At 63.9% G+C, this 113,042-nt stretch carries 105 protein-coding genes, 1 tRNA gene and 2 riboswitches (2 of these 108 running past the window's edge); of the genes, 45 read left to right on the top strand and 61 right to left on the bottom strand.

Annotation, left to right across the window (positions count from 1 at the left end; translation table 11 throughout):
- Positions 1 to 1,501 carry the 5' portion of a trimethylamine methyltransferase family protein gene (locus tag FJ972_RS15635; protein WP_140495659.1) on the bottom strand. 74 nt of this gene lie to the left of the window's left edge, so only the first 1,501 of its 1,575 coding nucleotides appear in the window; the start codon lies at positions 1,499 to 1,501; its stop codon lies beyond the left edge, outside the window.
- 289 nt (positions 1,502 to 1,790) lie between these two features.
- Here FJ972_RS15635 and FJ972_RS15630 point away from each other — a divergent pair, with 289 nt between their 5' ends.
- Together FJ972_RS15630 and FJ972_RS15625 are read left to right on the top strand one after the other, a co-directional pair.
- Positions 1,791 to 2,489 carry a corrinoid protein gene (locus FJ972_RS15630; RefSeq protein WP_140495658.1) on the top strand — a complete coding sequence of 233 codons (699 nt, stop codon included), beginning with the start codon at positions 1,791 to 1,793 and terminating at the stop codon, positions 2,487 to 2,489.
- A 285-nt stretch (positions 2,490 to 2,774) separates the two neighbouring features.
- Entirely contained in the window at positions 2,775 to 3,401 is a 627-nt protein-coding gene (locus tag FJ972_RS15625; protein WP_140521104.1) for a DUF1638 domain-containing protein, read from the top strand.
- Positions 3,402 to 3,485: 84 nt separating this feature from the next.
- Here the strand turns inward: FJ972_RS15625 and FJ972_RS15620 are convergent, their stop codons facing one another.
- The gene (locus FJ972_RS15620; protein ID WP_140521105.1) at positions 3,486 to 4,328 is read right to left on the bottom strand and encodes an acyl-CoA thioester hydrolase/BAAT C-terminal domain-containing protein; all 843 of its coding nucleotides are present in this window, start codon (positions 4,326 to 4,328) and stop codon (positions 3,486 to 3,488) included.
- A gap of 190 nt (positions 4,329 to 4,518) precedes the next feature.
- Here FJ972_RS15620 and FJ972_RS15615 point away from each other — a divergent pair, with 190 nt between their 5' ends.
- From FJ972_RS15615 to FJ972_RS15575, 9 genes are all read left to right on the top strand, one after another.
- A complete protein-coding gene (locus tag FJ972_RS15615) occupies positions 4,519 to 5,094 on the top strand; it encodes a DUF4893 domain-containing protein (protein WP_140521106.1) in 576 nt (191 codons plus the stop codon).
- Positions 5,095 to 5,187: 93 nt separating this feature from the next.
- The gene (locus FJ972_RS15610) at positions 5,188 to 5,970 is read left to right on the top strand and encodes a formyl transferase (protein WP_140521107.1); all 783 of its coding nucleotides are present in this window, start codon (positions 5,188 to 5,190) and stop codon (positions 5,968 to 5,970) included.
- 56 nt (positions 5,971 to 6,026) lie between these two features.
- Complete coding sequence (locus FJ972_RS15605; RefSeq protein WP_140521108.1) at positions 6,027 to 6,293, top strand: DUF1778 domain-containing protein; 267 nt, start codon at positions 6,027 to 6,029, stop codon at positions 6,291 to 6,293.
- Positions 6,281 to 6,811: a GNAT family N-acetyltransferase gene (locus tag FJ972_RS15600; protein WP_140495652.1), complete on the top strand. Its 531-nt coding sequence runs from the start codon at positions 6,281 to 6,283 to the stop codon at positions 6,809 to 6,811. The genes FJ972_RS15605 and FJ972_RS15600 overlap by 13 nt, the downstream gene beginning before the upstream one ends.
- 142 nt (positions 6,812 to 6,953) lie before the next feature.
- Entirely contained in the window at positions 6,954 to 7,256 is a 303-nt protein-coding gene (locus FJ972_RS15595; RefSeq protein ID WP_140495651.1) for a virulence factor, read from the top strand.
- Complete coding sequence (locus tag FJ972_RS15590; protein ID WP_140516339.1) at positions 7,249 to 7,869, top strand: methylenetetrahydrofolate reductase C-terminal domain-containing protein; 621 nt, start codon at positions 7,249 to 7,251, stop codon at positions 7,867 to 7,869. Before FJ972_RS15595 ends, FJ972_RS15590 begins: the two co-directional genes overlap by 8 nt.
- Positions 7,866 to 8,957, top strand: coding sequence for a methylenetetrahydrofolate reductase (locus FJ972_RS15585; RefSeq protein ID WP_140516341.1), 1,092 nt, complete (start codon positions 7,866 to 7,868; stop codon positions 8,955 to 8,957). Before FJ972_RS15590 ends, FJ972_RS15585 begins: the two co-directional genes overlap by 4 nt.
- A gap of 81 nt (positions 8,958 to 9,038) precedes the next feature.
- Positions 9,039 to 10,013 carry a methyltetrahydrofolate cobalamin methyltransferase gene (locus tag FJ972_RS15580; RefSeq protein WP_140495648.1) on the top strand — a complete coding sequence of 325 codons (975 nt, stop codon included), beginning with the start codon at positions 9,039 to 9,041 and terminating at the stop codon, positions 10,011 to 10,013.
- Positions 9,964 to 12,093 carry an ASKHA domain-containing protein gene (locus FJ972_RS15575; protein ID WP_140521109.1) on the top strand — a complete coding sequence of 710 codons (2,130 nt, stop codon included), beginning with the start codon at positions 9,964 to 9,966 and terminating at the stop codon, positions 12,091 to 12,093. Before FJ972_RS15580 ends, FJ972_RS15575 begins: the two co-directional genes overlap by 50 nt.
- Before the next feature lie 41 nt (positions 12,094 to 12,134).
- On the opposite strand, the gene FJ972_RS15570 is transcribed toward FJ972_RS15575, so the two are convergent.
- Complete coding sequence (locus tag FJ972_RS15570; protein WP_226880283.1) at positions 12,135 to 13,163, bottom strand: acyltransferase family protein; 1,029 nt, start codon at positions 13,161 to 13,163, stop codon at positions 12,135 to 12,137.
- Between the two features lie 101 nt (positions 13,164 to 13,264).
- Here FJ972_RS15570 and FJ972_RS30260 point away from each other — a divergent pair, with 101 nt between their 5' ends.
- Both FJ972_RS30260 and FJ972_RS15560 read left to right on the top strand, forming a co-directional pair.
- Positions 13,265 to 13,654: a hypothetical protein gene (locus FJ972_RS30260; RefSeq protein WP_318012663.1), complete on the top strand. Its 390-nt coding sequence runs from the start codon at positions 13,265 to 13,267 to the stop codon at positions 13,652 to 13,654.
- A 246-nt stretch (positions 13,655 to 13,900) separates the two neighbouring features.
- Entirely contained in the window at positions 13,901 to 14,881 is a 981-nt protein-coding gene (locus FJ972_RS15560) for an alpha/beta hydrolase (RefSeq protein ID WP_140495645.1), read from the top strand.
- On the opposite strand, the gene FJ972_RS15555 is transcribed toward FJ972_RS15560, so the two are convergent.
- Entirely contained in the window at positions 14,882 to 15,781 is a 900-nt protein-coding gene (locus tag FJ972_RS15555; RefSeq protein WP_140495644.1) for a LysR substrate-binding domain-containing protein, read from the bottom strand.
- A 217-nt stretch (positions 15,782 to 15,998) separates the two neighbouring features.
- On the opposite strand from FJ972_RS15555, the gene FJ972_RS15550 reads away from it, so the two are divergent.
- From FJ972_RS15550 to FJ972_RS15545, 3 genes are all read left to right on the top strand, one after another.
- Positions 15,999 to 16,184, top strand: a complete 186-nt coding sequence (locus FJ972_RS15550) for a hypothetical protein (protein WP_140495643.1) — start codon at positions 15,999 to 16,001, stop codon at positions 16,182 to 16,184.
- A gap of 358 nt (positions 16,185 to 16,542) precedes the next feature.
- Positions 16,543 to 16,677 (top strand): hypothetical protein, encoded by a 135-nt coding sequence (locus FJ972_RS30175; protein WP_127853696.1) that lies wholly within the window; start codon positions 16,543 to 16,545, stop codon positions 16,675 to 16,677.
- Between the two features lie 334 nt (positions 16,678 to 17,011).
- Complete coding sequence (locus tag FJ972_RS15545; RefSeq protein ID WP_263482988.1) at positions 17,012 to 17,950, top strand: GlxA family transcriptional regulator; 939 nt, start codon at positions 17,012 to 17,014, stop codon at positions 17,948 to 17,950.
- Positions 17,951 to 17,959: 9 nt separating this feature from the next.
- On the opposite strand, the gene FJ972_RS15540 is transcribed toward FJ972_RS15545, so the two are convergent.
- The 15 genes from FJ972_RS15540 to FJ972_RS15470 form a co-directional block, all read right to left on the bottom strand.
- Positions 17,960 to 18,745 (bottom strand): ABC transporter ATP-binding protein, encoded by a 786-nt coding sequence (locus FJ972_RS15540; protein WP_140495641.1) that lies wholly within the window; start codon positions 18,743 to 18,745, stop codon positions 17,960 to 17,962.
- Positions 18,742 to 19,518 carry an ABC transporter permease gene (locus FJ972_RS15535; RefSeq protein ID WP_140495640.1) on the bottom strand — a complete coding sequence of 259 codons (777 nt, stop codon included), beginning with the start codon at positions 19,516 to 19,518 and terminating at the stop codon, positions 18,742 to 18,744. Before FJ972_RS15535 ends, FJ972_RS15540 begins: the two co-directional genes overlap by 4 nt.
- 62 nt (positions 19,519 to 19,580) lie before the next feature.
- Positions 19,581 to 20,525 carry an ABC transporter substrate-binding protein gene (locus FJ972_RS15530; RefSeq protein ID WP_140521111.1) on the bottom strand — a complete coding sequence of 315 codons (945 nt, stop codon included), beginning with the start codon at positions 20,523 to 20,525 and terminating at the stop codon, positions 19,581 to 19,583.
- A gap of 140 nt (positions 20,526 to 20,665) precedes the next feature.
- A complete protein-coding gene (locus FJ972_RS15525; protein WP_140495638.1) occupies positions 20,666 to 21,010 on the bottom strand; it encodes a peptidase inhibitor family I36 protein in 345 nt (114 codons plus the stop codon).
- A 210-nt stretch (positions 21,011 to 21,220) separates the two neighbouring features.
- A complete protein-coding gene (locus FJ972_RS15520; RefSeq protein WP_140521112.1) occupies positions 21,221 to 22,066 on the bottom strand; it encodes a DUF1194 domain-containing protein in 846 nt (281 codons plus the stop codon).
- Between the two features lie 100 nt (positions 22,067 to 22,166).
- The gene (locus FJ972_RS15515; RefSeq protein ID WP_140521113.1) at positions 22,167 to 24,728 is read right to left on the bottom strand and encodes a GcvT family protein; all 2,562 of its coding nucleotides are present in this window, start codon (positions 24,726 to 24,728) and stop codon (positions 22,167 to 22,169) included.
- Positions 24,729 to 24,877: 149 nt separating this feature from the next.
- Positions 24,878 to 25,636, bottom strand: a complete 759-nt coding sequence (locus tag FJ972_RS15510; RefSeq protein ID WP_140521114.1) for an FkbM family methyltransferase — start codon at positions 25,634 to 25,636, stop codon at positions 24,878 to 24,880.
- Positions 25,633 to 26,865 (bottom strand): DUF2029 domain-containing protein, encoded by a 1,233-nt coding sequence (locus FJ972_RS15505; protein WP_140521264.1) that lies wholly within the window; start codon positions 26,863 to 26,865, stop codon positions 25,633 to 25,635. Before FJ972_RS15505 ends, FJ972_RS15510 begins: the two co-directional genes overlap by 4 nt.
- Before the next feature lie 11 nt (positions 26,866 to 26,876).
- Positions 26,877 to 28,307 carry an aspartate aminotransferase family protein gene (locus FJ972_RS15500; protein ID WP_181173456.1) on the bottom strand — a complete coding sequence of 477 codons (1,431 nt, stop codon included), beginning with the start codon at positions 28,305 to 28,307 and terminating at the stop codon, positions 26,877 to 26,879.
- A 104-nt stretch (positions 28,308 to 28,411) separates the two neighbouring features.
- Entirely contained in the window at positions 28,412 to 29,419 is a 1,008-nt protein-coding gene (locus FJ972_RS15495) for an NAD-dependent epimerase/dehydratase family protein (RefSeq protein WP_140521116.1), read from the bottom strand.
- Positions 29,416 to 29,865 carry an EamA family transporter gene (locus FJ972_RS15490; RefSeq protein WP_140521117.1) on the bottom strand — a complete coding sequence of 150 codons (450 nt, stop codon included), beginning with the start codon at positions 29,863 to 29,865 and terminating at the stop codon, positions 29,416 to 29,418. The genes FJ972_RS15495 and FJ972_RS15490 overlap by 4 nt, the downstream gene beginning before the upstream one ends.
- A 123-nt stretch (positions 29,866 to 29,988) precedes the next feature.
- Positions 29,989 to 31,341 carry an FAD-binding oxidoreductase gene (locus FJ972_RS15485; RefSeq protein WP_140521118.1) on the bottom strand — a complete coding sequence of 451 codons (1,353 nt, stop codon included), beginning with the start codon at positions 31,339 to 31,341 and terminating at the stop codon, positions 29,989 to 29,991.
- A 2-nt stretch (positions 31,342 to 31,343) separates the two neighbouring features.
- On the bottom strand, positions 31,344 to 32,777 hold the full coding sequence (locus FJ972_RS15480) for a UbiA family prenyltransferase (protein ID WP_140521119.1): 1,434 nt from the start codon (positions 32,775 to 32,777) through the stop codon (positions 31,344 to 31,346).
- 206 nt (positions 32,778 to 32,983) lie between these two features.
- Positions 32,984 to 33,247 carry a hypothetical protein gene (locus FJ972_RS15475; RefSeq protein WP_140521120.1) on the bottom strand — a complete coding sequence of 88 codons (264 nt, stop codon included), beginning with the start codon at positions 33,245 to 33,247 and terminating at the stop codon, positions 32,984 to 32,986.
- Positions 33,248 to 33,400: 153 nt separating this feature from the next.
- Positions 33,401 to 35,890 carry a mechanosensitive ion channel family protein gene (locus tag FJ972_RS15470; protein ID WP_140521121.1) on the bottom strand — a complete coding sequence of 830 codons (2,490 nt, stop codon included), beginning with the start codon at positions 35,888 to 35,890 and terminating at the stop codon, positions 33,401 to 33,403.
- Positions 35,891 to 36,342: 452 nt separating this feature from the next.
- Between FJ972_RS15470 and FJ972_RS15465 the strand changes: the two genes are divergently transcribed.
- The 5 genes from FJ972_RS15465 (at position 36,343) to FJ972_RS15445 (ending at position 43,125) form a co-directional block, all read left to right on the top strand.
- Complete coding sequence (locus FJ972_RS15465; RefSeq protein ID WP_140495627.1) at positions 36,343 to 37,602, top strand: sarcosine oxidase subunit beta; 1,260 nt, start codon at positions 36,343 to 36,345, stop codon at positions 37,600 to 37,602.
- Between the two features lie 54 nt (positions 37,603 to 37,656).
- Complete coding sequence (locus FJ972_RS15460; RefSeq protein WP_140516363.1) at positions 37,657 to 37,953, top strand: sarcosine oxidase subunit delta; 297 nt, start codon at positions 37,657 to 37,659, stop codon at positions 37,951 to 37,953.
- Complete coding sequence (locus FJ972_RS15455) at positions 37,950 to 40,943, top strand: sarcosine oxidase subunit alpha (protein ID WP_140521122.1); 2,994 nt, start codon at positions 37,950 to 37,952, stop codon at positions 40,941 to 40,943. Before FJ972_RS15460 ends, FJ972_RS15455 begins: the two co-directional genes overlap by 4 nt.
- On the top strand, positions 40,936 to 41,523 hold the full coding sequence (gene soxG / locus FJ972_RS15450; RefSeq protein ID WP_140521123.1) for a sarcosine oxidase subunit gamma family protein: 588 nt from the start codon (positions 40,936 to 40,938) through the stop codon (positions 41,521 to 41,523). The genes FJ972_RS15455 and soxG overlap by 8 nt, the downstream gene beginning before the upstream one ends.
- A gap of 159 nt (positions 41,524 to 41,682) precedes the next feature.
- Entirely contained in the window at positions 41,683 to 43,125 is a 1,443-nt protein-coding gene (locus tag FJ972_RS15445) for an MFS transporter (RefSeq protein ID WP_140516369.1), read from the top strand.
- Positions 43,126 to 43,149: 24 nt separating this feature from the next.
- On the opposite strand, the gene FJ972_RS15440 is transcribed toward FJ972_RS15445, so the two are convergent.
- On the bottom strand, positions 43,150 to 43,854 hold the full coding sequence (locus tag FJ972_RS15440) for a nitroreductase (protein ID WP_140521124.1): 705 nt from the start codon (positions 43,852 to 43,854) through the stop codon (positions 43,150 to 43,152).
- 223 nt (positions 43,855 to 44,077) lie between these two features.
- Here FJ972_RS15440 and FJ972_RS15435 point away from each other — a divergent pair, with 223 nt between their 5' ends.
- From FJ972_RS15435 to FJ972_RS15420, 4 genes are read left to right on the top strand one after another with little or no spacing between them, the layout of a single operon-like run.
- Positions 44,078 to 44,620, top strand: coding sequence for a helix-turn-helix domain-containing protein (locus FJ972_RS15435; protein WP_181167629.1), 543 nt, complete (start codon positions 44,078 to 44,080; stop codon positions 44,618 to 44,620).
- 30 nt (positions 44,621 to 44,650) lie between these two features.
- Positions 44,651 to 47,104, top strand: coding sequence for a GcvT family protein (locus FJ972_RS15430; RefSeq protein WP_140495620.1), 2,454 nt, complete (start codon positions 44,651 to 44,653; stop codon positions 47,102 to 47,104).
- The gene (locus tag FJ972_RS15425) at positions 47,104 to 48,285 is read left to right on the top strand and encodes a pyridoxal phosphate-dependent aminotransferase (protein ID WP_140521125.1); all 1,182 of its coding nucleotides are present in this window, start codon (positions 47,104 to 47,106) and stop codon (positions 48,283 to 48,285) included. Before FJ972_RS15430 ends, FJ972_RS15425 begins: the two co-directional genes overlap by 1 nt.
- On the top strand, positions 48,282 to 50,741 hold the full coding sequence (locus FJ972_RS15420; protein ID WP_140521126.1) for a GcvT family protein: 2,460 nt from the start codon (positions 48,282 to 48,284) through the stop codon (positions 50,739 to 50,741). Before FJ972_RS15425 ends, FJ972_RS15420 begins: the two co-directional genes overlap by 4 nt.
- A 45-nt stretch (positions 50,742 to 50,786) precedes the next feature.
- Here FJ972_RS15420 and FJ972_RS15415 read toward each other — a convergent pair whose 3' ends face one another.
- From FJ972_RS15415 to FJ972_RS15385, 7 genes are all read right to left on the bottom strand, one after another.
- A complete protein-coding gene (locus FJ972_RS15415; RefSeq protein WP_140521127.1) occupies positions 50,787 to 51,374 on the bottom strand; it encodes an NAD(P)H-dependent oxidoreductase in 588 nt (195 codons plus the stop codon).
- Positions 51,374 to 51,955: an NAD(P)H-dependent oxidoreductase gene (locus FJ972_RS15410; RefSeq protein WP_140521128.1), complete on the bottom strand. Its 582-nt coding sequence runs from the start codon at positions 51,953 to 51,955 to the stop codon at positions 51,374 to 51,376. The genes FJ972_RS15415 and FJ972_RS15410 overlap by 1 nt, the downstream gene beginning before the upstream one ends.
- Positions 51,956 to 52,241: 286 nt before the next feature.
- Complete coding sequence (locus tag FJ972_RS15405) at positions 52,242 to 53,645, bottom strand: FAD-binding oxidoreductase (RefSeq protein WP_140521129.1); 1,404 nt, start codon at positions 53,643 to 53,645, stop codon at positions 52,242 to 52,244.
- On the bottom strand, positions 53,645 to 54,946 hold the full coding sequence (locus tag FJ972_RS15400) for a cytosine deaminase (protein ID WP_140521130.1): 1,302 nt from the start codon (positions 54,944 to 54,946) through the stop codon (positions 53,645 to 53,647). Before FJ972_RS15400 ends, FJ972_RS15405 begins: the two co-directional genes overlap by 1 nt.
- Before the next feature lie 4 nt (positions 54,947 to 54,950).
- The gene (locus tag FJ972_RS15395; protein WP_140495613.1) at positions 54,951 to 55,799 is read right to left on the bottom strand and encodes an ABC transporter permease; all 849 of its coding nucleotides are present in this window, start codon (positions 55,797 to 55,799) and stop codon (positions 54,951 to 54,953) included.
- A complete protein-coding gene (locus FJ972_RS15390) occupies positions 55,786 to 56,616 on the bottom strand; it encodes an ABC transporter ATP-binding protein (RefSeq protein WP_140495612.1) in 831 nt (276 codons plus the stop codon). The genes FJ972_RS15395 and FJ972_RS15390 overlap by 14 nt, the downstream gene beginning before the upstream one ends.
- 11 nt (positions 56,617 to 56,627) lie before the next feature.
- A complete protein-coding gene (locus FJ972_RS15385) occupies positions 56,628 to 57,632 on the bottom strand; it encodes an ABC transporter substrate-binding protein (protein WP_140521131.1) in 1,005 nt (334 codons plus the stop codon).
- Between the two features lie 269 nt (positions 57,633 to 57,901).
- On the opposite strand from FJ972_RS15385, the gene FJ972_RS15380 reads away from it, so the two are divergent.
- Positions 57,902 to 58,285, top strand: a complete 384-nt coding sequence (locus FJ972_RS15380) for a RidA family protein (protein ID WP_140521132.1) — start codon at positions 57,902 to 57,904, stop codon at positions 58,283 to 58,285.
- Between the two features lie 54 nt (positions 58,286 to 58,339).
- Positions 58,340 to 59,143, top strand: a complete 804-nt coding sequence (locus tag FJ972_RS15375) for a creatininase family protein (RefSeq protein WP_140495609.1) — start codon at positions 58,340 to 58,342, stop codon at positions 59,141 to 59,143.
- A gap of 3 nt (positions 59,144 to 59,146) precedes the next feature.
- Here FJ972_RS15375 and FJ972_RS15370 read toward each other — a convergent pair whose 3' ends face one another.
- Both FJ972_RS15370 and cobD read right to left on the bottom strand, forming a co-directional pair.
- On the bottom strand, positions 59,147 to 59,656 hold the full coding sequence (locus tag FJ972_RS15370; RefSeq protein ID WP_140495608.1) for a tyrosine phosphatase family protein: 510 nt from the start codon (positions 59,654 to 59,656) through the stop codon (positions 59,147 to 59,149).
- Positions 59,653 to 60,699 carry a threonine-phosphate decarboxylase CobD gene (gene cobD / locus FJ972_RS15365; protein WP_140521133.1) on the bottom strand — a complete coding sequence of 349 codons (1,047 nt, stop codon included), beginning with the start codon at positions 60,697 to 60,699 and terminating at the stop codon, positions 59,653 to 59,655. The genes FJ972_RS15370 and cobD overlap by 4 nt, the downstream gene beginning before the upstream one ends.
- Between cobD and cbiB the strand changes: the two genes are divergently transcribed.
- Positions 60,698 to 61,666, top strand: a complete 969-nt coding sequence (gene cbiB, locus FJ972_RS15360) for an adenosylcobinamide-phosphate synthase CbiB (protein ID WP_140521134.1) — start codon at positions 60,698 to 60,700, stop codon at positions 61,664 to 61,666. The genes cobD and cbiB overlap by 2 nt on opposite strands.
- Before the next feature lie 331 nt (positions 61,667 to 61,997).
- Here the strand turns inward: cbiB and cobO are convergent, their stop codons facing one another.
- The 4 genes from cobO to FJ972_RS15340 are packed head-to-tail and all read right to left on the bottom strand — an operon-like array spanning position 61,998 to position 64,114.
- A complete protein-coding gene (gene cobO / locus FJ972_RS15355; RefSeq protein WP_140495605.1) occupies positions 61,998 to 62,612 on the bottom strand; it encodes a cob(I)yrinic acid a,c-diamide adenosyltransferase in 615 nt (204 codons plus the stop codon).
- A 1-nt stretch (position 62,613) separates the two neighbouring features.
- Positions 62,614 to 63,129, bottom strand: a complete 516-nt coding sequence (cobU, locus tag FJ972_RS15350) for a bifunctional adenosylcobinamide kinase/adenosylcobinamide-phosphate guanylyltransferase (protein ID WP_140521135.1) — start codon at positions 63,127 to 63,129, stop codon at positions 62,614 to 62,616.
- Entirely contained in the window at positions 63,122 to 63,919 is a 798-nt protein-coding gene (locus FJ972_RS15345) for a CbtA family protein (RefSeq protein WP_140521136.1), read from the bottom strand. Before FJ972_RS15345 ends, cobU begins: the two co-directional genes overlap by 8 nt.
- A 15-nt stretch (positions 63,920 to 63,934) precedes the next feature.
- The gene (locus FJ972_RS15340) at positions 63,935 to 64,114 is read right to left on the bottom strand and encodes a CbtB domain-containing protein (RefSeq protein ID WP_140495602.1); all 180 of its coding nucleotides are present in this window, start codon (positions 64,112 to 64,114) and stop codon (positions 63,935 to 63,937) included.
- Positions 64,115 to 64,149: 35 nt separating this feature from the next.
- Positions 64,150 to 64,346, bottom strand: a riboswitch (cobalamin riboswitch).
- 134 nt (positions 64,347 to 64,480) lie between these two features.
- Here FJ972_RS15340 and FJ972_RS15335 point away from each other — a divergent pair.
- Positions 64,481 to 65,650: an aromatic ring-hydroxylating oxygenase subunit alpha gene (locus FJ972_RS15335; protein ID WP_140521137.1), complete on the top strand. Its 1,170-nt coding sequence runs from the start codon at positions 64,481 to 64,483 to the stop codon at positions 65,648 to 65,650.
- 3 nt (positions 65,651 to 65,653) lie between these two features.
- Here the strand turns inward: FJ972_RS15335 and FJ972_RS15330 are convergent, their stop codons facing one another.
- A complete protein-coding gene (locus FJ972_RS15330; RefSeq protein ID WP_140495600.1) occupies positions 65,654 to 66,853 on the bottom strand; it encodes an MFS transporter in 1,200 nt (399 codons plus the stop codon).
- 231 nt (positions 66,854 to 67,084) lie between these two features.
- Here FJ972_RS15330 and FJ972_RS15325 point away from each other — a divergent pair, with 231 nt between their 5' ends.
- Positions 67,085 to 68,089 carry a DUF1624 domain-containing protein gene (locus tag FJ972_RS15325; RefSeq protein ID WP_140495599.1) on the top strand — a complete coding sequence of 335 codons (1,005 nt, stop codon included), beginning with the start codon at positions 67,085 to 67,087 and terminating at the stop codon, positions 68,087 to 68,089.
- Positions 68,086 to 68,562 (top strand): methyltransferase family protein, encoded by a 477-nt coding sequence (locus FJ972_RS15320; protein WP_140521138.1) that lies wholly within the window; start codon positions 68,086 to 68,088, stop codon positions 68,560 to 68,562. Before FJ972_RS15325 ends, FJ972_RS15320 begins: the two co-directional genes overlap by 4 nt.
- A gap of 299 nt (positions 68,563 to 68,861) precedes the next feature.
- Here FJ972_RS15320 and FJ972_RS15315 read toward each other — a convergent pair whose 3' ends face one another.
- From FJ972_RS15315 to FJ972_RS15305, 3 genes are all read right to left on the bottom strand, one after another.
- On the bottom strand, positions 68,862 to 69,248 hold the full coding sequence (locus tag FJ972_RS15315; RefSeq protein WP_006203215.1) for a MerR family transcriptional regulator: 387 nt from the start codon (positions 69,246 to 69,248) through the stop codon (positions 68,862 to 68,864).
- A gap of 125 nt (positions 69,249 to 69,373) precedes the next feature.
- Positions 69,374 to 70,792 carry a magnesium transporter gene (gene mgtE, locus FJ972_RS15310; RefSeq protein ID WP_140521139.1) on the bottom strand — a complete coding sequence of 473 codons (1,419 nt, stop codon included), beginning with the start codon at positions 70,790 to 70,792 and terminating at the stop codon, positions 69,374 to 69,376.
- A 195-nt stretch (positions 70,793 to 70,987) separates the two neighbouring features.
- A tRNA-Leu gene (locus FJ972_RS15305) sits at positions 70,988 to 71,072 on the bottom strand.
- 180 nt (positions 71,073 to 71,252) lie between these two features.
- Between FJ972_RS15305 and lipB the strand changes: the two genes are divergently transcribed.
- Positions 71,253 to 71,996 carry a lipoyl(octanoyl) transferase LipB gene (gene lipB / locus FJ972_RS15300; RefSeq protein WP_140516401.1) on the top strand — a complete coding sequence of 248 codons (744 nt, stop codon included), beginning with the start codon at positions 71,253 to 71,255 and terminating at the stop codon, positions 71,994 to 71,996.
- Positions 71,997 to 72,012: 16 nt separating this feature from the next.
- Here lipB and FJ972_RS15295 read toward each other — a convergent pair whose 3' ends face one another.
- The 23 genes from FJ972_RS15295 to FJ972_RS15185 form a co-directional block, all read right to left on the bottom strand.
- Positions 72,013 to 73,260 (bottom strand): site-2 protease family protein, encoded by a 1,248-nt coding sequence (locus FJ972_RS15295; RefSeq protein ID WP_140516403.1) that lies wholly within the window; start codon positions 73,258 to 73,260, stop codon positions 72,013 to 72,015.
- A 731-nt stretch (positions 73,261 to 73,991) separates the two neighbouring features.
- Positions 73,992 to 74,672, bottom strand: a complete 681-nt coding sequence (locus tag FJ972_RS15290; RefSeq protein WP_140495870.1) for an ABC transporter ATP-binding protein — start codon at positions 74,670 to 74,672, stop codon at positions 73,992 to 73,994.
- Entirely contained in the window at positions 74,672 to 75,958 is a 1,287-nt protein-coding gene (locus FJ972_RS15285; protein ID WP_140495594.1) for a lipoprotein-releasing ABC transporter permease subunit, read from the bottom strand. Before FJ972_RS15285 ends, FJ972_RS15290 begins: the two co-directional genes overlap by 1 nt.
- Positions 75,955 to 77,283: a proline--tRNA ligase gene (gene proS, locus FJ972_RS15280; RefSeq protein WP_140495593.1), complete on the bottom strand. Its 1,329-nt coding sequence runs from the start codon at positions 77,281 to 77,283 to the stop codon at positions 75,955 to 75,957. The genes FJ972_RS15285 and proS overlap by 4 nt, the downstream gene beginning before the upstream one ends.
- A gap of 631 nt (positions 77,284 to 77,914) precedes the next feature.
- A complete protein-coding gene (locus FJ972_RS15275; RefSeq protein ID WP_140495592.1) occupies positions 77,915 to 78,199 on the bottom strand; it encodes a DUF1467 family protein in 285 nt (94 codons plus the stop codon).
- Entirely contained in the window at positions 78,196 to 78,600 is a 405-nt protein-coding gene (gene mce, locus FJ972_RS15270; protein WP_140495591.1) for a methylmalonyl-CoA epimerase, read from the bottom strand. The genes FJ972_RS15275 and mce overlap by 4 nt, the downstream gene beginning before the upstream one ends.
- A gap of 109 nt (positions 78,601 to 78,709) precedes the next feature.
- A complete protein-coding gene (locus tag FJ972_RS15265) occupies positions 78,710 to 80,380 on the bottom strand; it encodes a ribonuclease J (RefSeq protein ID WP_140495590.1) in 1,671 nt (556 codons plus the stop codon).
- 94 nt (positions 80,381 to 80,474) lie between these two features.
- Entirely contained in the window at positions 80,475 to 81,296 is an 822-nt protein-coding gene (locus tag FJ972_RS15260; RefSeq protein ID WP_140516406.1) for a biotin--[acetyl-CoA-carboxylase] ligase, read from the bottom strand.
- Between the two features lie 4 nt (positions 81,297 to 81,300).
- Positions 81,301 to 82,737 carry an NADH-quinone oxidoreductase subunit NuoN gene (nuoN, locus tag FJ972_RS15255; RefSeq protein ID WP_140495588.1) on the bottom strand — a complete coding sequence of 479 codons (1,437 nt, stop codon included), beginning with the start codon at positions 82,735 to 82,737 and terminating at the stop codon, positions 81,301 to 81,303.
- 19 nt (positions 82,738 to 82,756) lie between these two features.
- Positions 82,757 to 84,262 (bottom strand): NADH-quinone oxidoreductase subunit M, encoded by a 1,506-nt coding sequence (locus FJ972_RS15250; RefSeq protein WP_140521140.1) that lies wholly within the window; start codon positions 84,260 to 84,262, stop codon positions 82,757 to 82,759.
- Positions 84,262 to 86,235, bottom strand: a complete 1,974-nt coding sequence (nuoL, locus tag FJ972_RS15245; RefSeq protein WP_140516407.1) for an NADH-quinone oxidoreductase subunit L — start codon at positions 86,233 to 86,235, stop codon at positions 84,262 to 84,264. The genes FJ972_RS15250 and nuoL overlap by 1 nt, the downstream gene beginning before the upstream one ends.
- Positions 86,236 to 86,245: 10 nt before the next feature.
- Complete coding sequence (nuoK, locus tag FJ972_RS15240) at positions 86,246 to 86,554, bottom strand: NADH-quinone oxidoreductase subunit NuoK (RefSeq protein WP_019858930.1); 309 nt, start codon at positions 86,552 to 86,554, stop codon at positions 86,246 to 86,248.
- 1 nt (position 86,555) lies between these two features.
- The gene (locus FJ972_RS15235; RefSeq protein ID WP_140495585.1) at positions 86,556 to 87,176 is read right to left on the bottom strand and encodes an NADH-quinone oxidoreductase subunit J; all 621 of its coding nucleotides are present in this window, start codon (positions 87,174 to 87,176) and stop codon (positions 86,556 to 86,558) included.
- A gap of 226 nt (positions 87,177 to 87,402) precedes the next feature.
- Entirely contained in the window at positions 87,403 to 87,894 is a 492-nt protein-coding gene (gene nuoI / locus FJ972_RS15230; RefSeq protein ID WP_140495584.1) for an NADH-quinone oxidoreductase subunit NuoI, read from the bottom strand.
- Complete coding sequence (gene nuoH, locus FJ972_RS15225; RefSeq protein WP_140495583.1) at positions 87,894 to 88,937, bottom strand: NADH-quinone oxidoreductase subunit NuoH; 1,044 nt, start codon at positions 88,935 to 88,937, stop codon at positions 87,894 to 87,896. Before nuoH ends, nuoI begins: the two co-directional genes overlap by 1 nt.
- 2 nt (positions 88,938 to 88,939) lie before the next feature.
- Positions 88,940 to 91,021 (bottom strand): NADH-quinone oxidoreductase subunit NuoG, encoded by a 2,082-nt coding sequence (nuoG, locus tag FJ972_RS15220; RefSeq protein WP_140521141.1) that lies wholly within the window; start codon positions 91,019 to 91,021, stop codon positions 88,940 to 88,942.
- 73 nt (positions 91,022 to 91,094) lie between these two features.
- Positions 91,095 to 91,790 (bottom strand): NADH-ubiquinone dehydrogenase, encoded by a 696-nt coding sequence (locus tag FJ972_RS15215; protein ID WP_140521142.1) that lies wholly within the window; start codon positions 91,788 to 91,790, stop codon positions 91,095 to 91,097.
- 76 nt (positions 91,791 to 91,866) lie between these two features.
- A complete protein-coding gene (nuoF, locus tag FJ972_RS15210) occupies positions 91,867 to 93,171 on the bottom strand; it encodes an NADH-quinone oxidoreductase subunit NuoF (protein ID WP_140521143.1) in 1,305 nt (434 codons plus the stop codon).
- Positions 93,172 to 93,181: 10 nt separating this feature from the next.
- Entirely contained in the window at positions 93,182 to 94,459 is a 1,278-nt protein-coding gene (locus FJ972_RS15205; protein WP_140495579.1) for an NADH-quinone oxidoreductase subunit E, read from the bottom strand.
- Positions 94,460 to 95,650, bottom strand: a complete 1,191-nt coding sequence (locus tag FJ972_RS15200) for an NADH-quinone oxidoreductase subunit D (RefSeq protein WP_140495578.1) — start codon at positions 95,648 to 95,650, stop codon at positions 94,460 to 94,462.
- Positions 95,650 to 96,252, bottom strand: coding sequence for an NADH-quinone oxidoreductase subunit C (locus FJ972_RS15195; protein ID WP_140495577.1), 603 nt, complete (start codon positions 96,250 to 96,252; stop codon positions 95,650 to 95,652). Before FJ972_RS15195 ends, FJ972_RS15200 begins: the two co-directional genes overlap by 1 nt.
- A 4-nt stretch (positions 96,253 to 96,256) precedes the next feature.
- On the bottom strand, positions 96,257 to 96,838 hold the full coding sequence (locus FJ972_RS15190) for a NuoB/complex I 20 kDa subunit family protein (RefSeq protein ID WP_140495576.1): 582 nt from the start codon (positions 96,836 to 96,838) through the stop codon (positions 96,257 to 96,259).
- Positions 96,829 to 97,194: an NADH-quinone oxidoreductase subunit A gene (locus FJ972_RS15185; RefSeq protein ID WP_140495575.1), complete on the bottom strand. Its 366-nt coding sequence runs from the start codon at positions 97,192 to 97,194 to the stop codon at positions 96,829 to 96,831. Before FJ972_RS15185 ends, FJ972_RS15190 begins: the two co-directional genes overlap by 10 nt.
- Before the next feature lie 333 nt (positions 97,195 to 97,527).
- On the opposite strand from FJ972_RS15185, the gene FJ972_RS15180 reads away from it, so the two are divergent.
- The 8 genes from FJ972_RS15180 to FJ972_RS15145 all read left to right on the top strand — a co-directional run bounded on the left by FJ972_RS15180 (position 97,528) and on the right by FJ972_RS15145 (position 107,910).
- Positions 97,528 to 98,727, top strand: a complete 1,200-nt coding sequence (locus tag FJ972_RS15180; protein ID WP_140521144.1) for a winged helix-turn-helix domain-containing protein — start codon at positions 97,528 to 97,530, stop codon at positions 98,725 to 98,727.
- A 29-nt stretch (positions 98,728 to 98,756) separates the two neighbouring features.
- A riboswitch (cobalamin riboswitch) is annotated at positions 98,757 to 98,961 on the top strand.
- A 37-nt stretch (positions 98,962 to 98,998) separates the two neighbouring features.
- Positions 98,999 to 99,445: a DUF1636 family protein gene (locus FJ972_RS15175; RefSeq protein WP_140521145.1), complete on the top strand. Its 447-nt coding sequence runs from the start codon at positions 98,999 to 99,001 to the stop codon at positions 99,443 to 99,445.
- A 2-nt stretch (positions 99,446 to 99,447) separates the two neighbouring features.
- A complete protein-coding gene (gene cobW / locus FJ972_RS15170; RefSeq protein WP_140495572.1) occupies positions 99,448 to 100,500 on the top strand; it encodes a cobalamin biosynthesis protein CobW in 1,053 nt (350 codons plus the stop codon).
- Between the two features lie 16 nt (positions 100,501 to 100,516).
- Positions 100,517 to 104,260 (top strand): cobaltochelatase subunit CobN, encoded by a 3,744-nt coding sequence (locus tag FJ972_RS15165; protein ID WP_226880281.1) that lies wholly within the window; start codon positions 100,517 to 100,519, stop codon positions 104,258 to 104,260.
- Positions 104,257 to 105,747: a precorrin-3B synthase gene (cobG, locus tag FJ972_RS15160; RefSeq protein WP_140521147.1), complete on the top strand. Its 1,491-nt coding sequence runs from the start codon at positions 104,257 to 104,259 to the stop codon at positions 105,745 to 105,747. Before FJ972_RS15165 ends, cobG begins: the two co-directional genes overlap by 4 nt.
- A gap of 2 nt (positions 105,748 to 105,749) precedes the next feature.
- Positions 105,750 to 106,382 carry a precorrin-8X methylmutase gene (locus FJ972_RS15155; protein WP_140495569.1) on the top strand — a complete coding sequence of 211 codons (633 nt, stop codon included), beginning with the start codon at positions 105,750 to 105,752 and terminating at the stop codon, positions 106,380 to 106,382.
- Entirely contained in the window at positions 106,379 to 107,149 is a 771-nt protein-coding gene (locus tag FJ972_RS15150; RefSeq protein ID WP_140521148.1) for a precorrin-2 C(20)-methyltransferase, read from the top strand. Before FJ972_RS15155 ends, FJ972_RS15150 begins: the two co-directional genes overlap by 4 nt.
- Positions 107,146 to 107,910, top strand: a complete 765-nt coding sequence (locus FJ972_RS15145) for a precorrin-3B C(17)-methyltransferase (protein ID WP_140521149.1) — start codon at positions 107,146 to 107,148, stop codon at positions 107,908 to 107,910. Before FJ972_RS15150 ends, FJ972_RS15145 begins: the two co-directional genes overlap by 4 nt.
- Here the strand turns inward: FJ972_RS15145 and FJ972_RS15140 are convergent.
- Entirely contained in the window at positions 107,874 to 108,635 is a 762-nt protein-coding gene (locus FJ972_RS15140) for a cobalt-precorrin-6A reductase (protein WP_140521150.1), read from the bottom strand. The genes FJ972_RS15145 and FJ972_RS15140 overlap by 37 nt on opposite strands.
- 1 nt (position 108,636) lies before the next feature.
- On the opposite strand from FJ972_RS15140, the gene cbiE reads away from it, so the two are divergent.
- The 5 genes in view from cbiE to FJ972_RS15115 are tightly spaced (each overlapping or abutting the next) and all read left to right on the top strand, a layout consistent with a single transcriptional unit that may run on beyond the window.
- Positions 108,637 to 109,878, top strand: a complete 1,242-nt coding sequence (cbiE, locus tag FJ972_RS15135) for a precorrin-6y C5,15-methyltransferase (decarboxylating) subunit CbiE (RefSeq protein WP_140521151.1) — start codon at positions 108,637 to 108,639, stop codon at positions 109,876 to 109,878.
- Positions 109,875 to 110,261 (top strand): cobalamin biosynthesis protein, encoded by a 387-nt coding sequence (locus FJ972_RS15130; RefSeq protein WP_140521152.1) that lies wholly within the window; start codon positions 109,875 to 109,877, stop codon positions 110,259 to 110,261. The genes cbiE and FJ972_RS15130 overlap by 4 nt, the downstream gene beginning before the upstream one ends.
- Positions 110,258 to 111,022 carry a precorrin-4 C(11)-methyltransferase gene (gene cobM / locus FJ972_RS15125; protein ID WP_140521153.1) on the top strand — a complete coding sequence of 255 codons (765 nt, stop codon included), beginning with the start codon at positions 110,258 to 110,260 and terminating at the stop codon, positions 111,020 to 111,022. The genes FJ972_RS15130 and cobM overlap by 4 nt, the downstream gene beginning before the upstream one ends.
- Positions 111,019 to 111,837 carry a uroporphyrinogen-III C-methyltransferase gene (gene cobA / locus FJ972_RS15120; protein WP_140521154.1) on the top strand — a complete coding sequence of 273 codons (819 nt, stop codon included), beginning with the start codon at positions 111,019 to 111,021 and terminating at the stop codon, positions 111,835 to 111,837. The genes cobM and cobA overlap by 4 nt, the downstream gene beginning before the upstream one ends.
- A protein-coding gene (locus FJ972_RS15115; protein ID WP_140521155.1) for a cobyrinate a,c-diamide synthase crosses the window boundary here: on the top strand, positions 111,834 to 113,042 show its 5' portion. 105 nt of this gene lie beyond the right edge of the window; the window shows 1,209 of its 1,314 coding nt (coding positions 1-1,209); its start codon is at positions 111,834 to 111,836; its stop codon lies off the right edge, out of view. Before cobA ends, FJ972_RS15115 begins: the two co-directional genes overlap by 4 nt.

Below are 113,042 nucleotides of genomic sequence, written 5' to 3'. Positions count from 1 at the left end.
CTAGATGCGGCGCCTCATAAGATTCCAGCCAGCGGCGGGCGAGTTCGTTGGCGCGTTGCGGTGCGGTCTTCTCGCCTTCGGCCAGCCACTGCTCGTAGGAATTGTTGTCGGCGATGTTGGAGCGATAGAAGGCAGTCTGGAAATTCGCCTGCGTGTGGTCGCAGCCGAGATAGTGGCTGCCCGGCCCGACCTGGCGGATGGCGTCCATCGCCTGGCCGTTTTCCGACAGGTCGACGCCTTCGGAGAATTTTTGCGTCATGCCGAGCTGGTCGATGTCCATCATGAATTTTTCGTAGCAGGACGCCAGCCCGCCCTCGAGCCAGCCGGCCGAATGGAGGACGAAATTGGTGCCGGCCAGAATGGTCGAGTTCAGCGTGTTGGCGCTTTCATAGGCTGCTTGCGCGTCGGGGATTTTCGAGGCGCAAAGCGAGCCGCCGGTGCGGAATGGCAGGCCGAGGCGCCGTGCGAGCTGTGCGGCGCCGTAGGATACCAGCGACGGCTCCGGCGTGCCGAAGGTCGGCGCGCCCGACTGCATCGAGATCGACGAGGCGAACGTGCCGAACAGCACCGGCGCGCCCGGCCGGATCAGCTGCGTGAACGAAGCGCCGGCAAGCACCTCGGCAAGCACCTGGGTCAGCGTGCCGGCCACCGTCACCGGGCTCATCGCGCCGGCGAGGATGAACGGCGTGACGATGCAGGCCTGGTTGTGGCGCGCATAGACCTTCAGCGCGCCAAGCATGGTCTCGTCGAAGACCATCGGCGAGTTGGCGTTGATCAGGCTGGTCAGGACCGTGTTGTTTTCGACGAAGTCGTCGCCGAACACCAGCTTGGCCATGGCGACCGTGTCTTCAGCACGTTCCGGTGCGGTGACCGAGCCCATGAACGGCTTGTCGGAATATTTGATGTGCGCGTAGATCATGTCGAGATGGCGCTTGTTGACCGGCACGTCGACCGGCTCGCACACGGTGCCGCCCGAATGGTGAATCGAAGGCGCCATATAGGCGAGCTTCACGAAATTCTGGAAATCCTCGATGGTCGCGTAACGCCTGACGCCGTCGAGGTCGCGCACGAAGGGCGGGCCATAGACCGGGGCGAAGACGGTAGCATTGCCGCCGATCTGCACCGAGCGTTCGGAATTGCGGGCATGCTGGGTGTAGATGGGGGGCGCGGTCTTCAAGAGCGAACGGCAGAGCCCCTTCGGGAAATGCACGCGTTCGCCCTTGACGTCGGCGCCCGCCTCTTTCCACAGCTGCAACGCCTCCGCATCGTCGCGGAAGATGATGCCGATTTCTTCGAGCACCGTGTCGGTGTTCTTCTCGATCAGCGCCAGGCCTTCCTCGTCCAGCACTTCATAGACGTTGATCTTGCGCTTGATGTAGGTGAGCTGGGTGCCGGGACCGCCGCCCGACCGCGCTGCCCGCCTTGCCGCCGCTCCGCCGCTGGCGCCGCGTCCACGTCGCGCGTTTGACGCTTCCTGGTCCACTGCCGCGTGTTCGCTCATGATCGTTCTTCCCTGAATTTGGACCGGCTTGATTAGCGCCCGGCCCGGAACCGTTGTGGCCGCCTATCGCGGCTTCCGGCGGATCGTAGCCATGCACCCTATTCGAAACGGCCCGTCCGCGCCAACGCCTGTCGCAAAATCGACAAGAAAACCGATAGATTTTTCAGTCGCTTTCCTTTTGCGGGAAGTCGCAAATCAGCTATGGATACCCGCCCCTTGCGGGTTAGGTATTGGCGCGTTGATTTTAAGCTGCCATGGTCGTTCCCGGCAGCAAGGAGCCTGAGAAACAATGTCCGACGACGAGATTATCCTCTCCGAGCTTTCCGACGACGAGTTGGTGCAGCAGATGCACGACGATCTCTACGACGGTCTGAAGGAAGAGATCGAGGAAGGCACGCGCATCCTGCTCGAGCGCGGCTGGGCACCCTACAAGGTGCTCACGGAAGCGCTGGTCGAAGGCATGCGCATCGTCGGCGAGGATTTTCGCGACGGCATCCTGTTCGTTCCCGAAGTGTTGCTGTCGGCCAATGCGATGAAGGCCGGCATGTTCATCCTGCGCCCGCTGCTCGCCGCCACCGGCGCGCCCAAGCAGGGCAAGATGGTGATCGGCACCGTCAAAGGCGATATCCACGACATCGGCAAGAACCTCGTCGGCATGATGATGGAAGGCGCCGGGTTCGACGTCATCGATCTTGGCATCAACAATGCGGTCGAGAAATATCTCGATGCCATCGAGCAGCACCAGCCGGACATTATCGGCATGTCGGCGCTGCTGACCACGACCATGCCCTACATGAAGGTCGTCATCGACACGATGAAGGAAAAGGGCATCCGCGACGACTACGTCGTCCTGGTCGGCGGCGCGCCGCTTAACGAGGAATTCGGCAAGGCGGTCGGCGCCGACGCCTATTGCCGCGACGCCGCTGTGGCGGTCGAGACCGCCAAGGACTACATGAAGCGTAAACACAATGTGCGCGCTTCCGCCTGATACAAGGCAAGGCGGACGCTCAACAGACGAAGCCGCGCCTTGCAGCGCGGCTTTTTTGTTCCCAGATGTCGGGAGCGGCGGTCAGGGTTTCTTGACGGTATCGTCAACGGCCTTCGCGGTAGACTTGATATCCCTGCCGACGCCGCGGACGGTGTTGGCACAGGCCGAAAGGGCCAGGGCACAAGCCAGGATTGCGATTGGCGCAATGCGTAACAGTTTCATCGACGGTTTATCCCTCTCTCGGTAGATCGCCCCACAGCAACGAAAGCCGGCTCGGCTGGTTTCATGAAGATGCCCAGACCTAAGCAGAATCAAGCGGACAAGCTGCTCATCATCGCCTGCGGGATGATTGCGCGCGAGGTGTTGGCCGTCAAGGAACAGCTCGGGCTCCATCACCTCGAATTGACATGCCTTCCGGCCGAGTTTCATTTTTATCCGGACCGCATCGCGCCGGCGATGGACAAGGCCATCGAAAAGGCCAAGGCGGAAGGCTACAGCAACATCTTCGTCGGTTACGCCGATTGCGGCACCGGCGGCCTGCTCGATCGGGTCTGCGAGAAGCATGGCGTCGAACGCATGGCCGGTCCGCATTGCTTCGCCTTCTACCAGGGCATGGATGCCTATGCGAAGGTCGCCGACGACGACATGATGTCCTTCTACATGACCGATTTCCTCTGCCGCCAATTCGATGCCTTCTTCATGAAGCCGCTCGGTCTCGACAGGCATCCGGAGCTGATCAAGGACTATTTCGGCAATTACGAGAAGCTGATCTACCTGGCCCAGACCGACGATCCGGAGCTCGACAAGGTCGCGGAAAAGGCCGCGAAACTGCTTGGCCTCGTCTATGAGCGGCGCACGACAGGCTATGGAGACCTGACGGCCGGGCTGGCCAAGGCCGCGGCTGACGTCTGACGCTGGCTGGGCTGCGGCCCCTCTTGCGCGGCGATTGGCGATTATCGCCTTTCCGAAGGCGAAGACAGGACGGAGCGCCGCCTCCTACTGGAGAATGGCCTTGATCTGTTCCCAGGCCAATTGCCCCAATCTGGCGTCAGCCTCGTCATTTCCACCATGCGCATGCAGGGATGATCGCGGCGTCGTCTCGCCCGGCAGCAATATGCGATGGCCCGCGTCCTCCGCCAGGAGAAGTTGGGTCGGCAAACCGGCATCCGCTCGCCGTTCCACAATTGAGGTCGCAAATTTGTCCGAGGGCCAAAGCGCATCATCGTGTCCTGCGACGAGCAGGATCTGGGCGTTGGTCTTCTCCAACGGGATGGTCGCCGCCTCGATCTCGGTCTCGTGCCTCTTCAGGCAATGTTCGAACAAACTCCTGTAGGCGATAAGACCGTCTCTATATTCTGGCTCCCATTCAGGGTCCGTGGGCACAAACGGAAGTGGCCTGCCCCGCAGTGTCCAGGACGAGCGCTCCGGCCAGCTGATGCCATCGAGGCCAGCGCCGATGTTTCCCCACACGACTGACGAAGGACTGAACGCGACGACCGCGCTGATGCGCGAATCGTGCACTGCCGCCAGCAAAGCGGCTTCGGCGCCTTTCGACGTGCCGACAAAGACGATCCGCTTGCAGCCCAGTTCCACCAGGCAGTCCGCCGCGGCAAAGAAGGTCTCCAGCGGCACCTCGCAGATGCCAGCGGCTTGGCCCTCGTCCCCGAACCAGCGGAGCGCAACCGCCATCGTTCCCTCATTCGCAAAAAGCCTGGCTCGCGACACGTCCACCCGACCGCTGGAACCGCCGAGCACCACGACCCCCGTGGTGCTGTCGGCTGCGGTCCGAAACATCTTTCCGGACAGTCCCCGTGGAAGGCTGTCGCCGTCTATCGCCATGGCAGGCTCACTTTCGACCCAACCAGCCCGACGATCCTGTAAGCAATATCCGTATTTCGCCGCACCATCGTTTTTAACCTCGGACATTGTTAAGCACGGATGACAGCCTGCCGCGAATGGGTAAATTGCGCGCAAGCCATGCAAAGGCGCCGTCCAGCGGTCGGCTGCCGGACACCGACGAGGAATGCCGATGACCCTTCGCCCGATGCTTGCCGTTGCCGGCCTTCTCTGCTGCACCTTGCCCGCGCTTGCTGACGGCGAGGTGCAGAAGCTGATCACCGCCGCCGACAAGGCGCGGCTGGACAAATATGGCGAGGCGCGCAAGGCGGCTCTTGCCGAGGCGAAGGCGGGCAATCCTGGCGAGGTCAGGCAGCTCGACGCCTTGCTGGCCAAGCCGCTGGTTGCCTTCTCCGACAAGGACCTCACCGGCAAGTGGCAATGCCGCACCATCAAGGTGGGCGGGCTGAGCCCGCTCGTTATCTATGGCTGGTTCAAATGCAGGGTGACCGACGACGGCTCCGGCTGGCGACTGGAAAAGCTCACCGGCTCGCAGCGCACCAAGGGCCGCTTCTTCGACGACGGCGAAAAGCGTGCGATCTATCTCGGCTCCGGTTCCGTCAACAACGATCAGGCAAAACCCTATGGCAGCGGCCCCCGGACCGACCAGGTCGGCTACGCCTTCCGCAATAGCGCCGGGGAATGGCGCATCGAGTTCCCCGCTCCCTATTACGAATCGAAGCTCGACATCATGGAGTTCAAGCGCTGAGCGGAGCCTTCCTGACGGCTCCGGCATACCAAGGATTAACCCGCCCCGTCTAAGCTCCGGCCGTGGCAGTTGGTCCCGGGGGTGGCAAGATCAATGGCAATACCGGAAACCGATCCGAGACCGATCGTGGTCGTTACCGGAGGAGGCCAGCACGTATGGGCAATGGTCAACGCCATTGCCGACCATGTCGGCCCAGTCATCGTGATCCTGGAAGTCCCTGAATCCAAAAAGCGATTGCTGCTTGGCCGTGCCCGTCGCCAGGGCTGGCTGCAGGCCATCGGCCAGTTCGGCACGATGGTGCTGAGCAGGCTGGGCAAGCGGCTCTACGCCAGCCATGCCGCCCGGTTGATTGCGCAGGAGAAGCTCGATACCGAGCCGCGGCCGGGTCAGCAGATCATTCATGTTGCCTCGGCCAATGGGCCGGAGTGTCTCGCGGCGATCCAGAGAATCCAGCCAGGCGTCGTCCTGCTTAACGGCTGCCGACTCCTGTCGAAGGACATGTTGGCCAGGATGCCTTGCCCGGTGCTCAACTATCACGCAGGCATCACGCCGAAATATCGCGGCATGAACGGCGGCTACTGGGCGTTGGCATCGGGCGATTCCGCGAATTTCGGCACCACGGTGCATCTGGTCGATGCCGGCGTGGATACGGGCGGCGTGCTGAAACAGGCCTACGGTCAGCCGAAACCAGGCGACACGATCTCAAGCTATGCGCTGCGCCAGACGGCGTTTTCGCGCGACATCTGCGTCGAGGCGGTCAGCGATGCTCTGGCCGGAAAACTCGTGACGTTCGATCCAAGCCTGCCATCTAAACAGTGGTACCATCCGACGATCTGGTTCTATCTCTGGACCGGGCTCAGAACCGGCATCTGGTAGCGCTGGCGATACGGGCGATCGTATGCTATTGTCATACAAAATAAGGAGCCCTATCGATGTCCAGCATGGCGCCTGTCAGCGTTCGCGTCACCTCGGACGAGCGTGACATTCTCGAGGCCGCCGCCAAGCAGGCTCATACAAATCTGAGCGACTTCATTCGGCGCAAGGCTGTTGAGGCCGCCGAGATGGAGGTTTTGGGCGGTCGTGTCGTCGTTATTCCCGTCGTCGATTGGGAACAATTCGAGGCCTGGGCGAAATCGACACCAAAGACCGAGCCCAGACTGCAAAGGCTTGCTGCGTCCAGGCCAGTATGGCGGGACTGACGCCACCCCGTCCGCTCGCCGGGGATGACGACTGGGACGCTTTCGATTGCGGTCGCGAGTCGTTGAACAACTGGCTTCGCCGTCATGCATGGCGCAACCAGCAGGATGGATTGTCGCGGACGAGCCTCGTCTGTGATTCCGAAACCGGTGGGATAGCGGCTTACGTTGCGCTGAGCGCTGGCCAGATCGAACGCGCATACCTGCCCAAATCGGCACAGCGTAATCGGCCTGACCCTATTCCGGTAATCCTGCTCGGCCAGTTGGCCGTCGATCGCAAATATCAGGGACGCGGCTGCGGGCGCTCCCTTCTCCTGTTTGCGCTCAGGACGGCGGTGCGGTTTTCCAGCAATATCGGCTGCTTCGGCGTTATCACACACCCGCTGGACGAAGGCGTAAGAGACTTCTATCGCGACTTCGCTTTTCAGGATCTTCCATTCGATCCCAAACGGAGCATGATCGTCCGCATTGCCGATCTGAGGCACAATGGCTTCGATGGCAGCATCGATCATTCCTGCTGATTTCTGCCTCAGGCCGACATTGAAGATTGCCTTTCATTTTACGACATCCAAATGCGTCGCTTTTGAATGCGCGCGCGTCGTCCCATAACAAGCGGCCCAATTGCGCATGCGGCAATGCTCGCAGATCGAGGAGTGAGAATTCATGGCCGATCTGATCGTCGTCTACTGGCGCGACATCCCTGCCCAGGTCATCGTCAGGAAAGGCCGCCAGAACGCCAAGCGCGAACTGCCGTTGCGCTTCACCGAGGCGATCGACATGTGCGCCATGCGCACCGGCGCCGGCGGCACCGACGACTATCTGGCCGAATGGCGCAAGGCCGATCCGGTTCCGGTCGGGGACGACCTCGAAGCCGAGGTCGAGAAGGCATTCCAGGACATCGACGCGAAATATGACCGCGAGCGGCTGATCGCTCTGGTGAAGGCGGGCGGCAAAGAAAATGTCTGAAACCATTCCCGCCAAGGAGAGCCCGGCTCTCCAGCCGATCACCCAGGCGACCCTGGTCAAGAAGGCAGCACCGAAATCCGACTACAAGCCGGCCGACGTGTCGCCACAGCGCCGCGTGCAGCGCTCCTTCGCGGTGAGATTGTGGTCGGTCCGGCACTCGCGCCTGCTCGAATGGTTCTATGCCCGCTTCGCCGACATGTTCCTTCTGCTGCATCCCTTGTGGAAAGGTATCGGTTACAGCCGTGTCGAGGCCCCGGTGAAGTTTGTCGAAAAGCGCGTCAAGGGCTTCATGTTCGACTGCCGCATGTGCGGCCAGTGCATCCTGTCCTCGACCGGCATGTCGTGCCCGATGAACTGCCCAAAACAGCTGCGCAACGGCCCCTGTGGCGGCGTGCGCGCCAACGGCAATTGCGAGGTGGAGCCCGACATGCCTTGCGTCTGGGTCAAGGCCTGGGAGGGGGCGCGCAACATGGAGCACGGCGACAGGATTCTCGCCGTGCAGAAGCCGGTCGACCAGTCGCTGCGCGAAACGTCCGCCTGGCTGCGCGTCACCGCGCAGGCGGCAGCCGCCCGTGAAGCCGCGGCCGATGCGAAGACCGGAGCGGCCGCATGATCGCCCGCCAGCGTGACGAGAACCCGGCCGGCATCCATCTGCCGCTCGACCCCTTGCCCGGCCACACCTCGCGCGGCCGGCTCGAACGCGTCCTGCGACGCGGTGAATTCGCGGTCACCACCGAGCTCAACCCGCCCGACAGCGCCGACCCCGAAGACGTCTACAACAGGGCGAAGATCTTCGACGGCTGGGTCGATGCCATCAATGCGGTCGATGCGTCGGGCGCCAACTGTCATATGTCGTCGGTCGGCATCTGCGCGCTCCTGACCCGCATGGGCTACGCACCGATCATGCAGATCGCCTGCCGGGACAAGAACCGCATCGCCATCCAGGGCGACGTGCTGGGCGGGGCTGCCATGGGCGTCGCCAACATGCTGTGCCTGACAGGCGACGGCGTGCAGGCCGGCGACCAGCCCGGCGCCAAGCCGGTGTTCGACCTCGATTCCATGTCGCTGCTCGAAACCATCCGCATCATGCGCGACAACGGCAAGTTCCTGTCCGGCCGCAAGCTCACCACGCCGCCGCAGTTGTTCCTCGGCGCGGCCGTCAATCCGTTCGCACCACCCTTCGACTTCCGCCCGATCCATCTCGGCAAGAAGATCGCCGCCGGCGCTCAGTTCGTCCAAACGCAGTATTGTTTCGACGTACCGATGTTCAAGACCTTCATGCAAAAGGCACGCGATCTCGGCCACACGGAGAAAGTGTTCGTCCTGTGCGGTGTCGGACCGCTCGCCTCGGCCAAGACCGCCAAATGGATCCGCTCCAACGTGCCGGGAATCCATATTCCCGATACCGTCATCAAGCGGCTGGAAGGCGCCCAGGACCAGAAGAAGGAAGGCAAGCAGCTCTGCATCGACATCATCAACGAGGTGAAGGAAATCCCAGGCGTTTCAGGCGTCCATGTGATGGCCTACCGCCAGGAGGAGTATGTCGCCGAGATCGTCGATGAATCGGGCGTGCTGAAGGGCCGCCAGCCGTGGAAGCGCGAAATCCGCCGCGACGACCAGATGGTCGCCGACCGGCTCGACCATATCCTGCACGACGATGTTACCGAAACCCAGGTGGACATGGTGAAGACCGCGCATTGACTTGCGCGGAGAACCACCATTCGCTTGATCGACAAGAGATAACGATATAAAGAACTCTTTATATCACGACGGAGAGATTTCATGACCCGGACCATCGTTGCCTCGGCGACACGAGAAATCATCATCGGCTTCGACCAGCCCTTCTGCGTGATTGGCGAGCGCATCAACCCGACCGGCCGCAAGAAGCTCGCCGCCGAGATGATCGCCGGCAATTTCGAAACCGTCATCAAGGACGCGCTGGAACAGGCCGCTTGCGGCGCCACCATGCTCGACGTCAATGCCGGCGTCACCGCCGTCGACCCCAACGCGACCGAGCCGGCATTGCTGGTACAGACGCTGGAGATCGTCCAGGGCCTGGTCGACCTGCCGCTGTCGATCGACTCCTCGGTCACCGCCGCGATCGAGGCGGCGCTCAAGGTCGCCAAGGGCCGTCCGCTGGTCAACTCCGTCACCGGCGAGGAGGAAAAACTCGAAGCCATCCTGCCGCTGATCAAGAAATACAACGTGCCGGTCGTCGCCATCTCCAATGACGAGACCGGCATTTCGATGGATCCGGATGTGCGCTTCGCCGTCGCCAAGAAGATCGTGCAGCGCTGCGCCGATTTCGGCATTCCGGCGCATGACGTCGTCGTCGACCCGCTGGTCATGCCGATCGGCGCGCTCGGCGATGCCGGCCGCCAGGTGTTCGCCCTGCTGCGGCGCCTGCGCGAGGAACTGAAGGTCAACACCACCTGCGGCCTGTCCAACATCTCCTTCGGCCTGCCGCACCGCCACGGCATCAACGCCGCCTTCATCCCGATGGTGATCGGCGCCGGCATGACATCGGCCATCATGAACCCGGTGCGTCCGCAGGAAATGGAAGCCGTGCGCGGCGCCAACGTTCTGAACGGCACCGACGAGAATTGCACCAACTGGATTCGCACCTATAAGGATTACAAGCCGGCCGAAGGCGGCCAAGCGGTCGCCGCTCCGACGGCGGTCAATGCACCAGGCGAAGGCGGCGGCAATGGCGGTCGCCGTCGTGGCGGTCGTGAAGCCCGCATGGCAAGGGGATAAGCGCGCAATCGTGAATTCGCATACCAACATCACCGATCCGCTCGTGCTGTTCATGCCGTCGGGCAAGCGCGGGCGCTTTCCGGTCGGCACGCCGGTGCTCGACGCCGCGCGCCAGCTCGGCGTCTATGTCGAGAGCGTGTGCGGCGGGCGCGCCACTTGCGGGCGCTGCCAGATCGAGGTGCAGGAAGGCAATTTCGCCAAGCACAAGATCGTCTCCTCCAACGACCACATCTCGCCCAAGGGGCCGAAGGAAGAACGTTACGAGCGCGTGCGCGGCCTGCCGGAACGGCGCCGCCTCTCCTGCTCGGCGCAGATCCTCGGCGACCTTGTCATCGACGTGCCGCAGGACACGGTCATCAACGCACAGACCATCCGCAAGGATGCCGACACCAGGGTGATCGCGCGCGATACGGCGATCCGCATGTGCTATGTCGAAATCGAAGAACCCGACATGCACAATCCTTCAGGCGATCTCGACCGGCTCAAGATCGCGCTGATGAAGGACTGGAACTTCAAGAACCTCGAATTCGATTTCTATTTGCTGCCGCAGGTGCAGGGCATCTTGCGCAAGGGCAACTGGACCGCGACCGCCGCCATCCACAAGGATGCCGACAGCGACATCGCGCGCGTCATCGCTTTGTGGCCCGGCCTCAAGAACGAGGCCTATGGGCTGGCCTGCGATATCGGCTCGACCACCATCGCCATGCATCTGGTGTCGCTGCTGTCGGGCCGCGTCGCCGCTTCGTCAGGCACGTCGAACCCGCAGATCCGCTTCGGCGAGGATCTGATGAGCCGCGTTTCCTATGTCATGATGAACCCGGATGGCCGCGAAGGCATGACGGTCGCCGTGCGCGAGGCGATCTCCGGTCTTGTCGACAAGGTCTGCGCGGAAGGCAGTGTCCAGCGCAACGACATCCTGGATTCCGTCTTCGTCGGCAATCCGATCATGCACCATCTGTTCCTCGGCATCGATCCGACCGAGCTCGGCGGCGCCCCCTTCGCGCTCGCCGTCTCGGGCGCGGTGCGCATCAAGGCCTCGGATATCGGCCTCAAGCTCAACCCGGGCGCACGCCTCTACATGCTGCCCTGCATCGCCGGCCATGTCGGCGCCGACGCGGCGGCGGTGACGCTGTCGGAGGGCCCGCATCGCCAGGACGAGATGATGCTGATCGTCGACGTCGGCACCAACGCCGAGATCGTGCTCGGCAATCGTGCCCGGGTCGTGGCTGCTTCCTCGCCCACCGGTCCGGCCTTCGAAGGCGCCGAAATCTCCGGCGGCCAGCGCGCCGCGCCCGGCGCCATCGAGCGCGTGCGCATCGATCCCGACACGCTCGAGCCGAAATACCGCGTCATCGGCTCTGAACTGTGGTCCGACGAGCCGGGTTTCCTCGACAGCGTGCAGGCGACCGGCGTCACCGGCATTTGCGGCTCCGGCATCATCGAGATCGTTGCGGAGATGTATCTGGCCGGCATCATTTCGGAAGACGGCGTCGTCGACGGATCGCTCAGCATGCGCTCGCCGCGTATCGTCGCCAACGGCCGCACCTTCTCCTACGTGCTGAAGGAAGGCGAGCCGAAAATCACCATCACCCAGACCGACGTGCGCGCCATCCAACTCGCCAAGGCAGCACTTTATGCCGGCACCAAGCTGTTGATGGAAAAGCAGAACACCGAGCATGTCGACCGCATCCACTTCGCCGGCGCCTTCGGCTCCTTCATCGATTCGAAATACGCCATGGTGCTGGGCCTGATCCCCGATTGCGACCTCGACAAGGTCTCGGCCGTCGGCAACGCCGCCGGCGCGGGCGCGCGCATGGCGCTGCTCAATCGCGGCTATCGTCGCGAGATCGAGGAGACGGTGAGCCAGATCGAGAAGATCGAGACCGCACTGGAGCCCAAATTCCAGGAGCACTTCGTCTATGCGATGGCGTTGCCGAACAAGGTCGATCCGTTTCCGAAACTGTCGGCGGCGGTGAAGCTGCCGCCGCGCAAGACGGTGAGCGAAGACGGCATCGCCGGCGACGCCACCCCGCGCCGGCGCTCGCGCGAAGGCCACGCCGCGCGACGTGGCCGGGAATAAAATTAGGGCACAATGCAACGCCGAGGCGCCTTGGCCGCTTGTCAGTCGTTTGCCTCATTCGATGGCAAGCGCAAGCTGGGCCGCTGAGCCAGCAACGGCATGCTTTTGACGCACGACCGGTTGAGAAAGCCCGTCAGCGGCTTTTCAATCGACAGGTAAAGCATCGCGGAAAGCGCGATGCTGATCAAGGCAATCGGCGCCGGCTGCCAATTTGGCGGAACCCCAAGCCGCAGCATGATGCCAGTTACCACGACAACCACCAGCACATGCCACAAGTAGATCGAATACGAGGCACTACCAAAAAATGTAAACAAGGCCACGGGGTTGAACGGTCTGGCACGCTCGGCAAAAACCGCTCCAGCAACGATCAGGGTCGCCGGAATACCCCAACGCAGAACACGAGGCAGCTCGGGGTCAAGCATCTGGATCGTCATCAACAGGAGAAATCCGCCAACAACCAGCGACAGCGCCGGCACAAGCCGGAGCCGAATATCCTCCATCCACAGCCGCCCGATAACAATGCCGGCCGCGAACTCGAGCATGAGGGGAGAGGTAAAGCGGTAGCCTTTGAGCAGCAAGTTCGATGCGACCATCACCGTCAGCACGCCGATCAGCACGGCAAAACGCTGCTTCTCGCCTAAAAAGAGCGCCAAGGCGAAAATGACGTAAAACATCATTTCATAACACAGCGTCCAGCCCTGGATCACCACGGGATGAAGTACCCCATCCTGCACGATCGGAAGAAACACCAGCGAGCCGAAAAAATTTTCCGGGCTCAGCACATGTCCGTAGAGAAATTGCGGCTTGAGGAAAATTGCCAGCGCGGTCAGCACCGTGACGATCCAATAGAGCGGCACGATGCGAACAATCCGACGCCATATGAAACGCCGTGGATTGGCAGGGCGATCGGCCGTGGTCACCCACATGATGAAACCGCTGATGACAAAAAACAGGTCGACGCCAGCAGCACCGACCGCGAACGGACCGCCGAACTGTTCGTTGATGTGAAAGCAAACTACCGCGGAAGCGGCGAGTCCTCGAAGGTATTGGATACTGTGAATGTCATTCACGCCATACTCCTTACCCGCACCCCCGATGCTGCAATGCACAATAGCAGACATCCGCCATCTGCTGTCAACGGGCAAGCTAGGTAGGATCGCGGCACGCCCTCTTGGACGCGGCCGAGAAGCGATCGCTCGGGGGTGTCAATCACCTGCAATTTCATTTGTATGCAAATGTTTCCGGATTGACTGATCCGGAAACCAAATCACCGTTTTCGCGAAATCCGACCGATACATGGCAGGCGCATTTACCCGGCATCGAACGGCGGCCGAAGATAATCCTCGGCCGCCGCCGTTCTTCAAGGGAGATGAAAATGTCGATGTTTGAAAATCTCGGCCGCTACGGTGCGACCATCAGGCAGGCCCGTGCCAGGAACAAGGCCGTCCGCGCCCTGAACAGCCTGCCGGCACATGTCCAGAAGGACATCGGCTGGCCGGCCTCGCCGCCCAGCGACCCGCAGGCGGCGCTTTCCGCCTTGCTTTTGGGCTTTACGCGCTGATGACCTTTGCCGAAAAGTGCAAACTGCTCGGCACGCGCCGGAGCCCGCGAGGGGCTCCGGCCGTCACCAGCAACCGCCTGCGCGCAGCCCTTCTGCCGCAGCGCTGATCCCTCCCGCGAGAAATGCGGCGCCGATCACAGCGACGTGTGCACACAGCGTAAATCTTGACATCTTCGACCAGGGCACGATCTTCAAATATGAAGGGGACTTCTCTTAGTCGGCTGCCGCCGAAGTTCGTGTATCCGCATGCCAAGTTTGAAAAGCCACGTCGTGTCCTTCGTGCTCAGGCACAGTCGCAAGAAGGCGTTTTCCAGCCCGGAAAACCTGCAGCGCTGGATCGCTGCGGCGCGCCGGACAGAGGACCATCACCCTCCGGTGTCAGTGCAGCAGCGCTTCAACATCGAGACGCGCACCGTCGACGGCTTTCCCGTCTACGAGATCGCCCCCAGGGCCGGCGAGCGCAAGCGGGTTCTCTATCTGCACGGCGGCGCCTATGTCTTTGAAATCACGCCCTATCATTGGCACCTGATCGCCGACATGGCCGACCGGCTGGGCTATGCCTTTACGGTGCCCATCTATCCCATCGCGCCCGAGCATGACTTCCACGCCATGTTCGGCATGGTCGGCGACGTCTATCGCCGGATGCTCGGCGAGACGGAGGCGGAAGACATCATCTTCATGGGCGATTCCGCCGGCGGCAACATGGCCGTGGTGCTCACCATGATGGCTGCCGAAGAAGGCCTGCCCTTGCCGTCGCGCCATGTGCTGATCTCACCCGGGCTCGACGTCTCGCTTGCAAACCCCGAGGTGTTCGAGGCGGAGCGGAACGATCCCTGGCTGGGCATCGCGGGCGGACGGGAGGCTATCCGGCTCTACAGTGCCGGAATAGACCCGACGGACTGGCATATCAGCCCCGTCTATGGCGACCTCTCGGTGCTGCCCAGGACATTGCTCCTGGCGGGCTCTCGCGATCTTCTCACGCCCGACAATCTGATCTTCGCACAAAAAGCACGGGCCGCTGGCGTCGAGGTAGAGCTCGTGCACGAGGAAGGCATGTTCCACGTCTGGCCGCTGATCGACATGCCGGAATCGCGCCGCGCGCGCGAACGGATCGTGGCGTTTCTGACCGAGAACCCCTCGCCCCTTGTTGAAGGCGCCGGCGCAAGCTTCGAAGCGCCGTCCACCGAGGCTTCGGGGCAGAGCCTCCAGTCAGAGCACCCCGGTTGATCAGAACTTGCCGGTTTCCCGGAAGACTTCGAACGTCGCCCGGATGTGGTCGGCCACCGCCTTGACCGGCGCGCTGGCGTCCGGCGCTACCACCATGGCGAGGTTATAGGTGCCGATATCGGGCATGCCGTCCTTGGGGCAGAGCTCGACCATGTCGTTGCCGAGGAAAGACTTCGGCAGCGGCGCCACGGCGAGATCTGACATGATGGCGGCGCGCTGGCCGGCCGTATGCGCGCTCATATACGCGATGCGGTAGTTGCGGCCCTCGCGGCTCAGCGCTTCGAGCGCCCCTGCCCGCCAGGCGCAGCCCTCTTCCCACAGCGACACCGGCAAGGGTTCGCGCAGATGCGCGCAGCCGCCCTTGGCGCCGGCCCAGACGATCGGCTCCGTCAACAGCACCTCGGCGCCGAGCGCGCTGGTCTTGTAGGAATTGGTGAGCAGCGTGATGTCGAGCGCCCGGTCATCCATGCGCCGGCGCAGATTGCTGCTCTGGTCGATGGTGACGTCGACGGCGATCGATGGATGCGACTGCGCAAAACGCTTCAGCACATGCGGCAGCACGCGCTCGCCATAATCGTCCGGCGAACCCAGCCGCACCACGCCGACAATATCGGGAATGATGAACTTGGACACCGCCTCGCGATTGATCGACAGCAGACGACGGGCATAGCCCAGCAGCATTTCCCCGTCGGTGGTCAGCGTCACCGAGCGCGCATCGCGCGCGAACACCGAGCGGCCCAGAATATCTTCCAGCTTCTTGATCTGCATGGAGACCGCCGAGGGCGTACGGAAGACCGCATTGGCCGCGGTGGTGAAGCTGCCGGTTTCGGCGATCGCCACGAAAGTGCGCAGCACGTCGAGGTCCAGCAGCGGCAGCGGATGATTGAGTGGGGCGTTCATGACGATCGACCTTCAATTTTTCTGATGCAAACTATCATTCCATTTCGTTTGATTGAACATCAGTTCGAGCGCATAGTCAACTCCATCGAAGCAGGATGCTGCCAAGGCAGCCACGAAACGATCACGACACAGACCTGCCTTCGACATGCAATGAAGCTGATACAGACCTGACGTAAGGCATTGCCGGGCACTTCCGCCCCGACATGAGGAGATCGAAATGTCTATCCTGTCATCCATCGGTCGGCTTGCGACCGAATTCAGCGCGGCCCGCGCCCGCTACCAGACCGAACGCGCCATCCGCTCCCTGCCGATCGAGCTGCAGAAGGATATTGGCTGGCCTGAAGCGGCCGACACGAAGGCCGGCATACGCGCCGGCGTCGGATCCTGGGCTGGAGCAAAGTAAACCGTGTGTACCATGCATTGAAGGCCTGCCGCGCAAACCGCCCGGCAGGTCTTCTTGTTTTACCGACCTGTTTTGCCGTTTTATTTGCGTTCACATGAATTTCGGAGCCATGCTGCCGCTGCATGGCGCATATGAACAAGCCGCATAGCGGCTGGGTTTTGAGCTAACGCTTTGTAAGCTAACGAAAAATCCGGGAGTGCCTACAAAGGCTCCCGCCTTGCGTGTCGCTTTTCATATCAAGTGCTTCGCTTTTGCGATTTAGTTTTTACTTACACAAGCCTATATCCACGCCAGCAAACGAGCTGCCCCACTCCATCAAGCGAAGGCGACCCGTCTGAGCAACCGATTGGAGATGAACATGAAGCTTTTTGCCCGCCTTTTCCCTCGCCGCGAAATGAACCTGACCACGGCCCTCGAGCGCCAGCGCCTCGCCAACACCATGCCCGGCCAGACCGGCGCCATGGCTGCCGCACGCCTCGGTTTCGTCGCCTGAACCGATCCCGCAGGCAGCGCTCCCTCGCGCTGCCTGAATAGATGACGCCGCCCGGTTCCGCCGAGGCGGCGTTTGTTTGCACACCCTGACGGCGCTTCCATCGCGAACGGCGCCGCGGCTGCGCGGCATCGCAACACGATTGCCCATTTGCGACCCATGTCGCAAATTAAATCTTGCTAAAGCTCCTTAGCCGATTGACAAGGATGGTTTTTCCTGTTGTCGCTATGCTATTCGCGACATTCTGTTCGCGCCATGGCTGCGTGAGGTTCCCGTGAACGCCGTTAAGCATCCGATCAAGCGATCGTTTGTATTTTTTCTCATTCCCGACTTCACCATGATCGCGTTTGCGACGGCGCTCGACCCGCTGCGCTCGGCCAATCGCATGCTCGGCTACGAGGCCTATCGATGGCGCCTCGCCAGCATCGACGGCAAGCCGGTGCGCGCTTCGAACGGTGTCGAATGCGCGGTCAACACCTCGCTGGAGGAGGAGCGCAGGAAGATGGGAGGGCCGGATCGCCCCAACATGGCCATCGTCTGTAGCGGCACCAATGTCGAGCGCTACCAGAACAAGTCCGCCTTTGCCTGGCTGCGCGAGGAATACAATCGCGGCGTCTCCGTCGGCGGCCTGTGCACCGGAGCGCATGTTCTGGCCGCTGCCGGCCTGTTGTCCAACAAGCGCTGCGCCATCCATTGGGAGAACCTGCCCGGCTTCTCCGAGGCATTCCCGAAAGCCAATGTCTTTGCCGACCTGTTCGAGATCGACCAAAACATCTACACTTGCGCCGGCGGCACCGCCGCGCTCGACATGATGCTGAAGCTGATCGGCGACGATTTCGACGAGAATCTCGTCAACCGCGTCTGCGAACAGGTGCTGACCGACCGTGTGCGCAGCCCGACCGACCGCCAGCGCCTGCCGCTGCGTGCCCGGCTCGGCGTACAGAACTCGAAAGTGCTGACCATCATCGAACTGATGGAAGGCAATCTGTCGGAGCCGCTGTCGCTGATCGAGATCGCCGACCATGTCGACCTGTCGCGCCGGCAGATCGAGCGGCTGTTCCGCACCGAGATGGGACGCTCGCCGGCCCGTTACTACCTCGAAATCCGCCTCGACCGTGCAAGGCATCTCTTGATCCAGTCCTCGATGCCGGTGGTCGAGGTGGCGGTCGCCTGCGGCTTCGTCTCGGCCTCGCATTTCTCGAAATGCTACCGCGAGCTCTACGCCCGCTCGCCGCAGCAGGAGCGCGTCGACCGCAAGCAGCTGCTGGCGGCATAGAGGCGCGCCTCAGAGCACCTCTGCCGACCGCATCGCCTCGACGCGGATGTCCTCGGTCAGCCGCGCCTTCAACACGGAGAATTCCGGACTGGTCTTCAGCGTGTAGTGGCGCGGGTGCGGCAGGTCGATGGCGACGTCCGACTTGATCCGGCCGGGCCTGGCCGTCATCACCACCACGCGCGACGCCATGAAGATCGCCTCCTCGATGTCGTGGGTGACGAACAGAACCGTTTTCTTGCGCCGTTCCCAGATGCCGAGCAGCAGTTCCTGCATCAGCCCGCGCGTCTGGTTGTCGAGCGCGCCGAACGGCTCGTCCAGCAAAAGAATCGCGGGGTCGTTGGCCAACGCCCTGGCGATCGCCGTGCGCTGCTGCATGCCGCCGGAAAGTTGCTTCGGCCAGTGGTTCTCGAAGCCCTCCAGCCCGACGAGGTCGATATAGGAGGCGACGATTTCGCCCCTCTCCCGCTCGGCCATGCCGCGTTCGCGCAGGCCGAAGGCGATGTTTTCGGCGACCGTCAGCCATGGGAACAGCGTGTAGGACTGGAAGACCATGCCGCGATCCGGCCCCGGCCGGGTCACCGCTTTGCCGTCGAGCAGCACGCGCCCTTCGCTCGGCGCCTCCAGCCCGGCGACGATGCGCAAGAGCGTCGACTTCCCGCATCCCGAAGGCCCCAGGATGGTGATGAAATCATTGGCCGCGACCGCCAGGTCGACAGGCATCAGCGCCTGGACCGGTGAGCCGCCGCGCACGCCGGCGAACGTGCGCGAGACGCCCTCGATGAGAAGCTTGCTCATGCCAGGCTCCATGGGAAGAGCCAGCGATTAAGCGCCTTGAAGGCAAGATCGGACAACAGCCCGATCAGCCCGATGACGATGATGCCGAAGATGATCTGGCCGGTTGCCAGTCGCGACTGGCTGTTGATGATCATGTAGCCGATGCCCGACGACGAGCCGATCAGTTCAGCGACGATGACATAGGTCCAAGCCCAGCCGAGCACCAGCCGCAGCGTCTCGGCGATCTCGGGCGCATTGGCGGGCATGATCACACGCTTGACGATGCCGTTGTCCGTGGAGCCGAGCGTGTAGGCCGCCTCGACGAGATCGCGACGCGTGGAGCCGACCTTTACTGCGATGATCAGGATGATCTGGAACACGGAGCCGACGAAGATGACCAGCAGCTTCTCCAGTTCGCCTATGCCGGCCCAAAGGATAAGCAGCGGAATGAAGGCCGAGGCCGGCAGGTAGCGGGCGAAGGAGACGAACGGCTCCAGGAACGCCTCGACAGGTTTCCACGCGCCCATCGCTATGCCCAGCGGCACGGCGACGGCCGATGCCAGCACGAAGCCGCCGAAGACGCGCCAGATGGTGATCAGTATGTCGAGCCAGAACCGGTCCTCGACCAGCAGCCGCCAGCCATCCCGCAGCATCGACAGCGGATCGGCGAGAAAGATGCGGTTGACGTGGCCGCCAAGCGTGATCCACGCCCAGAAAACGACGAACAGCACGAAGAAGGAAATGCCGAGCACGGTTCGCGTGCCCGGCGAGATCGGATGCAGGGGGCGCGGCATTTACAACGGTCCTTGTGAAAGCGAAACGGCGGCGCGGGGCGCCGCCGCGAGACAGCGGCCGCTCAGTTCGCCACGGCGCTGGTATCGGCCAGCGTGGAGACATCAGGCGCTTCCTTGATCAGCCCCATCTGCAGCAGAAGCTCGCCGGCGGTCTTGGAGAAATCCTGGAACTCCTTGGTGAAGAACTGCTTGTTCTCCGCCCGGTCGGCCCATTTCAGGTACTTCGCCGAATCCTCGAACTCCTTGGCCGACTGTTTCACGTCCGCGCCCATGATGCCGTAGGATTTCTGCGGGTCCTTCTTGATCAGGTCGAGCGCGTCGAAATAGCTGTCGGCAAGCGCCTTGGCGGCGTCCGGATTGGCTTTGAGGAATTCGGGCGTGCAGCCGACCGTGTCGAGCACCATCGGGTAGTCGAGCGTGGTCGCCAATATGTGGCCCTGGTCGGCCTTGTCGCGCACCGCCGAGATGAACGGCTCATAGGTGACGGCCGCGTCGTTCTGGCCGGCAAGGAAGGCCTGCGCCGCCGCGTCCGGCTCGAGATTGACGACCGTGACATCCTTTGTCGACATGCCGTTCTTGTTCAGCACCCAGGCCAGCAGGAAATAGGGCGAGGTGCCCGGCGCCGAGGACGCGACAGTCTTGCCCTTGAGGTCGGCGACGGCCTTGATGTCGTTGCGCACCACGATGCCGTCGGCGCCGTAGGATTTGTCGAGCTGGAAGATCTGCTTGGTGGTCACGCCGCTGGCGTTCCACACCTGCCACGTCTCGACCGTGGTGGCGGCGCATTGCAGGTCGCCGCTGGCGATGGCGAGCGGCCGGCTGGCCTGCGGCACTTTCTTCAAGGTCACGTCGAGGCCGTGCTTCTCGAAGAGTCCCGCCTGTTTGGCGAGCGTCAGCGGCGCGAAGCCGGTCCAGCCGCTGATCCCGATAGTGACCGATGTGGCGGCCGTCGCCGGCGCGGACAAGCCGGCGGCAAGCGCCAGCGTAAGGATAATGGTCCTGTTCATGTCAGTTCCCCTTTGTTTTCTCTGGGGGAATGTTCACGGACGCCGCCCGGCTGTCAATGAACAGGGCCGTGTTTGCCCACATCGTCGGCGACGAAGGTTCGCCTTGCCGCCACAAAACGGCAAGGCCGAGGACCTTGTCGTCAATACTGGTCGCAGTAGCACTCCGCGGACGAGATTCGGTCGTTCCAGTCGCTACCGCCGAAATCGCGGACCCTGCGCCTGATCTCGATCGATCGGCCTCCCCTGCGCGAATCCTCATAGGCAACGAGAGTGCAGCCTCGGCGAACGATCACCGACGACACGCGGTCGTTCCAGAACTCGCGGCCGCGAAAATTGACCGAATCGTCGGCCCCGAGCGCGATCGACCGTCCGCGAAAATTGCCATTTTCGAACATGATGCAGGCGGCCTGATCGTCGTATTGGGCGCTGGCGCCGTCGGCGTAAAGCATGGACGCGACCGCAGTCAGGATAGCTAGACGTCTCATCTGGTGTTTCCTCGGTTTGACCGCGTCACCCCGCCCGCCGGATGGCGCGGCAAGGCCAGTTTGCCACTGCTTCTGCCGGACTGGCAAGCCTGGAACAGTTCGGCATTTCACGGAAACGCCGAACCGCTTTGACTATTTTTTTCAATCAATTCCAAAGGGAAAGCGTTACGCGCGTACCGGGAAGGCGCTATGCGCTTTTTCTGGAATTTCTCAGCGGCTATCGAGCATCCAATTGCGGTTGCGCCACATCTTTTCGCCGACCAGGCAATCGCTGGCCTGTTCGGCCTGCGCCAGCACCACCGGCGGACGATCGGCCTGGTCAACCGGCCGCGGCGAGGCCGGGCCGGCGAGTTCAAGCACAAGCTTGCGGCGGATAGCTTCGGGAAACTGCGTCCAGTCGTTGACCGGAACCATGAAGGCTCCGGGACCGCCAATGACGCAGTCGCTGTAATAGCGGTCGAGATCGTTGACATCGTAGGCGCTGGTGAAGCCGCCGCGGGTCATCAGCGGCAAGCCGTTTATGACGATGCCTTGCTTGACCACCTCGTCGCGGATGATATCGACCGGCGCGCCCTGGTTGTTGGGGCCGTCGCCGGAAATATCGATGACCCGCTTCGTCCCTTGAAAGCCACTTTCGGCGAAAAGGTCCGCGCCGAATTCCAGCGCGCCGGAGATAGACGTGCGCCGCGCGCTGTTGGGAGGCTGGGCGGACAGCCGCGCCACCACCTGCTCGGCGTCGGCGCGAGTGGAGATCACCGTCCACGGCACGATGACGTGCTGCGAGTTGGTGCCAGCCCATTCGACATAAGTAACGGCGATCCTGCCGTAAGTGCCGGCGGCGATGGCTTGCAGCACATGATCGTGCGTCAATGCAGCAGCGTAGCCGCGACGCTGGATCTCGAGCTCGTCCGCCGACATGGACAGCGAGACGTCGACCGCCAGCACCAGTTCGACGTCGACGGGTTCGTCCGCGAGCGACACCGGGGCCAGCCACAGCATCAGCGCCAGGGCGGCGGCGCCTGAAAGCAGATGTCTTGCGCGAGCAAAAGCAGACATGCCGCAGGGTAAGCCAGAATCGCCAGCCGAAAAAGAGAAAAGCCCCACCATAGCCGCCGGGCTTATCAAAATTTGCTCACGAGCCCTGCTGGGAGGTTGCCTAGCTTCTCGGCTTCAAATTCTCCGGATCGTAGAGCGGCTTGTAGCCGACCCCGGCGACCTCGACCGGATAGGTCTCGCCGAAATACTCCACCTTCAGCTTGCGGCCCTCTTGGGCATAGGCCCATGGCAGATAGGCGAGCGCGATGTTCTTGCCGATGGTCGGGCCGTAAGCGACCGACGTGGTGAAGGAACGGCGGCCGAGTTCGTCGACCAGCGTCTCGCCGGTCTCGGGGTCCAGCACCGGCATCGTGCCCACCGGATAACGCGCCACACCCTTGGAATCGGTGTTTTCGGTCATCACCAGCGTGCACAGCATCGCCGGCTGGTGCTCGCGGGCGCGGTATTCCAGGTGCTTGGCCTTGCCGCAGAAGTCGTTCTCCTTGACTTTCGGGCGGGCAAGATCGGCCTCGAGCAGGTTGTACTCGGTGAGCAGATCGGCATTCTGCAAACGCAGGCTCTTTTCCATGCGCCGCGTATTGGCATAGGTCTCGACGCCGAACGGCATGACGCCGGTCGAGCGCAGCGCATCCCAGACGGCCAGGCCGTCCTCGTAGCGCATGTGCAGTTCCCATCCCTGTTCGCCGACATAGGAGATGCGGAAGGCGGTGACGTCCTTGCCGGCGATCCGGATCGGCTTGATCGCGGCGAACGGGAAATTCTCCAGCGCAAGGCCCTCGGGATTCTCGACCACCTTTTGCAGGGTTGCTCGCGCGTTCGGGCCCCAGATGCCGATGGTGACGTATTTTTCCGTCACATCGGTGATGGTGACATCGAAACCTTTATCCTGCGCGGTGCGGCGCATGTACTGGAAGTCGCGCGGGCCGGCGTCCGCGCCATCGATCAAACGGCAGCGGTCGGCCATGCGGATGACCGTGAAGTCGGCGCGCACCATGCCTTCCTCGTCGAGGAAGTGGGTGTAGATGCCCTTGCCGATATTGTTGTCGCCGCCGATCTTGGCCGCGCACAGCCACTCCAGCAGCGCGACGTGGTCGGGTCCCTCGATGTCGTACATCGAGAAGTGCGACAGGTTGACGATGCCGCAGTCTTCGCTCATCGCCAGATGCTCGGCATTGGACACGCGCCAGAAATGGCGATTGTCCCATTCGTTCTCGCGCACCGGCACCCGGTTGGCGTATTTCTCCAGAAGGTGCTCGTTGGCGGCATAGCCGTGCGCGCGCTCCCAGCCGCCCAGCTCCATGAAATAGCCGCCGAGTTCCTTCTCGCGCTCCCAGAACGGCGAGCGCCTTATGTTGCGGCCCTTGGAGAAGGGCTCGCGCGGGTGCACGGCGGGATTGTAGACCTTCATCGCCGTCTCGGTGCAGCGATCCCAAATGAACTGCTCCTTGGTCTGGTGCGGATAGAAGCGCGCATAGTCGATGGCGTGATGGTCGATCGAGGTGCGGCCGTCCGTCATCCAGTCGGCGATGAGCTTGCCCATGCCCGGGCCGTCCTTGACCCAGATGGCAACGGCATACCACAGCCCCCTCACCTTCTGGCTCTCGCCCATCGACGGGCCGCCATCCGCCGTCACCTGCAGCAGGCCGTTGAAGGAATGGCTTTCGTTGTAGCCGAGTTCGCCCAGGATCGGCGTCAGTTCCATGGCGCGCTCCAGCGGCGCCAGGATCTGCTCCATGTCGAGATCGCGCTGCGAAGGCGAAAGCCGGGCCTGGTCCTTCTCGAGCAGGTCGCGCGGATGGCAAAGGCGCGGATTGGTCTCTTCGTAATAACCCCATTCGATCTGCCCGCCCTCGGCGGTCTTGGGGTCGCCGGTGTCGCGCATATAGGCCGAATTGCCCTGGTCGCGCAGCAGCGGCCAGCCGATCTCCTTGCCCGTGCCGGCGAACTCGTTGTAGGGCCCGAAGAAGGTGAGCGGATGGTCGATCGGCATGACGGGCAGGTCCTCGCCCACCATCTCGGCGATCAGCCGGCCCCAGATGCCGGCGCAGACGATGACGTAGTCGGCCTCGATGGTGCCGCGGTCGGTCACCACGGCGCTGATGCGGCCGTCCTTGACGACGAGCGACCGGGCCGGCGTGTTGGCGAAGGATTTGAGCTTGCCCGAGGCTTCCGCCTGGTCGACGAGCTTGCCGGCGACCGTCTGCGAGCGCGGGATGACCAGGCCGGCGTCGGGATCCCACAGGCCGCCCTGCACCATTGCCTCTTCGATGAGCGGGAATTTCTCCTTGATCTCGGCCGGTTCGATCAGCCGGGCGCGCGTGCCAAAAGCCTTGGCCGAGGCGATCTTGCGCTTGATTTCGTCCATGCGGCTGTCATCGCCGACGCGCGCGACTTCGAGGCCGCCGATGCGTGCGTAGTGGCCCATCTTCTCGTAGAAATCGATGGAGTAGAGTGTCGTCCAGCAGGACAGGAAATCGTGGCTGGTGGTGTAGCAGAAGTCGGAAGCGTGCGCCGTCGAGCCGATGTCGGTCGGGATGCCTGATTTGTCGATACCGACAATGTCGTCCCAGCCGCGTTCGATCAGGTGATGGGCGATTGACGCGCCGACAATGCCACCCAGGCCGATGATGACGACCTTCGCCTTGTTCGGAAACTCTGCCATTGCCCGCGACTCCAGGTGCTGTTGCGGGCGGCGTCGGCGCCCGTCTGATCGGCGCACAATATGCAGACGACGATGAGCGCGCTACCGCCTGTTTGCGACACGCCGCGAATGCGTCGCGACCCAGTTTGGATCAGGGAAAATCTCTGCGGTCAGGCGAAGGCCCAGATGTCCTCGGCCTGGAAACCGACCTGATAACCGGCGGTCTTGAGCTTGACCACGACCTGGCCGATCTCCGGAGCGGGCAGTGCGCCGACCTCGACCTTGATCATGCCCGGACGGTAGCGTTGGAGATCGAGTTGCTCGAAGACCATCCAGTCTGCGCCCTCGCAATCGACGAGGAAGGCGTCGATATGGCTGATGCCGTTGCGGTCGAGCAATGTCTGCAAGGTCTCGGACGGCACTTCGATGTCCCTGAGATAGGGCGCGAATTTGTTGAAATTCACGTCATCCTCGCCCCAGGCATTCTTGCCCGACATCAGGTTGGTGTCGGTAACCGAGGAGCAGCCGATGAACTCGATCGGCAGCGTGCCGGCCTCAAGCGCGGCGGCATCGAAGGTGTGGACGGTGATCGTCCCCCTTATTTTCGTGACGGCAACCGGCTCGATGATGAAGCGGCTGGTATCGGGATAATTGGCGCGCAGGCGCTTCTGGTTATAGGGGATCGGCTCGACCAGCAGGGCACGGGCGCCCGGTATGCGATGCAGCCACGGCGTGACGTCGTCGAACAGGGCGCCGTCGCAGGCACCGACATTGACCATCTGGAAAGGCCGCCTTGTCCCGCCGAAGCGCGCTTTCAGTGCCGCCCCGGCCAGGAATTTCGTGCCGCGCAGCGACGGACCGCGGTCGAGCAAACCAGCCGGAAGGCCAAGCGACAGCGCGATGCGCGTCAGGCTGGATAGCGAACTCATGGCGTGTCTCCGGGAATGGCATGCAAGGCGGCGCGGTGCTGGCCGCGGGCGATCGTCGCCCACAGCGCCATGAAAGGGGCGGCCAGCAGCAGGAATGGCGGGACCAGATGCGGGAAATAGATGCGCGTGTCGTGGATCGGGAAGACGGTGAATTTAGCCAGCGCGCCGAGCACGAGCGCCGCGAACAGAATGCCGGCGCGTCGGTTGATCCGGAAGCCGGCACGGCCGACCGCGTACCAGCCGGCCAGCGCCAGCACCGAGACGCCGACCCAGCTGTTCAGGTTGACGGCGCGCAGCAGCGATGCGGCAAATGCCTTGAGATAGGCAACGACGGAGAACGGCGGCTCGAACCCGTCCATATTGTAGTGCTGCTCGACGCTGGAGAACCACAGATGCGGCCACCAGCCAGGATGATGCGCCCAGTGCGAGATGGCGAAATAGGCGACGAAGGACGCCGCAAAACCGACCAGCGCACCCCATGCCTGCTGCCGGAAGGCGATGAGCAGAACGGCGAAAACGGCAAGAAAGACAATATTGTCCGGCCGCACCATGAAGGCGAGGAAGAGCAGGATCGCCGTCGCCGCCTCGCGGCCCCTGACATAGGCGTAAAGCCCGCCGAGCAGCAGCGCCGAAGTCAGCAGATCCGGCGTCGAGGCGCGCGCCGCATCGCCGAAATCGGCCATGATCAACACCGCGCCGATCACCGGCGCCAGCGCCAAGGCCTTTTCCGAGCGCAGCCAGAGCAGCGTGATCGCGCCGAACAGCAGCACCGAGGCCACCTGCACCAGCCGCATCGCTTCGACCGGCGACATCGCCGCGCTCAGCGTCGACAGGATCTCGGCGTAGAGGAACTTGATCCGGTACATGCCGAGCAGCGAATGGAAGTCGGCGGCATTCTCCGCCATGTGGCTGCGGAAGCCGCCGCCATCATCGGTCAGCGTCTTGTAGTCACCTGCCGAGACCCCGGCCTTGACGGTGTTGTAGGCATAATCATGCAGCGCCTGCGCATCGGGGTATGTGCCTTCCTCTGATATGGCGAGATAGGGAAGCATGTCCCAATTAGAATCGGGCATCACCCAGGCCGTCAGCGCCGTCAAAAGGATGTAGAGCGCGAAAGCCGCCGCGCCGATGGGTGCCGCCAGCCGCGCATAGGTCCCCTCGCCCCACGCCAGGCCGGCCGCTGTGAGCCGGTCGAGCGGGTTTTGCGGAGTGGGCGACTTGGTCAGCATCGTCGTGGGGCTCAACGAACCTGGCTTTTGACGAAATCCTTCACGATTCCCACAATGCCGCGCGACAAAAGGCTGTCGAAAGCATCGACGAACCGGTCGACATGCTCGCGCTGGCAGATCAGCGGCGGCTCGAGCCGGATGACGTTGCGGTTGTACTCGGTGAAGGCGACGAGCACGTCATAGTCACGCAGCAGCAGCGCGCCGATGAAGCCCGACAGCGAACCCTTCAGCTTGTCGTCAAGCACGCTGACCACCGGCCGCAACACGGTCGGCAATGTCTGCGAGAAATCATGGAACTCGAGCCCGATCATGAGCCCCTTGCCGCGGACGTCCTTGATGATCTTGGGGTATTTGTCCTTCAGTGCCTGGAGGCGCTGCAAAAGGTACTCGCCGGTAGCGGCGGCATTGTCGATCAGGCCCTCGTCATAGAGAACGTTGAGCGCTTCGATCGAGGTGACGCAGGCCTCGCCCATGCCGCCGAAAGTCGCCATGGCATGGATCATCGCCGTCTTCGGCGTGCCGTAGGCCTTCATATAGATCTCGCGCCTGGCGACCATCGCGCCGACCGCCGCCTTTCCGCCGCCGAGCGACTTGGCGAGCGCCGTCACGTCGGGAACGACGCCATAATGTTCGAAAGCATAGAAGCGGCCGGAGCGGCCATAGCCGCACTGCACTTCGTCGGCCACCCACAGCACACCGTATTGATCGCACAATGCGCGCAGCTTCTGCCAATATTCCGCGGGCGCCTGGATGATGCCGCCGCCGCCCTGGATGGTTTCCAGCACGATGACGCCGATCTCGGGATCGGCGCGGAATGCGCGCTCGACCGCTTCGATGTCGGCGAACGGAATCCGGACCGCATTGTCCGCCACCTTGAAATCGGCGCGGTAGAGCTGGCCGTCGGTGATCGCCAGCACACCCTTGGTCTTGCCGTGGAAGGAATTCTCGGCATAGACGATTTTCGGCCGCTTCGGGCCGGCGGCACGCTCGGCGAGTTTTACCGCCGCTTCCATCGCTTCCGAGCCGGACGAGCCCAGAAACACCATGTCGAGATCGCCGGGCGAACATTTGGCGATGTTGTGGGCCAACGCGGCCGCATATTGCGACATGAAGGCGATGGCGATCTCCTGGCGCTTCTCCTCCTGGAATTTCTTGCGCGCTTCGAGGATGCGCGGATGGTTGTGGCCGAAGGCCAGCGAACCGAAGCCGCCGAAGAAATCCAGGATCTTGCGGCCGTTCTGGTCGATGTAGAACATGCCCTCGGCGCGCTCGATCTTGATCTTGTGGAAGCCGAGCAGCTTCATGAAATGCAGCTGGCCCGGGTTGAGATGCGCCTTGAACAGGTCGGTCATCGCAGCGACGTCCATCGCCTTGGCCTGCTCGACGCTGATCAGGTCAGGCTTGGCGATGGTGGCTGGCGACAGCGCCGGCGCGCTGACCATGGTGCGCGCGCTCGCCTGATCGGGCTTGGCCATGACGGTCATTTCAATCTCCTGTCCGCGCGCAGGATCGGGGATCGTGCGCAGATGAAACTGTTGGCGGGCTGCTATTCGGCGGGCACATGTTTGGTGGCGACGGCGTGGCCGGCCTTCCTGGCGCGGTATTCGCTGTAGGCGGCGATCAGCATGTCCTCGTCGCGATGTTGCGGCACCCAGCCGAGTTGGCGTCCCGCTTTGGAGACGTCGAGCACGCACTCCTCGTCGGCGATCAGATATTGCTCGGGATCCATAATCGGCAGGTTCATCAGGTCGAGCAGGTCGAGCGTGCGCTTCACCGCCCAGCCCGGCGTCGGAATCAGGATCGATTTCGAACCGGCATGCCTGATCAGGTCGCCGAGCAATTTCCTTACCGGCGGCGGGTTGAGCGAACCCAGATTATAGGCCTCGTTCGGTACGCCGGCTTTCCAGGCCGCGCGGGCAGCTTCCGCACAATCGAAAACAGAAATGAACTGGTATGGATTCCGGCCCGAGCCGATCATCGGCACCGGAAGGTTCCAGTCGATCAGCTTGAACAGTTTTTCAAGGATGCCGAGGCGGCCGGGACCGATGATCAGGCGCGGACGAAACAGCGAGATCGACATGCCGCGCTTGCGCCATTCGGCGGCCAGTTCCTCCGTCTTCTGCTTCGACCAGCCATATTCGCCGAGCGGCGCGACCGGATGCTCCTCGGTCATCGGGAAGGTGACCGTATGGCCGTAGATCATGTCGGTCGTGTAGTGGACAAGCCTGGGTGCGCCAGCCTTGTCCATCGCCTGCATGATATGCTCGGTGCCATGGAAATTGACCGGAAAGAAGAAATCGTGCCGCTTGGCGCGCACCTGGATCGGCGACAGCATCTTTGCCGACAGATTATAGACCATGTCGTCGGCCTTCAGCCCAACCGCCGCCACCGATGCGGGATCGGTCACGTCGCAATGGACGAAGCCGACGTTGCGGTAATGCGCAAGATCGCTCTTGACGATGTCGGCGACGACAACCTCCTCGCCATCCGCCACGAGCTTCGGGGCAAGGTGGCGACCGACAAAGCCGTCGCCGCCGAAAATCAGATGTCTCATCGAACGATCTCGCTGGTGCCGATCTTGTCGGAGGTGATGGAAACGGTCTGCTCGTCATGCCCGTGGTCACCCAGGTCTCGGCCGCTTTGGGCGATCAGCACTGTGCCCACGCAGATGCAGCCGATACCCGCGATGCGCCAGCCATTGAGGTCCTCGCGAAAGACGAAATAGGCGAAGACCGCGACGGCGACATAGGCGAGGCTAAGGAACGGATAGGCAAAGGAAAGCTCGACCTTGGACAGCACGTAGAGATGCGAGGCCATGGAAATGACGAAGGTGCACAGGCCGAGGAACACCCAGGGGCTGAAGACGATCTGCAAAAGCCTGATAAGCGGGTTGGCGCCTTCGAACGAGATCGGCCCAAGCGACATCATGCCTTGCTTCAGCATCAGCTGCGCGGCCGCATTGGTCATGACCGTAAAGAGAATGAAGACGATATATTTCATGTCCGTTCACCCACCCGTGACGCCTTCTATTACAAATCCGAAAAGATTTCGTGAACTCACAAGGACGTTTTGAGTAAATCTTCTCGTTAACCGATCGCTAACCACGATCCATTTCAATTTTATCTATTCGGCGGCCTCGGCACCCCGCCTTCGCAGGTCGATGTTTTTGGCTGTGCGCGCCCAGAAGCCGGACATGAAGGCCGGGTCGCGCTGCGCCTCCAGCCGTGACCACTCCGGAAAGGACGCGGCGAAGGTCGCGGCGCTCATACGCGCATCCTTGTAGGGGTTGACTGCCCCGCCGGCTCCGATGGCGATGCGGTCGAGTTCGTCCAGCAACGCCAGGGTCGCGGCTCCCCTGTTGGGGAAATCCAGCGTCAGCGTGTAGCCAGGTCGCGGGAAGGAGAGCAGCGCCGGGGATCGGACGCCGCCGAAGCGTTTCAGAACGGTGAGGAACGAGCCCTGCCCGGCCCGCCTGGCAGCCGCGAGCAGCGCCGGCACCGCTTCACGCGCGGCTTCTTCCGGCACAACGCTCTGGTGCTGGAACAGCCCGTTCGGACCGTAAAGCCTGTTCCAATCGCGCACACCGTCCAGCGGGAAGAAGAAGTCCTGGTAGCCGACCTGGTGCGGCGCGGCAGAGCGGCCCTTCCGCCATCGGTAGGCCGCATTGAAGGCGCTCAGGAACGGCCGGCTGAGCACATTGAAAGGCGGCTGGAACGGCACCGCGAAATTGCCGCCGGCACGCGCGGCGGTGTGCGAGCCATGCTCGGCGTGGTTGCCTGTGAACAGCAGGCCGCGCCCGCTGCCCCGACCGCCGGCGAGCTGATCGATCCAGGCGACGGCATATTCATTGGCCTGGTCCGCCGCCTCGGCCAGGTCGAAAAATTCGCCCAGGTCGCGAAACGGCGTCACCTTCTCGATGATGTCGAGGGAATGCACCCGCATCAACCGGATCGAGGCCGACAGGATCAGGCCTGTCAGCCCCATGCCGCCGATCGTCGCCCGGAACAACCGCGGATTGTCCGTGGCGGAGCAGCGGTAGGTCCGTCCATCGGACCGCAGCAGCGTGAGGCTTTCGACATGGCAGCCGAACGTGCCGCGCCGGTGATGGTTCTTGCCGTGGACGTCGTTGGCTATGGCGCCGCCGAGCGTGACGAACTGCGTGCCCGGAACGACTGCCGGGAAGAAGCCGTAGGGCGCGGCGTGGGCAATGACGTCGGACAAAAGCACGCCCGCATCCGCTTCGAGAAGGCCGGTCTCGGCATTGAAGGCGCGGATGCGGTTCAGCGGCCGCATGTCGACGACCGCGCCGGCCTCGTTCTGGCAGGAATCGCCGTAGGATCTGCCATTGCCATAAGCAAGCAGCGAGGCTTGCCTGGCCTGGCCGCCCTTCAGCAACACGATCGCGTCATCGATGCCGATGACGCGGGGCGCGGGCAACGTCGCGCGCCCGAAGCTGTCGAAGCGCTCGCCGGCCATGTCTACCAGCCCCCAATCACCAGCAGCACGGCGCCGATCAGCACCACGATCTGGCTGCGCCAGTCGCGGATGATGAACACGACCGGATCGTCATGCATCTCATCGCGACGCGCCAGGATCCAGACCCGCATGGTGAGATAAAGCACGATCGGCGGCAGCGGCCAGATCAGCCAGGGATGCGGGTAGAGCTCACGCACCGCGACACTGTCCATGTAGAGCGCCAGCACCAGTGCCGAGGAGAAGGCCGAAGCCATGCCGGCCTGAGCGACGATCTCCTGGTCCTCGGTGCGATATCCGCGCCCGGCAATGCGCTCGCCGGGTGGAATGGCCGTGGTGCGCAATTCGACGAAGCGCTTCACCAGCGCCAGCGACAGGAAGAAGAAGATCGAGAAGGCGAGCAGCCAGAACGAGACCTCGACGCCGGTCGCGGCCGCGCCCGCCAGAACGCGGATCGTGTAGAGGCCGGCCAGCGTCAGCACGTCGACCAGCAGCATGCGCTTGAATGACAGCGAATAAGCCGTGGTGACAGCCATGTAGCCGCCGAGCACGGCGAGGAATTCGGGCGCCAGAAACAGTCCTGTGCCGATGCCGATCGCCAGCAGCACCGCGATCGCGCCGATCCCGAACGGGATGGAGAGCGCGCCGCTGGCGAATGGCCTGTTACGCTTGGTGGCATGCTTGCGGTCAAGCGCCAGGTCGAAGAAGTCGTTGAGGATATAGATGGCCGACGCCACCGCGCTGAACGAGATGAACGCCAGCACGCACTCCCAGATCATGCCGGCGTTGAAATATTCGTGCGACAGCACCATCGGCACCGCGATCAGCGAATTCTTCAGCCATTGATGCACGCGCAGCATTTTGACGATGGTCCGCAATGTCGGTTTCGGCGCCGACATGGTTTCGGCGCCATGCGCAGCCTGCCAGCGCGCGGCGTGGCGATCCGGCGCCACCACGATCGCGCTGCGTGCCGCATCAAAAACCTGGAGATCATGGCGGCTGTTGCCGGCATAGTCGAAGCCGCCATCGCCATAGGCCGCGACGAGCGAGGCACGCTTCTTGCCGGAAGTCAGATTGTCGACCCCGTCCGTCGCCAGCACCCTGTCGAAGACACCGAGGTGGCGAGCGATGGCGTCGGCGAATTTGCGCGGCGTGCCTGTCGCCAGCACGATCTTGCGGCCTTCGGCATGCTCGGCCCGTATGCGGTCGAGCAATGGCGCGCGGTAAGGCAGCGACGCGGGATCGATATCGACGCGCTGGGCGATGGCTTGCTTCAGCCGGGCCGGCCCGGCGGCGGCCCAGAAAGGCACGAGGAAAATGTAGAGCGGGTTCTTCTTGAGAAGGATGAACAGTCCTTCCCATAGCAGGTCGGTCGCGATCAGCGTGCCGTCGAGATCGACCGCAAGCGGTATTGCGTTTCCGTCGGACCGCGCGTCCATGTCGTCCTGCCCTGCCTCGAACCCGCCGCGCCGTTTGTCGGCGTCTTCGCAAGACGTATAGCGGGGAGATGGCGTAACGAACGTTAAAACGCCCGGTTGTGGGCGGCTGTCACCGCGGCATTTCCCGCGTCATTGTTAAACAACCGCTACCGAAAACAATAAAAGGCCGGACAAATGTCCGGCCTCTCAAGACATGTCGGCAAAAATTACTTGATGCGGGCGACGCCGCCCGAGATCTCGACCGTTTCCGAACCGGTCAGGGCTTCGAGGTCGCCATTGGGCAAGGTGACGAAACAGCCATTCGGGCAAAATTCCACGGTTTCGCCGGCGGCCAACGCCAGGTCGGTCTTGCTGCCGCCTTCCGTCACGATCAGCGTGCGGGTCTCGGCGTCCTTGTTGACCGCGCTGGCGGAATGGGCCGACCCGCTCACGGCGAGCAAGGCGACGGCAGCGACGAGAGACTTCCACATGTGCAATATCGGTGTTCCCACCGCCTCTGTTGCATTTCGCAAGGCATTCTCGCCTTTGCATGGGAGCTTATATGAGATGGAAGCTGAACCGCAACTGAATGCCGCATTCATGCCGCAATTGGTTTGATGGCCTGAAACCTTCCGATCGCCGATCTAATCCGGATCAGGTTTCTTCGCCTTGCGTCCTGATTTGGAGAGACGTTTGGCCCCGGCCGCGGCCTCCGCCTTTGCTCGTTCCTGCTCGGCGAAATCGGCCTCGATCTTGTCGTCGTCGGTCGGCCAGGCCTTCGCATGCTTGGGCTCGACGACGGCGCGTGGCGTCGAGGGTATCTCGATATGCTGATCGCTGAATGTTTCCAGCACGGTGAAGCGGATGTCGTTCTGCACGATGTTGCCGTTCATCACATCGGCCAGGAACAGGCGGATCTCGAATTCCAGCGCGGCAGGCCCGAAATTGGAAAACAGGACGAAGGGTTCGGGGTTCTTCAGCACCAGCGGATGACCGCGGGCGATCTCGAGCAGGACGGCGTGCACCTGCTTGACGTCGCTGCCATAGGCGACGCCGACCTTGATGTCGATGCGGCCGAGCTTGTTGCGGTGCGTCCAGTTGCCGACGGCGTTGTTGATCAGGTTCGAATTGGGCAGGATCACCGACTGCCGCTGGAAGGTCTCGATCTCGGTGGCGCGCACGCTGATCTTCTTGACGGTGCCGCTGATGTCGCCGGCGACGATCCAGTCGCCGACCTTGAACGGCCGCTCGGCCAGCAGGATCAGGCCCGAGACGAAGTTCGACACCACGTTTTGAAGGCCAAAACCGATGCCGAGGGACAGCGCGCCGGCGACCAGCGCCAGGCTGGACAGGTCGATGCCCGCCGCCGAGATGCCGATCAGTGCCGCAAGTGCCACGCCGGCATAGCCGACGGCCAGCCGGATCGAGTTGCGCACCCCCGTGTCGACCTTGCCGCGCGCCATCACCGAACCGTCGAGCCAGCCCTGGAACCAGCGCGTCAGGAAATAGCCGATGATGAAGACGACGATGCCCGACAGGATGCCGGTGACCGAAATCGTCACCGAACCGATATTAATCCCGGTCGCCAGTTTGTACGCCCAGGCCTGGATGTCGCCCAGTTGGAAGCCCCACATCAACAGGATCAGCGGCAGGAAGACCAGCACGATCATCACGTTGATGGCCACGCTGACGACAAGGCCGAGCTGGTCGAGCGCGGTGTCCTCGTAGCTGGAATTGACCGACAGCCAGCGCCCGACCGACGTATTGGCGAAGGCGCCCTCGTCGCCGATCGCCTGTGCCGACAGGAAGCCGATATAAGCGGTGACGAGCGCCGTGCCGGTGACCACCACCTGCAGCGACACGAACAGCGCAAGGCCGATATAGCCAAGCAAGGCGGCTATGATGGTGAAGAGCCCCAGAGCCAGCGCCAGGTAGCGCAGCCATGCCGGCCAAGGCCGCCAGCTGCCGTCACGGGCCTTGAACGGCCGCAGCATCGCCATCAGGATCAGGATGATGCCGACGACGATGGTGGCCACGAAACTGCGCGCGATCGTCAGCGACAGCGGCGATCCCATCTTGTCGTTGATGACGGACAGGAAGGTGTTGACGCTGATGACCACGGCCATGGCGGTGGTCAGGCGCACCAGCCAACGCGCCGGGCCGGATTCGACCGGGATCAGGCGCCAGTTCGGCAGCCTCGGCTCGAGCGCCGCATTGGCCAGCCGATTGACGCAGAACACCACCCCGATGACCGTCGCCAGCGCGTTGAGGAAAAGGCCAATGTCGCCGCGCAAAACGTTGTAATAGTTGAAAAAGAAAATCGTCGATCCAAGAAAGGCGCCGACCGCCAGCGTCGGCAGCAATGTCGACCAGAAGGCCACCGACAGGCGGCTGAGATAGGACGGGTCCTCATTGGACGGATCGGCTTCGAACACCCGTCCAAACAACCGCCTGCCGCCGACCAGAAGCACCAGGGCCAGCCCGAGCGCCACGAAGGTAGCCGCCAGAATGGCCTGGAACTTGAACCTGAAGGCGAAGCTCAGCCAGGACGAGACCGCCTTGTAGAAATTGCCGAACTCGTCGCGGGCGTCGGAAAAGACCTGTGGGCTCAGCGCATCCGACAGCACATAGCGCTTGGTCAGGAGATTGCGGAAGAGCGCGCTGCGCATGTTGCCGATCTTGTCGATCATCCCGCTGATGCGGATCGACAGCGTCTGCGCCTGCGCGATGACCGCGTTGATCTCGGCCTTTTCGGAGACCAGCGCCTGGCGCTCGGTGCTGACGATATCGGGCTCGGGCGGCTGGCCGGCGGCGGGTGCCGGGCCGAGTTGCTCGAGCCGGCTGTTGATCTCGCTAAGGCGGGTGCGGAAGGCCAGCGCGCTGTTCAGCGATTGCCGCGACAACTCCTCGAGCTGCAGGCGGATATCGACGAGAGTGGCATCGTCATCACCGTCCTGCTGGATCTTCTTGTCGAAATTGTCGGTCTTGGTCGTCAGGTCCTGAAGGATTTTCTGCTGGTCGGCGACCAGTCCGGCAGGCGCCTGGCCAAGCCCTTGCGCCGACGCATCGAACGAAAGCGGCGCCGCAAGGACAAGCGCGAACATCAAGACGAGACGAAGCAATTTGAAAAACATGATTTGTTGGCGACTCAAGGCGGCAATGGCAATTGAATTTGCCTGTCCTTGATAAAGACGGCCATATCATGGGGCAAGCCGTCGCATCCGACCGCCAGGGCTCCGAACTCGGGGCAACAAAGACCTGACGACCGCCAGTCCCGTTGTGCCGGCAGCTTTATGATAGGAATTTCTTCTTGACTGGGTGAAGGCAGCTATGGTAGATATTCAGTCATGGTGCTGAGTTGCGCCAACGACCCGCCGCACAGGCGGGTTTTTTCGTTCAATGCTCCATCAACAGCGCGCCGGCGAAGGACCCCGTCACCCGGACTCGTCGCCTGATCCGACCGCACCTGCGCTGATCTGGCGGTGGCCGGAGCGTCGGCCAGTCGAAAGGCGATGGCGCAATATTGGCTTTGCGCGTGCGGCCTGCTCTATAGTCTGCCGCATCGCCCGAAACGGACATCATATCCATGGCAGAGTACTCGGCCCTTTCGCTGCTCGCGAATGCGCTCAAGGGAAACAAGGACTGGAAGCCGGCCTGGCGCAAGCCGGACCCGAAGGCATCCTACGACGTCATCATCATCGGTGGCGGCGGGCACGGGTTGTCGACCGCCTATTATCTCGCCAAGGAACACGGCATCACCAATGTCGCGGTGCTGGAAAAAGGCTGGCTCGGCTCCGGCAATGTCGGCCGCAACACCACCGCCGTGCGCTCCAACTATCTGCTGCCTGCCAACACCCGCTTCTACGAGCATTCGATGAAGCTGTGGGAGAACCTGTCGCACGATCTCAACTACAACGTCATGTTCTCGCAGCGCGGCTGCCTGAACCTGGCGCACACGCCGGCCCAGTTCGACGACTATGCACGGCGCGGCAACGCCATGCGCCATCTCGGTGTCGACGCCGAACTGATGACGCCGGCGCAAATTAAGCGCCTGATCCCCGCGCTCGATATTTCCAGTGATGCGCGCTTCCCCGTGGTCGGCGGCCTGATGCAGCGGCGCGCCGGCACCGCCCGCCACGACGCCGTGGCCTGGGGCTATGCGCGCGGCGCCGACCGGCGCGGCGTCGACATCATCGAGAATTGCGAGGTCACCGGCTTCCTGCGCGACGGCGACCGCATCACCGGCGTCACCACATCACGCGGCGACATCCGCGCCAAGAAGGTGGCGGTCGCGGTGGCCGGCAGCACCGGCCGGGTGATGCAGCTTGCCGGCATCGAGACGATGCCGATCGAGAGCCATGTGCTGCAGGCCTTCGTCACCGAATCGCTGAAGCCCTTCATCGATACGGTCGTCACGTTCGGCATGGGCCATTTCTACATGTCGCAATCGGACAAGGGCGGCCTCGTCTACGGCGGCGACATCGACGGCTACAACAGCTACGCCCAGCGCGGCAACCTGCCCATCGTCGACGAGGTGATGAGCGAGATGCTGGCGCTGTTCCCGGGGCTTGCCCGCGTGCGCATGCTGCGCTCCTGGGGCGGCGTCTGCGACATGTCGATGGACGGCTCGCCCATCATCACCACCGGGCCCCTGCCCGGCATGTATCTCAACTGCGGCTGGTGCTATGGCGGCTTCAAGGCGACGCCCGCCTCCGGCTGGTGCTTTGCCTGGACCATCGCCAAGGACGAGCCGCATGACCTCAACGCCCCCTTCACGCTCGACCGCTTCCATCGCGGCCTGGTGATCGACGACAAGGGCCAGGGCGCCAATCCCAGACTGCACTGAACAATATCTCTCCAAGCAAGGCTTCACCGAGCAAGGCTGCACCAGGAATATCCGATGTTGATCACTTGTCCCTATTGCGGCCCGCGCGACGTCATCGAGTTCACCTACCAGGGTGACGGCAACCGCGAGCGTCCCGACCCCGCCTCGCAGAACTTCGAAGCCTGGAACGCCTATGTCTATGACCGGCTGAACCCGGCCGGAGACCACAACGAGATCTGGCAGCATTCCGGCGGCTGCCGCGCGCATCTCAGGGTCGTGCGCAACACGCTGACGCATGAGATTTCCAGCGTCGCCTTCGCACGCGGCGACCACGGCCCGGTCGCGCGGCGCAAGGCGGAGGGCAGATCGTGAGCCCGCGCCGGACCGAGACCGGCGGCCGCATCGACTGGCTGAAGACCATCCGCTTCACCTTTGATGGCACGCCCTACACCGGCCATGCCGGTGATACGCTGGCTTCGGCGCTGCTGGCCAACGGCGTCACGCTTTACGGGCGCTCGTTCAAATACCACCGCCCGCGCGGCCTCCTGACAGCAGGCGTGGAAGAGCCGAACGCGCTGGTGACGGTGCTGAAGGGCGAGGTCCGCGAGCCCAACGTCGCGGCGACCATGGTCGAGCTTCATGACGGGCTGGTCGCCGTCAGCCAGAACCGTTTTCCGTCGCTGGCCTGGGACGTCAGCGCCGTCAACCAGCTCGGCGGCAAGCTCCTATCGGCCGGCTTCTACTACAAGACCTTCATGGGTCCGGTGATCGGTCCGCTGAAGGGCACGCGCTTCTGGATGTTCTGCGAGCATTTCATCCGCCGCGCCGCCGGCCTCGGCCGGGCCGGTTCCACCGCCGACCCGGCGCGCTATGAGCGCATGAACGCCTTTTGCGACGTGCTGGTGGTCGGCTCCGGCCCTGCCGGGCTGACGGCCGCCAAGGCCGCTGCTGATCAGGGCGCGCGCGTCATGCTTGCCGAACTCGATCCGCGTTTCGGCGGCTCTGCCAACTGGTCGAACGAGACGATCGATGACCTGCCGGCGGCCGACTGGGCCAGGCGAACCGTGGCCCAGCTCGAGGGTTACGACAACGTCCGGCTTCTGCCGCGCACCACGGTCTGGGGCTACTACGACAGCAATACGCTTGCCGCCCTTGAGCGCGTCACCGATCACAAGGAGACACCCGGCAAGGGCGAACCGCGCCATCGCTATTGGGCGATCCGCGCCCGATCGGTGGTCTTGGCCACCGGCGCTTTCGAACGGCCGCTCGTATTTCCGGGCAATGACCGCCCGGGCGTGATGCTGGCGCATGCCGCGGAGCGCTACGCCAACGAATTCGGCGTGCTGGCGGGGCAGACGGTCGCGCTGTTCACCAACAATGACAGCGCCTATCGCTGCGCCCTGGCGCTGAAGAAGGCCGGCGCAAGGATTGCCGCGATTGTCGATGTCCGTCCCGAGCTTTCGGGCGAAATGCGCAAGCTGGCCGAGGAGACCGGAGCCGAGATCTTTCCCGGCCATGCCGTGATCGCCACTGAGGGCGGCAAGGCGCTCTCCGGCGTCAAGCTGCAGCGCTTCGACATGGCCAACGGCACGCTCACCGGCGACGCCCGCAGCATCCATGCCGACTGCCTCTTGATGTCGGGGGGCTGGTCGCCAACCATCCATCTGGCCAGCCAGGCCGGCGCCAAGGCGGAGTGGAATGCCGCCCGACAAGCCTTCCTGCCGCCGAAGCCGACGCAGAACTGGATTGGCGCAGGCGCCTTCACCGGCAGCTTTTCCACCGCCGAAGCGATGACCGAGGGCCGGGCCGCGGGCCTTGCCGCGGCAGGCGCGCAAGCCACGCCGGCCGCACTGCCCTCGGTCGAAGCCGTAGCTTGCGATCCCGATCCGGCGCCGGTGTTCGAGATCAGGGCCAGCGGCAAGAGCTTCGTCGACTTCCAGCACGACGTGACGTCGGAGGACGTGCGGCTGGCGCACCGCGAAGGCTTCGTCTCGGTCGAGCATCTGAAACGCTACACCACGCTCGGCATGGCGACCGACCAGGGCAAGAATTCCAACGTCCCCGGCCTGGCCATCATGGCCGAGGCGCTGGGCAAGCCGATCCCGGAAGTCGGCACGACACGCTTCCGGGCGCCCTTTGCACCGGTTTCGATCGGATCGCTGGCGGCGGAGCGCTTCGGTGACCTCAAGCCCGAACGGCTGACGCCGATGCATGACTGGCATGTCGCCAATGGCGCGACCATGTATTCCGCCGGCCTGTGGTACCGGCCGATGATCTACGGCCTTGCCGGTGAGACGATCGAGCAGGCCTATGTACGCGAGGCCAGGGCAACGCGCGAAAGCGCCGGCATCGTCGATGTCTCGACGCTCGGCAAGATCGCGGTGCAAGGTCCGGACGCGGCCGAATTCCTCGACCGTGTCTACACCAACATGTTTTCCACGTTGGCCGTGGGCAAGGCGCGCTACGGACTGATGCTGCGCGAGGACGGGCTGGCCTTCGACGACGGTACCACATGGCGGCTCGGCGAACAGGATTACCTGATGACCACCACCACGGCCAATGCCGGCAAGGTTATGCAGCATCTGGAATATTTCCTCGATGTGGTCTGGCCGGAGCTCAAGGTTCATGTCACCTCCGTGACCGACCAGTGGGCGGGTGCCGCGATCGGCGGGCCGAAAGCCAGGCAGATCCTGGCCGGCTGCGTCGCCGGCACCGCTGTCGACAATGCGGCGCTGCCGTTCATGGGCATCGTGCATGGCCAGATCGCTGGCGTGCCGGTGATGATCTGCCGGCTGTCCTTCTCCGGCGAAATGGCGTTCGAGGTCTATTGCGGCGCCGACCATGGCACCCATGTCTGGGAAACGCTTGTCGAGGCCGGCAAGCCGTTCGGCCTGGCAACCTACGGACTGGAAGCGCTGGGCACGATGCGCATCGAGAAAGGCCATGTGACGGGCGCCGAGATCGACGGCCGCACCACGGCGCGCGACCTGCATCTCGACTGGATGCTGTCGAAGAAGAAACCGTTTATCGGCTCGGCGATGATGGACCGCGAGGGCCTCATCTCGCCCGACCGGCTGGAACTTGTCGGCCTGGTCGCGCTCGACAACAGGCCGCTCAACGGCGGCGCGCATATCGTCGAGGAGCTTGACGAGTCCAACCCGCACGGCTCCATCGGCCACATCACGGCATGCTGCTATTCGCCGGCGCTCGGCAAGCACATCGCGCTGGCGCTGGTCAAAGGCGGCAAGGCCAGGCACGGCTCGCGCGCCCATGTCTCCGATCCGCTGCGCAACCGGTTCGGACCGGTCGAGATCGTTTCCAACCACTTCTACGATCCGGACGGGAGCCGCATGCATGGTTGAGCGCCTTTCACCGCTGGAACCGGAATTCCATGTCGGCTCGCACGGCAATTTCGAACGTGGTGTCGAGGTCATCCTGACCGAGACGAGACCGGGCTCGATCGTGCAGCTCGCCGCCTGGCCGGGCGAAGAGAAGAAACTGATATCATGCATCCGCGCCGTCACCGGGCTTGCGCTGCCCGACGGTGCCGGCGGTGGCGCCACCAATGGCGCCAAATCGGCATTCGGTTTCGCACCGGGAAAGTTCACCGTAGCCGACGAAGCCGAGGGGCTGGCCGCGGCTTTCGCGGGCGTGGTGACCCCCGCCATCGGCACGGTGACCGATCTTTCGCATGGCCGCAGCGCGATCCGCATCGCCGGACCGAAGGCCGAATGGGTGCTGGCGAAGTTCTTCGCCATCGATTTCGCGCTGCCTGCCTTCCCGCTCGGCGCCGGCCGCTCGACCACCCATCACGATGTCTTCGCCCAGATCCAACGCACCGGCGGCGACCAGTTCGACATCTACGTCTTCCGCTCTTTCGCGCGCTCCTTCTGGAAGGCGCTGTGTCACGCCAGCGAGGAAGTCGGCTACGAGGTCCAGTAGGCGCGCCTCGAGGGATTCTGGCATCAAGGCCGGCCGGCTCTGACGCTACAGCAATGCACCGGCGGCCGCCATAATGGCGTGATATGGCCGTCAAGCCGGTCCGAAGGGTAACAAAACCCGTCTTCAGAATCCGCGCATCCGTTTGGTTCGAATATCTCCATGACCGCAGAAATATCCGCCGGCGTCACTGATCGCGCCGATGTGCCAGCCAGAGCCCTGCTCCTGCTGCCGCTGACGGTCGCCTGCGGCGTGTTCATGACCAGTCTCGACCAGAATGTCGTGGTGACGGCGCTGCCCGGCATCAGCGAAAGCCTTGGCCGTCCACCGAGCCAGCTTGGCCTGCTGATCACGGTCTACGTCGCCAGCCTGATCATCTCGATGCCGCTCGGCGGTTGGGCTGCCGACCGCTTCGGCCTGCGCAACGTCTACTGCTTTGCGCTGCTGGTATTCGCCGCCTCGTCGGCGCTGTGCGGCCTGTCCGACAACATCTGGACGCTGGTCGGCGCCCGCGCGCTGCAGGGCTTCGGCGGCGCGCTGATGGGCACGCTCGGTCAGGTCGTCATCCTGTCGACCTTCCCTCGAAGCCGGACGCTGAAGATCAACATGTATATCTCGCTGGCCGGCCAGTCCGGCCCGCTCGTCGGTCCGCTCGTCGGCGGCGCGCTGACCACTTACATTTCCTGGCGCTGGATCTTCTTCATCAACGTGCCCTTCGCGCTGGCCGCGGCTGTGCTTGCCGCCTCGCTGTTTCCGACGGTGACCAAACCCGTGCGCACACCGTTCGATTTCCCGGGCTTCCTGCTGGTCGGCAGCGGCATGGTCCTGCTTGTCTTCGGCATGGATTCGCTGGCGGCGAAAGATGCGGCCGCCGGCGTGATCGCGGCCGAGCTTGCCCTGGCGCTGGTCATCCTGACGGTCGCCTCGTTCTATTGCCTGCGCGTGCGCAATCCCTTGCTCGACCTCAAGCTCCTGCGCATCCGCACCTTCCGCATCTCCTTCCTCACCGGCGGCGGTCTGGACACGATCGGCCTCAGCTCCGTCGTCTTCCTGCTGCCGCTGATGTTCCAGCTCGGCTTCGGCATGAGCGCGGTACAGGCGGGATCGCTGACCTTCGTCGCCGCGGTCGGGTCGGTGGTCATGCGTGTCTTCATGCCTCGCCTGCTCAACCGCTTCGGTTTCCGCCGCGTGCTGGTTTTCAACACGCCCGTCGTCGCGGCCATGGTTGCGGGCTTTGCCCTGATGCAGGCGACCACACCGGTGTGGATCGTGCTTGCCTACATCTTCATCTTCGGCGTCTTCCGTTCCGCGCAATGGGCGTCGACCGGCAACCTTGCCTATTCCGACATCGCGCCCGATCAGCTCGCCCGCTTCAGCGCGCTCTATTACATATTGTGGCAACTGGCGGTGGCGATCAGCGTCGGCCTGGCCGCCGCGGCACTATCGTTTCTGGCCGGCGGCGGCCCGGCCGTCGCCAATGACTTCCGGATACTGTTCGTGATCGAGGGTGTCATCACGCTGTGCGCGCTATCAGCCTATCTCAAGCTGACGCCGCAGGATGGCGCCCATGTCAGCGGCCATGGCGCCCAGATGAACACGGAATAGCGGATGTCGCAGCGCAGCAGCGGCCTACTCGCTGAACGTCACCCATTCCTCCAGCGGCACGCGGTCGGTTCGGAAGGCGTTTTCGGGCTTCGACGTATCTTCATAACCGAGCGCCATGCCGCAGACGACGATCTCCTCGTCGGGAATGCCGAGCACCGGCCTGATCTGCCGGTGATAGGGCGCGAACGCCGCCTGCGGACAGGTGTGCAAGCCCCTGCCCCGCGCGGCAACCATGATGTTCTGCAGGAACATGCCGTAGTCGATCCAGGAACCCTGGTTAAGCCGGCGGTCGATGGTGAAGATCATGCCGACCGGCGCGTCGAAGAAGACGAAGTTGCGGTCGTGCTGGGCACGCATCTTGTCGACCTCGCGGCGACCGATGCCGAGCGCGCCGTAGAGCCCGAAACCGTTGGCGCGGCGGCGGGTCAGGTAGGGTTCGAAGAACTGCGTGGGATAATAGCGATATTCGTCCCAGTCGGCCTTTTCAGCACGGATGCCGGAATTCAGGATGGCATCCGATATCCGCTGCTTGGTGTCGCCCTTGGTGACATAGACCCGCCATGGCTGCATATTGGTGCCGGAAGGGGCGCGTGCCGCGACCGCCAGTATGTCGCGGATCGTGTTGTCGTCGACCATGTCGGGCAGAAAAGCGCGCACCGACCGGCGCGATACGATCGCGTCGTCGACGATCTCGGCATCGGCCGTGATTCGAGCCTTCTTTCCAAGCATGGGCCGTCCTTACCCTGTGTCCCGATCGGACGTCCCCACTCGCCGCTCGCGGCCGAGCCTTTGCATGAACCGCCAAAATCGCGCAAGCAAATCTTGTGCACCCGTGAAAATCCGCTTGATTTTTTCACCGCTCCGGCATCTCATGAAATTTGATGGGATTTTTTCACGAGAGCGCGATTTGCCTCCAACTACAGCGAAAGCATTGCAGGGAAATTACGAGCGATTGCTGGCCAGCGACATCAGGGCGCTGCGCAAGGCGCGAGGGTTGACGCTCGCCGAGATCGCCCTGAAACTCGGCCGGTCGGTCGGCTGGGTCAGCCAGGTCGAACGCGGCCTGTCGACACCGTCGCTCAGTGATCTCCGGGCTTTCGGCGAACTGTTCGGCGTGCCGGTCAGCCTGTTCTTCGGCCACGACGTGCCTGTCGAAAGCGAGCGCGGCGCGGTCGTGCGGGCCGGCAGCCGCCGCACCCTTGGCACAAGCGAATCCGGCCTCATGGAGGAGCTTCTGTCGCCCGATCTCGGCGGTAGCTTCGAGATGCTGCGTTCCGTCTTCGCGCCGGGCGCCGAGCTCAAGAGCGAGGCGCGTCGGCCGACCGAAGAGGCTGGATATGTCGTGTCGGGGACGTTCGACATCGAAATATCGGGGACATGGCATCGGCTCGGCGAAGGCGATTCCTTTCGCTTCGAGGGCAAGCCATTCCGCTGGCGCAATCCGGGAATGGAGCCGGCGGTCGTCATCTGGGTGGTTTCGCCGCCAGTTTATTGAATGAAATTGGACCAAGGGTTGGAGAAGAACATGGCCGGTTTGCCGAGCACGGCACGCGTGGTGATCATCGGAGGCGGTGTCGTTGGCGCCTCCTCTCTGTACCATCTCGCCAAGGCGGGCTGGACCGACTGCGTTCTCCTGGAAAAGAATGAACTCACCTCCGGCTCGACCTGGCATGCCGCCGGTAATGTGCCGACCTTCTCCTCGTCCTGGTCGCTGATGAACATGCAGCGCTATTCGACCGAGCTCTATCGCGGGCTGGCCGAGGCCGTCGACTATCCCATGAACTACCATGTCACCGGCTCCCTGCGGCTTGCCCACACGCAAGAGCGCATGCAGGAGTTCCAGCGCGCCAAGGGCATGGGCCGCTACCAGGGCATGGACATCGATATCGTCGGCACGGACGAGATCAAGCGCCGCTATCCCTTCATCGAGACGCATGAGCTGGAAGGCGCCCTCTACGACCCGAGCGACGGCGACATAGACCCGGCGCAGCTGACCCAGGCGCTGGCCAAGGGCGCGCGCGACATGGGTGCCCGGATCATACGCTTCTGCCCGGTGACAGGCGTGCGCCGCGAAAGGGACGAATGGGTGGTCGTGACGCCGCAAGGCGAGATCCGCTGCGAGATCGTCGTCAACGCCGCCGGCTACCGTGCCGCCGAAGTTGGAAAAATGTTCGGCCGCGAGGTGCCGATGATGGTGATGAGCCATCAGTACATATTGTTCGAGGAGATCCCCGAACTCGCCGCATGGTCGAAGGAACAGGGCAGGAAGCTGCCGCTGCTGCGTGACGTCGACACTTCCTACTATCTGCGCCAGGAAAAGAACGGCATGAATCTCGGCCCCTATGAGCGCAATTGCCGCGCGCATTGGGCGGGTCACAACGATCCGATGCCGGAGGATTTTTCCTTCCAGCTTTTCCCCGACGATCTCGACCGGCTGGAACATTATCTGGCCGACGCCGTCGCCCGCGTGCCGATCCTGGGCACCGCCGGCCTGTCCAAGGTCATCAACGGCCCGATCCCCTATGCGCCGGACGGCAATCCGCTGATCGGGCCGATGCCGGGCGTCCCCAATGCGTTCGAGGCCTGCGTCTTCACCTTCGGCATCGCGCAAGGCGGCGGTGCAGGCAAGGTGTTGGCCGAATGGGTCACGCAAGGCCAGACCGAATGGGACATGTGGTCTTGCGACCCGCGCCGCTTCACGTCCTTCGCTTCGGCTCCGGATTACTGCGTTGCCAAAGGCATGGAGATCTACGGCAACGAATACGCCATCCAGTTTCCGCGCCATGCCTGGCCGGCGGGACGCGACAGGAAATTGTCGCCGATCCATGATCGCATGAAGGCGTTCGGCGCGCGCTTCGACGCCTATAATGGCTGGGAGCGCGCCACCTGGTATGCGCAGGATGGCGACGACGTCTCGGAGGAAGCAACGCTCACCTTCCGTCGCGACGGGCCGTGGCAGCACCGCGTGCGCGAGGAATGCCTGGCCGTCCGCGACGCCGCCGGCATCCTCGACCTGCCGGGTTTTTCGCGCTTCAACCTCGAAGGTCCGGGCGCCGCCGAATGGCTTAGCCGGCAAGTGACCGGCCTCGTGCCGAAGCCCGGCCGCATCGGTCTCGTCTATTTCTCCGACGACAAGGGCCGCATCGTCACCGAAATGTCGGTGGTGCGCCACGGCGAGGAGTCCATGACGCTGATCACCGCGGCGGTGGCGCAATGGCATGATTTCGAATGGCTGAAATCGCACATGCCCGTGGATGCGACTTTCAAGCTGATCGACCGGACCGAGGAATTCTCCACCCAAATCCTGGCCGGACCCAAGTCGCGGGAAATCCTCGCCGCCGTCTGTGAGGCCGACCTGACCTTGCCGTGGCTCACGCATCAGGAAACCAAGATCGCCGGGCGCTGGGCGAAGCTGGTCCGCGTCTCCTTCGCCGGCGAACTCGGCTGGGAAATCCACACCAGGGTCGACGACACCGCCGCCGTTTTCGACACCATCTGCGCGGCGGGACAGCCGCACGGCCTGAAACCATTCGGCATGTACGCGCTGGATTCGCTGCGGCTCGAAAAGGGCTACCGCACCTGGAAGGGCGACCTTTCGACCGACTATTCGATCCTGCAAGGCGGGCTCGAGCGGTTCGTCAAATGGGACAAGCCCGAGTTCCGCGGCAAGGCAGCGCTGCAGAACGAGAAACAGCAGGGCGTCAGGAAGCGCTTCGTCACGCTGGTGGTGGAAAACCCCGGCGATTGCGACGCGCCCTACATGTCGACGCTGTGGCGTGAAGGCCAGATCGTCGGCGAGACGACGTCGGGCGGCTGGGGCCATCGCGTCGGCAAGTCGATCGCGCTCGGCATGCTGCGTGCCGATCTGGCGGAGCCCGGCACCGCCGTGGAGATCGAGATCTTCGGCGACCGTTTCAAGGCGGTCGTGCAGAACGATGAGCCCTTGTGGGATCCGAAGAACGAAAGGTTGAGAGCCTGATGCCAAAACCATCATCGCGCATTTCAGGCATCGTGCCGTCGGGCAAGGATGGCTGGGAAGTCCACTTCGCCGCATGGGCCCGCAAGGAAGCCGGCGAGGACATCATCATGCTGTCGGTCGGCGATCACGATTTCGACACACCTTCCGAAACGATCGAGGCTTGCGTGACCGCGGTTCGCGGCAGCAATCACCACTATACCCCTTTGCCCGGCCTGCCGCGCCTGCGCAAGGCGATGGCGGCGGCCTCGGTCGCCTGCACGGGCGTCGGGACGACGCCGGACCAGGTCATCGCCACGCCGGGCGGCCAGGCGGCGCTCTACGCCGCCGTGCAGGCCGTGCTCGACCCGGGCGACCACGCCATCGTGGTCGCGCCATACTACGCGACCTACCCCAACACCTTCAGCGCCGCGGGCGCGACCTTCACGGTTGTCGAGACGCCGGCCGAGGACGGTTTCCAGCCCCGCGCCGACATGATCCGCGCGGCACTTCGGCCGAACACGCGCGCCATCCTGATTAACACGCCGAACAACCCGACCGGAGCCGTCTATTCGCGCGAACGGCTGGAACAGCTGGCCGAGGTCTGCCGCGAGCACGATTTGTGGCTGCTGTCCGACGAAGTCTATTGGACGCTCGGCGGTGGCGAGCACATCTCGCCGCGTTCCCTGCCCGGCATGGCCGAGCGCACGCTGGTCATCAATTCCATGTCCAAGAGCCACGGCATGACCGGCTGGCGCATGGGCTGGCTGACCGGCCCGAGCGAGATGATCTCGCTGCTGACCAACCTCAATCTGGTGACGACCTACGGCCTGCCGGCCTTCATCTCGATCGCCTGCACGCAGGCGCTGGAGAAGGGTTATGGCGTGAAGGAAATCGCCGAACGCTATGCGGCGCGACGCGCCGTCCTGCTCGACGCCGTGCGAGGCATGAACGATGTCGGCGTGCGCGGCTCCGAAGGCGGCATGTATGTCATGCTCGACATATCGGCCGTCGAATCCGACGACGAGAAATTCGCTTTCGCCTTCCTCGACAAGGAGAAGGTCGGCGTCATGCCCGGCTCCAGCTTCGGCGAGGCCGCGGCCGGCCATATCCGCGTCAGCCTGTGCCAGCCGGAACCCGTCTTGCGGGAAGCAGCGCTCCGGCTGCGCCGCTTTGTCTCCAGCTACCGCCGCGAGGCCGCATGAACATCCCTTCCCCCAGAACCATTCCCGCCAAGGCAAGAGCCGTCATCATCGGCGGCGGCGTTTCCGGCTGCTCGGTCGCCTATCACCTGGCCAAGCTCGGCTGGACCGACATCGTCCTTCTGGAGCGCAAGCAGCTGACCTCGGGCACGACATGGCATGCCGCCGGCCTGATCGGCCAGTTGCGCGGCTCGCAGAACATGACGCGGCTGGCGAAATATTCGGCCGACCTCTACGTCAAGCTGGAAGCCGAGACCGAGGTCGGCACCGGCATGCGCCAAGTCGGCTCGATCACCGTCGCGCTGACCGAGGAGCGCAAGCACGAGATCTACCGTCAGGCGTCACTCGCCCGCGCCTTCGATGTCGACGTGCGCGAGATTTCGCCCAGGGAAGTCAAGGAGATGTACCCGCATCTCAACGTGTCCGACGTCGTCGGCGCCGTGCATCTGCCGCTTGATGGCCAGTGCGACCCCGCCAACATCGCCATGGCGCTGGCGAAGGGCGCGCGCCAGCGCGGCGCCACCATCGTTGAAAATGTGAAGGTCACCAAGGTCCACACCAAGGCAGGCCGCGTCACCGGCGTGTCCTGGGCGCAGGGCGAGGAGCAAGGCACGATCGAGGCCGACATCGTCGTCAACTGCGCCGGCATGTGGGCGCGCGAACTGGGCGCCCAGAACGGCGTCACCATCCCGCTGCACGCCTGCGAGCATTTTTACCTCGTCACCGAGCCGATCCCGGGGCTGAGCCGCCTGCCGGTGCTGCGCGTGCCCGACGAGTGCGCCTATTACAAGGAAGACGCCGGCAAGATGATGCTCGGCGCCTTCGAGCCGGTGGCCAAGCCGTGGGGCATGGACGGCATCCGCGAGGACTTCTGCTTCGATCAGTTGCCCGAGGACATGGACCATTTCGAGCCGATCCTGGAAATGGGCGTCAACCGCATGCCGATGCTGGCGACCGCCGGCATCCACACCTTCTTCAACGGCCCCGAGAGTTTTACGCCCGACGACCGCTACTATCTCGGCGAGGCGCCGGAACTGCGTGGCTACTGGATGGCGACCGGCTACAATTCGATCGGCATCGTCTCGTCAGGCGGCGCCGGCATGGCGCTGGCGCAGTGGATCAACGACGGCGAGGCACCGTTCGACCTGTGGGAAGTCGACATCCGCCGCGCCCAGCCGTTCCAGAAGAACCGCCGCTACCTCAAGGAGCGCGTCTCCGAAACACTCGGCCTGCTCTATGCCGACCATTTCCCCTATCGCCAGATGGCGACATCGCGCGGCGTGCGCCGTTCACCCCTGCACGAGCATCTGAAGGCGCGCGGCGCCGTGTTCGGCGAGGTCGCGGGCTGGGAGCGCGCCAACTGGTTCGCGCGCGAGGGACAGGAGCGCGAGTACCGCTATTCCTGGAAGCGGCAGAACTGGTTCGACAACCAGCGCGAGGAGCACCTCGCCGTCCGCAACAAGGTCGGCCTGTTCGACATGACCTCGTTCGGCAAGATCCGCGTCGAAGGCCGCGACGCCTGCGCCTTCCTGCAAAAACTCTGCGCCAATGACCTGGACGTGGCGCCGGGCAAGATCGTCTACACGCAGATGCTCAACCGGCGCGGCGGCATCGAGAGCGATCTCACGGTGTCGCGCCTGTCGGACACCGCCTATTTCCTCGTCGTGCCCGGCGCCGCGCTGCAGCGCGACCTCGCCTGGCTGCGCAAGCACCTGACAGATGAGTTCGTCGTCATCACCGATGTAACCGCTGCCGAAAGCGTACTCTGCCTGATGGGCCCGGATGCGCGAAAACTGATCCAGAAGGTCAGCCCCAACGACTTCTCCAACGAGAACAACCCATTCGGCACGTTCCAGGAGATCGAGATCGGCATGGGCCTCGCCCGCGCCCACCGTGTCACCTATGTCGGCGAACTCGGCTGGGAGCTCTATGTCTCGACCGACCAGGCGGCCCACGTCTTTGAAGCCATCGAAGCGGCCGGCGCCGATGTCGGCCTCAAGCTGTGCGGGCTGCATACGCTCGATTCCTGCCGCATCGAAAAGGCTTTCCGCCATTTCGGTCACGACATCACCGACGAAGACAATGTGCTGGAAGCCGGCCTCGGCTTCGCGGTGAAGACGGCCAAGGGCGATTTCATCGGTCGCGACGCGGTGTTGAAGAAGAAGGAAGCCGGATTGAGCCGCCGGCTGGTCCAGTTCCGGCTGAAGGACCCGCAACCGCTGCTCTTCCACAACGAGGCGATCCTGCGCGACGGCAAGATTGTCGGTCCGATCACCTCAGGCAATTACGGCCACCATCTCGGCGGCGCGATCGGGCTGGGCTATGTGCCCTGCCAGGGCGAGACCGAGGCGGATGTGCTGGCCTCGTCCTATGAGATCGAGATCGCCGGCGAGCGGTTTGCGGCAGAGGCATCGCTGAAGCCGATGTATGATCCGAAATCGGAACGGGTGAAGACGTAGCGCGGTTTTCCCTTCTCCCACAAGGGGAGAAGGCAGTTCGCCCCCTCAAAACCGCTCCAGCTTTGCCCGCACCTTCGCCAGAAACGCTGCTCTCGTCTTCGGCGTCGAGGCGTCCATCAGATAGTGCGCCAGGAAGAAGGTCCGGCAGCGCGTGGCGCACAGCGCGCGCATGCCGCGCAGCAAGGTCTTGCGCCCGGGCTGGCCGACGACGACGCTCCACCATGTCGGCGCGCCGCAGGTGGTGATGACGCCGACCTTGGTCACATGCCGCATCAGCGACTTGATCCGCCCCTTGCCGGCCGGCAGCTTGAAGGCGACGTCCGTCGCCCACACCCGGTCGAGCCAACCCTTCAGCATCGCCGGCAGCCCGTACCACCAGGTCGGATAGACGAAGAGGATCGCCTCGGCCCAGTTGAGCAGCTCGAAATGCGGCTTCAGCGCAAGGTCCTGCGGCGCCTGGTTGTTGTAGAAACGCCGTTCCTCGCAGCTCATCACCGGATCGAACTTCTCGGCGTAGAGGTCGAGCAGCCGCACCTCCCAGCCCTTTCGCGTCAGCACCTCCACGGCGGTGTCGCGGATAGCGGCGCAAAAACTCTCCGGCACCGGATGGCAATAAACCACCAGCGCGCGCATCAGAATCTGTCCATGCTGGCCGTGACCTTGGCCAAGAACGCCTTGCGCGTCTCGTCGCTCGAAATGTTCATCGAATAATGCGCCAGGTAGGAAACCGAAGCGCCCGGCTTGACCGTGGTGCGCAGCATGCGCTTGATCAGTTTGCGCGGCGGGTCACCCATCAGCATGGCGCGGAACCGGCTGCCGCCATAGGTGGTGACCGCCGCGATCTTCCTGATGTTGTGCAGCGACGGCTGCGCCTTGCCGTCGACCAGCTTGAACGACACGCCGGGCAGGAAGACGCGGTCGAAGAACCCTTTCAGGATTGCCGGAAAGCCGTAATTCCAGACCGGATAGGAAAGCACCAGCGCATCGGCGCGCAGCAGGCGTTCGACATACGGCGCCGCAGGGTCGGCGGAGCCGCGCGGATTGTGATAGTCCAGCCGTTCCTGGCGAGAGAGCCGCGGGTCGAAGTCCTCGGCATAGAGGTCGCAGTCGTCAATAGCATGACCGGCAGCCGTCAGTCGCTCGACGATCGTCCGGTGCAGGCCGGCATTGAAGCTGGTTTCGACCGGATGGGCGTGGAGGACGAGGATGTTCATGGCGAGGCATTGCCTGGGTCAGCGCGAGGCACCCCCCTCTGCCCTGCCGGGCATCTCCCCCGCATGGGGGGAGATCGGACTATCTCCTTGCTTTCGCCAATTGTCAGCGCGGCAGGTTGGCGGCAGCGCTTAAGCTGCCGATCTCCCCCCTTGAGGGGGGTGAGGAGTGGTCCGCGCAGCGGACGGGAAGCCAATTTCTTGGCTTTCCGAGCGACGAACGCCCGAAGCGACAGCGAAGGGCCCGGGCCGGAAGGCCAGAGGGGGGTGTTCAAGCGCGAACCTCTCCTCATCCCGTCCTCTGCAGCCCCTTGAACAGAAAAGTTCGTCCCGAACGGTAATCATAATCCGGGTTTTCCCAGGCGATCATCTTGCCGGGATTGAGCAGTCCTTGCGGATCGGTCTGGCGCTTGAAGGCGAGTTGCACCGCATCGGTCTGCTTCATGCCGCCCTCTTCCAGCGTGTAACGATGCGGGTTGAAGATCGGGCAGCCATTCTCCTCATGCAAGCGGATGATCTCGTCGAGCCGCGCCTCGGTGGTGAACTTGACCAGCGGCAGGCCGAAGCAGGTGATGTTGCCATCCAGCCGCACGAACTCCAGATGCGAGAACACTTCGCCCGGAAACATCGCGTCCATCTTCTCGACCAGCGCCAGCTGGTTGGGAAAGGGATAGAGCGACTGCAGATAGGTGATGTCGGGGTCGATTCGCAGCGCCCTGAGCGTCGTGTGATTCCAGGCCAGCTCATAGGCCGGCGGCAGGCCCTTTTTCTCCTCTGGCGTCGCCGTCGCGGCATTGAAGACCACCTCGCCTCCAGCCCGCCGCGTGAAAGCGAGAAAGGCGTCCAGCCCATGCCGCGCCACCATGACGACGCAGATGCTCTGCCCATCCTTCAGGAATTTCTGGTGCCGTTTGAAATAGAGCTGCGGCACCGGTGCCGCGATCGGCGTGATCAGCTTGGTCAGGATGCCGTCCTGGCAGGCCAGCGCGTTGGCGTAGCGCGCCGCATTCATGAAGGCGTCGAAGCCGACAATGATGTCGATCCACTCATAGGCCGCGGTCAGCGGCATTTCGACTTCCATGATGATGCCGTTGGTGCCGTAGGCGTGGGTCACCTTGTGCAGATCCTCGCCGGTGAGTTCGAGCGCCCTCGGCTCGGCCTCCATGGTTACCACGCGCAGGCGCAGCACATTGCCGAAATCACGCAAGCCGCCGAAATTGATCGAACCGACGCCGCCCGAACCGCCGGCGATGAAGCCGCCGATCGAGGCGGTGTTGTAGGTCGAGGGTGAGAGCCGCAGTTCCTGCCCTGAATGCGCCCGCGTTGCCTTGTCGATGTCGGCCAGCACCGCGCCCGGCCCGGTCACCACACGCCCCGGCGCGATCGACTTGATCTCGTTCATCTCGGCGAGATTGAGCACGACGCCGCCCGAGAGCGGCATCGCCTGGCCGTAATTGCCTGTGCCGCTGCCGCGCGGCGTCACTGGCACGCCATGCCGGTGGCAGGCGGCGAGCACGCGGATCAGCTCGGCCTCGTTCTTGGGCGTCACGACAAGATCGCCGGTGACGTGATCGAGCTGCTGCTTCAGCACCGGGCTGTACCAGTAGAAATCGCGGCTTTTCTGCTGGACGATGGCCGGATTGTCGTCGAGTTTTATCCCGTCGAGATCGCGTTTCAGCGCGGCGATATCCATCAGTCCACCATCAGCTCGTCGAGTTCGGCATAGTCGGGCAATTGCCGGTCGATTGCGCGCCCGGCGCGCACGACGATGCGATCCGATTCGGGCCGCGACAGCAATTCCGTCCAGCTGCGGCCCTTGAAGACAATGAAATCGGCATCCCCGCCGGCGGCAAGCGTGCCGAAACCATCGAGCCGCATCACATCAGCCGGCGTTGCCGTGACGGCCTGCGGCCAATCGGCGACCGGATGATCGAAATGCAGGATGCGCGTCGCCATGCGGTAGACCTCCAGCATGTCGAGATCGCCATAGGCATAGAACGGATCGCGGGTATTGTCGGAAGCGACCGCGATCGGAATGCCCCTCGCCTTCATCTCGTGCAGCAGCGTCACCCCACGCCAGCGCGGCGTGGTTTGATCGCGCCGCCGGTCCTGCAGATAGAGATTGCACATCGGCAGCGAGACGATCGCCAGCCCGGCTTTCGCCACCTTGTCCAGCGTGTCCAGCACCTCGAGGTCCGGCTGGCGCGCCAGCGAACAGCAGTGGCCGACGAGGATCTTGCCCTCGAAGCCGCTCCACAGCGACGCCTCGGCGATCTTCTTCAGCGAGATCGCCGCGACGTCGTCGGTCTCGTCGGCATGGAAATCGAGATCGAGGCCATGCTTGACGGCTTGGGAGAAGACATGGTCGAGCAGTTCTTCCAGATCCGGCACCATGTAGGTGACGACGCCAAGCACGCCCTTGGCGGCGGCCACCCTTTTGGCCAGCCTGTCGAACCAATTCTTGTCGCGCACGCCCTCGACGCCAATCAGGCAGGCGCCCTGCAACTCGATGCGGCCGCGCCACCTCTCGCGCATCGTCTCGAACACCGGCCAGGAGATTTCCTCCTGCGGCGGGACACTGTCCAGATGCGTGCGCAGTGCTTTGGTGCCATGCGCGTAGGCGCAGCGCAGCGAGAAATCCATGCGCCGCGCCACGTCCTCGGCACTCCAGCGGTCAGTGCGGTCGGCACCTGTGGCATTCAGCGCCCCGATGAAAGTGCCGTCAGGATTGGGTTTTCGCGGCCAGATATGGCCCTTGTCGATATGGGTGTGGCAATCGATGAAGCACGGCAGCAGAATCCGCCCGCCGAGGTGGATCTCATCGGCAGGTGCGTTCGATCTGCCAGGAACAGCAATGCTGGAAATCTTGCCGTCGCCCACCGCGATGTCGGCAAGTGCGAAACCGTCGCCGTCGAAGGGCGCGGCAAGGCCAGGCGTGACGGACCGATGAACGCGTGCGTTGGCGAGCCGGTATGAACCTGTGTTCGGAATCAAGGCGCTACCGCTCCTGCTTCAGCGCGCTCTCGTGCCAGCGCCGTAAGATGAGATGCGAAATCAGCGACAGCACGAGGAAGATCAGGATGCCGGTCAGCGAGATCAGGAACAGCGCCGCGAACAGCCTGGGCGCGTTCAGCCGGTAGCCGGCCTCGATGATGCGCGAGGCGAGGCCCGAAGACTGGCCGGTGGCGCCGGCGACGAACTCGGCCACCACCGCGCCGATCAGCGACAGGCCGCCGGCGATCTTCAGCCCGCCGAGAAAATACGGCATCGCCGCCGGCAGCCTGAGATAGCGCAATTGCTGCCAGCGCGTTGCGCCGTTGAGCTTGAACAGGTCGCGCAGATTGCGGTCGACCGAGTTCAGGCCGAGGGTGGTGTTGGAGAGGATCGGAAAGAAGGCGACAATCCAGGCGCAGAGCAGAAGCTTGGTCGTCTGGTTGTCGACATAGATGTTGATCAGCGGGAAGATGGCCACGATCGGCGTCACCTGCAGCACGATGGCGAAGGGAAAGAACGACATCTCCACCCATTTCGACTGCGCGAACAGCACCGCCAGCCCGACGCCGCCGATGACGGCAAGGAGCAGACTGAGGAAGGTGATGCGCAAGGTGACCAGCAGTGCGGAGAACAGCAGGCCGGCGTCGTTGTAGAGCGTTGCCAGCACCACACCGGGACGCGGCAGGATGTATTGCGGAATTTCATTCCACACGCAGATACGGTCCCACAGCCAGATCGCCAGGATCATGATCGCCAGCGGCAGAACCCAGCGGCCGATCCGCTCGAGCCGCTCCTGGCGCGCGCGGCGTGCTTCCTCGGGGTCGAGTTTCAATGCACCGTCAATGGCCGTCATGATGCGAGCCTGCAATTGAGTTGATGGCCTTGACCAGCACGTCGGACGTCTGCCGGCACAGCGCCGCATAATCGGGTGAGGTGCGAAAGGCCTCGTCGCGCGGATAGGCCGCATCAATGGCAAGCTCGTCGAAGATCCTGCCTGGCCGCGCCGCCATCACGACAACCCTGTTGGACAAAAACACGCTTTCGAAGACGCTATGCGTGACGAAGACGACGGTGAAGCGCTCGTCCTGCCACAACTCCAGCAGATCGTTGTTGAGCTTGAAGCGAGTGATTTCGTCGAGGGCCGCGAACGGCTCATCCATCAAAAGCACGCGCGGCTTGGTCACCAGGGCCCGTGCGATCGAGACGCGCATCTTCATGCCGCCCGACAATTCGCGCGGCACGGCGTTCTCGAAGCCGGTGAGATGAACCCTTGCCAGCATCTCGGTCACCACCGGTGCCGCCTTGGCGCGGCTGACGCCCTTCAGCCTGAGCGGCAGCCAGACATTGTCGAAGACGCTGGCCCAGGGCAGCAATGTCGGCTCCTGGAACACGAAGCCGATGTTCGAGCGGTCGAGCGAACCGCCCGCACGCCAGTCGAGCATGCCGGAGGTCGGCGTTGACAGGCCGGCGATCAGCCGCAGCGCCGTCGACTTGCCGCAGCCGGACGGCCCGAGCAGGCTGAGGAAATCCCCTTCCCGGATCGTCAGGTCGACGTCGGCGAGCGCCGTCACGCCATTGGAAAAGACCTTGCCGACGCCCCGCAGCGCCAACAATGCCGGAGCCGTGTCGGACCCGTTCGCCGGCGCCTGCGCTACCTGTTCCCGCATCATGCTGGGACGGCCTATTTCTTCAGCTCGAGCCCGACGCCCTTGTTGACGAAGGCCAGCGTGTAGGCTTTCGTGATGTCGATGCCGGCGGGCGTGACCTTGGCCTTGACCATCTTGTCGTAAAAACTCTTGATCCGCGCCTCGTTCATGGCGCCGATGCCGAGCTTCTCGGTGTCGCCGGAATCGGCCAGGCCGAACTTCTTCATCTGCTCGATCGAGAAAGCGATCTGCTCATCCGTCATGTCAGGATTGTCTTTCTTGATCATGTCGTTGGCGGCCTTGTTGTCGCCGTAGAGATATTTGTACCAGCCCTTGGCCGAGCCATCGACGAAGCACTGGACCACCTCCGGCTTCTTGTCGATCGTGTCCTGCATCACCTCGATCGTCGTCGAATAGGTGTCCCAGCCATAGTCGGCGAGCAGGAACTGGTTGGGCACGAAGCCGCCTTCCTTTTTGACCGCGAACGGCTCGGAGGTGACATAGCCTTGCTGGATCGACTTGTTGTTGGCGAGGAAGGGAGCAGTGTTGTAGGTGTAGGGCACGCGCTTGGCCGCGTCGAAGCCGAGTTCGATGATCATCCACTGGAAGAAGGTCTGCGCGCCCTCGTCACCCAGAATGTACTGCTCGGCGTTCTTCAGGTCCTCCCATTTGTCCAGCCCCTCGCCGGGATGGGACATGATGACCTGCGGATCCTTCTGGAAATCGGCCGCCACCACGCGCATCGGAATGCCTTGCTGGACGGCGTCGAAGGCCGACAGCAGGTTGCCGCCCATGTAGAAATCGATCTTGCCGGCCAGGAGCATCGGCCGGCCGCTGACCTGCGGGCCGCCCTGCATGATGGTGACGTCGAGGCCGCAGGCGGCATAGGTGCCGTCGGCCACGGCCTGGTAGTAGCCGCCATGTTCCGGCTCGGCCAGCCAGTTGGTGCCGAAGGTGACTTTTTCATTTGCCGCGGCACCAAGCGTGCTCGCCGCAAGCACGGCCACCGCCGCTACCGACATCTTCAGTTTTCCGTACATCGACACCACCACCCTTTGTTTGCTCCGGCGCGCCACGCGCCAGGCTCGACACCAGAGATTCAAGAAGCAAGACACATGCCACCGGCGTCTCGCGCCGGGACCCGCCCGCCTGCACCACAGCCATCTGCGAACGCCGGAAAGGTCGTGCTGCACCGGAGGCATCGTGCCTATTTTTTAAACGCCTGTCCACAATCGCACCGGCGACATGCACCGCCATCTTGAAGCTGTGATGAATCCAGTCTTAGGCTGGCGGTATCCAGGAGATTGCCATGTTCAAGTTCCTCACCCCGAAGTCGATCAAGCCGCCTTTTGCCCGCTACAGTCACGGCGTCGAAGTGCCCCCGGGCAAGCGGCTGGTGTTGTGTTCAGGCCAGGTCGCGATCACGGCGGACGACCAGATCCCCGAAGACGCCGGCGCCCAGGCCGAGCTTTGCTTCAAGAACATCGCCGCGATCCTCGGCGAGGCGGGGCTGGGGCTCGGCGATATCGTTCGCATCAACGCCTATGCCACCGACCGCGCGCATCTGAGACCCTATATGGATGTTCGCGACCGGCTTTTTTCGAACCCCGCGCCGGCCTCGACCCTGATGATCGTCAGCGGATTTGCCCGGCCTGAATTCAAGGTCGAGGTCGAGGCCATCGCGGCCGGGTGATCGACACGCCGTGTATCTCGCGCTAGGTCTCACCGTTCATCGAAGAGGCATGACATGACCGTAGCAAAAAGACGTGTGTGGTGGGGTGACTATCGGACCACCGAATATGCCTCGATCGATCCCGAAGCGACGATCGCCGTACTGCCGGTGGCGGCGATCGAGCAGCATGGACCGCATCTGCCTGTCTCGACCGACACCTCGATCATGAACGGCATGCTCGACACGGTGATCGCCCGCCTGCCCGACGATCTCGACATCCGCATCCTTCCGGTCCAGGCGGTGGGCAAATCGAACGAGCATCTTCACGCGCCGGGCACGCTTACTTTGCCGGCAACGACGCTGGCGGACGCCTGGACCGAGCTTGGCGTGTCGATTGCGCGGGCAGGCGTGCGCAAGCTGGTCGTCGTCAACTCGCATGGCGGCAACGAGGAGATCATGGGCATCGTCACGCGCGAATTGCGGGTGCGCGAAAAGATGCTGGCGGTGAAGACCAGTTGGCAACGCTTCGGCCGCCCGGCCGGCATGTACACCGAACTCGAGGACCGCCACGGCATCCATGGCGGCGACGTCGAGACCTCGCTGATGCTGCATTTCCGGCCGGATCTCGTCGACATGGCCAGGGCCGACAATTTCGTGTCCAATGTCGCCAAGGCCGAGAAGGAATTCGCGCTGCTGCGGCACACCGGCACCCACGCCTTCGCCTGGATCGCCAGCGATCTCAACCCGAACGGCGTGGTCGGCGACGCCAGCATTGCCACGGCTGAAAAAGGTCGGCTGACAGCGGAACATCAGGCTGATGGTTTCGTCAGCCTGCTTAGGGACGTACGCAAGGCGAAGCTCGCCGATTGGCTGAAGTAGCCTCTAGCCGTCGATCCTCAGTTCGAACGGGTTGCCTTCAAAGGCATCGGCGCCGCGCCCGATCGCTTCGATTGCCGCGATCATGCGGCCGCCTCGACCAAGCAGCGCGTCGGCCACCGCGATCAGCCGCGGATTGGGCGTCGCCGAAGGCGACAACCTCCGCAACGTCCGGGCCAGCTCGGCCTCGTCGCGTTTCGGCGCCAGCGCGGCAGCGATGATATAGGCGGAGGCTGTCGAGCGGCTGATGCCGGCATAACAGTGAACGACCATCGGCCTTGCGCGGTCCCAGCGGCGCGCGAAATCGAGCAGATTGCGCACATGCTCCTCGCCCGGCATGGTCATGCCATCCTGCGCCGCCGCGATGTCGTGCATGACCAGGTGCAGATGGTTTTCCCTCATGATCGAGGCCGGGCGGAGCACATCGGTGCCGGCGGCCAACAGCGACAGCAGCCGCTCGGCGCCGGTCCTCGCCACCGTTTCCTCGACCTTTGCCAGCGAGCAGACATGGATCATGGTTTGATACCTTCCGCTCGATCCTCGCGCCGGGCCGCCCATTCGGCAAGGGCGGATTCAAGCCGCAGCCACTCCTCCCCGTTCCCCGGCAGGCCGGCCCGCAGGACATGCGGGCGGTCGGTGAAATGGCGAAGCAGGATGCCGCGTTCCCCAAGCACAGAAAACAAGCCGGCGGCATCCGACAGCCTGAGATAGCGGAACAATGTGGTGCCGCCCGCGGCAGGCACGCCGAAACGACCGAACAGCCCGTCGAGCCGAGCCGATACCTCCGCCAGCGACGCGCGCATCGCGTCCTGCCAGCCGATATCGGCAAGTGCGCGAATGCCATATTCCAGCGCCGGGCCGGCGACGGCCCAAGGTCCGAATTGCGTTTCCAGCCGTTGGGCCGTCGGCGCATCGGCAAGCGCGAATCCAAGCCGCAGGCCGGCCAGCCCAAAAAACTTGCCGAAAGAACGCAGCACGACGATGCCGCCCTGGCCGACATCGCCGGCAAGGCTGTGTTCGCGCGGGCCGACATCCATGAACGCCTCGTCGACGACCAGCAGCCCGCCCTTGGCGCGCAAACCGGCGGCCAGCGCCAGCAGCCGGTCGCGCTCGACGATGCGCCCATCCGGGTTGTTCGGGTTGACCACGACGGCAAGGTCGGCATTCGCCAGATCAGCGAAATCGCTGACTTCGGTCACCTCGTGCCCCGCGATCGCCGCCGCGCGGGCATGTTCGGCATAGGTCGGCCCTAGAACGAGCGCCCTGCCCGGCGCGACCAGCGATGCCACGCGCGGCAGCAGGATCTGCGTACCGGGCGCAGCGACGACATTGGCTGGCGAGGGCGCACCATAGCTACTGGCTGCGATCGCCGTCAGCTCACGCGCCCGCCCCGCTTCCGGCAATCGCGACAGCGAGGTGGCGGGCAGCTCGAAAAGCGGGTAGGAGTGCGGATTGATTCCGGTCGAGAGGTCGACGAAAGGCTGGGGGGCGTTGGGGAAAAGCGCCCTTGCCCGGCCGAGACTTCCACCATGGTCCACCGCTCCTTCAAGAAGCTTCATGTCAGTCCTGATCGCTTTCCTGTCATTGGCCATCGAATCCGCGCTGGGCTACCCCGACTGGCTGTTTCGCGCCATCGGCCATCCCGTGACGTGGTTTGGCTGGCTGATATCCTTTCTCGATCGCAGGCTCAACCGCGCCACTGATCCCGACGCACTGCGTCGCCAACGTGGTGTCCAGGCGCTTCTGGTCATCGTGCTGGTGCCGGCGCTAATTGGCCTGTGCGTGCAGATCCTGCTCTGGTTCATTCCCCTGGGACTGTTCATCACCGCCCTTCTGGCAACATCGTTCCTGTCGCAGCGGAGCCTTTATGAGCATGTCGAGGCCGTCGCCGATGCGCTCGACTCGGGCGGCCTCGACATGGGCCGCGCCGCCGTCTCGCGCATCGTCGGCCGCGATCCCGAAACCCTCGACAGGGCCGGCGTCTGCCGCGCGGCGATCGAGAGCCTGGCCGAGAATTTTTCCGACGGCATCGTTGCCCCCGCCTTCTGGACGGGCGTCGGCGGCCTCGCCGGCGGCGCCGCCTACAAGGCCGCCAACACCGCCGATTCGATGATCGGCCATCGCACGCCGCGCCACGAAGCATTCGGCAGGGCAGCCGCACGCTTCGACGATTGGATCAACCTGCCGGCGTCGCGGCTGACGGCGTTGCTCATCACGTTGGCGGCTTTCCTGGTGAAAGGCGCCGACGCGAAAGCCGCATGGCAGGCGGTGCGGCGCGACGCGAAAAAGCACCGCTCGCCCAATGCCGGCTGGCCGGAGGCGGCGATGGCGGGCGGGCTCGGCCTGGCCCTCGCCGGGCCGCGCAGCTATGGCGGCGTAACGGTCGACGACGCGTTCATGGGCGAAGGCGGCCGGCGCGAAGCCGACAGCATCGACATAAGGCGGGCGCTGAAACTTTATCGTGTCGCCGACTGCCTGTTGATCGCGCTGTTCGGCGTGGTTTCGGCGATCGTCATTCTGGCATGATCTCACCCCCCGTGAGTTCTCTCCCGAAGGGGAGGAAGGGAGCCGGGCTGCAACAGGTTCGCGCCTTTCCTCTCCCCCGTCGATCGGGGGAGAGGTGGCTCGGCGAAGCCGAGACGGAGTGGGGGTCGACGAGCTCGGCAGTCGCGGTTCTCGCACCCGCCGGGTTGCGCCTGCCTGTCTGCGGACCGCGCGTTCGATCACCGCCTTCCCCCAATCCGTCGCTGCTTCGCAGCGCCACCTTTCCTCCCTCCGGAGGGAAAGGAAGTGAGCCCTGCTGGAAGCGTTTGGCGACCCGACTTGAATGCTCATCCACAAAAGGGGACAACAGCTCTCAAAACTCCACCCCCTGCTGCGCCTTCACGCCCGCCGCGAAATGGTGTTTGGTCAGCCCCATCTCGGTCACCAGGTCGGCCGCCTCGACCAGCGCCGGCTTGGCGTTGCGACCGGTGACGACGACATGCAGGCCCTCGCGGCGCGCTTTCAGCGCGGCAACCACCTTGTCCAGATCGAGATACTCGTAGCGCAGCGCGATGTTGAGTTCGTCGAGCACGACGAGACTGATCGACGGATCGGCCATCAGCTCCAGCGCCTTGGCCCAGGCGGCCTCGGCCGCCGCGATGTCGCGCTTCAGATCCTGTGTCTCCCAGGTGAACCCCTCGCCCATCGCGTGCCAGACGACGCGGTCGCCGAAGGCGGCGAAGGCCTCCTTCTCACCCGTATGCCATTTGCCCTTGATGAACTGGACGACGCCGACGCGCTTGCCGTAGCCGAGCATCCGCAGCGCCAGGCCAAAGGCAGCCGTGGTCTTGCCTTTGCCCGGGCCGGTGTTGACGATCAGCAGCCCCTTTTCGACCGTCTTGCTCGCCACCTCGGCGTCTTGGACCGCCTTGCGCTTGGCCATCTTGGCGCGGTGGCGCTCTTCGTCCTTTTCGTCGATGTCGGTCATGTCACTTCACCTTGAGCGGCAGCCCCGCCACCATCAAAAGCACGGTCTCGGCAATCGCCGCGACCTGCTGGTTGAGCCGGCCGGCGGCGTCGCGGAACCGGCGCCCCAGCGCATTGTCGGGCACGATGCCTTGCCCGACCTCGTTGGATACCACGAACCAGGGTCCGCGCGGCCGCGACAGCATGTCAGCCAGCCGCCGACATTCGGCCTCTACATCATGATCGGCCAGCATGTGATTGGTCAGCCAGAGCGTCAGGCAGTCGACAAGGACCGGCTGGTCCTCCGGTAGGGCCTCGAGTGCACCGACAAGGCCAAGCGGTGCATCGATGGTCGTCCAGCCCTCGCCGCGCCGCGACCGGTGCAACGCGATGCGCTGCCGCATCTCGTCGTCATAGGCTTGCGCCGTGGCGATGTAGGTCCATGGCGAAGGCAAGGCCGTCATCAGCGTTTCGGCGTGCGCGCTCTTGCCGGAGCGCGCACCGCCGATGATGAAGGTCAGTCTTCCGCGATCAGGCAAAGCTGTCGCGCAGGCTCGTCGCGCTGCCGGTGAAGCGTCCGCGCACCACGCCGACGACAGCGCCGAGCACGAGCCAGAACACCAGGTTGGTTACGGTTACCGCCACCACGAACTGATGGTGCAGGCCTTCCGGAATCGGCGTCTCGAAACTGTCCGGCTGCGGCGCGCCGACAATATGCGGCGCGACGATCAACACCACGCCCAGAATCGCCAGCGGCAGTGATTTGGGGAAGGCGATCAGGGCAAGGCCGATCGCCGTCGCCGCCACCGTCGCCGTCCACCAGATCTGGCGTGGCAGAAGCTCGGCGGCAGGCATGGCCGGCAGTTCCGGCGGCAGGCCGAGGCCCGGCGCCAGCGTGAACACGGCAAAGCCGGCCAGTCCCCAGAACACGCCCTGGCGCCAGTTGCCGATGCCGCCGGCGAATTCCGAAACCGCGACCAGGACCAGCGCGAAGCCGATGCCGGTGACGATGTTGGCAAGCACGCTGAAGGCGAAGCGCTCGAAGCCGTCGGCCGGCGCCCAGCCTTCCTCTTCAGCCGGAACAGCTTCAGCGGCTGCCGGCGCGGCGGAGCTCATGGCATTGCCCGCCGGGGCGGCAGAGTTCATGGCGTTGTTGTCGGTCGGGGCCGGTGCGGTATGGTCGTGGTGGTGGCCGCCGCCGGCCTGTTCGTAGACTTCCGCCTTCAGGATCAACGGCACGGTGGCATAGGCCTGCATGCAGGCGAGAACGACACCTGCCACGAGCCCTGCGATCGCCGCGATGAACACGACGTTGCGAAACAGGTTCATGATGTCAAATCCCTATCAGTGGCAGGGAAACGCCATCGAGTGGCGATAGTCGTGCGCGGCATTGTGGACCGCGTCGATATGCGAGAAACCGACAAAGCCTACGACGAAAACGCCGAGCAGCGCCGCGAGCGCGAGCTGCAGGAGGCGCGACTGCGAGGAGATGGAGGCGCCGAGGGAGACGGAAGCGGTATTCATGTCTTGTCCTTTCACCCTCCACCCGAGGGCATCGAAGTCAGTTTCCTGTCGCCGGCAGGTCTCCTGGCTCGCGGATCAGCGCCCTTCCCCACCTTCCCGAAGAAAATCTTCAGTGGCATATGGAGAGGACTACCGCACACAGTTGCGGGGGCAGCCACGGCATTGGGCAACAAATCTGCCCGCACCGCATTCCCTCTTGGCTCCAATCGGAACCGACGACGAAGGTGACTATAGGGAAAATCGCCGCATCCGGCAAACCAAATTCCGACGGCGACAAGCGCTTTAGCGCCGTCCGGCCGCTTGCTCCGCTGCAATTGACAATTTCCGTGGCCGGGTGTCGGCTGCCATCCTCACAGGAGGCCAGCCATGCAGCCCGTCCAGAGCCAGCACGCCCCCTATAACGGCCTCACCCGGGCCGAGCCGACATTGCCGTCCTCGGCCTATTGGGATGCGGCGGCCTACCAGCGCGACCTCGACGCCATCTGGTACAGGAACTGGCTGCTCGTCTGCCGTGAAGCTGATCTCGCCCAACCGCTGGCTTTCCGCACCTTCCGTGTCGGCAGCCAGGAGATCGTCGTGCTGCGTGACGATACCGGCGAACTGCGCGCCTTCCACAACACCTGCCGGCATCGCGGCTCGCAGCTTTGCCAGGAACGCGAGGGGCGGCTGAGGGCGCGGCTGATCACCTGCCCCTACCACGCATGGTCCTATTCGCTGCGCGGCGAGCTCGTGCGCGTGCCATCGAAAACGCTGCCCGAAGGTTTCGACAAGGCGGACCATCCGCTCTATCGCGTCGCGCTGTCGGTCTGGCGCGGCTTCGTCTTCGTCAATCTCGCGGAAGATGCCGCCGGCTCGGCGCACTCATCCTTCGACCCGGCCTCCGGCGATCTCGGCAACTGGCCGCTGGAATCGCTGGTATCGGGCCATGTGCTGCGCAAGGTGATGAACTGCAACTGGAAGATCTTCTGGGAAAACTTCAACGAATGCCTGCATTGCCCCGGCGTCCACAAGGACCTGTCGCGGCTGGTGCCGATCTACGGCCGCGGCCTGATGGGCCGGCATGACGACCCCGAATGGACCCGCCATGCCGACAATGACGCGCCGGAATTTTCCGGCGGGCTGCGGGCGGGTGCCGAAACATGGTCACGTGACGGCCAGGCGCATGGGCCGGTCTTTTCGGGCCTGACGCCGGCCGAGCGCGCCGCCGGCCAGACCTACGCCACCAGCCTGCCCTCGATGTTCATCGTCGGCCACGTCGACTATGTCAGGTCCGTACGGCTGGTGCCGCTTGGCCCCGAGCAGACCGAATTGACCGCCGAATGGCTGTTCGCGCCCGACGCGCTCGCCGCCACCGACATCGACAACATCGTCGGATTCGGCACCCAGGTGCTGGAGGAGGATGCCGCGATCTGCGAGGTCAACCAGAAAGGGCTGCGCTCCATGCGCCATAAGGCCGGCGTGCTGATGCCGGAGGAGTACGACCTCCACCGCTTCCACGATTGGGTACGCGAACGACATGCTGCGCTTGTGCCGTAAGCTTCACAGCGACTTCGGCAGATACCGCCAGGTGACATAACCGCAGACCGCCGCAAGCAGGCCGAGCGTGACGAAAACCGAGCCCAGTCCGAAAAAGGCCAGCACCACCGAGTAGACCAGCGGCGGCGTCAGTTCGGAAAAGTCGAGATAAGTGCGGTAGACCGCAGCCATCTGCGCCCGCTCATAAGAGCGGACCGAGCGCATGAAGGCGGTCGAGCCCAGCGCGTCGAGCGCGATGGTGAAGAAGGCGCCGCACAGCAGGAAGGCGCCGGTGACGAGCGGCGCGCTTTCGCCGACGGCACCCGCCGCCAGCAGCACCACCGACATGGCGAAATAGGCAAAAGTCATGGTCCTGCGGCCGCCGAAGCGCTTGCCGGCCTTGCCCCAGAAAATCGCCATGAACAAAAGCGCGTTGCCTGCCGAAACCAGAATGCCGCCGGCAAGTTCGCCCTCACCGGTGATGACCATGAACAGCGGGCCATAGACGAAAAATGTCGTCCAGAAGCAGGAGCGGCCGAAGGCGATCAGCCAGGCCAGCCTCAGCCTCGGCTGCGCGACGAAGCGGCCGATATTGGCCAGCGGGTTGACCGGGCGCGTCTTGCCCGGCCGGATCGAGGGATTGTCGCCGAGCCGGTAGGTCCAGAACAACGCCAGCAGGGCCAAGGCGAATACGGCGACCGCGCCATGCGCGGCATAGATGCCGAAGCGCGTGTAGAGAAAGATGCCGAGCGTCGGCCCACCCGTCCAGGCAAACATCGACCACGCCATGCGCAGCGATTCGGCCTGCATGAAATCGGTCTTGCGGATGTGGTCCATGATGTAGAGGTTGAGCGTGATCGACAGCGCGCTGGCGCCCATGACACGGCACAGCATGCCGGCCAATTGCCCGGCGAGCGTATGCGTGACGAAGAACAGCGAGCCGATCGCCAGCAGGCAGGCGCCCGCCGTGTAGACCCAGCGCCGCGCGAAGCGCTGGATCAGCATCGGCATGAACAGGGTCACCGACAGGCCGAGCATCGCCACTATGGTGTAGAGGATCGAGACGATCTGCTCGTTGTGGAGGATCTCGTAGGCCTGGATCGGGATGACGCTCGACACCGTGGCGCGAGCGAAGGATTCGACCGCGTAGAGCGAGGCGAAGGTGCGGGCATCCGCGGCCTTGAGGGCCGGTAGCCAGATCGGATGGCGCACATGCGTGGACATTGCTTCCCCAAAGCAGAATCACCAGCCAAATCTGCGGCCATCATTTCGCGACCGGTAACAGGAAACCGACGTGCCCCGGTTAAAACGAAGCCGGTCAAAGGCTTTCCGGTGCTGGCCTAAAGGGGTGCCTGATGCAGCGCCGGCTGATCGTCCGTATCGAAGCTCACGGCCTTCTTTTGTCCGGCGTAACCGTGATAGTCCTCGTGCGGGGCTGAATCAGATCGCGAGACCATGAGCATCCAGACGCCGACCATGCCCACAGCGGAGTTGCCGAAGACCAAGCGAATCGTCGCCATCGACATGCTGCGCGGCATCGCGCTGGTCGCCATGGCGAGCTACCATTTCACTTGGGACCTGGAATTCTTCGGCTACACCGATCCCGGCCTGACCGCCTTCGGCTGGTGGAAGTTCTATGCTCGCTGCATCGCCTCGACCTTCCTGTTCCTGGTCGGCGTCAGCCTGTATCTCGCCCATGGCAAAGAGATCCGCTGGAACGGCTTCTGGAGACGATTCGCCATGGTCGTCGGAGCGGCGATCGCCATTTCGGTCGCCACCCGTATCGCCACGCCGGACGGGTGGATCTTCTTCGGCATCCTGCACCAGATCGCGCTGGCGAGCCTGCTCGGGCTGGCATTCCTGCGCCTGCCGGCGCTGCTCACACTGCCGATCGCCGCGGCGGTCATCGCCATTCCCTTCTATTTTCGGCTGGAATCGTTCGATCACCCCTGGCTGTGGTGGGTCGGCCTTTCCGCGGTCAACCCACACTCCAACGACTATGTCCCGCTGTTCCCGTGGTTCGGTGCGGTGCTTGTGGGCCTCGGAGCGACCAAGCTTGCCTCCGGCTTCGGCGCCTTGGCGCGCCTGGCGGATGTGGCACCCGGGCGCTGGTCCAACCCGCTGGGCTTCATCGGCCGGCACAGCCTGGCCTTCTACCTGATTCACCAGCCGCTGCTGATCGGCAGTGTCTGGTTGTTCTCGCAAGTAATGCCGGCCAAGGTCGAAACCCCGCAGGTGAACTTTCTCAAGACCTGCCAGATCTCGTGCGAGCAGCAGCGCGACAGCAAGTTCTGTTCGAGCTATTGTGGGTGCATGCTGGACACGCTGGAGGGCGAGGCAACGCTTGATCGGCTCTACAAGAACGACCAGACCGCCGAATGGAGAGCGCATCTGGCGGATCTCGCCGGCACCTGCACGGCCCAGACCGACAGCAAGATGACGGAGGAAGGTGTCGAATGACCGAGACCCTGCCCAAACCTGGGCTAATACCATGGCCGCCGCTGATCTATATCGCCGCCATCGCCATCAGCATCGCGCTCGGCTTGCTTTTTCCCCTGCCCTGGATCGGCGACCTCCTGGGCGACCTCCTCTACGCGGCCGGCTGGGTGGCGCTGTTCGGCGTCGCCGCACTCTGGTTCACCGCCATCCGCACCATGACGCGGGCCAAGACCACGCTCAACCCCAACGCCGTGCCGGACCATCTCGTCACCACGGGTCCTTTCGGCGTCACCCGCAATCCGATGTACCTCGCCAACACGCTGCTGTTGATTGGCGTCGCCTTCATCTCCGGGATCGTCTGGTTCCTGCCGCTCGCCTTCGTCGCCGCCTTCGTCACGCAGAAGGTCGCGGTGGAAAAGGAAGAAAAGATGCTGTCGGCAAAGTTCGGCAAAAAATACCGCGACTATGCCAAAAGAGTGCGGCGCTGGATTTGAGCATCTGAACGCCGGCTGCCAGAGCCATATCGGGAAGATAACGGTTTCCGATTTGTGGCGGAGACCAACAATTTGTCGATGTCGGCGCCGCCCCTCACCTGCCTGCCGGCATCCTCTCCCCGTATAGTGACGGGGAGAGGGGCGCTGTCATCAGCGGTTTCGCCAGCCACCAGCGTTGCAGGAAAGAGACCGAGATCACGGTCAGCCCCCTTCTCCCCGTCACTATACGGGGAGAAGTGCCCGGCAGGGCGATGAGGGGCGGCGCCGACTCTAAAGCGATTGTCCTGCCTGGAAGGCCGCTACGTATTAACCCCGAGCTCGACCAGCCGCTCAACGCAGGATTCCTCGGCCTGGTCGAGTTCGGCCAATGTCTCCTCGAGGTCGCGGCGCTTTTGCCTCAGATCCTCGCGCTTTTCCTCGATGCGCTTGATCATCAGCTTGAGCTGGCCGACCTCGCCGGGCGGTTCCTTGTACATCTGGATGATTTCGCGGATCTCGTTGATCGAGAAGCCGAGCCGTTTTCCGCGCATGATCTGCCGGATCAGGTGTCGGTCGGATGGACGAAACAGCCGCGTGCGGCCCCGCCGCACCGGCTGCACCAGGCCCTCGTCCTCGTAGAAGCGCAACGTCCGTGTCGACACGTCGAATTCGCGCGTCAGCTCGGTGATCGAATAATATTCCCGCATTCTCGCCCCATAGCCGGAGATTGGCGATTGCTGCTCTCCGTCCGCGGCAGACCTGCCGGAATAGGCCGCAGTCTGCCTGTCGCCGAGCCTCGCACGGCATTTACGTAAAAGTCAATTGAGCCTGATCAATGGACGCCGAACCACCACGTGGCAAGGCCGAGAAAGGCGAAGAAACCAACGACGTCGGTGACCGTGGTGACAAAGACCGCCGAAGCGACCGCGGGATCGACCTTGAAGCGGTCGAGCAGCAGCGGGATCAGGATGCCGGCAAGGGCCGCAACGAACATGTTGATGATCATGGCCGCGGCGATGATGCCGCCCAGATTGGCATCGCGGAACCAGACGGCGGCTACGATGCCGATCAATATGGCGAAAACGATGCCGTTGATGAAGCCCACGCCTATCTCGCGGCGAATGATGCGGCCGGCATTGTAGATGTCGAGATCCCTTGTCGCCAGCGCCCGCACGGTGACGGTCATGGTCTGCGAACCGGCATTGCCGCCCATCCCGGCCACGATCGGCATCAGCACGGCGAGCGCCACAATGCGCTCGATCGTGTGGTCGAACAGGCCGATCACCGATGCCGCGAGGAAGGCGGTCAGGAGATTGACAAGCAGCCATGGCACACGCGAACGCGAGGTCGAAAAGATGCTGTCGGAAAGCTCTTCGTCGCCGACGCCGCCCATGCGCAGGAGATCTTCCTCGGCTTCCTGCTGGATGACGTCGACGACGTCGTCGATGGTCAGCACGCCGACCAGCCGCTCGTTCTCGTCGACGACGGCGGCCGACAGAAGGTCATATTGCTCGAACTCCCGCGCGGCCTCTTCCTGGTCCATCGTGGCCGGAATGGCGTGCCGCGTCTCATGCATGACCTCCTCGACCTTGACCGAGCGCTTGGTGCGCAGGATCTGGTCGAGGTCTATGGCGCCAAGCAGCTTGAAGCTCGGGTCGATGACGAAGATCTGGCTGAAGCGGTCGGGAAGGTTCTTGTCCTCGCGCATGTAGTCGATGGTCTGGCCGACCGTCCAGAACGGCGGCACCGCGACGAACTCCGTCTGCATGCGCCGCCCGGCGGTCTCCTCGGGGTAGTCGAGCGAGCGACGTAGCCTGATGCGCTCGGTAAACGGCAGCTGCGACAGGATCTCGTCCTGGTCCTCCGGTTCGAGATCCTCGAGGATGTAGACCGCGTCGTCGGAATCGAGTTCCTGCACCGCCTGGGCAATCTGCGCGTTGGGCAGATTGTCGACGATGTCCATCCGGATCGCCTCGTCGACCTCGGTCAGCGCGGAAAAATCGAAGTCGGCCCCCAAAAGCTCGACAAGGGCGCGCCGCTGGTCGGGATGCAGCGCCTCGATCAGGTCGCCCATTTCAGACTGGTGCAGGTCGTCGACCTCACGCTTGAGCGTGAGCGTATCGCGGTCGGCGATCGCCGCGCCGATCTGGGCGAGAAAGGACGAAAGGACAGCGCCGTCCTCACCGTAGATGTCGGCGCGGTGTTCGTCAGCGCCCCCAGCGCCGGTCGTCCGTTCGTCCTGGCCTTCCACCAGCGCCTCCCGCCATTGCAATCCTGGAAAAGGTGCGTCTCAGGTCTAGAACATCGGACCCGAAAGTGGAAACCGGTTTCGGGAAAATCCGACGCCCAAAAAGAAACTGGCGTAACGCGCGGGAATATCAAACGAAATGCGCGGTGCCCGTAGGGCTGGAGGTGCCGCTACAAATCAGATTCTGGGGAGAGAGAATGGTGCGGTCGAGAAGACTCGAACTTCCACGGGTTGCCCCACAGCGACCTCAACGCTGCGCGTCTACCAATTCCGCCACGACCGCACGTGGTAGGAGCCGGAACCGACCGGCTCGCGGCGTGTAGCAAATCGTTTCCGGCGAAACAAGTGCGCCCCGAGCATTTAATCGCTGGGAATTGCCATAACGGATCAAAGCGCCAAAATGCGCCGCGAACTGGACGTTTCGGCCCGATATCGCCATATGGAGTACAACAAGGGACACCCCATGCCAGAACGCAGCCAGATCGCCACGTCGTTCCTGCCTTTGCCCGGTTCGGCGCCCGTCGAATGGGCGATCGAGCCCGGCCTCACCGCCTATCCCGAGGCGCTTGCCTTCATGGAGGCGCGCGCCGAAGCGATCCGCAGCGGGGCCGCCGGCGAGATGGTCTGGCTGGTCGAGCATCCGCCGCTCTATACCGCCGGCACCAGTGCGCGCAGCGAGGACCTGATCGACGCCAACCGGTTCCCGGTGTTTTCGGCCGGCCGCGGCGGCGAATACACCTATCATGGGCCGGGCCAGCGCGTCGCCTACGTCATGCTCGACCTGAAACGCCGCCGCGAGGATGTGCGCGCCTTCGTCGCCGCCCTCGAACAGTGGATCATCGGCACGCTCGCCGCCTTCAACGTCAATGGCGAGCGCCGTGAGGATCGCGTCGGCGTCTGGGTGGTGCGGCCCGATCGCCCTGCCCTGCCGGACGGCTCTGCCGCGGAGGACAAGATCGCGGCAATAGGTATTCGGCTCAGGCGCTGGGTGAGTTTTCACGGCATCGCCATCAATGTCGAGCCGGACCTCGGCCATTTCAGTGGTATCGTGCCGTGCGGCGTGCAGGACCACGGCGTCACCAGCCTTGTCGATCTCGGGCTGCCGGTGACGATGGCCGATCTCGATCTGGCGCTGAAATCAGCGTTCGAGGATGTCTTCGGCCCGGCTACGGCCTTGCCCTTGGAAACAGCCCGCGAGGCCGGCTGAACGCTTCCCGGACAGCTCAGATCAGCCGTGCCGACGCCCAGAGCACTCCATAACCGTGGATGACGAACACCGCCAGCAGCGCGCCGGCGATGACGAAACGGTCGGCCGTGCGGATCGGCTTCAGTTCGTGGCGCGGCCTCACCCCGCTGCCCGCTGTCAGAAGGCTGAGGATTGCAAAGACCGCGCCGGCCGCGAGCAGAAAGCCGATGGAAAAGCCGGCCCGCCAGCCAAGCGCCAGGAACGCCGAGAGCAGGAAGAAGGAGGCCAGCGCCAGCGCGACCGGCCCCGGGCAGATCTGGCGCAGCACCTGGCCGCCATCGAATTTCCACACCGGCACCAGATTGGCGATGTTGAACAGGGCAGCACAGCCCGCCAGTGTCGCCAGCAATGTCGCGGCAAGCCAGTGCCCTTCCGCGCTTGCAAACGTGCTGCCCATCATCGCCAACGGCACCAGGAAAGCAGAGAACCCGGCGCCCATCAGCGCCACGAACGCAACTTCGAAACGGCTGTCATAGGGCCGGCCGCCAATGGCGAGGCCGCCGAGCAGCGGGATGAAGATCATGCGCGCCCTGCGGTGGCCCATCAGGCGGAATGCCGCCATGTGGCCGAGCTCGTGCAGGGCGACAACGGAAGTCAGGATCGCGGCCAGAGCAAGCCCGCCGCGGTGAAGCCCGAAGAACGGCCACAGGATGAATGCCGAGAGAGCGGCGAAGCCGAGCTGACTCAGCGGATGTTCGAACCAGCCGCCCTTGCGATACCGCCCTGTCCTGGCCCAGCCATCCAGCTTGGCGAGTTCGCGGCGCATGGCGAAATAGCGGAACGCCAGGAAGGCCACGCCGCGGTAACGGTCGGTCTGGGTGAGCGTAACCCGGGTGGCCTCGCCAATCGAGACCAACTGCGCGGTTTCCCGATAATGCGCCCAGAAAGACGGATCGAGCGCCGTGTCCTCGATGACGCGCATCGAAAAGCACCTGCCATGCACGACATTCTCGAGCAGGGCCTTGCGTTCGATCGGCAGGCCGTCCCGGCCCTCCCAGGACATTCTGGTGCGGACCACTCCCTCGCCCAGCATCTCTGCCGAGAGGATTTCGCCGGACCAGCCGGCATTGCTCCCGAGCGGCCACAGCGCCTGCCACAGACGCTGCCGGTCGGCCGCGACCGTGCGGCTGAGCCTGATTGTGCGCAAACCAAGCGGCACGCTCATCAGGAGAAAAATCAGCCCTAGATTGCTGGCCACGAGGAAGGCGGCGACGATGGGCGACACGCGGCGCTCCTGCTTTCAGGAGCGACACCCTAGCGCCATGGGCGGCAAGAAAGGCTTAACGGCAAAGCGGACTTTCGTCCGCCGGAACAGCGACTGCAGAGACGGTCACCTCACATGGCTCCGATCCAGATCGCCATGGAAATGAGGAAGGTGCTCATGCAAACCAGCGAGATGACATCCTGAACCAGATCGGTCATAACTCTCTCCTGTTGTTGATATGTTCGCAATTTGTTCTAATTTTGTTTCAAAGTCAACGAGCGGCATCCGTCCGCAGCCGGAATTTTCGAGCGATCAAACCGGCAGGGTTAAGAAAAGGTTGACGGCGCGGGACCTATCAACAGGTCAGGAAGATGTCGGCGACGCTATCGTCAGTTAGCGTATGGGATGAGCGCCTGCTGCCCTCAATCTCAGTCGAGACAATAGTGGGTAAGCTACGACTGCCGAGTGATGACGTGAGGCAACACCAAGGCGCCAATCAAGCTGATCGCTGGCGAAAGCGCATGAGGCAAGGCCGCCGGTGGCGCCTCTCGCGCAACTTTGTAACCCTGGCTGCTCATCCTGGTGATGACCGCGATCTCTTCCGCCCTGATCGCACTGAAGGCTCACTGGCGGTTCTGATCCAGAGGACTCCCGGAGGGATCAGTATCCCCGAAGGCAAACTAAACCCGCGGAAATCTCGCTGGACGTTGTTAAGGTTGAACCCAATCTCGCAGCGGACATCGAGGTACCCCTTAGAGCGGCACCACCTTGCCCTCGGCCAGGGTGACGCGCCGGTCCATGCGCGCTGCCAGCTGGTGATTGTGGGTGGCGATCAGCGCCGCGAGGCCGGATTGCCGCACCAATGCCTCCAGCGCCTCGAACACATAGGAGGCAGTGACCGGGTCGAGATTCCCGGTGGGCTCGTCCGCCAGCAGCACCAGCGGCGCATTGGCGACCGCGCGTGCGATTGCCACGCGCTGTTGCTCGCCGCCCGACAGTTCGGACGGCCGGTGCGATGCGCGCTTGCCGATCTGCATGTAGTCGAGCAGCTGCGCCGCGCGCTCGGCCGCCTCCTTGCGCGGCAGCCCTTTGATGAGCTGCGGCATCATGATGTTTTCCAGCGCCGAAAACTCCGGCAGCAGATGGTGGAACTGGTAGACGAAGCCGACATCGTTGCGGCGGATCGAGGTGCGCTCGTCATCGGATAGCCGGCCGCAGGCCCGGCCGGAGAGAATCACGTCGCCGGCGTCGGGCCGTTCCAAGAGCCCTGCCGTATGCAGCAGCGTCGATTTGCCGGTGCCGGACGGCGCCACCAGCGCCACCATCTCGCCGCGCTTCAGCGAGAAGTCCGCACCGTTCAGAATGGTGAGCTTGCGCGGCCCCTGGACATAGTGCCGCTCGACGCTCTTCAACTCGATAATGGCCTGCGCCATCATTCGTACCTCAGCGCTTCGACCGGATCGAGGCGGGCCGCCCGCCATGCCGGAAACAACGTCGCCAGGAAGGACAGGCCGAGCGCCATGATGACGACATAGGTCGTCTCGCGCGGATCCATCTTCGCCGGCAACTGGCTGAGGAAATAGAGCTCCGGATTGAACAGCACCTTGCCCGTCATCCAGGAAAAGAACTCGCGGATCGATTCGATGTTGAGGCAGATGACCACGCCGAGCAGCACGCCGGCGATGGTGCCGGTGACGCCGATCGCCGCGCCCGTCATCAGGAAGATGCGCAGGATGGCGCCGCGCGAGGCGCCCATGGTGCGCAGGATGGCGATGTCGTGCCCCTTGTCTTTCACCAGCATGACCAGCCCGGAGATGATGTTGAGCGCCGCCACCAGAACGATCAGGGTCAGGATCATGAACATGACGTTGCGCTCCACCTGCAGGGCGGAAAAGAAGGTCTCGTTGCGCTGCCGCCAGTCGACGAGGTCGATGGGTCGCTGCGCCGCCTCTTCCACCTTCGGTTTCAGCGCGTCGACATCATCGGGATTGTCGACATAGATCTCGATCGTCTGGGCTCGCCCATCCATGTTGAAATAGAGCTGCGCCTCGGAAAAGGGCATGTAGACGATGGAGGCGTCATATTCCGACATGCCGACTTCGAAGATCGCCGCGATCTTGTAGCCTTTCATGCGCGGCGTCGTGCCGAGCGGCGTCACGTCGCCGTCCGGCGAGATCAGCGTGATCGTGTCGCCGAGCGCCAGGCCGAGATTCTCCGCCATGCGCTTGCCGATGGCGACGCCCTCGCCCGTGTCGAAATCGGCGATCGAGCCCTGCTTGATGTTGTTGGCGACGATGGCAATCTTGCCCAGGTCCTCGCCCCTGATGCCGCGCACCAGCGCGCCGGAGCCGCCGCCGACATTACCTTGCGCCAGCACCTGGCCGTCGATCAGCGGAATGGCGTATTTCACGCCGGCCACGCCGTTGATGCGGCCGGCGACCTGCGCATAGTCCTCAAGCGGCGAATCCAGCGGCTGCACGATCAGATGGCCGTTTACGCCGAGGATGCGGGTGAGCAGCTCGGCCCTGAACCCGTTCATGACGGCCATCACCACGATCAGCGTCGCCACTCCCAGCATGATGCCGAGGAAGGAGATCGAGGCGATGACCGAGATCACCGTCTCCTTGCGTCGCGAGCGCAGATAGCGCCACGCCACCGTGCGTTCGAAGATGGAAAACGGTCCGGCGCCTGCCGGTCTCGCTGCCGCCGCCTCGCTCATGCGGCGGCACCGAAGCGTTTTTTCGCATCGGCGATCGGCAGCGTCACGCGCTCGCCGGTCTTGCGGTTCTTGATCTCGACCTCGCCGGCGGCCACGCCGCGCGGTCCGACGATCACCTGCCAGGGCAGGCCGATCAGGTCGGCGGTGGCGAACTTGCCGCCCGGCCGCTGGTCGGTGTCGTCATAGAGCACATCCTTGCCGGCGGCAGTGAAAGCTGCGTTGAGTTCATCGCAGACACGGTCGCAATCGGCATCGCCGGCTTTCATGTTGATCAGGCCGATGTCGAACGGCGCCACCGCTTCCGGCCAGATGATGCCGTTCTCGTCATGGCTGGCTTCGATGATCGCCGCAACCAGCCGCGACGGGCCGATGCCGTAGGAACCGCCGGAAGCGAAATGATCCTTGCCGTCGGGCCCGGTCACCTTGGCGCCCATCGGCTTGGAGTATTTCTCGCCGAAATGGAAGATATGGCCGACTTCGATGCCGCGCGCCGAAACCTTGTCGCTGTCGGGAACCTCAGCCCAGGCCGCTTCGTCATGCATTTCGTCGGTCGCGGCGTAAGGCGTCGTCCAGGTCTTGACGATGCCTGATATCTCGGCGTCGTTGGAGAAATCGGTGTTGGCTCCGGGCACGCCGAGCGACAGATAATCGCGATGGCAGAACACCTGGCTCTCGCCGGTGTCGGCCAGGATGATGAATTCATGGCTGAGATCGCCGCCGATCGGACCGGTGTCGGCCCGCATCGGGATCGCCTGTAGGCCCATGCGGGTGAAGGTCCGGAGATAGGACACGAACATCCTGTTGTAGGCGGCTCTCGCGCCTTCGAAGTCGAGATCGAAGGAGTAGGCATCCTTCATCAGGAATTCCCGGCTCCGCATGACGCCGAAGCGCGGCCGCACCTCGTCGCGGAACTTCCACTGGATGTGGTAGAGGTTGAGCGGCAAGTCCTTGTAGGACTTTACATAGGCGCGGAAGATCTCGGTGACCATTTCCTCGTTGGTCGGGCCGTAAAGCATGTCGCGGTCCTGGCGGTCCTTGATGCGCAACATCTCCTTGCCGTAGTCGTTATAGCGGCCGCTTTCGCGCCAAAGGTCGGCCGACTGGATGGTCGGCATCAGGATTTCCAGCGCGCCGGCGCGGTTCTGTTCCTCGCGGATGATCTGGCAGACCTTGTCCAGGACCCGTTTGCCCAGCGGCAGCCAGGAAAAACTGCCCTGCCCCTGCTGGCGGATCATGCCGGCGCGCAGCATCAGCCGATGCGAGACGATCTCCGCCTCGCGCGGATTCTCTTTGAGGATGGGCAGGAAATAGCGCGACAAACGCATGGACTGGTCCGTGAATGAGGAGGCCGCGCCAGAATCGGTGCGACGCAGGCTTGCTTGCCCCGGCTTCATAGCCATTTCATGGCGCAATGGGAACCCGGACGCATCGACCCGGAAATCGGAAATTCAGCTTACGAACGGCGTGGCGCGCGGAATGAAAACGTTTTGAGCACCCCTCGCGCGCGCCGCGAATGCTGGACGATCGAAGGAGCCACGGTTGCATAAAACGCCCGGCTGGTGGTTTCCCAAGCAAAGCCTGCCGTACTATTGTGCAGTGCAGCACGAGAATGCCCGTTTCAAGGCAAAATTCTTCGTGACATTTTCATTTCCGTTGGGCTAATGTGCCCCGATAACCGAGAGAGCAGAGAAAAATCTGTTCTCCTACGCGGTCAAAGTCTTGGGAGGATGCGATCTAGGCGCGGTTACTCGCTGCCGCCGGAAACCGGAAACAGATCGGACGCGTTTAAATTGCAAGGCCTTGTGCCTTGCATTTTTTTTGTGCAATCACCTGCTTAGCGCAATGCGTTGCCAAACCACCTTACCCTGCGTCATGATTTTTGAAGCCTGAACAGATGAGCCGGCGCCGAATGGCGGCATGACCTCGCCCGAAGCGCAAGAGCCGGTTTGAATGCTGCTATTTTGCCGTGGCCTGGCCGAATTCCGGCACGATGTGCGGGATGTCGTTGAGGCTATATCCCAGCCCGTGCGTCAGGCCGTAGAAAATGCCCATGAGCACCGCCGTGGCGACGGTGGTGCGGATCACCGCACGCAGCATATGTGGTCCGCGCGGCGCGCTAGGCACCGTGCCCAGCGTCACGTCACGATCGTCATCCTGCGTCCTGACGCTGAACGGCAGAACGGCAAACAGCACCACCCACCAGGTCGCGAAAAACAGTGCGGTGAACGAAACCCAGCTCATGGTTGCTCCAGTTCGATCAGCGTGCCGAAGAAATCCTTCGGATGCAGGAACAGCACAGGCTTGCCATGCGCGCCGGTCTTCGGCTTGCCGTCGCCCAGAACCCGGGCGCCGGCCGCCTGGAGCCGGTCCCGCGCGGTAAGGATATCGTCGACCTCATAGCAGAGATGGTGCATGCCGCCCGACGGGTTCTTCTCGAGGAAAGCCGCGATCGGCGAACCCTCGCCGAGCGGCTCCAGCAACTCGATCTTGGTGTTGCCGACATTGACGAACACCACGGTGACGCCATGCCCGGGCAGCGCCTGTGGTTCGCTCACTTCGGCGCCTAGCGTGTCGCGATAGCAAGCGACAGCCGCAGCCAGATCCGGCACCGCAAGCGCGACATGGTTCAGGCGTCCAAGCATAGAGCGCTCCGCTTTAGGGGAGTAAGGGAGTAGGGAAACAAGACAGAAGAAAAGCAACGGCTCATTCTCCCCTACTCCCCTACTGCCTTATTCCCCTATTCCCTATTCGTCACCGCGTGACAAATACAGTCACCAGCGGTTTCTTGCCCCAGGCTTCGTTGGCGGCGCCACGTACGGCACGGCGTACCGCCTCCTGCACCAGATCGAGGTCTTTTCGGCGCTGACGGGGGATGGAGTCCACCGCGCCGATTGCCGCATCGATCATCAGGTCCTCCAGCGTCTCGCCTCTGGCGTCGGCCTCGGCGACGCCGATTGCGACCAGATCGGGATCGCCGGCGAGCTCATACTTCTCGTCCAGCACCACATTGACCGCGACATGGCCGGCAAAGGACAGTTTGCGACGGTCGCGAATGCCCATCGCCTGGTCGGTGCCGATCAACCTGCCGTCCTTGTAGATGCGGCCGAACGGCACCTGGTCGATGATCGTGGCAGGGCCGGGAGCAAGCCGCAGCATGTCGCCGTCGCGCACCTGCGCCACCTGGCCGATGCCCGACGTCGACATCAGCGAGCCCTGCGCCACCAGATGCGCGGCCTCGCCATGCACTGGAACGCCGATCTGCGGCCGTACCCATTCATACATCTTGCGCAATTCGCTGCGCCGCGGATGGCCGGAGACATGAACCAGCGCATCGCCGTCCTCGATGATCTTGATGCCGAGATCGACGAGGCGGTTCTTAATTTCGAGGATCGCCTTCTCGTTGCCGGGAATGGTGCGCGAGGAAAACACCACCGTGTCGCCGGCCGTCAGCGACACCGACTTCATCTCGTCGCGCGAGAGCTTGGCAAGCGCCGCCAGCGGCTCGCCCTGGCTGCCGGTGCAGATGACGACCAGGTTTTCGCGCGGAATGAAGCCGAAATCCTCCTCGGCGATGAACTCCGGCAGACCGTCCATGTAGCCGAGTTCGCCGGCGACATCGATGACGCGCTTCAGCGACCGGCCGAGCACCAGGCACTGACGGCCGGCATCGCGCGCCGCCTTGGCGATGGAAACGATACGGCCGACATTGGACGAGAAGGTGGTGACGGCGACGCGGCCCTTGGCGGCCTGGATAACCCCTTTCAGCCCCTCGCCGACCGCGACTTCCGATGGCGATTCGCCTTCGCGCATAGCATTGGTCGAATCGCAGACCAGCGCCAGCACGCCCTTGTCGCCATAGGCGCGGAACCGTGCTTCGTCGGTCTTGGGTCCGATCGTCGGCGCCGGGTCGATCTTCCAGTCGCCGGTGTGGATGACGGTGCCTGCCGGCGAGGTGATGGCCAGCGACATCGGTTCGGGAATCGAATGCGCGACCGGGATCGCCTCGATTTCGAACGGACCGACAGTGAATTTTTCGCCCGCGCGGTAGATGGTCAGCGGGATCTTCGGCGCGCCCTGCTCGCCCTGGCGCTTGGCTTCCAGCAGCCCGGCGCTGAACGGCGTCATCCACACCGGCGCCTTGAGCCTCGGCCAGATATCCAGCAGCGCGCCATAGTGGTCCTCATGCGCGTGGGTGATCACGATACCGCGCAAATTGGCGATGTTCTCTTCGATGAAGCGCGTGTCGGGCAGGATCAGGTCGACGCCCGGATGCGCCGCGTCGGGAAAGGTGACGCCGACGTCGATGACGATCCATTCGCGCGCGCTCGGCGGACCATAGCCGTAGAGAGCGAAGTTCATACCGATCTCGCCGACGCCGCCCAGCGGCACGAAGACGAGTTCGGCGTTTTCCGCTTTCGCCATGATTTTTTCCTTCCTGGCCCTCAGGCCAAGCCATTGAAGCAATTCCGGGAAAAGTCTGTAACGGTTTTCCGTCTGGAATTGCGCAAAAACAAAACTATACCCGGGCGGATGCGACCGCGCCGAAATGCACATCGCCGGCGGCGATCGTCAAAACCGAGCCCTCATCGTCGCGGATCACGAAACGGCAGTCCTCGTCAATGGTCTCGAACACCCCGCGCACCACATTACCGTCAATTCTGACAGCAACCTCGCCGCCAAGCCCTGCCGCGCGTGCCAGCCAGCGCCGCCTGACGGCGGCAAGTCCCCGCCCGTCGTCCCACAGGCGGGCATTCTCGCTCCAGGCATCCGACAGCGCCAGGAACAGCGTTTCGGCATCGCATGCCGCACCCAGTGCGTGAAGCGACGTCGCGGGATACGGCAAATCCTCAGGGTACGCCACAACATTGACGCCGATGCCGACCGCCACCGCGAAACGGCCGCCGTCCAGCATGGCCGATTCCAGCAGGATGCCGGCGAGCTTGGCGCCGGAGGCGAGCACGTCGTTCGGCCATTTCAGCTCGAAACGGTTCTTGCCTTCATTGCCGCCGTCGAGGCCGATGGCGATCCGGCCCGCCGGCACCACGGCGTCGAGCGCATCGGCCAGCGCCAGGCCGGCGACGAAACCGAGCGTCGCGGCGAGGCGAAGCTCGCCCCCGGTGAGGACGAGCAGCGTCGCCGCCAGATTGCCCTCGGGTGTCGCCCAGACGCGGCCGCGCCGCCCGCGCCCGCTTTCCTGTTTCTTGGAAACGACCCACAATCTGCCGGGGTCGCCGGCCCGGGCGTGATCCAGCGCCAGCGCATTGGTGGAGCCGACGCTGTCATGCGCCTCCAGCCGGAATCCTTCCGACGCCGAGGTTGGAGCCAGCCGAAATGCCATCCCGTCAGAAGAATGTCTTGGCGGCGGCTTCGGCATAGGTGCCGATCGGACCGCCGATCAGCACATAGAACAGCACGAAAGCGCCGGAGACACCGAGTACGAGGCGCAATTCACTGGCCATCGGCACGAAGCCGCCGACCGGTTCGTCGAACCACATGATCTTGATGATGCGCAGGTAATAATAGGCGCCCACTACCGAGGCCAGCACGCCGATGATCGCCAGCGCGTAGAGGTTGGCATTGATGGCGGCGAGAAAGACGTACCACTTCCCCCAGAAGCCGGCGAGCGGCGGGATGCCGGCCAGCGAGAACATCAGGATGGTCAGGATCGTCGCCATGATCGGGTTGGTCGAGGACAGGCCTGCCAGGTCGCTGATCTGCTCGACATTGCCTTCCTTGCGCCGCATGGCGAGAATGAAGGCGAAGGTGCCGAGCGTCATCACCAGATAGATCAGCATGTAGATCGCGACGCCGCGCACGCCGGCCTGGCTGTTGGCGGCAAGGCCAACCAGCGCGTAGCCCATGTGGCCGATCGAGGAGTAGGCCATCAGGCGCTTGATGTTGGTCTGGCCGATCGCCGCGAAAGAGCCGAGCGCCATCGAGGCGATGGAGATGAAGACGATGATCTGCTGCCAGTCGGAAGCGATCGGCTTGAACGCGCCCATGGTGACGCGCACGATCAGCGCCATAGCCGCCATTTTGGGTGCCGCCGCCAGGAAAGCCGTCACCGGTGTCGGCGCACCCTCATAGACGTCGGGCGTCCACATGTGGAACGGCACCGCCGAGATCTTGAAGGCGAGGCCGGCCAGCACGAAGACCAGGCCGAAGACGAGGCCAAGCTGGCGCTCTCCGCCGCCCAGCGCCGTCGCGATCTCCTGGAACCCGGTGTTGCCGGTATAACCATAGACCAGGCTGATGCCATAGAGCAGCATGCCCGACGACAGCGCGCCGAGGACGAAGTACTTCAGGCCCGCCTCGGTCGAGCGCAGGTTCTCGCGGTTGATCGCGCACAAGACATAGATCGCCAGCGACTGAAGCTCGAGGCCGAGATAGAGCCCGATCATGCCGTTGGCGGAGATCATCAGCATCATGCCGAGCGTGCACAGAAGGATCAGCACCGGATATTCGAACTTGTCGAACCGCTCCGCCCTGGCGAAGCGCATCGACATGATCAGCGTCACCGCCGAGCCCACCAGCGCCAGCAGCTTCATGAAGCGGGCAAAGGAATCCTGGATGAAGGCATTGCCGTAGGCGCTGCCCTGCCCGGTGGAGAAGATCAGCCAGGCGCCCGATATCACCAGCACGGCAACGGCAAGGCCGGTCACGGTGTTGGCGGTGTTGGCGCGCGAATAGGCCCCGACCATCAGCAGCGCGAGCGCGCCGATGGCAAGGATCAGCTCGGGCGTCGAGAGCGACAGGCTGGAGAGAAGGTCCGGCGTCATGGTTCGCAAAACCCCTGGGTCAGTTCGCCGCCGCGGTCTGCGCGGCGCCGATGGATGCGGTGACATTGGTGACGAGCGACTTGACCGACTGGGCCGTCGCGTCGAAGACGGGAGCGGGATAGACGCCGAAGAAGATGACCAGCACAACCAGCGGATAGATGATCGCCTTCTCGCGTGTCGACAGGTCGAGCAGGCCCTTGAGGCTGTCCTTGGTCAGCGCGCCGAAGATCACCCGGCGGTAGAGCCAAAGCGCGTAGGCGGCCGACAGGATGACGCCGGTGGCAGCGAAGAACGCCACCCAGGTATTGACCCGGAACACGCCGAGCATGGTCAGGAACTCGCCGACGAAGCCTGACGTGCCCGGCAGGCCGACATTGGCCATGGTGAAGATCAGGAACACGGTGGCGTATTTCGGCATGTTGTTGACCAGGCCGCCATAGGCGGCGATCTCACGCGTGTGCATGCGGTCATAGATGACGCCGACGCACAGGAACAGCGCGCCCGAGACCAGGCCGTGGCTGAGCATCTGGAAGATCGCGCCCTGCACGCCTTCCTGGTTCATGGCGAAGATGCCCATGGTCACGAAGCCCATATGGGCGACCGACGAATAGGCGATCAGCTTCTTCATGTCCTCCTGCATCAGCGCCACCAGCGAGGTGTAGATGATGGCGACGACCGAAAGCGCGAAAACCAGCGGCGCGAACATCTCGGACGCCAGCGGGAACATCGGCAAGGAGAACCGCAGGAAGCCGTATCCGCCCATCTTCAGCAGAATGGCCGCCAGGATCACCGAACCTGCCGTCGGCGCCTCGACATGCGCATCGGGCAGCCAGGTGTGCACCGGCCACATCGGCATCTTCACCGCGAAGGAGGCGAAGAAGGCGAGCCACAGCCATGTCTGCATGTTGGCGGGGAAATTGTGCGTCAACAGCGTCGGGATATCGGTCGTGCCGGACTGGTAGAACATCGCCATGATGGCGAGCAGCATTAGCACCGAGCCGGCGAGCGTGTAGAGGAAGAACTTGAACGAGGCATAGACGCGCCGCTTGCCGCCCCAGACGCCGATGATGATGAACATCGGGATCAGGCCGGCTTCGAAGAAGACGTAGAACAGCACGATGTCGAGCGCGCAGAACACGCCGATCATCAGCGTCTCGAGCAGCAGGAAGGCGATCATGTAGGCCTTGACGCGCTTTTCGATCGCTTCCCACGACGCCAGGATGCAGAGCGGCATCAGGAATGTCGTCAGGATGACGAACAGCATCGAAATGCCGTCCACGCCCATATGGTAGGAGATGCCGGAATCGAGCCAGGCGACCTTCTCGACGAACTGGAAGCCGGCTTGCGAATTGTCGAAGCCGGTCCAGATGAACAGCGAGATGATGAAGGTGAACGTCGTCGTCAGCAGCGCGATGGCGCGGATGTTGCGGCGTGCGTTTTCGCTGTCGTCGTTGATGAACAGGATGAGCAGCACACCAACCAGCGGCAGGAAGGTGACCAGCGAGAGAATTGGCCAAGCGGTCATCAGAGCATCATCCAGGTGACGAATGCGGCAACGCCGATCAGCATGGCGAAGGCATAGTGATAGAGATAGCCGGTCTGCAGCTTGACGACGCGGTTGGTGACATCGACGACGCGTGCCGAAATGCCGTCAGGCCCGAGACCATCGATGACGGTGCCGTCGCCGGTCTTCCACAGGAAGGAACCGAGGCGTTTGGCCGGCCGCACAAAGAGGAAGTCATAGAGCTCGTCGAAATACCATTTGTTGAGCAGGAAAGCATAGAGCCCGCGATGCTGGGCGGCCAGATTGACCGGCATTTCCGGCGAGCGGATGTAGAACTTCCACGCCAGCGCCAGGCCGATCAGCATGGCGATGAACGGCGACAGCTCGACCCATAGCGGCAGTTCGTGAATGTCGTGCAGGATGTGATTGTCCGGCAGTGTGAACAGCGACGCCTTCCAGAATTCGGCATAGCCTTCGCCAATGAAGGCACCGTGGAAGATGATGCCGGCAAACAGCGCGCCCGCCGCCAGCACGAACAGCGGCACCAGCATCACCGGCGGCGATTCATGGACATGGTGCATCACCTCATGGCTCGCCCGCGGCCTGCCGTGGAAGGTCATGAAGATCAGCCGCCAGGAATAGAAGGAGGTGAAGCCGGCGGCGATCACCAGCAGCACGAAGGCGAGGCCCGCCACGGAATTATGCCCGGCAAAGGCCGTCTCGATGATGGCATCCTTGGAGAAGAACCCGGCGGTGCCGATGACGGTGACCGGAATGCCGACGCCGGTCAGCGCCAGGGTGCCGATTACCATCATCCAGTAGGTCGTCGGGATCAGCGTCCTCAGGCCGCCCATCTTGCGCATGTCCTGCTCGTCGGAAACCGCATGGATGACCGAGCCCGAGCCGAGGAACAGCAGCGCCTTGAAGAAGGCATGCGTGAACAGGTGGAAGATCGCCGCACCATAGGCGCCGACGCCGAGCGCCACGAACATGTAGCCAAGTTGCGAGCAGGTCGAATAGGCGATGACGCGCTTGATGTCGTTCTGGACGAGGCCGACGGTCGCCGCGAAGAAGGCGGTGAAGGCGCCGATGAAGGTCACCACCGTCAGCGCCGAATGCGACAGCTCGAACAGCGGCGACAGCCGCGCCAGCATGAACACGCCGGCCGTCACCATGGTGGCGGCATGGATGAGCGCCGAGACCGGCGTGGGACCTTCCATGGCGTCCGGCAGCCAGGTGTGCAGCGGCACCTGCGCCGACTTGCCCATGGCACCCATGAACAGCAGCAGGCAGACGATCGTCATCGCTGCCTGCTTATCCAGCGCATAACCGAGGAAGGTCAGCACCGCAGCACCTTGCGGGGCGCCTTCAGCCGGGATGAACGTCGCCGCATTGGCGAAGATGGTGCCGAGATTGACCGAGCCGAACAGCACGAACACGCCGAAGATGCCGAGCGCGAAGCCGAAATCGCCGACGCGGTTGACGACGAAGGCCTTGATGGCCGCGGCGTTGGCCGAGGGCTTCTTGTACCAGAAGCCGATCAGCAGGTAGGACGCCAGGCCCACCCCTTCCCAACCGAAGAACATCTGCACGAGGTTGTCGGCCGTCACCAGCATCAGCATGGCGAAGGTGAACAGCGACAGATAGGCAAAGAAACGCGGCCGGTTCGGATCGTGGTGCATGTAGCCGATCGAGTAGATATGGACCAGCGCCGACACGGTGTTGACCACCACCAGCATGACCACCGTCAGAGTGTCGATCCTGAGCGCCCAGGACGCCTCCAGTCCGCCGGACTGGATCCAGCGCAGCACCGGCACGGTGAACACCTCGCCATGGCCGAAGCCGACGGTGAAGAAAGCAACCCACGACAGCACCGCCGCGATCACCAGGAAGCCGGAGGTGATGTATTCGGACGCCTTGGCGCCGAGCGACGTGCCGAACAGGCCGACGATCAGGAAGCCGAGCAGCGGAAGGAAGACGATGGCCTGGTACATGGTGGTTCCGTCAACCCTTCATCATGTTCACGTCTTCGACCGCGATCGAGCCGCGGTTGCGGAAGAAGACGACGAGAATGGCAAGTCCGATGGCGGCCTCCGCCGCCGCGACCGTCAGCACGAACAGCGCGAACACCTGGCCGACGAGGTCGCCGAGAGCCGCCGAAAAGGCGACGAAATTGATGTTGACCGCAAGCAGGATCAACTCGACCGACATCAGGATGACGATCACGTTCTTACGGTTCAGGAAGATGCCGAACACGCCGAGCGTGAAAAGGATCGCCGATACGGTCAGATAATGTGCGATGCCGACGACCATCTCAGACTCCTTCGCCCGACTTGACCTTGCGGATTTCCATGCCCGTCGCCGCCGTGCGGGCGACCTGGGCTGCGATCGACTGCCGCTTGACCCCTTCCTTGTGGCGCAGCGTCAAAACGATGGCACCGATCATGGCCACCAGCAGCACGAGGCCCGAGATCTGGAAGTAGTAGAGGTAGTCCGTATAGAGGATGTCGCCGAGCGCTGCCGTATTCGAGCGCGCCGCGAGATCGGGAATCGGCTTCGATACCGTCGAGGCGAGCTGCGGCGCGAAGGTATAGCCGCCGAGCACCACGATCAGTTCCGCCGCCAGGATCAGTCCGACCAGCGCGCCGATCGGCGCATATTGCAGAGCGCCCTCCTTCATCTCGGCGAAGTCGACGTCGAGCATCATGACGACGAACAGAAACAGCACCATGACAGCGCCGACATAGACGACGAGCAGGATCATCGCCAGGAACTCGGCGCCCGTCAGCATGAACAGGCCGGCGGCGTTGAAGAAGGTCAGGATCAGGAACAGCACCGAATGCACGGGGTTGCGCGACGAAATGACCATGAACGCCGACGCCACGGCGACAAAGGCGAAGAGGTAGAAAAAGGCCGCCTCTAGTCCACTCAGCATTGGGGTTCCCCCGGGTTCCTGTCCAAACAGGACGTTCGTCCTGTTTGTTGTCTGTGGCTTCGTTCCGCCTCCGGTGCGAAGCCGCGTTGTCCTAGCCCATGTTCCAACCGGGTTGAAAGACCCGGCGCAAAGAAACATGGGCAACTCTGAAGTCCTGAGGGATGACCTTGCCTGAAATGCTTCGGGTCATCCCCGGACAAGGGCCCTCGCCCCTGTCCATGCGATATCAGCGGTACGGTGCGTCCAGCGAGATGTTGCGCGCCAGTTCGCGCTCCCACCGGTCGCCATTCGCCAGCAGCCTATCCTTGTCGTAGTAGAGTTCCTCGCGCGTCTCGGTCGCGAATTCGAAATTCGGCCCCTCGACGATGGCGTCGACCGGGCAGGCTTCCTGGCAGAAGCCGCAATAGATGCACTTCACCATATCGATGTCGTAGCGCACGGTACGGCGCGTGCCGTCGTTGCGGCGCGGGCCGGCCTCGATGGTGATGGCCTGCGCCGGGCAGATCGCCTCGCACAATTTGCAGGCTATGCAGCGTTCCTCGCCATTGGGATAACGGCGCAAGGCATGCTCGCCGCGGAAGCGCGGGCTCACCGGCCCTTTCTCGTGCGGATAATTGATCGTCTCCTTCGGCGCGAAGAACTGGCGCATCGACAAGAAGAAGGCGCTGACGAAATCCTTCAGCAGCAGCGATTTGGCGGCCTGGGACAGAGCGGACATCACGCAAACCCCGTGATCTTGAGGAAGGCGGCGGTCAGCACCACCATGAACAACGAGATCGGCAGGAACACCTTCCAGCCAAGCCGCATCAGTTGGTCGTAGCGGTAACGCGGCACGAACGCCTTCACCATGGAGAACATGAAGAACATCAGGCAGATCTTGAGCACGAACCAGATCACCCCCGGCACCCAGGTGAAGGGCGCGAAGTCGAACGGCGGCAGCCAGCCGCCGAGGAACAGGATGGTGGCCAGCGCGCACATCAGCACGACGGCGACATATTCGCCGAGGAAGAACAGCAGGAACGGCGTCGACGAATATTCGACCATGTGGCCGGCGACCAGTTCCGATTCGGCTTCGACGAGGTCGAAAGGCGGGCGATTCGTCTCGGCTAGCGCCGAGATGAAGAAGATGACGAACATCGGCAACAGCGACAGCCAGTGCCAGTCGAGGAAGGTGTTGGGCAGGCCGAGCCTGGTGCCCAGCCCATCCTGCTGCGACAGCACGATGTCGGACAGGTTGAGCGAGCCGACGCAAAGCAGCACGGTGACGATGACGAAGCCGATCGAGACCTCGTAGGACACCATTTGTGCTGCCGAACGCAGCGCCCCGAGGAACGGATATTTCGAATTGGACGCCCAGCCGCCCATGATCACGCCATAGACCTCGAGCGAGGAGATGGCGAAGACATAGAGGATACCGACATTGACGTTGGCGACGGCCCAGCCCTGGCTGACCGGAATGACCGCCCAGGCTGAGATCGCCAGAACCGCCGATACCAACGGCGCCAAAAGAAACACGCCCTTGTTGGCGCCGGACGGGATCACCGGCTCCTTGAAGACGAACTTCAACAGATCGGCAAAGGCCTGCAGCGTGCCCCAGGGGCCGACGACGTTCGGGCCGCGGCGAAGTTGCACCGCCGCCCAGATCTTGCGGTCGGCATAGAGCAGGTAGGCGACGGCGATGAGAAGCACGACGATCAGCACGACCGACTTCAACACGATGATCAGCGCCGGCAGCACGTAAAAGGAGAAGAAGGTGTCCATGCTTATTCCGCCGCCTGCTTGAAGCCGCTCTTGGCCAGCGCAGAGCACTCCGCCATCACGGCAGAGGCCCGCGCGATCGGGTTGGTCAGGTAGAAGTCCTGGACCGGCGACGTGAACGTGCCCTTGTTCAGCCGTCCGCTGAGCTTCGCCACATTGGCGATATCCTCGGCATTGCCCGCAGCAACCTGGTCGATGCGGGCAAGATGCGGGTACTCGCCGTAGAGTTTAGCGCGCAGCTGCGGCAGTGAATCGAACGGCAACTTCTTGCCCAGTACATCCGACAATGCCCTGATGATGGCCCAATCCTCGCGCGCGTCGCCCGGCGCGAAGCCGGCGCGGTTGGTCTGCTGCACGCGCCCTTCCGTGTTGACATAGGTGCCCGACTTCTCGGTGTAGGCAGCGCCCGGCAGGATGACGTTGGCGCGGTGCGCGCCGGCATCGCCATGGGTGCCCACATAGACCACGAAAGCGCCGCCGGTCTTTGCCATGTCGATTTCGTCGGCGCCCAGCAAGAACAGCACGTCCGTCTCGCCCAGCATGCCGGCGACGTTCCTGCCGCCCTCGCTCGGCACGAAGCCAAGGTCGAGGCCGCCGACGCGTCCAGCCGCATTGTGCAGCACGGCAAAGCCGTTCCAGTCCGCGCGCGCGGCGTTCACGGCCATGGCGAGCTTCGCTGCCTGGCCGAGCACCGCCGCGCCATCGGGGCGTGCCAGCGCGCCCTGGCCGACGATGATGAGCGGATGCGTGGCCTTCTTCAGCACCTGGAAGAACTTGCCATCACCGTCGGCCAGATCCTTGAGCGATTCCGGTCCTGCGCCCAGCAGTTCGTAGTCATAGCGTGTATCCCCGACATCGCCGATGACGCCGACCGGCAGATTGCCGACCCGCCAGCGCTTGCGGATGCGGGCGTTGAGCACCGAGGCTTCGAAGCGCGGATTGGCGCCGATGATCAGCACCGCGTCCGCCTGTTCGATGCCTTCGATGGTGGGGTTGAAAATGTAGCTTGCCCGGCCAAGCGACGGGTCGAGCGCGGCGCCGTCCTGGCGGCAATCCATGTTCTTCGAACCGAGTGCGGCCATCAGGAGCTTCAGCGCGTAGATTTCCTCGACCGCGGCAAGATCGCCCGCTATGGCGCCGATCTTCTCGGGCGTAGTCTTCGACACGGCGTCCTTGATCGCCGTGAAGGCCTCGGCCCAGCTCGCCGGGACCAGCTTACCGTCCTTGCGTACATAGGGCCGGTCGAGACGCTGCGTGCGCAGGCCGTCCCAGATGAAGCGGGTCTTGTCGGAGATCCACTCCTCGTTCACCGCCTCGTTGACGCGCGGCAGGATGCGCATCACCTCGCGGCCGCGGCTGTCGACGCGGATCGCCGAGCCGACGGCATCCATGACGTCGATGGATTCGGTCTTGGTCAGTTCCCACGGCCGTGCCTGGAAGGCGAAAGGCTTGGAGGTCAGCGCGCCGACGGGGCACAGGTCGATGACATTGCCCTGCAGCTCCGAGGTCATCGCCTGCTCGAGATAGGTGGTGATCTCGGCATCCTCGCCGCGGCCGATCAGGCCGAGTTCGGAAATGCCGGCAACCTCGGTGGTGAAGCGAACGCAGCGCGTGCAGTGGATGCAGCGGTTCATCACCGTCTTGACCAGCGGGCCGATATACTTGTCTTCGACCGCGCGCTTGTTCTCGTGATAGCGCGAGGAATCAACGCCGAAGGCCATCGCCTGGTCCTGCAGGTCGCATTCGCCGCCCTGGTCGCAGATCGGGCAATCCAGCGGATGGTTGATCAGCAGGAATTCCATCACGCCTTCCCTGGCCTTCTTGACCATCGGCGTGTTGGTGAAGATTTCCGGCGCTTCTCCGTTCGGACCGGGACGCAGGTCGCGCACGCCCATGGCGCAGGACGCTTGCGGCTTGGGCGGCCCGCCCTTCACCTCGATCAGGCACATGCGGCAATTGCCGGCGATCGACAACCGCTCGTGGAAGCAGAAGCGCGGCACTTCCGCGCCCGCGTCCTCTGCCGCCTGCAGCAGCGTGTAATGGTCGGGTACAGTGATTTCTTTCCCGTCGACCTTGAGCTTTGCCATTCGCCTCAAACCTCTGCGGATTTCCCGCAATCTCATTTCCCGGGCGCGACAGACGCGGCGCCCGGCATTTCACTCACTTCTTCGCGGCCAGCACAGCCGCCTGGGCAATCCAGTCGTCGCGCACGATACGGCCGTTGAACGACAGGTAGTCGTCGACCCAGGCGATCTCTTCGGGTGACCAGTCGGCGATCTGGCGGAACGTCCAGATGCCGAGCCCGTTGAGCACCGTCTCCAGCTTCGGGCCGATGCCCGATATCTTCTTGAGATCCGAAGGCTTCGCCGGCCTGTCCACAGCCTTGGGCTGCCTGAAATCCTCGGGCAGCAGCACATCCGGAAGCTCGTCCGCTGACCGCCCCGCCTGTGCCGCCGGCACCGTGGTGGTGGCCTCCCTGGCGGCAATGTCGGTGACTTCCTGCGCGAAGGACTGCGCCTCCGCAATCAGGGTCTTGGCCGTCGCCCGCGCTCTGGTGGATGAAAGGCTCGCATCCTCGAATTGTTCGACGCGCGCCTCGAAATCCTCGATGAGCGGCTGCATGAGGCGTTGCGACGCCTCGGCTGCGCCCGACAGCGCGCCCAACCAGACGCCGAAAGCGTGGTTGGCGAGCCCAAGTCCCAGAGCCGACATCGCCGCCGCGCCCGCGACAGGGTGCGCCAGAAGGTTGACGGCGCCGGCCATCTCCTTCGGCATCATCCTGGTCAGGTCCTGGTTCATCTTCTCGATCTGGTCCAAATTGGGCATCAATGGGTGGGGTGTCGAATACGGCGCCATAGAATTCTCCTGGTCGTTTCTTCGTTCGCCCCGCCCCGTTCTTCTCGCTCCGGGCTATCGCCCATTCAATGCTTCTCTATTCCGCCGCCACCAACACCGGCTCGGCCCGGTGCGCGTTGCGCGAAAATTCGTCGATGCGCCGCTCCACCTCGCCGCGGAAGTGCCGCATCAGGCCCTGGATCGGCCAAGCGGCCGCGTCGCCCAGCGCGCAAATCGTGTGGCCTTCGACCTGCTTGGTCACGTCGAGCAGCATGTCGATCTCGCGCTTCTGCGCCTCGCCGCGCACCAGCCGCTCCATCACCCGCCACATCCAGCCGGTGCCTTCACGGCACGGCGTGCATTGGCCGCAGCTCTCATGCTTGTAGAAGTAGGACAGCCGCGCGATGGCTTTGACGACATCGGTCGACTTGTCCATGACGATGACGGCCGCCGTGCCGAGGCCGGATTTGAGGTCGCGCAGCGCGTCGAAATCCATCGGCGTATCGATGATCTGCTCGGCCGGCACCAGCGGCACCGAGGCGCCGCCAGGAATGACCGCCAGAAGATTGTCCCAGCCGCCACGGATGCCGCCGCAATGCGTCTCGATCAGCTCGCGGAATGGGATCGACATCGCCTCTTCGACGGTGCACGGATTGTTGACGTGGCCGGAGACGCAGAACAGCTTGGTGCCGACGTTGTTGGGCCGGCCGAAGGATGAGAACCAGGCCGCGCCCCGGCGCAGGATCGTCGGCGCCACCGCGATCGATTCGACGTTGTTGACGGTGGTCGGGCAGCCATAAAGGCCGACATTGGCCGGAAATGGTGGCTTCAGCCTGGGCTGGCCCTTCTTTCCCTCGAGGCTTTCGAGCAGCGCCGTCTCCTCGCCGCAGATATAAGCCCCGGCGCCATGGTGCATATAGACGTCGAAATCGTAGCCTGAAGTGTTGCCCTTGCCGATCAGCTTGGCCTCATAGGCCTCGTCGATGGCACGCTGCAGCGCCTCGCGCTCGCGGATGAACTCGCCGCGCACATAGATATAGGCCGCGACCGCGCCCATGGCGAAGCCGGCGAGCAAGGCGCCTTCGACCAGCGTGTGCGGATCGTTGCGCAGAATGTCGCGGTCCTTGCAGGTACCGGGCTCGGATTCGTCGGCATTGATGACGAGATAGCTCGGCCGGCCGTCACTCTGCTTGGGCATGAACGACCATTTCAAGCCGGTCGGGAAACCGGCGCCGCCGCGGCCGCGCAGGCCCGACGCCTTCATCTCGTTGACGATCCACTCGCGCCCCTTGGCGACGATGCCGGGCGTGTTGTCCCAGGCGCCGCGCGCCATTGCGCCGGCCAGCGACTTGTCGAAGAGGCCGTAGATGTTGGTGAAGATGCGGTCTTTGTCCTGAAGCATTGTTCGTCCCTCAGACCGGCTTCTTGCCGAAGACGCGGATATATTCGGCGACGCCGCCCTTGGCGAGCGCCTTGGCCTGCTTGACCCAGTCGTCTCGCTCGATGCGGCCGCGGAAGGAGAGATAGCTGTCCACCCACTCCCGTTCGGCCTTCTTCCAAGACGCAACCTGGGCGAAGGTGAAGATGCCGAGCGAATGCAGGATGCTCTCGGTCCTCGGGCCGACGCCGGAGATCAGCTTGAGATCGTCGACCAGCGCCGGCCTGGCGATGCCGGCCGGCCGGTTCTTGTCTTCCAACGAAGGCTTGGCCGCTTTGGCGGGAAGCTTGGTTTCCGGCGACTTGAACGCGGAAGCCGGCTCAGCCTTGTTCAGGGGGCCGCTGCGCGGCTTCAAAACTTTCTCGACCTCGGGCGCCGCCTTGTTGGCGTTTGTCGCCGAGTGGCGGGGAGCCGCGACGCTCGCCGCTTTTTCCGTTGCCGACGCGACCTTGGCCGGCGACGGCGTTTTCAGCGCCGGGCTGGTTTCAGCCGCATCGGTTTTCGGCTTGCTGGCATTGGACGGCGCGACAGGGGTGGCGGCCGGCGTTGGCACCGGCGCCGCGATGATCGCGTCGGGTGCCGCCTTGGCGGCCTTGGCGGCTTCCCTGGCCTCCCTGTCACGGGTCGACTTGAGGATCGCCTTCTCGCTTTTCAGCGTCGTGAGGCCGGCGGCCGGCTCCGAGCCGGTGCGGCCGTTCTGCGGCCCCGGCGTCACCGAGGCCCCCTTGCCCGCATCGTAGAGATCAATGATTTCGGCCAGCCGTTCCGGCGTCAGGTCTTCGAACGTGTCCTTGAAGATCATGACCATCGGCGCGTTGACGCAGGCGCCGAGGCATTCGACCTCTTCCCACGACAGCGTTCCCTTGTCGTTGGTGTGGAACTGGTCATGGTGGATCTTGGAGCGGCACACGTCCATCAGCGCTTCCGAGCCGCGCAGCATGCAGGGCGTGGTGCCGCAAACCTGGATGTGCGCCCGCGTGCCGACAGGATTCAGCTGGTACTGCGTGTAGAAGGTCGCGACCTCGAGCCCGCGGATGCGCGGCATGCCGAGCATGTCCGAAATCGTCTCGATCGCGGCCTTGGTGACCCAGCCTTCCTGTTCCTGCGCCAGCATCAGCAGTGGAATGATCGCAGACTGTTCCCGGCCCTTCGGGTACTTCTTGATCCATTGCTTGGCCGCGGCCGCGTTCGCCCGGTTGAAGGCGAAGGATGCTGGCTGGACGCTGGCTTCTGCGAGACGACGGACTGACATTTAGCGATCGACCTCACCAAACACGATGTCGAGGGAGCCGAGGACGGCGGTGACGTCGGCCAGCATGTGACCGCGGCACAGGAAATCCATGGCCTGGAGATGCGCGAAACCGGGCGCGCGCAGCTTGCAGCGATAAGGCTTGTTGGTGCCGTCGGAGACCAGATAGACGCCGAACTCGCCCTTGGGCGCCTCGACCGCCGCATAGACCTCGCCGGCCGGCACGCGGTAGCCCTCGGTGTAGAGCTTGAAGTGGTGGATCAGCGCTTCCATCGAGCGCTTCATCGCCTGGCGCTTTGGCGGCACGACCTTGCCGTCGAGGTTCGACACCGGCCCGGCGCTTTCCTTGCCGAGCAGGAGATCGATGCACTGGCGCATGATCTTCGCCGACTGGCGCATCTCTTCCATGCGCACGAGGTAGCGGTCGAAACAGTCGCCGTTCTTGCCGATCGGAATATCGAAATCGAGCTCCGAATAGCATTCATAGGGCTGCGATCTGCGCAGGTCCCAGGCAGCGCCCGAGCCACGCACCATGACGCCGGAAAAGCCCCAGGCCCAGGCGTCGGCCAGCGAAACCGTGCCGATATCGACATTGCGCTGCTTGAAGATGCGATTGCCGGTCAGCAACTGATCGAGGTCGTCGATCGACTTCAGGAACGGATCGATCCACTTGCCGATGTCCTCGAGCAGCTTCTGCGGCAGGTCCTGGTGGACGCCGCCCGGACGGAAATAGGCGGCATGCATGCGCGAACCCGAGGCGCGCTCATAGAACACCATCAGCTTTTCGCGCTCGACGAAGCCCCACAGAGGCGGCGTCAGCGCGCCGACGTCCAGCGCCTGCGTCGTCACATTGAGGATGTGCGACATGATGCGGCCGATCTCGCAGTAGAGCACGCGGATCAGCTGACCGCGCTTCGGCACCTCGATGCCGAGCAGGCGCTCGGCCGCCAGTGCGAAGGCATGCTCCTGGTTCATCGGCGCGCAATAGTCGAGCCGGTCGAGATAAGGCACTGCCTGCAGGTAGGTTTTGTGCTCGATCAGCTTTTCGGTGCCGCGATGCAAGAGCCCGATATGCGGATCGACACGATCGACCACTTCGCCGTCCAACTCCAGAACCAATCTCAAAACACCATGCGCGGCAGGGTGTTGCGGTCCGAAGTTGATGTTAAAATTGCGGACGGAAGTTTCGGCCATTACTGCTTTGCCTTCTCATCCCCTGGCAGCACGTAATCGGTGCCTTCCCATGGGGACAGAAAATCGAAATTGCGGAATTCCTGCTTCAGTTCCACCGGCTCGTAGATGACGCGCTTGGCTTCGTCGTCGTAACGCACCTCGACGAAGCCGGTCAGCGGGAAATCCTTGCGCAGCGGGTGACCGTCGAAACCGTAATCGGTGAGAATGCGCCGCAGATCGGGGTGACCCGAAAACAGCACGCCATAGAGATCGTAGGTCTCGCGCTCGAACCAGTCGGCGCCGGGATAGACGCCGGTGATCGACGGCACCATCGTCTCCTCGTCGGCCTGCACCTTGATGCGGATACGCACGTTCTGCTTCGGCGACAACAGGTGATAGACGACGTCGAAGCGCTTGGCCCGTGACGGATAATCGGCGCCGCAGACATCGATGACCGAGATGAATTGGCAGCGCGGATCGTCGCGCAGGAAAGTCACCACTTCGATCAGATCGCGCGGTTCGACATGGATGGTGAGTTCGCCATAGGCGAACACTGCTTCATTGACGCGGCCAATCAATTTTTCGCCGAGATAGGTCGACAGTTCGCTCAGGGATGCGGCCATGGATTTACCGTTCGATCGTGCCGGTGCGGCGGATCTTCTTCTGGAGCAGAAGAATGCCATAGAGCAGCGCTTCGGCGCTCGGCGGACAGCCGGGCACATAGATGTCGACCGGCACGATGCGGTCGCAGCCGCGCACCACCGAATAGGAATAGTGGTAATAGCCGCCGCCATTGGCGCAGGAGCCCATCGAGATGACGTAGCGCGGCTCCGGCATCTGGTCGTAGACCTTGCGCAGCGCCGGGGCCATCTTGTTGGTCAGCGTGCCGGCAACGATCATGATGTCGGACTGGCGCGGAGACGCGCGAGGAGCAACACCGAACCGCTCCGAATCGTAGCGCGGCATCGAGGTGTGGATCATCTCGACGGCGCAGCAGGCGAGGCCGAAGGTCATGAACATCAGCGAGCCGCTGCGCGCCCAGGTGATCAGCGCCTCGGTCGAGGTGACGAGAAAGCCCTTGTCGGCGAGTTCGTTGTTGATTTCGAGGAAGAACGGATCATCGGACCCAACCGGCCTGCCGGTATTGGGATCGATCAGACCCTTGGGCTTCGGCGCGACGAGCGTGCCGGAACTGTCGCTCAATCCCATTCGAGCGCTCCTTTTTTCCATTCATAGGCAAAGCCGATGGTCAGCACCGCCAAAAACACCATCATCGACCAGAAACCGAGCATGCCGATTTTCGAGAACGACACCGCCCACGGAAACAGGAAGGCCACTTCCAGGTCGAAGATGATGAACAGGATCGACACCAGGTAGAAGCGGATGTCGAACTTCATACGGGCGTCATCGAACGAGTTGAACCCGCATTCGTAGGCGGAAAGCTTTTCCGGGTCGGGATTGCGATAGGCCACCAGGAACGGCGCCACGATAAGCGCGACGCCGACAGCCGCCGCCACTGCGATAAACAGGACGATGGGCAGGTACGAACTGAGAAGTGCGTTCATGCTGCGGCTTTCCGTTGGCGCCAATCCATTTTGATTACAGCACCAGACCCTATTGCGGAAGCGTGACAGTTTAACCGCTGAACCGTTTTAAGGGGCCTTTGCTGCAACGCGGCGAGGGTTAGCGCAGCGCTTCCGGCGAAGCAAGTCAAACCTTGTTCAAAACACTGGCCTGGACGGCATAAGGGAAGAAACTGGTCCGATCCGCTCCTGTTTGATTTCCTTCGCTTTTTACTCCACTTTTCTCTCCTGACAGAGTTGCCGCCAAAACCCTGCTAGCATGGCCGGAATCAACTGTCCGAACGACGCTCAACAAGCCATCAGAGTCGCATCCGAATGAAGGAAAAGATCTCGCTTGCCACGGCCCGGCGTATCGCGCTCGCCGCCCAAGGGTTCACTGATCCCCGCCCCGCCGGCACGCCCGACCGACGCCACTTCGCCCGCGTGCTCTCGCGTACCGGCCTGCTGCAGATCGATTCCGTCAGCGCGGTGGTGCGCGCTCATTACATGCCGCTCTATTCGCGCCTTGGTCCCTACCCGTTCGCCTTGCTCGACAACGCCGCCGTCACGCGCAAGCGCACGGTTTTCGAATACTGGGCGCACGAGGCTTCCTTCCTGCCGGTCGAGACCTATCCGTTGATGCGTTGGCGCATGCAGCGCGCCGAGCGTGGCGATGAAATGTATCTGGGCCTGGCCAAATGGGGCCGCGAGCACGCCGCCTATATAGAAGAGATCTACCGCGAGGTCGCGGAGCGCGGCCCGATCGCCGCCTCCGCGCTCGAAGGCCAGAAAGGATCCGGCGGCTGGTGGGGCTGGAGCCACGCCAAGCATGCCTTCGAATGGCTGTTCTGGGCAGGACGCATCACCACCGCGCACCGCCGTGGCTTCGAACGCTTCTATGATTTGCCCGAGCGCGTACTGCCGCAGGCGATCCTCGATCTGCCGGTGCCGTCTGCCGAGGATGCGCATCGGGAATTGCTGCGGATATCCGCCCGCGCTCATGGCGTCGCGACAGCAAGCGACCTGCGCGACTATTTCCGCCTGTCGCCGGCCGACATGAAGGGCCGGCTGGAGGAGCTGGTTGAAACAGGCGAGCTGGTGCCGATGCGTGTCGAGGGCTGGAACAAACCGGCTTACCTCCATAAGGAGGCCCGTATTCCACGAAAAATCGAGGCCCGCGCCTTGCTGGCGCCGTTCGATCCGGTCGTTTTCGAGCGCTCGCGCACGGAGCGGCTGTTCGATTTCCACTACCGCATAGAAATCTACACCCCTGCCGAAAAGCGGCAATACGGCTATTACGTCCTGCCGTTCCTGCTCGGCGATAGGATCGTGGCGCGCGTCGACCTCAAGGCCGACCGGCCGGCCAGCGTGCTACGCGTCCACGCGGCCTATGCCGAGCCCAGCGCGCCGCCTGAAACCGCCGCGCAACTCTTCCAGGAATTGACGCAGATGCAGCGCTGGCTCGGCCTCGAACGGATCGAGGTTACGCCCGCCGGCGACCTTGGGCAACCGCTCGCCGACATTGCCGTGTCGTAGACGCGCGTTGACACCGCCGCCTGCAAGAGCCTAAATCCCATCCAGACGGTCTCCTCTCGGCAAAGGGAGGAGCCAAGAGGGAATGCGGTGCGAAATCTCGATTTCAAATCCGCGGCTGTCCCCGCAACTGTAAGCGACGAGCCAAGGCCGAAAACCACTGGGACGGTCCCGGGAAGGCGGCACGAAGGCGATGACCCGCGAGCCAGGAGACCTGCCGTCTGAGACATAAGAATCCGATCGCCCGGCGGGTTTTCCGGGCAAGGAGCCCGATTTGGAACGCGACAGCAGTTTCCCGGCTGAAACAGCGGACATTTTGTCTTGCGATAGCGACTTGTCTGGCGATAGCGACGCCTTGGCCGGCGTCACTGTCATCGTCTGCGCTTCCTGCCGCGACGAGACCGGTTCCGATGCCCATCCCCGCGCCGGGGAAGTTTTGGCTCAAGATACGCGCCAAGCCGCAACGGCCGACAATGTCCGCGTCCGCACCGTCGAATGCCTCGGCAACTGCAAGCGCCGCCTCAGTGCCGCGATTCTTCGTGACGGCTGCTGGAGTTATGTCTTCGGCGACCTGAACATCGCCAGCGGCGCCGATCTCGTCACCGGCGCGAAACTCTTCGCCGCTTCGACCGACGGCCTCATTCCGTGGCGTGGTCGCCCGGATTCCCTCAAGCGCGGCCTCGTCGCCCGCATTCCTCCCCTCGACATGCTGAAGGACTGATCATGACCGCCGCAGTTTCCGCCGCCACTCTCTCCCGCGTCCCCTGTACCGTCGTCACCGGCTTCCTGGGTGCCGGCAAGACCACGCTGGTCCGCCATCTCCTGGAAAACGCGGGCGGCAAGCGTATCGCCATCATCGTCAACGAATTCGGCGACATCGGCATTGACGGCGAGATCCTCAAGGGCTGCGGCATCGACACCTGCCCGGAGGAAAACATCGTCGAACTGGCCAATGGCTGCATCTGCTGCACCGTCGCCGACGATTTCGTCCCGGCGCTCGACCAGATCCTGTCGCTGACGCCGAAGGTCGACCACATCCTGATCGAAACCTCGGGTTTGGCTCTGCCCAAGCCGCTGGTCCAGGCCTTCCAGTGGCCGACGGTGAAGAGCCGGGTGACAGTCGACGGCGTGATCGCCGTGGTCGACGGTCCGGCATTGGCCGAGGGGCGCGTCGCCAACGACATGGACGCCCTGCAGGCGCAACGCGCGCAGGACCAGACACTGGACCACGACGACCCCGTCGAGGAGGTGTTCGAGGACCAGATCGCCTGCGCCGACCTCATCATCCTGTCGAAGAGCGACCTGATGGATGCCGCAGGTTCGGCTCGCGCCAACGCCATCATTGGCGAACACTCCGCCCGCGCCGTGAAGGTCGTGCCGACGGCTCACGGCAAGGTTGATCCGTCCGTGCTGCTCGGGCTAGGCCTCGCCGTCGAGGACGACATCGAGAACCGCAAGTCCCATCATGACGGCGCTTTCGACCACGAGCACGACGACTTCGATACGTTCATCGTCGACATCCCCTCGATCGCCAACCCGGACGACTTGGCAAAGCGCGTCGCCACCGCCGCCGAACAGGAAAACGTGCTGCGGGTGAAAGGCTTCGTCGAGGTCGGCGGCAAGCCGATGCGGCTTTTGCTCCAGGCCGTTGGTCCGCGCGTCAATCATTACTACGACCGCGCCTGGACGGCTGACGACGACCGCCGCTCGCGCCTGGTCGTCATCGGCCTCAAGGGGCTGAACCGCCCGGCGATCGAGCATATCCTCGCCGGCTGAGGCAACACCGACCGCGATGCACATCCTCACCACCACATCCGCCTCGCTCGACGATCTCGCCGAGCCGGTCGATCTGCGGCAGACGCCGGCGGAAATGGTGGCGCTGTCCTTCACGGACAGCGACCTGGCCGGACTGGCAGCGGCCTGGAAAGGCGACGCCGATCGGCTGCCCACGATGCGGCTGGCCGCGCTGCGCGACCTGCGCCACCCCATGTCCGTCGACCTCTGGATCGACAGCGTCGCCCGTCACGCCAAAGTCATTCTGGTGCGTATTCTCGGCGGTTACGAGTGGTGGCGCTACGGCTGCGACCAGTTGGCCGTGGTTGCCCGTGAGCGCGGCATAAAGCTGGCACTGCTTCCCGGTGAAAGCCACGACGAGGATATCAGGCTGATCGAAGCCTCGACGCTGCCGCGCGAGGAACTGGACGGGCTGCTCAATTATTTCCGCCAGGGCGGCCCGGCCAATATGAGCGCGCTGGTGCGCAGGCTGGCGCGGTTGGCGGGGTCTGATGGCGAGATTGCCGAGCCGGTAAGCGTGCCGAAAGCCGGGTTTTATGAGCCGGGGCGCGGAGTCGTGGAGAAGCCGGACTTATCGAATGTTGACGATCCTTCACACCCCCCTCTGTCCGGCAGGACATCTCCTCCGCAAGGGGGGAGATCGGCTGTCATCAAGGCCGGCTCCTCTTCTGTCCCCTTGGACAGGGATTTATCTCGACCATCCGCGATAGGCGAAATCGTCGATGAAAGAGCAATCTCCCCCCTTGCGGGGGAGATGTCCGGTAGGACAGAGGGGGGTGTGACGGAACTCGACGCCGGCAACGTCAACCCACCCGTGATTCCCATCCTCTTCTACCGCTCGATGCTGCTCGCCGCCGATGTCGCGCCCATCGACGCACTTTTCGAAGCCTTGCGGCAGCGCGACATGCTCCCCGTCCCCATCTTCGTCTCCAGCCTGAAAGACCCGGCATCCCTGGCGTTTGTTGAAACCGCGATTGCCCAGCTCAAGCCCGCCGCCATCATCACCGCGACCGCTTTCGCGTCCGGCGCCGAACCCGGCGTCGAAACCCTGTTCGACCGCGCCGGCGTTCCCGTCTTCCAGGTCATCGTCGCCACCACCCGCCGCGACGTATGGGAGAAGAACCAGCGCGGGCTGGCGCCCGCCGACCTCGCCATGCATGTCGTTCTGCCCGAACTGGACGGCCGCATCCTCGCCGGCGCCGTTTCGTTCAAGGGCGAAAGCGAGACCGACCCGGCGCTCGGCCACCGCGCCTTTGCCAACCGGCCGGAGCCCGATCGCGTCGAACAGGTGGCGGACCGGGTCGCGGCCTTCATCAGCCTTCGGGAAACGCCGCGCGCGGGACGCAAGCTCGCCATTCTGATCCCTGATTATCCGAGCGCTCCCGGCCGCACCGGCTATGCGGTCGGGTTGGATGTGCCATCGAGCGTGCTGGCGATGCTGCACGACCTCGAGGAACAGGGCTATGTAGTTGAGGGAATTCCCCAAACGTCGCGTGCGTTGCTGGATTTGCTGGAGCGCAGCAAGGCTGGGTTGGAGTTGGATGAGTACCTTGCCTTCTCAACGGAATTGCCGGGCGCAGCAATTGCTGCCGTAGAAGCAGCTTGGGGCAAAGCCGAAGGCGAGACAGGTTTGCGCGAGGCACCCCCCTCTGTCCTGCCGGACATCTTCCCCGCAAGGGGGGAGATTGGCAGTTTCGACGCTGGAGCTACTCTTGCAACGTTGGAGATTGGCGAAGACAGAGATGACGGCGTAATCTCCCCCCTTGCGGGGAAGATGTCCGGCAGGACAGAGGGGGGTGTTCAAGCGCTGCCCGCCGCCAAATTCCCCTTCCGCGCCGCGACCTTCGGCAACATCACCGTGGCGCTGGCTCCAGACCGCGGCCGCTCGGCCGACCGCCGCGCCGACTATCACGACCCGACGCTGCCGCCGCGCCATGCGTTGCTCGCCTTCGGCCTGTGGCTGCGCAAATTGCTCGGCGTCCATGCGCTCATCCATGTTGGCGCGCATGGCACGCTGGAATGGCTGCCGGGCAAGACGGTTGCGCTTTCGCAAAGCTGCTTCCCCGAGATCGTCACCGGTCCCCTGCCCGTCATCTATCCCTTTATCGTCTCCAATCCCGGCGAGGCGGCGCAGGCGAAGCGGCGGATCGCCGCCGTCACGCTCGGCCATCTGCCGCCGCCGCTGACCGGCGCCGGATTGGACGAGAACCAGCACAGGCTCGAACGGCTGGTCGATGAATACGCCCAGGCTGACGGTCTCGACCGCCGCCGCCGCGACCGTCTGGCCAGTCTGATCGTCGAAACCGCGCAGACCACGGGCCTCGCCGCGGAGGCCGGCGTTGCCCGCACCGACGCGCCGGACGAGGCCCTGCGCCGCATCGATGCCTGGCTCTGCGACCTGAAGGATTTCGCTATCAAGGATGGGCTGCATGTCTACGGCCGCGCGCCCGACGAAGAGCCCGACCTTATGCGCCGGCAAAGCGCCGAGGCCGAAAAGGCCGCCCTTCTTGCCGCGCTCGACGGTCGTCATGTCACCGCGGGCCCGGCCGGCGCGCCCGCGCGCGGGCGTTCCCACGTTCTGCCCACCGGCCGCAACCTGTTCACGTCGGACCCGCGCGCCATGCCGACGCCGACGGCTTACGACATCGGCAAGGCTGCCGCCGAGGAAATGGTGCGCGCCTATATGCAATCGCATGGCGACTGGCCGCGCTCGCTGATCATCGACCTCTGGGGTTCGGCGTCTTTGCGCACCGGCGGCGAGGAGATCGCGCAGGGGCTTTCGCTGATGGGCTGCCGCCCGCAATGGGATGCCGCCACAGGCCGCGTCACCGGCATCGAGGTGTTGGCGCCGGCAGCGCTTGGCCGCCCGCGCGTCGACGTCACCTGGCGCATATCGGGCCTGTTCCGCGACATGTTCCCGACCCAGATCGCGCTGATCGATGCCGCTGCCAACGCCGTTGCCGCGCGCGACGAGGACGATTCGGAAAATCCGCTCGCCGCAAGGACCCGCGCCGAGGGCAAGATCAGCCCGCGCATCTTTGGCACCTCGCCTGGCACTTACGGCGCTGGCGTCGAGGAAATCCTGTCGAGCGGCGACTGGGCGGCGCGCGAGGAAATCGGCCGCGCCTATCTCGATGCCACATCGCATGCCTATGGCGGCGCCGGCGGTGAAGGGATCGCCGCGCCCGGCGCTTTCGAGAACCGCATCGCCGAAGCCGATCTTCTCGTCCACACCGGCGACGATCCCGGCCGCGACATCCTCGAAGGCTCGGCCGATGTCGCTTTCATCGGCGGCTTCTCGGCCGCCCTTGCAGCGCTTGGCAGGAATGCCGACGTCATCGTGCTCGACACGACCGACCCGCAGAGGCCGAAGCCGCGTTCACTTAGTGAGGCCGTGACGCGCGTCGTGCGCGCCCGCGCTGTCAACGCCCGCTTCATAGCGGGCCAGATGCGCCACGGCCCGCGCGGCGCCTCGGAATTCGCCGAAACCGTCGACCGGCTGGTTGGCTTCGCCGAAACCACGCAGGCCATACCGGGCGCGCTGATAGACGCCGTGCACGATGCCTATCTCGGCGATGCGGACGTCCGCGCCTTCATCCTGCGCGAAAACCCGGCCGCCGCAAAAGCCATTGCCGAACGCCTCCTGTCGGCGCGACGGCGGGGCCTCTGGCATCCCTTGCGCAATTCGATCGACGACGACCTCGCGGCACTGATTGCCGAGGCACGGGAGTTGGCGGCATGAACGCCTACTCCCGCCGCGGCGCCTGCCCGGCCCTTTCGGCGCCGATGCAGACCGGCGACGGCCTGCTGGTGCGGCTCAACCCGGTCGCCGGAGGCCCATCTTCTGGCGGATTGTCGCCGAAGCTTCTGATCGGGCTGGCAGAATCCGCCCTGCGGCACGGCAACGGCATCATGGAAGTGACAGCGCGCGGCAGCTTGCAAATACGCGGATTGACCACGCAAAGTGCAACCCTGCTGGCGAAGGAAGTCGATGCGCTGGGCATTGTGGTCCGCACTGGCGTACCAGTGGAGACCGGACCACTGGCCGGCATCGATCCGCAGGAGATCGCCGACCCCAGGCCGCTGGCTGATCGGATCAGGGAAGCGGTCGAGGACGCCGGGCTGACGCAGCGGCTCGGGCCGAAGGTTTCGGTCGTTGTCGACGGTGGCGGGCAACTCACGATGGATGCTGTGACGGCCGACGTGCGGCTGAAGGCGGCGAGCACCGAGGCGGGAATCCGCTGGCGGGTGTCGGTTGCCGGTGACGGGCGGAATGCAAGGCTGCTCGCGGTTGCTGATGAAGGTGTGGCTCGTGATATAGCCGTCGCGGCTCTAAGGATGATCGCCGAGAAAGGCCGCGATGCTCACGCAAGGGATTTGTCGGAGCGGCAGTTGGTGTCTCTGGCGGGTTGGCTATGCCTGACAAGTTTGCGCGAGGCGCCCCCCTCTGTCCTGCCGGACATCTCCCCCTCAAGGGGGGAGATTACGTGGTCACCGACGGTTTCGCCAATTTCCGGTGCTGCTAAAGAAAAGCCGACGTCGAAGCCGCCGATCTCCCCCCTCGAGGGGGAGATGTCCGGCAGGACAGAGGGGGGCGCCTCGCGCAGACCTATCGGCCTTTTCCCCTTAGCCGGCGACGTCCCCACTCTCGGCATCGGTCTCCCCTACGGCAGCATGCCCGCCGAAAGGCTCATCGCCCTCGCTCAAAGCGCTCTCACCCTCGGGACGTCGGAAATCCGCCTCGCCCCGGGCCGCGCCCTGCTCTTCCTCGGCCAGCCACCAGCCGCCAATCCTTCCCTCCAGCAAACAGCCGCCACCCTCGGCTTCGTCACCGCCCCCACCGACCCGCGCACGCGCATCGCTGCTTGTCCCGGCGCGCCGGCTTGCGCCTCGGGTCGCATCGCCACGCGCGACATTGCCGAGGCGATCGCCACCGAAAACGCCGATAGTCTTGACTTCACCTTGCATGTTTCTGGCTGCGCCAAGGGTTGCGCGCATCCCGGCCCAGCGGCGCTGACCGTGGTCGGCGGCGAAAATGGAGCCGGACTTGTCGTGAACGCGACGGCAAAGGCCCTTCCTGCCGGTTACAGGCCGGGCTATGACGCCGCGCGCGGCATCGGCCGCGTCGCGGCGGCAATCCGCAGCGCACGCTATCAGGGCGAGACCGCCGCCGCCTGCCTGACGAGGCTGGGGCCGGCCGACATCGCAGAGGCTTATCGACAGGAATGACAATGGTCGCCTACGACTACATCCACGACGGCACGGCGATCTACGAACGCTCCTTTGCCATCATCCGCGCCGAGGCTGATCTCGCGCGCTTTTCCGAAGCAGAGGCCGATGTCGCGGTCCGCATGATCCATGCCTGCGGCCAAGTGGAAGCCGCCAAGAATTTTGTCTTCTCCAGCGATTTCGTTTCCGCCGCACGGGCCGCGCTTGCCGCCGGCGCGCCGATCTTCTGCGACGCCGAAATGGTCTCGCACGGCGTCACCCGCGCCCGTCTGCCTGCCGGCAACGAGGTGATCTGCACCTTGCGCGACCCGCGCACGCATGAAATCGCCAGGACGATCGGCAACACACGTTCTGCCGCCGCGATCGACCTGTGGGGCGAGCGCATCGCCGGTTCGGTGGTGGCCATCGGCAATGCGCCGACCGCACTCTTCTATCTTCTGGAGAAGCTGCGCGACGGTGCGCCGAAACCGGCCGCCATCATCGGCATGCCGGTGGGCTTCGTTGGTGCCGCCGAATCGAAGGACGCGCTGGCGCAGAATTCCTACGGCGTACCCTATGCAATCGTGCGCGGCAGGCTTGGCGGCAGCGCCATGACCGCGGCAGCCCTCAATTCTCTCGCGAGGCCCGGCCTGTGAACGCGCTCCCCAAAACCGGCTCGAGGGGCCGCCTGGTCGGCGTCGGTACCGGTCCCGGCGACCCGGAACTGTTGACGCTGAAGGCCGCGCGTGCGCTGGCCGAGGCCGATGTGGTGGCGTATTTCGCCAAGCGCGGCAACAACAGCAATGCGCGCGCCATCGTCGAAACGCGCTTCCGGCCCGACATGCTGGAACTGCCGTTGCTCTATCCCGTGACCACGGAGATCGACAAGGATCACGACGATTACCGCGCGCAGATATCGGCCTTCTACGAGGAGTCCGCCGAGACCGTTGCCGGTCATCTGGATGCCGGTAGGATGGTCGCCGTGCTGTCGGAAGGCGATCCGCTCTTCTATGGCTCCTACATGCATCTGCATGTGCGCCTCGCCCATCGTTTTCCGACCGAGGTCATTCCCGGCGTTACCGCCATGTCGGGCTGCTGGTCGGCGACCGGCCTGCCGATCGTCCAGGGCGACGACGTGCTGACCGTGCTGCCGGGCACGATGAGCGAGTTCGAACTGACCCGGCGCCTCGCCGACACCGATGCCGCCGTTATCATGAAGGTCGGCCGCAACCTGCCCAAAATCCGGCGGGCGCTGGAGGCCACCGGCAAGCTGACACGCGCCGTCTATGTCGAGCGCGGCACCATGCCGGGCAGCGTCTCGATGCGGCTCACCGACAAGCCGGACGACAAGGCGCCCTATTTCGCCATTGTGCTCGTTGCCGGCTGGTCCGGACGCCCTGTCGCGTCGGCGGGTGGCGCATGAGCGGCCGCCTCACGGTCATCGGGCTCGGACCCGGCAACGCCGATCAGGTGACGCCGCAGGCGAGCCACGCCGTCGCCGAGGCAAGCTTCTTCTACGGCTACAAGCCCTATCTCGACCGGCTGGAATTGCGCCCGGACCAGACCCGCATCGCCTCCGACAATCGCGAAGAGCTTGCCCGCTCCAACGAGGCGCTGGCGAAGGCGGCCGAAGGTCACAATGTCGCCGTCGTCTCCGGGGGCGATCCAGGCGTCTTCGCCATGGCGGCGGCCGTCTGCGAGGCGATCGAAGCCGGCCCCTCCGAATGGCGCGCCATCGACCTCGCAATCGTGCCTGGCGTCACCGCCATGCTCGCTGTCGCTGCCCGCATCGGGGCACCGCTCGGCCATGATTTCTGCGCCATCTCGCTGTCCGACAATCTGAAGCCATGGGACCTGATCGAACTGCGCCTGCTGGCGGCCGCCGGCGCCGGCTTCGTCATCGCGCTTTACAATCCGATCAGCAAGGCGCGCCCCTGGCAGCTTGGCCGCGCCTTCGAATGTCTGAAGGCCATTCTGCCGGGCACCACGCCCGTCATCTTCGGCCGCGCCGCAGGCCGGCCTGACGAGCGCATCGAGGTGTTCCTGCTGGCGGATGCCGATGCCGACAAGGCGGACATGGCAACCTGCATCATCATCGGTTCGCCGGAAACCCGGATCATCAGGCGCGGTAACAGGCCGGCGCTGGTCTACACGCCGCGCTCCGCGGCAGGCTCGACAAGATGATCGACCATGTCGGCAAGCTGGTCGACGGTCGCAGCCGAAGGAACCTCCGGCAGCGCAGGCCTGTGCACCATGACGACGTCGAGGCCAAGCGCCCGCGCCGCGGCGATCTTGCCATAAGTCGCCGTGCCGCCGCTGTCCTTGGATACAACGATGTCGATACCGTGCCGCTGGAGCAGCGTGCGTTCCTCCGCCTCGCGAAACGGCCCGCGCGCCAGGAGATAGGTGGCATCGGGCACTGCCAGCTTCGGCTCGACCGGATCGACGCTGCGGATGAGATAGTGGTGCTGGGGCGCGGCTTCGAAAGCCGCGACCTCCTGCCGGCCGAGAGCCAGGAATACACGGCGCGGCGCCGGTCCAAGCGCCTGCACGGCATCGCCTGTCGTATCGACCTGCGTCCAGCGATCGCCCTCGACAGGCTCCCAGCCGGGACGGCGCAGAGCGACGATCGGCACCCCGGCCATGCGCGCGGCCTGCGCGGCATTGGCGGAAATTCGCGCCGCGTAGGGATGCGTGGCGTCGATCAGCAGCTCGATGCTTGTCTCCTTGAGATAGACGGCCAGACCATCGGCGCCACCAAACCCTCCACTGCGTACCGGCACGCCCTGCGCCACCGGACTTTCGGTGCGGCCCGCCAGCGACAGCATCACCGAGTGACCGGCTGCCAGTTTTCCAGCCAGTTGCCGGGCTTCGGTGGTTCCGCCGAGGATCAGAATGCGGTGGGTCATCATGCCTGCTAAGGGTCCGCGCGGCGCCAAGCTCAACCAGAAATGGCTCACCATCGTCGGCATCGGCGAGGACGGTTTAGCGGGTCTCGGCGACGAGGCCAAGCAGCGGATTGCCGATGCGGAAATCATCTTCGGTGGCAAGCGGCACCTTGCGCTCGTTTCATCATTCGCCAAGGGCGATCCGCGCCCATGGCCGGTTCCCTTCGATGCCGAGATGCACGACGTGCTGGCGCTCGCCGGCAAGCGCGTCTGCGTTCTTGCCTCCGGCGATCCCTTTTTCCACGGCGTCGGCGTCACCCTCGCCCGCAAGGTCATGCCGCGGGAGATGCATGTCATTCCCGCGCCGTCGGCCATTTCGCTGGCGGCCGCTCGCCTTGGCTGGGCGCTGCAGGACATCGAAACCGTCTCGCTGCATGGCCGCCCCATCGACCTGATCCGGCCATTGCTGCAACCCAACGCACACATCCTGGCCCTGACATCCGATGCCGATGCACCGGCGGCGATCGCCCGCCTGCTCACCGAGCTTGATTTCGGCGCCTCGCGGCTGACGGTTCTGGAGGCGCTTGGCGGGCCAAAGGAGAACCTGCGCTCGGCCCGCGCCGATGCGTTCAACCTCGAAAACATCAATCCGCTCAATGTACTGGCGCTCGAAATTCAATCTGGTCCGGATGCGCGTATCCTGCCTTTGACATCAGGCCTCGCCGATCATCTGTTCGACCATGACGGCCAGATCACCAAACATGACATCCGCGCCATCACGCTGTCGGCGCTGGCGCCGAGGCGCGGCGAACTGCTGTGGGATGTTGGCGCCGGCTCCGGTTCCATCGGCATCGAATGGATGCTCGCCCATTCCTCGATGCGCGCTGTTGCCATCGAAGCCGACCCGATCCGCGCCGCCCGCATCGCCCACAATGCTGCCGCGTGTGGCGTTCCCGGCCTCATCGTGGTCGAAGGCAGCGCTCCCAAGGCGCTTGCAAGGCTCGAGACGCCAGATGCGATTTTCATCGGCGGCGGCGGCAGCGATGCCGGCGTGCTGGCCGCCGCCATCAAGGCGCTGCGCACCGGCGGCCGCCTTGTCGCCAATGCGGTGACGCTGGAAATGGAGACGCTGCTTCTTGCCCGTCATACCGAGCTCGGGGGCGATCTCACCCGCATCGCCATATCCCGCGCCGCGCCTGTCGGTTCGATGCAGGCCTGGCGGCCGGCGATGCCGGTTACCCAATGGAGTTGGATCAAGCCATGATGGTCGCGGGCATCGGCAGCCGAAAGGGCGTGAGCGTCGAGGACGTGCTTGCCGCGATAGAAACCGCGCTCGAAGCGCACGGGCTGGCGATGACGGCGCTCTCGTCGCTCGCCACCGCCACGCTCAAGAAAGATGAACAGGCGATCGCTGCCGCAGGTCGCACACTCAACCTTCCCGTCATTGTCGTCGATGAGGCAGCGCTTAAAGCAGCGTCGACGAAGGCGCTCAGCAACTCCAGCCTCTCGCAGGATCTGGCCGGCACAGCATCGGTGTCCGAAGCATCGGCGCTGGCCGTCGCCGGCGAAGGCGCCAGGCTGCTGGGACCACGCATCGTGCTCGGCCCGGTCACCTGCGCCATCGCCATCAGCGGAGACGCGGCATGACCGTCCATTTCATCGGCGCCGGTCCGGGCGCCGCCGACCTCATTACCCTGCGCGGCGCGCGGCTGCTGGCAAGCTGCCCGGTCTGCCTCCATGCCGGCTCGATCGTGGCGCCCGAATTGCTGCAGCATTGCACCCCGGGAACGAAGCTGATCGACACCGCGCCGATGTCGCTCGACGAGATCGAGGCCGAATATCTGGCCGCCCACAAGGCCGGCCATGATGTCGCGCGGCTGCATTCCGGTGACCTGTCGGTATGGAGCGCGGTTGCCGAACAGATCCGCCGGCTGGAAAGGCACGGCATTCCCTACACGCTGACGCCGGGCGTTCCCTCTTTCGCTGCCGCGGCGGCTGTTCTGCGGCGCGAGCTGACCATTCCCGAAGTCGCCCAGAGCCTGGTGCTGACCCGCGTCTCCGGCCGCGCTTCAAAAATGCCGCCTGGCGAAACGCTGGCCAGCTTCGGCCGCACCGGCGCCACGCTTGCCATTCATCTTGCCATCCACGCCGTCGATCGCATCGTCGCCGAGCTGACGCCGCTCTATGGCCGCGATTGCCCGGTGGCGGTCGTCTTCCGTGCCTCCTGGCCGGACGAGCGCGTGCTGACCGGCACGCTGGAAACCATCGAGGCGCAACTGGCCGCCGACCCGATGGAGCGTACGGCCATCATTTTCGTCGGCCGCTCTCTGGCAGCGGAAGGCTTTGGCGAGAGTTCATTGTACGACGCCCACTACCAAAGGCGTTTTCGCGGACGGGACGGATTGTGAGCGACAGCACCAAGAATAAGGGCGAGAACGCCGCGCTCCAACAGGCGCTTGCCCGGCTGAACTTCAAGCCGCGGACGCTTGAGCCCGGCCATGTCTGGCTCGCCGGCGCCGGCCCCGGCGATCCCGGCTGCCTGACGCTGGAAGTGCTGGCGGCGCTGAGTGAGGCGGATGCGCTGGTCTACGATGCGCTGGTCTCCCCGGACGTCGTCGCGGTTGCCGAAAACGCCGAGCTTTTCTTTGCCGGCAAGCGCGGCGGAAAACCCTCGATGAAACAGGACGACATAACCGCCCTGCTGGTCCGGCTGGCGCGCCAGGGCCGCCGCGTTGTCAGGCTGAAGGGCGGCGACCCCTATATTTTCGGCCGTGGCGGCGAAGAGGCGCTGGCGCTGGCGCGGGAAAACATCCCGTTCCGCGTCATGCCCGGCCTCACCTCGGGCCTCAGCGCGCTGGCCGCCACCGGCATCCCCGCGACCATGCGCGGCATCAACAAGGCGGTAATCCTGGCGACCGGCCATGCCGCCGGCACCGATGACGATCTCGACTGGGCCGCGATCGCGCGCACCGGCCAGCCTGTCGTGGTCTACATGGGCATGGCCAATCTGCCCGTAATATCGGCCGCATTGCTCGACGGGGGGCTGGCGCCATCGACGCCGGCGGCGGTGATCGTCGCCGCGACGACGCCGCAGGAACGCATCGTCGTCGCCACGCTGGCCACCATCGCCGAGGAAGCCGCCGCCGCCGGCCTGTCCGCACCGGCGCTGATCGTCGTCGGCGGCATCGTCGCCATGCGCGCGGCGCTGGCGGGTGCATCGTGAGCGCCCGCGCGATCATCGTCGGCGCGCCGCGCTCCGGCTCGGGCAAGACCAGCGTCACCATCGGCATTTTACGCGCACTCACTCGGCGCGGCCTGAAAGTACGCGGCGCCAAGTCCGGCCCCGATTACATCGATCCCGGCTTCCACACCGCCGCCACCGGCCTGTCCGGCGTCAATCTCGACAGCTGGGCGATGTCGCCGTCGCTGCTCAACGCACTGGCCGTGAATGCCGCCGACGACGCCGATTTTGTCATCCTCGAAAGCGCCATGGGCCTGTTCGACGGCATTCCGGCCGCGCCGGGCCGCAGCGGTTCGGCGGCCGATCTGGCACGGCTCTACGGCCTGCCGGTGCTGCTGGTGCTGGACGTTTCCGGTCAGTCGACCACGGCGGCGGCCGTCGCCAAGGGGTTCGCTACCTATGATCCGGAGGTTCGCATGGCGGGCGTCGTGCTCAACCGGCTGGGCAGCGAGCGCCACCGCCGGCTGTCCGGCGACGCCATCGAGGCGATCGGCCTGCCGGTCGTCGGCGCCATCCTGCGCGATCCCACCTTGAACCTGCCCGAGCGCCATCTCGGCCTCGTCCAGGCCGGTGAATATGATGACCTGATGGCGCATCTCGACCGGTTGGCCGACATGGCGGAAAAGTCGCTCGACCTCGACGCCGTCATGGCGCTGGCAACACCTCTCGCCCCGGAGCCCGGCAGCTTCGACGATGCGCTGCAGCCGCCCGGCCAGCGCATCGCACTTGCCGAGGATACCGCCTTCACCTTCCTCTATCCGCACGTCGCGGCCTACTGGCGCAAGGCCGGCGCGGAGATCGTTCCGTTCTCGCCGCTCGCGGACGAGGCGCCTGACGACAGCTGCGACGTCTGCTGGCTGCCCGGCGGCTATCCCGAGCTTCACGCCGGCCGTCTCGCCGCCGCTGCGAATTTTCGGAAAGGAACGGCAAGGTTCGCCGGGACGAAGCCCATCCATGGTGAGTGCGGTGGCTTCATGGTGCTTGGCGAAGCCCTGGAAGATGCGTCTGGCGAAACGCACAAAATGCTCGGCCTGCTCGGCCATTCAACCAGCTTCGCCAGGCGCAAGATGAACCTCGGCTATCGCGAAGCGCGGCTGCGCGCCGACTGTCCGCTCGGCCCGCGGGGCGCGTTGATCCGCGGGCACGAATTCCATTATGCGCAGATGACGGCTACCGGCGATGACGAG

This window comes from Mesorhizobium sp. B2-1-1 (assembly GCF_006442975.2).
Lineage (GTDB): Bacteria > Pseudomonadota > Alphaproteobacteria > Rhizobiales > Rhizobiaceae > Mesorhizobium.
This window is presented reverse-complemented; position numbering and strand designations above follow the sequence as displayed.

What these genes read in the sequence shown, in the direction of transcription:
- FJ972_RS15630 (WP_140495658.1), top strand. Translation starts at nt 1,791, where the DNA reads ATGTCCGACGACGAGATTATCCTCTCCGAGCTTTCCGACGACGAGTTG.
- FJ972_RS15625 (WP_140521104.1), top strand. Translation starts at nt 2,775, where the DNA reads ATGAAGATGCCCAGACCTAAGCAGAATCAAGCGGACAAGCTGCTCATC.
- FJ972_RS15620 (WP_140521105.1), bottom strand. Translation starts at nt 4,328, where the DNA reads ATGGCGATAGACGGCGACAGCCTTCCACGGGGACTGTCCGGAAAGATG.
- FJ972_RS15615 (WP_140521106.1), top strand. Translation starts at nt 4,519, where the DNA reads ATGACCCTTCGCCCGATGCTTGCCGTTGCCGGCCTTCTCTGCTGCACC.
- FJ972_RS15610 (WP_140521107.1), top strand. Translation starts at nt 5,188, where the DNA reads ATGGCAATACCGGAAACCGATCCGAGACCGATCGTGGTCGTTACCGGA.
- FJ972_RS15605 (WP_140521108.1), top strand. Translation starts at nt 6,027, where the DNA reads ATGTCCAGCATGGCGCCTGTCAGCGTTCGCGTCACCTCGGACGAGCGT.
- FJ972_RS15600 (WP_140495652.1), top strand. Translation starts at nt 6,281, where the DNA reads ATGGCGGGACTGACGCCACCCCGTCCGCTCGCCGGGGATGACGACTGG.
- FJ972_RS15595 (WP_140495651.1), top strand. Translation starts at nt 6,954, where the DNA reads ATGGCCGATCTGATCGTCGTCTACTGGCGCGACATCCCTGCCCAGGTC.
- FJ972_RS15590 (WP_140516339.1), top strand. Translation starts at nt 7,249, where the DNA reads ATGTCTGAAACCATTCCCGCCAAGGAGAGCCCGGCTCTCCAGCCGATC.
- FJ972_RS15585 (WP_140516341.1), top strand. Translation starts at nt 7,866, where the DNA reads ATGATCGCCCGCCAGCGTGACGAGAACCCGGCCGGCATCCATCTGCCG.
- FJ972_RS15580 (WP_140495648.1), top strand. Translation starts at nt 9,039, where the DNA reads ATGACCCGGACCATCGTTGCCTCGGCGACACGAGAAATCATCATCGGC.
- FJ972_RS15575 (WP_140521109.1), top strand. Translation starts at nt 9,964, where the DNA reads ATGGCGGTCGCCGTCGTGGCGGTCGTGAAGCCCGCATGGCAAGGGGAT.
- FJ972_RS15560 (WP_140495645.1), top strand. Translation starts at nt 13,901, where the DNA reads ATGCCAAGTTTGAAAAGCCACGTCGTGTCCTTCGTGCTCAGGCACAGT.
- FJ972_RS15555 (WP_140495644.1), bottom strand. Translation starts at nt 15,781, where the DNA reads ATGAACGCCCCACTCAATCATCCGCTGCCGCTGCTGGACCTCGACGTG.
- FJ972_RS15550 (WP_140495643.1), top strand. Translation starts at nt 15,999, where the DNA reads ATGTCTATCCTGTCATCCATCGGTCGGCTTGCGACCGAATTCAGCGCG.
- FJ972_RS30175 (WP_127853696.1), top strand. Translation starts at nt 16,543, where the DNA reads ATGAAGCTTTTTGCCCGCCTTTTCCCTCGCCGCGAAATGAACCTGACC.
- FJ972_RS15545 (WP_263482988.1), top strand. Translation starts at nt 17,012, where the DNA reads ATGATCGCGTTTGCGACGGCGCTCGACCCGCTGCGCTCGGCCAATCGC.
- FJ972_RS15540 (WP_140495641.1), bottom strand. Translation starts at nt 18,745, where the DNA reads ATGAGCAAGCTTCTCATCGAGGGCGTCTCGCGCACGTTCGCCGGCGTG.
- FJ972_RS15535 (WP_140495640.1), bottom strand. Translation starts at nt 19,518, where the DNA reads ATGCCGCGCCCCCTGCATCCGATCTCGCCGGGCACGCGAACCGTGCTC.
- FJ972_RS15530 (WP_140521111.1), bottom strand. Translation starts at nt 20,525, where the DNA reads ATGAACAGGACCATTATCCTTACGCTGGCGCTTGCCGCCGGCTTGTCC.
- FJ972_RS15525 (WP_140495638.1), bottom strand. Translation starts at nt 21,010, where the DNA reads ATGAGACGTCTAGCTATCCTGACTGCGGTCGCGTCCATGCTTTACGCC.
- FJ972_RS15520 (WP_140521112.1), bottom strand. Translation starts at nt 22,066, where the DNA reads ATGTCTGCTTTTGCTCGCGCAAGACATCTGCTTTCAGGCGCCGCCGCC.
- FJ972_RS15515 (WP_140521113.1), bottom strand. Translation starts at nt 24,728, where the DNA reads ATGGCAGAGTTTCCGAACAAGGCGAAGGTCGTCATCATCGGCCTGGGT.
- FJ972_RS15510 (WP_140521114.1), bottom strand. Translation starts at nt 25,636, where the DNA reads ATGAGTTCGCTATCCAGCCTGACGCGCATCGCGCTGTCGCTTGGCCTT.
- FJ972_RS15505 (WP_140521264.1), bottom strand. Translation starts at nt 26,865, where the DNA reads ATGCTGACCAAGTCGCCCACTCCGCAAAACCCGCTCGACCGGCTCACA.
- FJ972_RS15500 (WP_181173456.1), bottom strand. Translation starts at nt 28,307, where the DNA reads ATGGTCAGCGCGCCGGCGCTGTCGCCAGCCACCATCGCCAAGCCTGAC.
- FJ972_RS15495 (WP_140521116.1), bottom strand. Translation starts at nt 29,419, where the DNA reads ATGAGACATCTGATTTTCGGCGGCGACGGCTTTGTCGGTCGCCACCTT.
- FJ972_RS15490 (WP_140521117.1), bottom strand. Translation starts at nt 29,865, where the DNA reads ATGAAATATATCGTCTTCATTCTCTTTACGGTCATGACCAATGCGGCC.
- FJ972_RS15485 (WP_140521118.1), bottom strand. Translation starts at nt 31,341, where the DNA reads ATGGCCGGCGAGCGCTTCGACAGCTTCGGGCGCGCGACGTTGCCCGCG.
- FJ972_RS15480 (WP_140521119.1), bottom strand. Translation starts at nt 32,777, where the DNA reads ATGGACGCGCGGTCCGACGGAAACGCAATACCGCTTGCGGTCGATCTC.
- FJ972_RS15475 (WP_140521120.1), bottom strand. Translation starts at nt 33,247, where the DNA reads ATGTGGAAGTCTCTCGTCGCTGCCGTCGCCTTGCTCGCCGTGAGCGGG.
- FJ972_RS15470 (WP_140521121.1), bottom strand. Translation starts at nt 35,890, where the DNA reads ATGTTTTTCAAATTGCTTCGTCTCGTCTTGATGTTCGCGCTTGTCCTT.
- FJ972_RS15465 (WP_140495627.1), top strand. Translation starts at nt 36,343, where the DNA reads ATGGCAGAGTACTCGGCCCTTTCGCTGCTCGCGAATGCGCTCAAGGGA.
- FJ972_RS15460 (WP_140516363.1), top strand. Translation starts at nt 37,657, where the DNA reads ATGTTGATCACTTGTCCCTATTGCGGCCCGCGCGACGTCATCGAGTTC.
- soxG (WP_140521123.1), top strand. Translation starts at nt 40,936, where the DNA reads ATGGTTGAGCGCCTTTCACCGCTGGAACCGGAATTCCATGTCGGCTCG.
- FJ972_RS15445 (WP_140516369.1), top strand. Translation starts at nt 41,683, where the DNA reads ATGACCGCAGAAATATCCGCCGGCGTCACTGATCGCGCCGATGTGCCA.
- FJ972_RS15440 (WP_140521124.1), bottom strand. Translation starts at nt 43,854, where the DNA reads ATGCTTGGAAAGAAGGCTCGAATCACGGCCGATGCCGAGATCGTCGAC.
- FJ972_RS15430 (WP_140495620.1), top strand. Translation starts at nt 44,651, where the DNA reads ATGGCCGGTTTGCCGAGCACGGCACGCGTGGTGATCATCGGAGGCGGT.
- FJ972_RS15425 (WP_140521125.1), top strand. Translation starts at nt 47,104, where the DNA reads ATGCCAAAACCATCATCGCGCATTTCAGGCATCGTGCCGTCGGGCAAG.
- FJ972_RS15420 (WP_140521126.1), top strand. Translation starts at nt 48,282, where the DNA reads ATGAACATCCCTTCCCCCAGAACCATTCCCGCCAAGGCAAGAGCCGTC.
- FJ972_RS15415 (WP_140521127.1), bottom strand. Translation starts at nt 51,374, where the DNA reads ATGCGCGCGCTGGTGGTTTATTGCCATCCGGTGCCGGAGAGTTTTTGC.
- FJ972_RS15410 (WP_140521128.1), bottom strand. Translation starts at nt 51,955, where the DNA reads ATGAACATCCTCGTCCTCCACGCCCATCCGGTCGAAACCAGCTTCAAT.
- FJ972_RS15405 (WP_140521129.1), bottom strand. Translation starts at nt 53,645, where the DNA reads ATGGATATCGCCGCGCTGAAACGCGATCTCGACGGGATAAAACTCGAC.
- FJ972_RS15395 (WP_140495613.1), bottom strand. Translation starts at nt 55,799, where the DNA reads ATGACGGCCATTGACGGTGCATTGAAACTCGACCCCGAGGAAGCACGC.
- FJ972_RS15390 (WP_140495612.1), bottom strand. Translation starts at nt 56,616, where the DNA reads ATGATGCGGGAACAGGTAGCGCAGGCGCCGGCGAACGGGTCCGACACG.
- FJ972_RS15385 (WP_140521131.1), bottom strand. Translation starts at nt 57,632, where the DNA reads ATGTACGGAAAACTGAAGATGTCGGTAGCGGCGGTGGCCGTGCTTGCG.
- FJ972_RS15380 (WP_140521132.1), top strand. Translation starts at nt 57,902, where the DNA reads ATGTTCAAGTTCCTCACCCCGAAGTCGATCAAGCCGCCTTTTGCCCGC.
- FJ972_RS15375 (WP_140495609.1), top strand. Translation starts at nt 58,340, where the DNA reads ATGACCGTAGCAAAAAGACGTGTGTGGTGGGGTGACTATCGGACCACC.
- FJ972_RS15370 (WP_140495608.1), bottom strand. Translation starts at nt 59,656, where the DNA reads ATGATCCATGTCTGCTCGCTGGCAAAGGTCGAGGAAACGGTGGCGAGG.
- cbiB (WP_140521134.1), top strand. Translation starts at nt 60,698, where the DNA reads ATGTCAGTCCTGATCGCTTTCCTGTCATTGGCCATCGAATCCGCGCTG.
- cobD (WP_140521133.1), bottom strand. Translation starts at nt 60,699, where the DNA reads ATGAAGCTTCTTGAAGGAGCGGTGGACCATGGTGGAAGTCTCGGCCGG.
- cobO (WP_140495605.1), bottom strand. Translation starts at nt 62,612, where the DNA reads ATGACCGACATCGACGAAAAGGACGAAGAGCGCCACCGCGCCAAGATG.
- FJ972_RS15345 (WP_140521136.1), bottom strand. Translation starts at nt 63,919, where the DNA reads ATGAACCTGTTTCGCAACGTCGTGTTCATCGCGGCGATCGCAGGGCTC.
- FJ972_RS15340 (WP_140495602.1), bottom strand. Translation starts at nt 64,114, where the DNA reads ATGAATACCGCTTCCGTCTCCCTCGGCGCCTCCATCTCCTCGCAGTCG.
- FJ972_RS15335 (WP_140521137.1), top strand. Translation starts at nt 64,481, where the DNA reads ATGCAGCCCGTCCAGAGCCAGCACGCCCCCTATAACGGCCTCACCCGG.
- FJ972_RS15330 (WP_140495600.1), bottom strand. Translation starts at nt 66,853, where the DNA reads ATGTCCACGCATGTGCGCCATCCGATCTGGCTACCGGCCCTCAAGGCC.
- FJ972_RS15325 (WP_140495599.1), top strand. Translation starts at nt 67,085, where the DNA reads ATGAGCATCCAGACGCCGACCATGCCCACAGCGGAGTTGCCGAAGACC.
- FJ972_RS15320 (WP_140521138.1), top strand. Translation starts at nt 68,086, where the DNA reads ATGACCGAGACCCTGCCCAAACCTGGGCTAATACCATGGCCGCCGCTG.
- FJ972_RS15315 (WP_006203215.1), bottom strand. Translation starts at nt 69,248, where the DNA reads ATGCGGGAATATTATTCGATCACCGAGCTGACGCGCGAATTCGACGTG.
- lipB (WP_140516401.1), top strand. Translation starts at nt 71,253, where the DNA reads ATGCCAGAACGCAGCCAGATCGCCACGTCGTTCCTGCCTTTGCCCGGT.
- FJ972_RS15290 (WP_140495870.1), bottom strand. Translation starts at nt 74,672, where the DNA reads ATGGCGCAGGCCATTATCGAGTTGAAGAGCGTCGAGCGGCACTATGTC.
- FJ972_RS15285 (WP_140495594.1), bottom strand. Translation starts at nt 75,958, where the DNA reads ATGAGCGAGGCGGCGGCAGCGAGACCGGCAGGCGCCGGACCGTTTTCC.
- proS (WP_140495593.1), bottom strand. Translation starts at nt 77,283, where the DNA reads ATGCGTTTGTCGCGCTATTTCCTGCCCATCCTCAAAGAGAATCCGCGC.
- FJ972_RS15275 (WP_140495592.1), bottom strand. Translation starts at nt 78,199, where the DNA reads ATGAGCTGGGTTTCGTTCACCGCACTGTTTTTCGCGACCTGGTGGGTG.
- mce (WP_140495591.1), bottom strand. Translation starts at nt 78,600, where the DNA reads ATGCTTGGACGCCTGAACCATGTCGCGCTTGCGGTGCCGGATCTGGCT.
- FJ972_RS15265 (WP_140495590.1), bottom strand. Translation starts at nt 80,380, where the DNA reads ATGGCGAAAGCGGAAAACGCCGAACTCGTCTTCGTGCCGCTGGGCGGC.
- FJ972_RS15260 (WP_140516406.1), bottom strand. Translation starts at nt 81,296, where the DNA reads ATGGCATTTCGGCTGGCTCCAACCTCGGCGTCGGAAGGATTCCGGCTG.
- nuoN (WP_140495588.1), bottom strand. Translation starts at nt 82,737, where the DNA reads ATGACGCCGGACCTTCTCTCCAGCCTGTCGCTCTCGACGCCCGAGCTG.
- FJ972_RS15250 (WP_140521140.1), bottom strand. Translation starts at nt 84,262, where the DNA reads ATGACCGCTTGGCCAATTCTCTCGCTGGTCACCTTCCTGCCGCTGGTT.
- nuoL (WP_140516407.1), bottom strand. Translation starts at nt 86,235, where the DNA reads ATGTACCAGGCCATCGTCTTCCTTCCGCTGCTCGGCTTCCTGATCGTC.
- nuoK (WP_019858930.1), bottom strand. Translation starts at nt 86,554, where the DNA reads ATGGTCGTCGGCATCGCACATTATCTGACCGTATCGGCGATCCTTTTC.
- FJ972_RS15235 (WP_140495585.1), bottom strand. Translation starts at nt 87,176, where the DNA reads ATGCTGAGTGGACTAGAGGCGGCCTTTTTCTACCTCTTCGCCTTTGTC.
- nuoI (WP_140495584.1), bottom strand. Translation starts at nt 87,894, where the DNA reads ATGTCCGCTCTGTCCCAGGCCGCCAAATCGCTGCTGCTGAAGGATTTC.
- nuoH (WP_140495583.1), bottom strand. Translation starts at nt 88,937, where the DNA reads ATGGACACCTTCTTCTCCTTTTACGTGCTGCCGGCGCTGATCATCGTG.
- nuoG (WP_140521141.1), bottom strand. Translation starts at nt 91,021, where the DNA reads ATGGCAAAGCTCAAGGTCGACGGGAAAGAAATCACTGTACCCGACCAT.
- FJ972_RS15215 (WP_140521142.1), bottom strand. Translation starts at nt 91,790, where the DNA reads ATGGCGCCGTATTCGACACCCCACCCATTGATGCCCAATTTGGACCAG.
- nuoF (WP_140521143.1), bottom strand. Translation starts at nt 93,171, where the DNA reads ATGCTTCAGGACAAAGACCGCATCTTCACCAACATCTACGGCCTCTTC.
- FJ972_RS15205 (WP_140495579.1), bottom strand. Translation starts at nt 94,459, where the DNA reads ATGTCAGTCCGTCGTCTCGCAGAAGCCAGCGTCCAGCCAGCATCCTTC.
- FJ972_RS15200 (WP_140495578.1), bottom strand. Translation starts at nt 95,650, where the DNA reads ATGGCCGAAACTTCCGTCCGCAATTTTAACATCAACTTCGGACCGCAA.
- FJ972_RS15195 (WP_140495577.1), bottom strand. Translation starts at nt 96,252, where the DNA reads ATGGCCGCATCCCTGAGCGAACTGTCGACCTATCTCGGCGAAAAATTG.
- FJ972_RS15190 (WP_140495576.1), bottom strand. Translation starts at nt 96,838, where the DNA reads ATGGGATTGAGCGACAGTTCCGGCACGCTCGTCGCGCCGAAGCCCAAG.
- FJ972_RS15185 (WP_140495575.1), bottom strand. Translation starts at nt 97,194, where the DNA reads ATGAACGCACTTCTCAGTTCGTACCTGCCCATCGTCCTGTTTATCGCA.
- FJ972_RS15180 (WP_140521144.1), top strand. Translation starts at nt 97,528, where the DNA reads ATGAAGGAAAAGATCTCGCTTGCCACGGCCCGGCGTATCGCGCTCGCC.
- cobW (WP_140495572.1), top strand. Translation starts at nt 99,448, where the DNA reads ATGACCGCCGCAGTTTCCGCCGCCACTCTCTCCCGCGTCCCCTGTACC.
- FJ972_RS15165 (WP_226880281.1), top strand. Translation starts at nt 100,517, where the DNA reads ATGCACATCCTCACCACCACATCCGCCTCGCTCGACGATCTCGCCGAG.
- cobG (WP_140521147.1), top strand. Translation starts at nt 104,257, where the DNA reads ATGAACGCCTACTCCCGCCGCGGCGCCTGCCCGGCCCTTTCGGCGCCG.
- FJ972_RS15155 (WP_140495569.1), top strand. Translation starts at nt 105,750, where the DNA reads ATGGTCGCCTACGACTACATCCACGACGGCACGGCGATCTACGAACGC.
- FJ972_RS15145 (WP_140521149.1), top strand. Translation starts at nt 107,146, where the DNA reads ATGAGCGGCCGCCTCACGGTCATCGGGCTCGGACCCGGCAACGCCGAT.
- FJ972_RS15140 (WP_140521150.1), bottom strand. Translation starts at nt 108,635, where the DNA reads ATGACCCACCGCATTCTGATCCTCGGCGGAACCACCGAAGCCCGGCAA.
- cbiE (WP_140521151.1), top strand. Translation starts at nt 108,637, where the DNA reads ATGCCTGCTAAGGGTCCGCGCGGCGCCAAGCTCAACCAGAAATGGCTC.
- FJ972_RS15130 (WP_140521152.1), top strand. Translation starts at nt 109,875, where the DNA reads ATGATGGTCGCGGGCATCGGCAGCCGAAAGGGCGTGAGCGTCGAGGAC.
- cobM (WP_140521153.1), top strand. Translation starts at nt 110,258, where the DNA reads ATGACCGTCCATTTCATCGGCGCCGGTCCGGGCGCCGCCGACCTCATT.